General features: G+C 70.6%; 97 protein-coding genes, 4 tRNA genes and 3 pseudogenes (1 of these 104 running past the window's edge). 43 read left to right on the top strand and 61 right to left on the bottom strand.

The window, feature by feature from the left end; all coding sequences use genetic code 11:
* From ACZ6KY_RS10935 to ACZ6KY_RS10915, 5 genes are all read right to left on the bottom strand, one after another.
* A protein-coding gene (locus ACZ6KY_RS10935) for a nucleoside deaminase (RefSeq protein WP_469310006.1) crosses the window boundary here: on the bottom strand, nt 1-367 show its 5' portion. The gene continues 146 nt to the left of window position 1, outside the view; the window shows 367 of its 513 coding nt (coding positions 1-367); it begins with the start codon at nt 365-367; its stop codon lies beyond the left edge, outside the window.
* 39 nt (nt 368-406) lie between these two features.
* Entirely contained in the window at nt 407-952 is a 546-nt protein-coding gene (locus ACZ6KY_RS10930; RefSeq protein ID WP_469310005.1) for a hypothetical protein, read from the bottom strand.
* Entirely contained in the window at nt 949-2664 is a 1716-nt protein-coding gene (locus tag ACZ6KY_RS10925) for a hypothetical protein (protein ID WP_469310004.1), read from the bottom strand. The genes ACZ6KY_RS10930 and ACZ6KY_RS10925 overlap by 4 nt, the downstream gene beginning before the upstream one ends.
* A gap of 180 nt (nt 2665-2844) precedes the next feature.
* On the bottom strand, nt 2845-3042 hold the full coding sequence (locus tag ACZ6KY_RS10920; RefSeq protein WP_469310003.1) for a DUF397 domain-containing protein: 198 nt from the start codon (nt 3040-3042) through the stop codon (nt 2845-2847).
* On the bottom strand, nt 3043-3888 hold the full coding sequence (locus ACZ6KY_RS10915; protein ID WP_469310002.1) for a helix-turn-helix domain-containing protein: 846 nt from the start codon (nt 3886-3888) through the stop codon (nt 3043-3045).
* 217 nt (nt 3889-4105) lie between these two features.
* Here ACZ6KY_RS10915 and ACZ6KY_RS10910 point away from each other — a divergent pair, with 217 nt between their 5' ends.
* On the top strand, nt 4106-4738 hold the full coding sequence (locus ACZ6KY_RS10910; RefSeq protein WP_469310001.1) for an ATP-binding protein: 633 nt from the start codon (nt 4106-4108) through the stop codon (nt 4736-4738).
* Here the strand turns inward: ACZ6KY_RS10910 and ACZ6KY_RS10905 are convergent.
* Nucleotides 4735-5484 (bottom strand): HNH endonuclease, encoded by a 750-nt coding sequence (locus tag ACZ6KY_RS10905; protein ID WP_469310000.1) that lies wholly within the window; start codon nt 5482-5484, stop codon nt 4735-4737. The genes ACZ6KY_RS10910 and ACZ6KY_RS10905 overlap by 4 nt on opposite strands.
* Nucleotides 5485-5644: 160 nt before the next feature.
* On the opposite strand from ACZ6KY_RS10905, the gene ACZ6KY_RS10900 reads away from it, so the two are divergent.
* Nucleotides 5645-6865 (top strand): DNA cytosine methyltransferase, encoded by a 1221-nt coding sequence (locus ACZ6KY_RS10900; protein ID WP_469309999.1) that lies wholly within the window; start codon nt 5645-5647, stop codon nt 6863-6865.
* On the opposite strand, the gene ACZ6KY_RS10895 is transcribed toward ACZ6KY_RS10900, so the two are convergent.
* The 6 genes from ACZ6KY_RS10895 to ACZ6KY_RS10870 form a co-directional block, all read right to left on the bottom strand.
* Nucleotides 6866-7333: a very short patch repair endonuclease gene (locus tag ACZ6KY_RS10895; protein WP_469309998.1), complete on the bottom strand. Its 468-nt coding sequence runs from the start codon at nt 7331-7333 to the stop codon at nt 6866-6868.
* Nucleotides 7334-7354: 21 nt separating this feature from the next.
* Nucleotides 7355-8350, bottom strand: a complete 996-nt coding sequence (locus ACZ6KY_RS10890) for a NaeI family type II restriction endonuclease (RefSeq protein ID WP_469309997.1) — start codon at nt 8348-8350, stop codon at nt 7355-7357.
* Nucleotides 8351-8358: 8 nt separating this feature from the next.
* Nucleotides 8359-8916, bottom strand: coding sequence for a HEPN domain-containing protein (locus ACZ6KY_RS10885; RefSeq protein WP_469309996.1), 558 nt, complete (start codon nt 8914-8916; stop codon nt 8359-8361).
* Nucleotides 8913-10088 (bottom strand): GmrSD restriction endonuclease domain-containing protein, encoded by a 1176-nt coding sequence (locus ACZ6KY_RS10880; RefSeq protein WP_469309995.1) that lies wholly within the window; start codon nt 10086-10088, stop codon nt 8913-8915. Before ACZ6KY_RS10880 ends, ACZ6KY_RS10885 begins: the two co-directional genes overlap by 4 nt.
* Before the next feature lie 112 nt (nt 10089-10200).
* The gene (locus tag ACZ6KY_RS10875) at nt 10201-11232 is read right to left on the bottom strand and encodes an SEC-C domain-containing protein (RefSeq protein ID WP_469309994.1); all 1032 of its coding nucleotides are present in this window, start codon (nt 11230-11232) and stop codon (nt 10201-10203) included.
* Between the two features lie 181 nt (nt 11233-11413).
* Nucleotides 11414-12889, bottom strand: a complete 1476-nt coding sequence (locus tag ACZ6KY_RS10870; protein WP_469309993.1) for a glycoside hydrolase — start codon at nt 12887-12889, stop codon at nt 11414-11416.
* A gap of 456 nt (nt 12890-13345) precedes the next feature.
* On the opposite strand from ACZ6KY_RS10870, the gene ACZ6KY_RS10865 reads away from it, so the two are divergent.
* The gene (locus ACZ6KY_RS10865) at nt 13346-14155 is read left to right on the top strand and encodes a class E sortase (protein ID WP_469309992.1); all 810 of its coding nucleotides are present in this window, start codon (nt 13346-13348) and stop codon (nt 14153-14155) included.
* 109 nt (nt 14156-14264) lie between these two features.
* Here the strand turns inward: ACZ6KY_RS10865 and ACZ6KY_RS10860 are convergent, their stop codons facing one another.
* On the bottom strand, nt 14265-15782 hold the full coding sequence (locus ACZ6KY_RS10860) for an MFS transporter (protein ID WP_469309991.1): 1518 nt from the start codon (nt 15780-15782) through the stop codon (nt 14265-14267).
* A 118-nt stretch (nt 15783-15900) separates the two neighbouring features.
* Between ACZ6KY_RS10860 and ACZ6KY_RS10855 the strand changes: the two genes are divergently transcribed.
* The 4 genes from ACZ6KY_RS10855 (at nt 15901) to ACZ6KY_RS10840 (ending at nt 18981) form a co-directional block, all read left to right on the top strand.
* Entirely contained in the window at nt 15901-16500 is a 600-nt protein-coding gene (locus ACZ6KY_RS10855) for a winged helix-turn-helix transcriptional regulator (RefSeq protein WP_469309990.1), read from the top strand.
* Nucleotides 16501-16732: 232 nt separating this feature from the next.
* Complete coding sequence (locus tag ACZ6KY_RS10850; RefSeq protein WP_469309989.1) at nt 16733-17041, top strand: DUF6412 domain-containing protein; 309 nt, start codon at nt 16733-16735, stop codon at nt 17039-17041.
* A 198-nt stretch (nt 17042-17239) separates the two neighbouring features.
* Complete coding sequence (locus tag ACZ6KY_RS10845) at nt 17240-17983, top strand: YidC/Oxa1 family membrane protein insertase (protein ID WP_469310131.1); 744 nt, start codon at nt 17240-17242, stop codon at nt 17981-17983.
* 140 nt (nt 17984-18123) lie between these two features.
* A complete protein-coding gene (locus tag ACZ6KY_RS10840; RefSeq protein ID WP_469309988.1) occupies nt 18124-18981 on the top strand; it encodes a fumarylacetoacetate hydrolase family protein in 858 nt (285 codons plus the stop codon).
* Between the two features lie 189 nt (nt 18982-19170).
* Here the strand turns inward: ACZ6KY_RS10840 and ACZ6KY_RS10835 are convergent, their stop codons facing one another.
* Together ACZ6KY_RS10835 and ACZ6KY_RS10830 are read right to left on the bottom strand one after the other, a co-directional pair.
* Nucleotides 19171-19656: a heme-degrading domain-containing protein gene (locus tag ACZ6KY_RS10835; RefSeq protein ID WP_469309987.1), complete on the bottom strand. Its 486-nt coding sequence runs from the start codon at nt 19654-19656 to the stop codon at nt 19171-19173.
* Complete coding sequence (locus ACZ6KY_RS10830; RefSeq protein ID WP_469309986.1) at nt 19653-20744, bottom strand: Gfo/Idh/MocA family protein; 1092 nt, start codon at nt 20742-20744, stop codon at nt 19653-19655. Before ACZ6KY_RS10830 ends, ACZ6KY_RS10835 begins: the two co-directional genes overlap by 4 nt.
* A gap of 303 nt (nt 20745-21047) precedes the next feature.
* On the opposite strand from ACZ6KY_RS10830, the gene ACZ6KY_RS10825 reads away from it, so the two are divergent.
* The 6 genes from ACZ6KY_RS10825 to ACZ6KY_RS10800 all read left to right on the top strand — a co-directional run bounded on the left by ACZ6KY_RS10825 (nt 21048) and on the right by ACZ6KY_RS10800 (nt 27052).
* Nucleotides 21048-22130: an ROK family transcriptional regulator gene (locus ACZ6KY_RS10825; protein WP_469309985.1), complete on the top strand. Its 1083-nt coding sequence runs from the start codon at nt 21048-21050 to the stop codon at nt 22128-22130.
* 191 nt (nt 22131-22321) lie between these two features.
* Entirely contained in the window at nt 22322-23248 is a 927-nt protein-coding gene (locus ACZ6KY_RS10820; protein ID WP_469309984.1) for a hypothetical protein, read from the top strand.
* A 216-nt stretch (nt 23249-23464) separates the two neighbouring features.
* The gene (locus ACZ6KY_RS10815) at nt 23465-24244 is read left to right on the top strand and encodes an HAD-IIA family hydrolase (RefSeq protein ID WP_469309983.1); all 780 of its coding nucleotides are present in this window, start codon (nt 23465-23467) and stop codon (nt 24242-24244) included.
* Between the two features lie 167 nt (nt 24245-24411).
* The gene (locus ACZ6KY_RS10810; protein ID WP_469309982.1) at nt 24412-24960 is read left to right on the top strand and encodes a hypothetical protein; all 549 of its coding nucleotides are present in this window, start codon (nt 24412-24414) and stop codon (nt 24958-24960) included.
* A 1-nt stretch (nt 24961) separates the two neighbouring features.
* On the top strand, nt 24962-25627 hold the full coding sequence (locus tag ACZ6KY_RS10805) for a class F sortase (RefSeq protein WP_469309981.1): 666 nt from the start codon (nt 24962-24964) through the stop codon (nt 25625-25627).
* Between the two features lie 411 nt (nt 25628-26038).
* Nucleotides 26039-27052 (top strand): glycoside hydrolase family 6 protein, encoded by a 1014-nt coding sequence (locus ACZ6KY_RS10800; protein WP_469309980.1) that lies wholly within the window; start codon nt 26039-26041, stop codon nt 27050-27052.
* A gap of 93 nt (nt 27053-27145) precedes the next feature.
* Here the strand turns inward: ACZ6KY_RS10800 and glxA are convergent, their stop codons facing one another.
* The 3 genes from glxA to ACZ6KY_RS10785 all read right to left on the bottom strand — a co-directional run bounded on the left by glxA (nt 27146) and on the right by ACZ6KY_RS10785 (nt 31583).
* Complete coding sequence (gene glxA / locus ACZ6KY_RS10795; protein WP_469309979.1) at nt 27146-29086, bottom strand: radical copper oxidase GlxA; 1941 nt, start codon at nt 29084-29086, stop codon at nt 27146-27148.
* Nucleotides 29083-31032: a glycosyltransferase family 2 protein gene (locus ACZ6KY_RS10790; protein WP_469309978.1), complete on the bottom strand. Its 1950-nt coding sequence runs from the start codon at nt 31030-31032 to the stop codon at nt 29083-29085. Before ACZ6KY_RS10790 ends, glxA begins: the two co-directional genes overlap by 4 nt.
* A 477-nt stretch (nt 31033-31509) precedes the next feature.
* Nucleotides 31510-31583 (bottom strand) — tRNA-Lys (locus ACZ6KY_RS10785).
* A 203-nt stretch (nt 31584-31786) separates the two neighbouring features.
* On the opposite strand from ACZ6KY_RS10785, the gene ACZ6KY_RS10780 reads away from it, so the two are divergent.
* From ACZ6KY_RS10780 to ACZ6KY_RS10755, 6 genes and pseudogenes are all read left to right on the top strand, one after another.
* Nucleotides 31787-33127 carry a peptidoglycan-binding protein gene (locus ACZ6KY_RS10780; protein ID WP_469309977.1) on the top strand — a complete coding sequence of 447 codons (1341 nt, stop codon included), beginning with the start codon at nt 31787-31789 and terminating at the stop codon, nt 33125-33127.
* A gap of 131 nt (nt 33128-33258) precedes the next feature.
* A complete protein-coding gene (locus tag ACZ6KY_RS10775; protein ID WP_469309976.1) occupies nt 33259-34446 on the top strand; it encodes an SPFH domain-containing protein in 1188 nt (395 codons plus the stop codon).
* Between the two features lie 138 nt (nt 34447-34584).
* Nucleotides 34585-35223, top strand: a complete 639-nt coding sequence (locus ACZ6KY_RS10770) for a lytic polysaccharide monooxygenase auxiliary activity family 9 protein (RefSeq protein WP_469309975.1) — start codon at nt 34585-34587, stop codon at nt 35221-35223.
* Nucleotides 35224-35327: 104 nt separating this feature from the next.
* Nucleotides 35328-35798 carry a DUF3592 domain-containing protein gene (locus ACZ6KY_RS10765; RefSeq protein ID WP_469309974.1) on the top strand — a complete coding sequence of 157 codons (471 nt, stop codon included), beginning with the start codon at nt 35328-35330 and terminating at the stop codon, nt 35796-35798.
* Nucleotides 35799-35917: 119 nt separating this feature from the next.
* Nucleotides 35918-36172: pseudogene (locus tag ACZ6KY_RS10760) on the top strand (acyl-CoA synthetase); the annotation flags it as partial.
* A gap of 450 nt (nt 36173-36622) precedes the next feature.
* Nucleotides 36623-37924 carry a M18 family aminopeptidase gene (locus tag ACZ6KY_RS10755; protein ID WP_469309973.1) on the top strand — a complete coding sequence of 434 codons (1302 nt, stop codon included), beginning with the start codon at nt 36623-36625 and terminating at the stop codon, nt 37922-37924.
* Between the two features lie 124 nt (nt 37925-38048).
* On the opposite strand, the gene ACZ6KY_RS10750 is transcribed toward ACZ6KY_RS10755, so the two are convergent.
* The 7 genes from ACZ6KY_RS10750 to ACZ6KY_RS10720 form a co-directional block, all read right to left on the bottom strand.
* A tRNA-Lys gene (locus ACZ6KY_RS10750) sits at nt 38049-38122 on the bottom strand.
* Between the two features lie 204 nt (nt 38123-38326).
* Nucleotides 38327-39085: an IclR family transcriptional regulator gene (locus ACZ6KY_RS10745; RefSeq protein WP_469309972.1), complete on the bottom strand. Its 759-nt coding sequence runs from the start codon at nt 39083-39085 to the stop codon at nt 38327-38329.
* 253 nt (nt 39086-39338) lie between these two features.
* Nucleotides 39339-40106: an ectoine/hydroxyectoine ABC transporter ATP-binding protein EhuA gene (gene ehuA / locus ACZ6KY_RS10740; RefSeq protein WP_469310130.1), complete on the bottom strand. Its 768-nt coding sequence runs from the start codon at nt 40104-40106 to the stop codon at nt 39339-39341.
* Nucleotides 40107-40176: 70 nt separating this feature from the next.
* Nucleotides 40177-40827, bottom strand: coding sequence for an ectoine/hydroxyectoine ABC transporter permease subunit EhuD (gene ehuD, locus ACZ6KY_RS10735; RefSeq protein ID WP_469309971.1), 651 nt, complete (start codon nt 40825-40827; stop codon nt 40177-40179).
* Entirely contained in the window at nt 40824-41567 is a 744-nt protein-coding gene (ehuC, locus tag ACZ6KY_RS10730; RefSeq protein WP_469309970.1) for an ectoine/hydroxyectoine ABC transporter permease subunit EhuC, read from the bottom strand. The genes ehuD and ehuC overlap by 4 nt, the downstream gene beginning before the upstream one ends.
* On the bottom strand, nt 41564-42505 hold the full coding sequence (gene ehuB / locus ACZ6KY_RS10725) for an ectoine/hydroxyectoine ABC transporter substrate-binding protein EhuB (RefSeq protein ID WP_469309969.1): 942 nt from the start codon (nt 42503-42505) through the stop codon (nt 41564-41566). The genes ehuC and ehuB overlap by 4 nt, the downstream gene beginning before the upstream one ends.
* 223 nt (nt 42506-42728) lie before the next feature.
* Nucleotides 42729-43712 carry a D-2-hydroxyacid dehydrogenase gene (locus ACZ6KY_RS10720; protein WP_469309968.1) on the bottom strand — a complete coding sequence of 328 codons (984 nt, stop codon included), beginning with the start codon at nt 43710-43712 and terminating at the stop codon, nt 42729-42731.
* A gap of 262 nt (nt 43713-43974) precedes the next feature.
* Here ACZ6KY_RS10720 and ACZ6KY_RS10715 point away from each other — a divergent pair.
* From ACZ6KY_RS10715 to ACZ6KY_RS10705, 3 genes and pseudogenes are all read left to right on the top strand, one after another.
* Nucleotides 43975-44163 (top strand): annotated as a pseudogene (locus ACZ6KY_RS10715) (maleate cis-trans isomerase family protein); the annotation flags it as partial.
* Complete coding sequence (locus ACZ6KY_RS10710; protein WP_469309967.1) at nt 44160-44891, top strand: maleate cis-trans isomerase family protein; 732 nt, start codon at nt 44160-44162, stop codon at nt 44889-44891. The pseudogene ACZ6KY_RS10715 and the gene ACZ6KY_RS10710, both read left to right, overlap by 4 nt.
* 233 nt (nt 44892-45124) lie before the next feature.
* Complete coding sequence (locus ACZ6KY_RS10705) at nt 45125-46270, top strand: LLM class flavin-dependent oxidoreductase (protein WP_469309966.1); 1146 nt, start codon at nt 45125-45127, stop codon at nt 46268-46270.
* 101 nt (nt 46271-46371) lie between these two features.
* On the opposite strand, the gene ACZ6KY_RS10700 is transcribed toward ACZ6KY_RS10705, so the two are convergent.
* Nucleotides 46372-48300: a putative bifunctional diguanylate cyclase/phosphodiesterase gene (locus ACZ6KY_RS10700; RefSeq protein WP_469309965.1), complete on the bottom strand. Its 1929-nt coding sequence runs from the start codon at nt 48298-48300 to the stop codon at nt 46372-46374.
* 353 nt (nt 48301-48653) lie between these two features.
* On the opposite strand from ACZ6KY_RS10700, the gene ACZ6KY_RS10695 reads away from it, so the two are divergent.
* Nucleotides 48654-50231 (top strand): M6 family metalloprotease domain-containing protein, encoded by a 1578-nt coding sequence (locus ACZ6KY_RS10695; RefSeq protein WP_469310129.1) that lies wholly within the window; start codon nt 48654-48656, stop codon nt 50229-50231.
* 225 nt (nt 50232-50456) lie between these two features.
* Here ACZ6KY_RS10695 and ACZ6KY_RS10690 read toward each other — a convergent pair.
* The 7 genes from ACZ6KY_RS10690 to ACZ6KY_RS10660 form a co-directional block, all read right to left on the bottom strand.
* Nucleotides 50457-50530 (bottom strand) — tRNA-Lys (locus tag ACZ6KY_RS10690).
* The gene (locus ACZ6KY_RS10685; protein WP_469309964.1) at nt 50521-51267 is read right to left on the bottom strand and encodes a bifunctional DNA primase/polymerase; all 747 of its coding nucleotides are present in this window, start codon (nt 51265-51267) and stop codon (nt 50521-50523) included. The genes ACZ6KY_RS10690 and ACZ6KY_RS10685 overlap by 10 nt, the downstream gene beginning before the upstream one ends.
* A gap of 174 nt (nt 51268-51441) precedes the next feature.
* A complete protein-coding gene (locus ACZ6KY_RS10680) occupies nt 51442-51819 on the bottom strand; it encodes a hypothetical protein (RefSeq protein ID WP_355850939.1) in 378 nt (125 codons plus the stop codon).
* A 145-nt stretch (nt 51820-51964) separates the two neighbouring features.
* Entirely contained in the window at nt 51965-53299 is a 1335-nt protein-coding gene (locus ACZ6KY_RS10675; protein ID WP_469309963.1) for an AAA family ATPase, read from the bottom strand.
* Nucleotides 53296-54891: a hypothetical protein gene (locus tag ACZ6KY_RS10670; protein WP_469309962.1), complete on the bottom strand. Its 1596-nt coding sequence runs from the start codon at nt 54889-54891 to the stop codon at nt 53296-53298. Before ACZ6KY_RS10670 ends, ACZ6KY_RS10675 begins: the two co-directional genes overlap by 4 nt.
* Nucleotides 54882-56243, bottom strand: coding sequence for a hypothetical protein (locus ACZ6KY_RS10665; protein WP_469309961.1), 1362 nt, complete (start codon nt 56241-56243; stop codon nt 54882-54884). Before ACZ6KY_RS10665 ends, ACZ6KY_RS10670 begins: the two co-directional genes overlap by 10 nt.
* Nucleotides 56194-57195, bottom strand: coding sequence for a phosphatase PAP2 family protein (locus tag ACZ6KY_RS10660; RefSeq protein WP_469309960.1), 1002 nt, complete (start codon nt 57193-57195; stop codon nt 56194-56196). Before ACZ6KY_RS10660 ends, ACZ6KY_RS10665 begins: the two co-directional genes overlap by 50 nt.
* A 266-nt stretch (nt 57196-57461) precedes the next feature.
* Between ACZ6KY_RS10660 and ACZ6KY_RS10655 the strand changes: the two genes are divergently transcribed.
* Nucleotides 57462-58058, top strand: coding sequence for a histidine phosphatase family protein (locus ACZ6KY_RS10655; protein WP_469309959.1), 597 nt, complete (start codon nt 57462-57464; stop codon nt 58056-58058).
* A 19-nt stretch (nt 58059-58077) separates the two neighbouring features.
* Here ACZ6KY_RS10655 and ACZ6KY_RS10650 read toward each other — a convergent pair whose 3' ends face one another.
* Nucleotides 58078-59646: a hypothetical protein gene (locus ACZ6KY_RS10650; protein WP_469309958.1), complete on the bottom strand. Its 1569-nt coding sequence runs from the start codon at nt 59644-59646 to the stop codon at nt 58078-58080.
* Between the two features lie 299 nt (nt 59647-59945).
* Here ACZ6KY_RS10650 and ACZ6KY_RS10645 point away from each other — a divergent pair, with 299 nt between their 5' ends.
* On the top strand, nt 59946-60383 hold the full coding sequence (locus ACZ6KY_RS10645; RefSeq protein ID WP_469309957.1) for a hypothetical protein: 438 nt from the start codon (nt 59946-59948) through the stop codon (nt 60381-60383).
* A gap of 196 nt (nt 60384-60579) precedes the next feature.
* Nucleotides 60580-61485 carry a spermidine synthase gene (locus ACZ6KY_RS10640; RefSeq protein ID WP_469309956.1) on the top strand — a complete coding sequence of 302 codons (906 nt, stop codon included), beginning with the start codon at nt 60580-60582 and terminating at the stop codon, nt 61483-61485.
* A 124-nt stretch (nt 61486-61609) separates the two neighbouring features.
* Here the strand turns inward: ACZ6KY_RS10640 and ACZ6KY_RS10635 are convergent, their stop codons facing one another.
* Nucleotides 61610-62152, bottom strand: coding sequence for a hypothetical protein (locus ACZ6KY_RS10635; protein ID WP_469309955.1), 543 nt, complete (start codon nt 62150-62152; stop codon nt 61610-61612).
* A 155-nt stretch (nt 62153-62307) separates the two neighbouring features.
* On the opposite strand from ACZ6KY_RS10635, the gene ACZ6KY_RS10630 reads away from it, so the two are divergent.
* The 3 genes from ACZ6KY_RS10630 (at nt 62308) to ACZ6KY_RS10620 (ending at nt 66075) form a co-directional block, all read left to right on the top strand.
* Nucleotides 62308-63012, top strand: a complete 705-nt coding sequence (locus tag ACZ6KY_RS10630; protein WP_469309954.1) for a response regulator transcription factor — start codon at nt 62308-62310, stop codon at nt 63010-63012.
* Complete coding sequence (locus ACZ6KY_RS10625) at nt 63009-64385, top strand: sensor histidine kinase (RefSeq protein WP_469309953.1); 1377 nt, start codon at nt 63009-63011, stop codon at nt 64383-64385. The genes ACZ6KY_RS10630 and ACZ6KY_RS10625 overlap by 4 nt, the downstream gene beginning before the upstream one ends.
* A 202-nt stretch (nt 64386-64587) precedes the next feature.
* Nucleotides 64588-66075, top strand: a complete 1488-nt coding sequence (locus ACZ6KY_RS10620; RefSeq protein WP_469309952.1) for a glycoside hydrolase family 18 protein — start codon at nt 64588-64590, stop codon at nt 66073-66075.
* Between the two features lie 183 nt (nt 66076-66258).
* Here ACZ6KY_RS10620 and ACZ6KY_RS10615 read toward each other — a convergent pair.
* Nucleotides 66259-66579: pseudogene (locus ACZ6KY_RS10615) on the bottom strand (Scr1 family TA system antitoxin-like transcriptional regulator); the annotation flags it as partial.
* A gap of 107 nt (nt 66580-66686) precedes the next feature.
* Between ACZ6KY_RS10615 and ACZ6KY_RS10610 the strand changes: the two are divergent.
* Both ACZ6KY_RS10610 and ACZ6KY_RS10605 read left to right on the top strand, forming a co-directional pair.
* Nucleotides 66687-67625, top strand: a complete 939-nt coding sequence (locus ACZ6KY_RS10610; RefSeq protein WP_469309951.1) for an alpha/beta hydrolase — start codon at nt 66687-66689, stop codon at nt 67623-67625.
* 10 nt (nt 67626-67635) lie between these two features.
* On the top strand, nt 67636-68379 hold the full coding sequence (locus ACZ6KY_RS10605; protein WP_469309950.1) for a helix-turn-helix transcriptional regulator: 744 nt from the start codon (nt 67636-67638) through the stop codon (nt 68377-68379).
* A gap of 126 nt (nt 68380-68505) precedes the next feature.
* Here the strand turns inward: ACZ6KY_RS10605 and ACZ6KY_RS10600 are convergent, their stop codons facing one another.
* The 4 genes from ACZ6KY_RS10600 to ACZ6KY_RS10585 all read right to left on the bottom strand — a co-directional run bounded on the left by ACZ6KY_RS10600 (nt 68506) and on the right by ACZ6KY_RS10585 (nt 73298).
* Nucleotides 68506-69936, bottom strand: coding sequence for a GH1 family beta-glucosidase (locus ACZ6KY_RS10600; protein ID WP_469309949.1), 1431 nt, complete (start codon nt 69934-69936; stop codon nt 68506-68508).
* A gap of 106 nt (nt 69937-70042) precedes the next feature.
* The gene (locus ACZ6KY_RS10595; RefSeq protein WP_469309948.1) at nt 70043-70954 is read right to left on the bottom strand and encodes a carbohydrate ABC transporter permease; all 912 of its coding nucleotides are present in this window, start codon (nt 70952-70954) and stop codon (nt 70043-70045) included.
* Nucleotides 70951-71979, bottom strand: coding sequence for a carbohydrate ABC transporter permease (locus ACZ6KY_RS10590; protein ID WP_469309947.1), 1029 nt, complete (start codon nt 71977-71979; stop codon nt 70951-70953). The genes ACZ6KY_RS10595 and ACZ6KY_RS10590 overlap by 4 nt, the downstream gene beginning before the upstream one ends.
* Nucleotides 71976-73298, bottom strand: a complete 1323-nt coding sequence (locus tag ACZ6KY_RS10585) for an ABC transporter substrate-binding protein (RefSeq protein WP_469309946.1) — start codon at nt 73296-73298, stop codon at nt 71976-71978. Before ACZ6KY_RS10585 ends, ACZ6KY_RS10590 begins: the two co-directional genes overlap by 4 nt.
* Before the next feature lie 389 nt (nt 73299-73687).
* On the opposite strand from ACZ6KY_RS10585, the gene ACZ6KY_RS10580 reads away from it, so the two are divergent.
* Together ACZ6KY_RS10580 and ACZ6KY_RS10575 are read left to right on the top strand one after the other, a co-directional pair.
* Complete coding sequence (locus tag ACZ6KY_RS10580) at nt 73688-74743, top strand: LacI family DNA-binding transcriptional regulator (RefSeq protein WP_469309945.1); 1056 nt, start codon at nt 73688-73690, stop codon at nt 74741-74743.
* Nucleotides 74744-74820: 77 nt separating this feature from the next.
* Nucleotides 74821-75648, top strand: a complete 828-nt coding sequence (locus ACZ6KY_RS10575) for a serine/threonine protein kinase (RefSeq protein ID WP_469309944.1) — start codon at nt 74821-74823, stop codon at nt 75646-75648.
* Nucleotides 75649-75650: 2 nt separating this feature from the next.
* Here the strand turns inward: ACZ6KY_RS10575 and ACZ6KY_RS10570 are convergent, their stop codons facing one another.
* The 5 genes from ACZ6KY_RS10570 to ACZ6KY_RS10550 form a co-directional block, all read right to left on the bottom strand.
* Nucleotides 75651-76226 carry a GNAT family N-acetyltransferase gene (locus tag ACZ6KY_RS10570; protein WP_469309943.1) on the bottom strand — a complete coding sequence of 192 codons (576 nt, stop codon included), beginning with the start codon at nt 76224-76226 and terminating at the stop codon, nt 75651-75653.
* A gap of 143 nt (nt 76227-76369) precedes the next feature.
* Nucleotides 76370-76442, bottom strand: a tRNA-His gene (locus tag ACZ6KY_RS10565).
* A gap of 108 nt (nt 76443-76550) precedes the next feature.
* The gene (orn, locus tag ACZ6KY_RS10560) at nt 76551-77153 is read right to left on the bottom strand and encodes an oligoribonuclease (RefSeq protein ID WP_469309942.1); all 603 of its coding nucleotides are present in this window, start codon (nt 77151-77153) and stop codon (nt 76551-76553) included.
* Between the two features lie 141 nt (nt 77154-77294).
* Nucleotides 77295-78536, bottom strand: a complete 1242-nt coding sequence (locus ACZ6KY_RS10555) for a helix-turn-helix domain-containing protein (RefSeq protein WP_469309941.1) — start codon at nt 78534-78536, stop codon at nt 77295-77297.
* A gap of 374 nt (nt 78537-78910) precedes the next feature.
* Nucleotides 78911-79309 (bottom strand): hypothetical protein, encoded by a 399-nt coding sequence (locus ACZ6KY_RS10550; protein ID WP_469309940.1) that lies wholly within the window; start codon nt 79307-79309, stop codon nt 78911-78913.
* A 567-nt stretch (nt 79310-79876) separates the two neighbouring features.
* On the opposite strand from ACZ6KY_RS10550, the gene ACZ6KY_RS10545 reads away from it, so the two are divergent.
* Complete coding sequence (locus ACZ6KY_RS10545) at nt 79877-80404, top strand: universal stress protein (protein ID WP_328555400.1); 528 nt, start codon at nt 79877-79879, stop codon at nt 80402-80404.
* Between the two features lie 177 nt (nt 80405-80581).
* Nucleotides 80582-81145 carry a GPR1/FUN34/YaaH family transporter gene (locus tag ACZ6KY_RS10540; protein WP_469309939.1) on the top strand — a complete coding sequence of 188 codons (564 nt, stop codon included), beginning with the start codon at nt 80582-80584 and terminating at the stop codon, nt 81143-81145.
* A 180-nt stretch (nt 81146-81325) separates the two neighbouring features.
* On the opposite strand, the gene glmS is transcribed toward ACZ6KY_RS10540, so the two are convergent.
* Nucleotides 81326-83143 (bottom strand): glutamine--fructose-6-phosphate transaminase (isomerizing), encoded by a 1818-nt coding sequence (gene glmS, locus ACZ6KY_RS10535; RefSeq protein WP_469309938.1) that lies wholly within the window; start codon nt 83141-83143, stop codon nt 81326-81328.
* 14 nt (nt 83144-83157) lie between these two features.
* A complete protein-coding gene (locus tag ACZ6KY_RS10530; protein WP_469309937.1) occupies nt 83158-83415 on the bottom strand; it encodes a hypothetical protein in 258 nt (85 codons plus the stop codon).
* A gap of 149 nt (nt 83416-83564) precedes the next feature.
* Here ACZ6KY_RS10530 and ACZ6KY_RS10525 point away from each other — a divergent pair, with 149 nt between their 5' ends.
* Entirely contained in the window at nt 83565-85148 is a 1584-nt protein-coding gene (locus ACZ6KY_RS10525) for a purple acid phosphatase family protein (protein ID WP_469309936.1), read from the top strand.
* A gap of 178 nt (nt 85149-85326) precedes the next feature.
* On the opposite strand, the gene ACZ6KY_RS10520 is transcribed toward ACZ6KY_RS10525, so the two are convergent.
* A complete protein-coding gene (locus ACZ6KY_RS10520; RefSeq protein WP_469309935.1) occupies nt 85327-86208 on the bottom strand; it encodes a DUF4429 domain-containing protein in 882 nt (293 codons plus the stop codon).
* A gap of 130 nt (nt 86209-86338) precedes the next feature.
* Between ACZ6KY_RS10520 and ACZ6KY_RS10515 the strand changes: the two genes are divergently transcribed.
* Entirely contained in the window at nt 86339-87922 is a 1584-nt protein-coding gene (locus tag ACZ6KY_RS10515; protein ID WP_469309934.1) for a beta-N-acetylhexosaminidase, read from the top strand.
* A 79-nt stretch (nt 87923-88001) separates the two neighbouring features.
* On the opposite strand, the gene ACZ6KY_RS10510 is transcribed toward ACZ6KY_RS10515, so the two are convergent.
* The 10 genes from ACZ6KY_RS10510 to ACZ6KY_RS10465 form a co-directional block, all read right to left on the bottom strand.
* Nucleotides 88002-89774, bottom strand: a complete 1773-nt coding sequence (locus ACZ6KY_RS10510) for an IucA/IucC family protein (RefSeq protein WP_469309933.1) — start codon at nt 89772-89774, stop codon at nt 88002-88004.
* Nucleotides 89771-90316 carry a GNAT family N-acetyltransferase gene (locus tag ACZ6KY_RS10505; RefSeq protein ID WP_469309932.1) on the bottom strand — a complete coding sequence of 182 codons (546 nt, stop codon included), beginning with the start codon at nt 90314-90316 and terminating at the stop codon, nt 89771-89773. The genes ACZ6KY_RS10510 and ACZ6KY_RS10505 overlap by 4 nt, the downstream gene beginning before the upstream one ends.
* The gene (locus ACZ6KY_RS10500; protein ID WP_469309931.1) at nt 90313-91590 is read right to left on the bottom strand and encodes a lysine N(6)-hydroxylase/L-ornithine N(5)-oxygenase family protein; all 1278 of its coding nucleotides are present in this window, start codon (nt 91588-91590) and stop codon (nt 90313-90315) included. Before ACZ6KY_RS10500 ends, ACZ6KY_RS10505 begins: the two co-directional genes overlap by 4 nt.
* The gene (desA, locus tag ACZ6KY_RS10495) at nt 91574-93040 is read right to left on the bottom strand and encodes a lysine decarboxylase DesA (RefSeq protein WP_469309930.1); all 1467 of its coding nucleotides are present in this window, start codon (nt 93038-93040) and stop codon (nt 91574-91576) included. The genes ACZ6KY_RS10500 and desA overlap by 17 nt, the downstream gene beginning before the upstream one ends.
* Nucleotides 93041-93230: 190 nt before the next feature.
* Nucleotides 93231-94106 (bottom strand): siderophore-interacting protein, encoded by an 876-nt coding sequence (locus tag ACZ6KY_RS10490; protein ID WP_469309929.1) that lies wholly within the window; start codon nt 94104-94106, stop codon nt 93231-93233.
* A 53-nt stretch (nt 94107-94159) separates the two neighbouring features.
* Complete coding sequence (locus tag ACZ6KY_RS10485; protein ID WP_469309928.1) at nt 94160-95209, bottom strand: ABC transporter substrate-binding protein; 1050 nt, start codon at nt 95207-95209, stop codon at nt 94160-94162.
* 366 nt (nt 95210-95575) lie between these two features.
* Nucleotides 95576-96736: an acyl-CoA dehydrogenase family protein gene (locus ACZ6KY_RS10480; protein WP_469310128.1), complete on the bottom strand. Its 1161-nt coding sequence runs from the start codon at nt 96734-96736 to the stop codon at nt 95576-95578.
* Between the two features lie 11 nt (nt 96737-96747).
* Nucleotides 96748-97707, bottom strand: coding sequence for a hydroxymethylglutaryl-CoA lyase (locus tag ACZ6KY_RS10475; protein WP_469309927.1), 960 nt, complete (start codon nt 97705-97707; stop codon nt 96748-96750).
* Nucleotides 97704-99638: an acetyl/propionyl/methylcrotonyl-CoA carboxylase subunit alpha gene (locus ACZ6KY_RS10470; RefSeq protein ID WP_469309926.1), complete on the bottom strand. Its 1935-nt coding sequence runs from the start codon at nt 99636-99638 to the stop codon at nt 97704-97706. Before ACZ6KY_RS10470 ends, ACZ6KY_RS10475 begins: the two co-directional genes overlap by 4 nt.
* 12 nt (nt 99639-99650) lie before the next feature.
* A complete protein-coding gene (locus tag ACZ6KY_RS10465) occupies nt 99651-101267 on the bottom strand; it encodes a carboxyl transferase domain-containing protein (protein ID WP_469309925.1) in 1617 nt (538 codons plus the stop codon).
* 97 nt (nt 101268-101364) lie between these two features.
* Between ACZ6KY_RS10465 and ACZ6KY_RS10460 the strand changes: the two genes are divergently transcribed.
* The 4 genes from ACZ6KY_RS10460 (at nt 101365) to ACZ6KY_RS10445 (ending at nt 105238) form a co-directional block, all read left to right on the top strand.
* Entirely contained in the window at nt 101365-102024 is a 660-nt protein-coding gene (locus ACZ6KY_RS10460) for an SACE_7040 family transcriptional regulator (protein ID WP_469309924.1), read from the top strand.
* A gap of 108 nt (nt 102025-102132) precedes the next feature.
* On the top strand, nt 102133-103290 hold the full coding sequence (locus ACZ6KY_RS10455; RefSeq protein WP_469309923.1) for an acyl-CoA dehydrogenase family protein: 1158 nt from the start codon (nt 102133-102135) through the stop codon (nt 103288-103290).
* A gap of 34 nt (nt 103291-103324) precedes the next feature.
* Entirely contained in the window at nt 103325-104197 is an 873-nt protein-coding gene (gene tesB / locus ACZ6KY_RS10450) for an acyl-CoA thioesterase II (RefSeq protein WP_469309922.1), read from the top strand.
* 45 nt (nt 104198-104242) lie between these two features.
* Nucleotides 104243-105238 carry a cation diffusion facilitator family transporter gene (locus tag ACZ6KY_RS10445; protein WP_469309921.1) on the top strand — a complete coding sequence of 332 codons (996 nt, stop codon included), beginning with the start codon at nt 104243-104245 and terminating at the stop codon, nt 105236-105238.
* 168 nt (nt 105239-105406) lie between these two features.
* Here ACZ6KY_RS10445 and ACZ6KY_RS10440 read toward each other — a convergent pair whose 3' ends face one another.
* Together ACZ6KY_RS10440 and ACZ6KY_RS10435 are read right to left on the bottom strand one after the other, a co-directional pair.
* Nucleotides 105407-106195: a phosphatase gene (locus ACZ6KY_RS10440; RefSeq protein ID WP_469309920.1), complete on the bottom strand. Its 789-nt coding sequence runs from the start codon at nt 106193-106195 to the stop codon at nt 105407-105409.
* 97 nt (nt 106196-106292) lie between these two features.
* A complete protein-coding gene (locus tag ACZ6KY_RS10435; RefSeq protein WP_469309919.1) occupies nt 106293-108128 on the bottom strand; it encodes a PucR family transcriptional regulator ligand-binding domain-containing protein in 1836 nt (611 codons plus the stop codon).
* A gap of 222 nt (nt 108129-108350) precedes the next feature.
* Between ACZ6KY_RS10435 and speB the strand changes: the two genes are divergently transcribed.
* Together speB and ACZ6KY_RS10425 are read left to right on the top strand one after the other, a co-directional pair.
* Entirely contained in the window at nt 108351-109319 is a 969-nt protein-coding gene (gene speB / locus ACZ6KY_RS10430) for an agmatinase (protein WP_328555425.1), read from the top strand.
* Nucleotides 109316-111001, top strand: coding sequence for a thiamine pyrophosphate-binding protein (locus ACZ6KY_RS10425; RefSeq protein ID WP_469309918.1), 1686 nt, complete (start codon nt 109316-109318; stop codon nt 110999-111001). Before speB ends, ACZ6KY_RS10425 begins: the two co-directional genes overlap by 4 nt.
* Nucleotides 111002-111017: 16 nt before the next feature.
* Here ACZ6KY_RS10425 and ACZ6KY_RS10420 read toward each other — a convergent pair whose 3' ends face one another.
* On the bottom strand, nt 111018-111767 hold the full coding sequence (locus ACZ6KY_RS10420; protein ID WP_469309917.1) for an SAM-dependent methyltransferase: 750 nt from the start codon (nt 111765-111767) through the stop codon (nt 111018-111020).
* Between the last annotated feature and the right edge of the window lie 199 nt (nt 111768-111966).

The following is a 111966-nucleotide window of genomic DNA, read 5'->3' as shown; positions in this document are numbered from 1 at the left end:
GGAGATCCTCGAACCCGTTCACAGCGACATCGTGGCTGCTGGCGGCGTAGACCAGGCGGGGGATACGGGCCCAGTAGCAGGCGACCAGGCACATGGGGCAGGGCTCGCTGCTGGCGTACATCACGGCGTCTTCCATGAGGTGGCGCCCGAGTTCCGCACCGGCCGTGCGGAGAGCCATGACTTCGGCGTGGGCGGTGGGATCCCGGAGTTCGACAACTGAGCTGGTGCCGGTGGCGACTACTTTCCCTTCGATGACGACGAGGGCGCCGAAGGGGGTCTTGCCTTCGTCTTCGAGCGCGTGCCGGGAGAGTTCGATGGCTTGGGCCAGGAAAGTCTGGTCCTCTTGGCGCTGAGGTACGTAGGGCACCTGATCTCCAAAATGTGCGGACGGTTGCGAGTGCGCGCCTTACATGTAGATCGAGGGATCGGCGTCACCAAAGGGGCCGTCGAGGTCCATGTCGTAGCCCGTGAGCGGGGTGGTGGCGCCAGTGACTTGGACGGTGCGCAGCGCCAGTTCGGCTCGGTGCCGGTCGGTCCAGTCGCCGCTTTTCAGCAGTTCGACCATATCTGGGATGGGCGCACGGGTCTGGTCTCCACGGAGGATCAGACGATGTATGCGGGGTGCGGCCGGGTTGCCGGGGCAGAGCAGGACGCTGGTGGCGGACAGACGGTGGTGCCATTCGTCGAAGGCCTGGTCGACTGAGGTCGATCGGTTGACGGTGTCCGGTGAGAGGGGAAGGTTGTGCAGGATGACCCGGGTGATGGTGAGTCGGTCGCCGCGGCGTAGCTGAGCGGTCATGAGTGCCTGGTCGACTTCGTTCCGGAATGCCGTTAGGCCGGGCCGGAGCCAGGCCTGGTCGCATTGCACGACCACCGCGGCCGACACATCCGATGCCTCAAGATCGGCCAGGCGGTCGCGCCAGAGGGCGACATCTATGACGGTGTCGGTCACGTTCCCTCCCGGGTGTGGGCGCCGACCAGTTGTAGAACCTTCAGGCCGACGGTGATGGCTTCGACGGGGTCTGATTCCGTGGCGGCGCCCGGCAGGACGCGGGCGGCGAGGCGGGCGGCGGCCGTCAGAGCCGGGGAGGGAAGCGAGCTGAGAAACGCCCGCAACTCTGTGTCATCGTCGCGGGGGGCGAGCGGGGCCAAGCGGCAGGCGATGGCGAGAATCATCGCGGCCGGACGTCGGCTCGGTTCCACGAGCGGGGCGGGTACGCGATATGTGTCACTCCCTCGTGCCCTGAGTATCTTCGCGGCGGGCGAACCGGGAGTGTCGGCGCGGGAGACGAGGCTCAGGAGCGCTTCGCGGCCTTGTGCAGCGGTGGCGAAGTAGCGATGGGTGGCGAATGTGCGCAGATAGGCCCCCAATAACTGGTGATCGGGGGTGAACTCGGGACGCACCAGCTCCGGTGGGTGCGGCACTCGGGTGTCGCGCAGAGTGGCGAGCGTGGTCACGGTGACCAGCGCCCAGAAGTGGTCGTACTCCACTGGCGGCCCGAAAGCTGCCCGGGAGGCGTCGGCTTCGGGCGTGGAAATGGCCTCCGTGTCGTCGTACAGGGTGTGGCGTAGCTGGGTGAGGATGGACGCGCCGTCCCAGTAGTTCCCCATGAACTTGGTGCCGGTGAGGATTTCGTAGACGCCGTACAGGGCGCCGGCCTGGTGAGCGCCATGGAATTCGGCGAAGTCACCGCTCCACAGGAGTGCTTGGAGCGGCTCGGTGAAAATCGTGCCGAGTTCGTCGCGTGTAGTGGCCGACTTGGGGTCGGGGTCGACGCAGCGCAGGATCTTCAGGCGGGCGTCGGTGGTGAGGGCGACGAGTTCACGGGCGGCCCGGTTGGAGGCCACCCCGCGTACCGACATCAGCAGCGCGGTGTTGGCGAGCCACGCCAGATAGCGGCTGAGCGTGCCCAGGGGCGGAGCGGGATCGGGCAGGCGGCGGCAGTGGCGGACGACCGAGTCGATGAGTGCGTGAGCACAAGTGCTGACCTGGACCGGGTCGGCGCCGCCGGCCAGGGTGGCGCGGGTAAGGCGATGCAGAACGTCGAGGTGGACGGTGATGGAATCCCGGGCAGCGTCCGCTGGTACCTCCGCCTCCACCAATTGATCGACAAGGTTTCGGATCGCAGTGGGGTCGTTGCTCGTAGCGGCCTGGCTGACGGTTCCCAGGTAGGAGTTGATGACGGGGTCGGTGTCGAGCTCGTAGAAGAAGGAGCCGAAGCCCGTTCCCTGGCGGGCCAGAGCCCCGGCCAGGGTCCGGCGCAGCAGCCGGTTGCGGCCGCCGATGCTGGCAAGACCGAAGAGCTGCACGAAGGAGAAGACCCCGAAGATGTTGGCCAAGAGGAACAGCAGAGCGCCGTAGGTGGCGCTGGCGGCGTTGTCACCGAGGAGACCGCAGGCTGTGAACAAGGCCGCGAACCAGCCGATGAGCACCCATTCCCTGAAGGCGATGTGACTGTCGATCGCCTGTAACGAGGGCCAGGAGCTGGCAGCTGAGAAGGTGAGCGCGAAGATGACCGCCTCGCCGGTCAGCAGTGTGGCGAAGAAGGCGATGCTGAACTGAGTGGCGTCCACGATGTCGTCATGGCTTCGTGGATGGCGGAGTGCGACGAGGCCGAGCGCCACGGCACACACGAACAGCGCCAACTGTCTCCATGTCTGCACCGCTGCCCCGTTCGCCTCCCGGACCTCACCAGCGGTGCCCAACTCTTTCAGGGAACAGCTGTGTTGCCAACAGGGAGCGGGCGACCCACGCGGGCCGGCGGCCGGAAAGAGCATGGCAGCGGTGGAGCCCGGGTGCACTCGGCCGAGAGCGATGAGCCGGGGGGAACGGCGTCCTTCCGGTCATCTCGCGGATGTGGTCAGGAACTTGTGCCAGGCCTCGGCCGACACCGCAATCCGGGGACCGTCTGGCCATTTGGAGTCCCGCACATGGACGCCGGCCGCTATGAACGCGGCCTCCACGCATTCGGTGGCATTGCCGCCGCTGTGTGACGACTTGAACCAGACGGGTTCGGAGACTGGCTTGGGACCGGTCGGCATTCACAGCTCCCTACGAGCGCGATGGATCATGGCGGAGGAAGCCTCCATGTCCAACGCTTGCGCCTGCAGGTACTCGAACGCAAGTCTGTATCGATCCAGCTCTTCGCCCTTCTCCAGGAAGAGCGAGCCGGTGTGGAAGTCGACGTACACCACATCAAGGGCCGGCTCGGTGCCGCCGATGACGACGAAGCTTCCCAGCGCGGCGGCATGGGCGCCCTTGGCGAAAGGCAGTACCTGAAGGGTGATGTGAGGGGACTCGTTCGCTTCCAGCAAGCGGTCGAGCTGCTCCCGCATGATCTGGGGTGACCCGACCACGCGGCGGATCACGGATTCGTCGAGGATCGCCCACAGGCGGAGCGGTTTCGGGCGGTCGAGAATCTGCTGCCGTTTCATGCGGATGTCGACCAGGCGCTCGATCTCCGCAGATTCAAGCGGCACTTCGTTGGCCTTCTGCAGAGCGGTGCTGTACGCCCGTGTCTGGAGAAGGCCAGGGACATAGACGCACGCGAAGTGGCTCTCGCGTACGGCCTCGTCCTCAAGCGTGAGCAGCAGATTCATGCTCTCCGGGATGGAGTCGGCGAAGGAGCTCCACCAGCCTTGCTGCTTGGCGTTCTTGGCGATCCCGACAACGGCTCGGCGCTCAGCCTCAGTTGCCTCGTACTCGCGGCACAACGCATCGATGACGAGCCATTTGACCGGTCCGGCCTGGGTCTCGTACCGGCTGACCGTCGCCTTGGACACGCCGACGAGCTGCCCGGCCTCCTCAAGGGTGAGTCCTTTACGGGCGCGCAACTTGCGCAACATCGCGCCTAGTTGGCGGCGGCGGGTTGTGGTCCGTTCGGACATGCAGCTCCTTCGCGTGAGCCGGGCAGAGGCCCGGAGATCCTCAACAGGCTAGGCAGTCGAGAGGTGGCCCCACCATCAGATTCACTCGATGGATTCTCGTGAGAAGTTACACAGTGAGACTTCTCCATGCCATGCTCGTTCCGAGATCGCTACGCAGTGCAGTCGTATGGATACGGCAGGCGCAGCATGTGCGTGGCCTGGGAGGGAGGAGCCGGCCATGTCCGGCTACGAAGTCACCGAACCCCGACTCCGCTGTGTCCTGCCTTTTGAGGCGGCGCCGGCGGAGGTACACCTGCTGCGGAGAGCCGCCGTTAAGCAGTTGAGCCGCTGGGGGACACCTGTCGCCGTCGACGAGGCGGAGTTGCTCGTCGCGGAGCTGGCCACCAATGTCGTCAAGCACGTCGGCGAGGGCACATCGGCGACCTTGGTCATTGAATGGAGGGGGGAGCGGCTGCGGCTTGAGGTCCATGACAGAAGCCGAGAGATGCCCTCGCTCAGGGAGCCGCACTGCGACGAGGAGTGCGGCCGTGGCCTGCACTTGCTCACGACGCTGACGGCGGCCTGGGGCACAGTTCTGACAGCAGCCGGCAAGGCGGTCTGGTGTGAGGTTGCACTCAACGCGGGCCGCACCTGTCTACGGATCGAGCGGGCCGCCGAAGTACTTGAGCGCTATCGGGGTCCGCACGGCAGTGCTGACCTGCAGGGGAGAGTGCAGGAAGCGGAACTGAAGGAGTCCGCGATCGAGCTGATCGCGGACCTGCTTCACTGGACCGCCTCCCGGGGGCATGATCCTGACGACATCTTGGACCGTGCTCAGATGCACTACGAGACCGAAGCGGACGCGGCCTAGTGGGCGGGCGGCGGGTCGGACTTCCGCATCTGCTCCCTGAGAGAGTCCGGTGTGCGCCAGGATTCTCCGGGGCGGCTCCTGTGACACATCCGGTGGCAGTTGGCGCACAAGCAAGCGAGATCGTCGAGCTTGGTCTCCCGCACTCCAGAGACGTACAGGGGAGTGGCATGGTGCACTTCGATGTAGCCCTCGCCCAGGTCGCCGTATGTGCGGGCGAAGTCAAAATTGCAGACCTCGCACCGGAGCGCGCGTCCGCTTCGTCGTACCTGCTCAACCTTGAGCGCGCGGAGCTTCGGGTCCCGCTCGCGGGCGAGGGCCCAACGGGAGAGGAGACGCCCCTCGATGGCGGTGAGACCCGACTCGTCGGCTTCGTCAGGCTGCGGGGGGATGCGGTGCAGGTCGCCGGAAGTGATGCCGGCCTCAATGGACTGGGCGGCCTGGAGCATCGCAGCTTCACGATCAGTGAAGGCTTGAATCATGAGCAGGGTTGGCTTCCCGCATCGAGTGGGTTTGCCGGAGTACAGTTTGTGATTTGTCATGAAGTCCGTGGTCTTTCGGCTCACACTGTCAGGCGACCGAAAACCGGGCAACGCGAGCGCCTCCGGCCCATGGAGTGGAAGCGAACGCAGCAGTTCCGACAGTTCGTGGACCTCCTGGTGGCTGGTCCGCAACTCGCGCCAGCCGTTCTTCACTACAAGCGCTCCGGCCAGAACAAGCTCATCCTCGATCCACGCAGGTATCCGCATGATCAATATCGTATGAGCGTTCGGCAGGCTGGAGGGTTCGTTCAGTGAACGGCGAGGCGTGCTGCACACTTGGTGGGGTCTCGTTGTCAGTGGGGTCTGTCACCCTCAGTGATGGTGGATTGCAAGATGTGTCTGCCGTTGTACGGCTGTAAGGAGGGGCATGACCCGCACGAACGAACCCGAGCGCGTTACTGCAGGGTCGACGGAGCCTGAGTTCACGTCGATCGAGATCTGCGCTGGAGCTGGTGGCCAGGCCATCGGCCTGCACCAAGCAGGCTTCGGGCATCTGGCGCTGGTAGAGATCGACAAGCACGCGGTTGAAACGCTTGAGCTGAACATCGACGACCACGAGGTGTGGGCGTGGGAGCGAGAGCACTGTGACGTCCTGTCGGCTGACGTCAAGGAATTTGAGCCCTACCGGGACCTGCATAAGGGCGCCGCACTGCTGAAGCAGGACGGCCTGGATCTCTTGGCCGGCGGCGTGCCGTGCCCTCCGTTCTCCCACGCGGGGAAGCAGCTCGGTAAGGATGACGAGCGAGACCTCTTCCCTCGAATGCTGAAGCTCGTCGACACTCTCAACCCACGGGCTGTAATGATCGAGAACGTCCGCGGGATCATGGACCCGAAGTTCTCGAACTACCGCGACCTGATCAGGGCGAAGCTCCAGGGTGGTACGTACCAGGGCGACGATGGGCAACTCGTCTCCGAGGAGGGACTCGGGTACACCGTCTGCAAGTGGGACGTCCTGGAGGCCAGCGACTTTGGAGTGCCGCAGCTTCGTCCCCGGGCCATCCTTGTCGCATTCCGGGACGACGTCATCAAGGATCTCAAGTACGAGTGGCCCACAGCTACACACGAGGATCCGGTAACTGTTGCTGAGGCTCTTGAGCCTTCCATGCGCGAGCGCTACAGCCGATACTCCACAGGAGTGCATGCGGAGCAGGCTCGCAAGTCTTTGAACCGGTGGCTTCAGAAAGCAAGCGAACGCGATGCCGAGCTAAAAGACAAGGGTGGTGCGGGCATTGCGCCCACACTCGTCGGCGGATCGAAGAAGCACGGTGGCGCAGACCTCGGGCCGAGCCGTGCTAAGGCGGCGTGGAAGCTGCTGGGTGTCTCAGGTTTGGGCGTTGCCAATGACGCCGAGACTTGTGAGAAGAAGCAGACTGAAGGCCGTGACCTGTTCGGCTCTGACGGGCCGATGCTGACGGTACGGCAGGCCGCCATCATTCAGGGTTTCCCAACCGAGTGGGATTTCGCGGGTGGCAAGACTGCACAATACCGGCAGGTGGGGAATGCTTTCCCGCCGCCTGTAGCCAGGGCTGTCGGTAAGTCGATCATCGACGTGCTGAGGGCGGCGCGGGAGCGTGACCTGAAGCGCTGATCACGTGTCTGCATCCCTCATTCTGGCTGTGCTGCGGCGCTTCTCAACTTCGGCAGCAATACGTGCAGCACAGTCTTCGGAGGGTTCGTGTTCCCAGAACCGGAGCACCGTCCAGCCGGCCTCTTCCAGGCGCTGGTCGGTGTCCCGGTCCCGGGCCATGTTCCGTGCGACCTTGTCAGACCAGTAACCCGGGTTGGTCTTCGGCGGTACGTAGTGCTCGGGGCAGCCGTGCCAGTAGCAGCCGTCGATGAACACGGCGACCTTTGTTGGACGGAAGACCAGGTCAGCAGTCCGGCGAAGAGTGGGAAGCGGTCTAGCCGCTACTCGATAGCGCAGCCCTTGTGCGTGGACCAGTCGCCTGATTAGCCACTCAGGTGTGGTGTCGCGACTGCGGATAGCCTGCATGTTGCGGCGTCTCGCGGCCGATGAAGCCCAAGAGCCAGTCGGCGGTTGCCACTCGACGTCCATGAGACCCCTTGCACGTTTTGGCTATCTTGAGGGCAGCTTTGGGGCAGGCCGGTCTGGTTCTTCGTCCGGGCCGATGGCCACCCAAATGCAGCCATCCAGTTCGACCGTTGGGCGATCTCCATGGTGAGGCTGAGCTTTAGCCACTCTAAAACTTACGAACTCGCCCTTTTCCGGAACCGGTCCTCCGAGTGCTTGCGCAACGGCTCGATGGTTCCGAGAGTCACCAGGAATTATATATCCCTCTTCTCTCAGGGCCGGCCGGGCGCGTATGCGGTCTTTGTCGTCTCGTACGCGGGCCATGTAGTCATGTTGTTGGGCCAGCGTCCTGACTACGTTGCGATCAATTCTGCTCCTTTGTACGCGCCGGAATAGCTCGTTGACGCGTTTCTGGCCCGACGTGGGTTCGTAGAGTGCTCGGCGTGTTTCATTATCAAGATGAAGTAGGAGATTTTTTTTGAGTGGCTGCAGATGCCACAGCCAGTCGACGAGATATAGGTTCGATTTGTTGAGCCGGTACTTGTGGTCCCGGTTTCCCTTCCTAGTCACTAGTCCATTCCGGGTGAGTTTCTCTTTGTCTGCTCGGAAGAGCCCTGCGCTCCACTTGCTGACTTGGTCATCGGCCCACACGACCAAGCAAATCTCTCCCATGGCTTCGGGAGGGATCATCCACCCACCCAAGTCCTGAGAGAACTTGCAGTCCACATCCACGCCGACGATCTCATAGTCCATATCTCGGCCCGAGTTGAAATCAAACTCTCGCTGCAGGTTGATCTCTACGAGAGTCCCGGCGTGAGTCTTTTCAGTTTTGTGAAGCTGGCGCCAGTCGTAACGCCCAGTGTTTTCCCCGTCGAGGAGCTGGTCTATCGTATTTCGCAGAATTACTGCAAACTTTTTTCCTTCAGGGTCCAATTTGAGAAGATGTTCGCGAACCCTTTTCAACTCTTCGTCGTCGGCGTTAGTGCTTGCCGTGACTGTCGAAATGTCAATGGGCAGAGTGTCGTCTTGATGGCTCGTCAACGAAGGCCTCACGTTAGGGCGGAAGTTTGATCGCTGGTGTCGACTGGCACGCGTAGCAAGCGCGGGAGTTCATCGACGAAAGCTGACCCTTTGAGATAGAGGTCGTAAACTTCCTCGATTGTCTTGTTCAGGGTGAATGTCGCATAGTTGCTGTGGACGAGTTCGTTTCTAACAGCCCCTATCTCAAGGAATGCTTCTTGGCCGTCGCGTATTGGCTCCTTCGCCGCTATCTCGGCCTCAATTACCTTCTTCTGTTCTTTTCCAAAAAGGGCCCAAAAAGGGCCAGCCTTTCTGCGAGGCCAATTGAAGTAGGTGTGATATTGTCGGCTGATGGCCTTTTGGTCTACTAGGGAAGCGATCCCTGGAGCAGTCACATGCTCGCGTACGTAGCCTCGCAAATGCAGGCACACGTAATGCTCAAACTCGCTCGCGGCGGCGAGGAGGAGAACCTTTGGCAGCATTGTCTGCAGGGTTGAGTGGAAGGAGGGCTCGCGAACCTGGAGTTCCGCCAGCATCTGCTGTTGGTCGTTGTACAGGAGTGCTACCGGTTTCGCGGGCAGGCTCACTGTGACACCTCTTCGAGAAGCGTACGCATGAGATTGCAGGTTGCGGTGAGCCGGCCTTTGACGTTCGCTGTCTTTGTAGATCCTTCTTGCGAGAAGGCGGAAAAATCTTTGCTGCGTCCAAAAGCCGCGACTTTTGCAGGGTCCAGTTTCTTCATGTCATAACCCTCCTTGCGAAGAGTCTGCGCCGCACAGTAAACTGATTCGAAAAATAGTGCACTAAACTTCTTCTGTCCAGGCCAGAACGTCCATTCGTCCCAGCCTTGAATTGTTTCGAGGAACCATTCCCAGTCTTTAGTGACCTGAGTTACTTGGGTTTCGTTAAATCCCTGCGCCTCCTTGCAGAATGAATTAATGAAACTTATCATTGAGCCCGAGTATGCATCTGTCCCGTGGTTGAGAGATAGGGCCCGCAGGATGATCTCGATGTCCCGCATCCGGAAATCTGGATCTGTCGTGCCAAGAATGGATCGCCACTCTTTATTTTCGTTCAGGGAGAATAGATTCTCGAAGAACTTCGAGTGGTAGAGGCTTGCTCGGATTTCTTGAGTGTTGAGGTTTACTCCGCCTGTGTTGAGGCGATTGAACATTTCGAAGATGGAAGAGTCGTCGTATTTCGGGTTGATCTGCTTGACGATTACGTTTCGAATTGTTCGGAGATTGAATTGGGTTTGATAGTCGTCGAGGGTTTCGTAAGTTAGGCGTGAGAATCGATTAGGGGATCCATTGGGCAGCTTTGGCAGTTGAAGTTTGAAAGGCGTGAAGAATTCATCATCTGCCAGGAGTTCTTCAGTCAGCCCTGCCCCTGAATTGAGTGCCTTCCTGAGCTCGCCACGCTTTTCTTTTTTGGGGAAACGTCCTTTCATGAAGAAGTGGACTGTCAGGAGTCTCTGCTGCCCGTCTATGACAAGGAATCTGTTTCGATTCTCCTCGTAGAGGAACACCTGGGGAACTGGAAGCCCTAGAATGAGCGACTCAATGAGCTTGGATGCCCGCTTGATGTCCCATACATAGTTCCGCTGAAATCCGGGTGTCTGGATGGCTCCTTGGCTGATGAAGCTGTTAATGGTTAGAGTGTTGAAGTCGTTGGGTGACGAGACGATGTCGTACTCGCTGACCTGCTCTTGCTCTTCGTCTTCGACTTCAATTTCTTCGATCGAAAATTCCTTGGGCATTGTGTGGTACCCCCTCAGATAGCAGTGGCCGCCGATCTCTTGACCGTACGCAATGAGGCTTCGGCTGACCTCGTTTTTGTGAAGCCTTTGGTGTCAATGGCTGAGGGTCAGCTCACGACGCGGGGTCAGAGGCAGCTTGCCCGTGACACTCCCCATAAGCCGCCCCCGACCCGCACCAGCACCCCTCCCCCCGCTGCGGCGGCCAAGCCACAGCCAGCCCCCGGGCCGCCAGCGTCGTCGCGTACTGGGGGAGCAGGATCGTGTCCGCCGGGGACGCGGCCTCCGAGGCGGCGAAGGCCTCGTAGGACGGGACTGTGGCTGTCACGATGCCGAGGTTCGGGGTGCCGGACGTGGCCAGTTCGCGGAGGGACGCCTCTATGGTCGCGAGGTGCTCCTCGTGGGAGGGGTACTCGGTGGTGAGGTCCGGGTACGCGGCGGTCAGTTCGGCGAGTTCGGGGGCCGACCAGTGCAGGACCGCCACCGGGAAGGGGCGGGAGAGCGCCTCGCGGTAGGTGCTCAGTTCGGCCTGGAGGCGGGTGATCTCGGCCTGGAGTTCCGCGGGGTTGTCCGAGCCCAGGGACCAGACCCGCTTCGGGTCGTGGAGTTCGTCCAGGGAGATCGGGGACGAGTGCAGGGTGTCGGCCAGGGCGTCCCACTCGTCGTGGGCCGCGCCCAGCATGCGGCGCACGCGGTGGCGGCCGAAGAGGAGCGGGAGCGTGGCGTACGGGGGCTCCGGTACGTCCGTCAGGAGCAGGACCGTTCCCTGCGTGAACGTGTCCTGCGCCGCTTCCAGTTCGTCGTGCGACTCCAGGGCCTCCGCCACGATCACCCAGGGGGCCGGGTCGAGCGGGGCCGCCGCCCTGACTCCGTCGATGATCGCGCGCGCCTCGGCCTCGTGGTCGTACTCCCACAGGTTCGACGCCTTGAGGGCGCGTACCAGATAGGGCTTCTCCAGGGGAGTGTCCGAGGCGAGCAGGCTGTCGTAGAGGGTGGTGGCGCCGGGGCGGTCGCCGGACAGTTCGAGGTGGGCCGCGGCTTGCAGGAGCAGGTGCTCGGCGTCCTCCGGATACAGGCCGGCGGTCCGCTCCAGGCGAGCCGCTTCGGCGGTGTGGTCGACGTTCTCGGCAGGCGTGTCGGGGCGCATGGGGGACACCGTACTGCCGTCGGGCCGCCAAGGAGAGAGACCTGCAGGCCAGAGACGCGGGAGTCCCCGATGGCATATTCCGGAACACGTCATCGCGCCATCGCGTTGGCCGAGCGCCCGTCGGGCGGTCGGCCGACGGGCCGCGGCGGCTCGTGTCGCCGCGGCCCCCTCAGGCCAAGCCTCAAACCACCACCCCGTCCACCTGCAACGTCTGCACCGCCCCCGCCGCGAACGGCACCGCGAGGGACTTGCCGCTGAGGTAGGTGTCCGAGTGGGACGTGTAGAGGTCGCCGCCGCCTGACGTCAGGGTGTTCCAGCGGGGGACCAGCCCGCTCGTGCCGCCGGAGACCGTGGTGAAGCGGGAGAGGTCGAAGGTCAGGGTCTGGGCGGACGTCGCCTTGTTCGCCGCGACGATCACCAGGCGCTTCGCCGTCGCGTCGTACGCCGCCGCCGCGTAGTCCACGCCCGTGTCCACGATCGTCATGCCCGGGCGGATGTGACGGCTGAACTGGGCCATCACATAGAGCTTCGTCTCGACCGCGCCCGCCGTCAGGGTGCTCGCGTCGTACTTGATCATGCCCCAGCCCGCCGTCGGGTCCATCACCTGCCAGTAGACCCAGGCGGTCGGGTGCAGCCAGCGGAAGTCGAGGAGGAGGTTGCTCGCCAGGGTGAGGCCGGTGCCGTCGCCGTCGCCGTACTCGGAGTTCCACAGGGCCTTGCCGGACGACGTCACGGCATCCGTGTAGAGCAGGTCCCGGCGGCCGCCCGAGCCCTGGTAGCCGTGCACGTTGACCCGGTTGACCAGGCCCTTGGTCGTCGAGCTGAAGGAGCCCCACGTCGTACGGGCCAGGTCGTAGCTCGTCTCGTCGGACGCGGAGATCTTGGTGGACGTCAGGCCCCGCGTGTCCAACTCGCTGCGCAGATAGGGAAGTACGGCCGACTGGACGGACGCGTCCACGTGGCAGCCCTCCTGGGTGCCGGTGGACGTCCACCAGTTGGAGGAGGGCTCGTTGAACGCCTCCACGGTGGCGAAGTTCACGCCCCAGTTCGTCTTCGCGTAGAGGGCGACCGCCGCCATGTGGGAGGCGTGCTGGCGGTAGTTCCAGGACTGGAGGTTGTTGCCGCCGCCGGACGCGCCCGACGGGTTGTGGTTCGAACACATCCACCACATCGGGGAGTTGGCGAACAGCTCGCTCGTCGCGCCGCGTGCCGTCGCCTTGGTGAGGGCGGTGCGCTGGGTGGCGTCCGCCGTCCATTTCCAGGCCGACGACGTCGGGTCCTCGTTGTTCCAGTCCTGCCAGTAGCCCTCGATCTGCTTGAAGGAGGGGATGTTGGCGGAGGCGGTCATGGTCTCGCCGCCCACGCTGTTCCAACTGGACGCCCCGAGGTTGTAGCGGGCGATGTTCAGTCCCAGACCTGGGCGCGAAGCGCCGTTGTACGTCGTCGACTTGGTGGTGAAGAAGAGGTCGGCGAAGTCGTCGCGGGCGCCGAAGACATTGGCCCACCACGCCAGCGAGGTGCCCCACCCCTCCCATTTCCCGTACGTCGTCGCGGGGTTGACGGCGATCGTCGCGTCCGCGCGGGCGGTGCCCGTCGCCAGGGCGCCGCCGAGGACCGTACCGCCCGCGGCGGCCAGAAGTGTTCTGCGTCGGATCATGGCTGGCTTCTCCGTCCGTCTCGGCACAACTTCCGCTCTTACCAACGGAGTTGGCCGTCGATTTCGACTCGACTTCGAACTCGGCCGCCGGCTCGTCCCCGCCGGCGCTTGCCCGTCCCACTGATGCCATCAGGAAGCATCGGGTGTGGCGTGTGGGGTTGTCGAGAGTTGTGACAGCCCTTTCTAAAACCGGTGGAGGAAGCCTTGCGGCCGAGCCTGCGGGTGGCCCGCGACCGATCCGGCGAGTGGTCCGCGGATGGCCTGGTGGGTGGTCCGCGGGTGATCTGGTGGATGGTCCACGGGGTGATCTGCGGGTGGGTCTGGGCGTGGGGTCTGTGGGTGGTCCGCCGGTGGTCCGTGGGCGGGCGGAGGGGCGTCGGTGCGGACAGGAGCCGCGCGGGGCTGGCGAGTTGGCGGGACGGCGCCTATCGTGCGCCCGGCGAAGGGGGCGTACGGATGCGGGCTCCGGGGGTCGTTCACCACGGCACGCGGCGACGGCGGGCCGCGTACCGGCGCGCGGTCTGGAGCGGTGCCGAGGTGCTCGTCACCGTCGGAGTGGTGCTGCTCCTCCTGGTCGTGCACCAGCTGTGGTGGACCAACCGGGAGGCGCGGCACGGCGCGGAGCGCAAGGTGCAGGCGTTGGAGCGGGAGTGGGGGAGTCCGGACCCGGGGTCCACCTCTCCCGGCGCCGGCGGCGGTTCAGGCACCGGGGGAACCGGCGACGGGAACACCGGCGAGGGGAAGACCGCAGCCGGGGGTGCTGGACGGCCCCCAGGGCAGTCCTCCTCGTCCGGCGTTCAGGCGCGGCCCCGTTGGTCCCAGGCCTACGCCGTCCTCAGCATTCCCCGGCTCTCCCTCCGGGTGCCCGTCGCCGAGGGCGTCAGCAAGGCGGACGTCCTCAACAAGGGCTACGTCGGCCACTACAAGGAGACCCAACAGCCGGGCCAGGCAGGCAACTTCGCGCTCGCCGGGCACCGGAACACGCACGGTGAGCCCTTCCGGTACCTCCCGCGGCTCCGGCGCGGCGACACGATCACCGTCGAGACGAGGGCCGCCGTCTACACGTACACGGTCGACCGGACGCTTCCGCGGACCTCCTCGCGGGACGGCGGAGTGATCCGCCCGGTGCCGCGCAGCACCGTCCGGCCGTCGTACGGGTACAGCGAACCCGGGTACTACATCACGCTCACCACGTGCACCCCCGAGTACACCTCCCGGTACCGCATGGCGGTGTGGGGGAAGCTCACCTCGATGCGGCCCCGCTGACTCGCGCCCGGCCCTGCCGGCCCCTTGCCCCGCCGCCGACCCGGCAGGCTCACGCCCGGCCCCGCAGGCTCACGTCCGACCCGGCAGGTTCACGCCCGGCCCCGCAGGCTCACGCCCGCTCCCGCAGCACCAGGACGCTCGCAGCCGCCAGTGCGGCGAGCCCCGCCGAGACGATGATCGCGATGTTCGCGCCGTGCGCCGGACCGCCGGTGGAGGTGACCAGGGCGATCGTGAGGGCGACCCCGGCGCATGAACCGATGTAGCGGAAGGTCTGCTGGGCGCCCGAGCCCATCGCGGCGCGGGTCGCGGGCACGGACTCGACGGCGAGCAGCGGCAGCGCGGCGTTGAGCAGCCCGCTGCCCACCCCGGAGATCACGAAGCCCGGGAGCAGGCGCGGCCAGGAGTCGGCGCCGATCGCGCCGAGCATCGTCAGGACGCCGGCCGCGTGCAACGCGAAACCGAGGGCGAGCTGATGGCGGTGCGAGACCCGGCCGGCGAGACGGCGGGCCTGGAGGGCGACCGTGAAGGAGAGGCCGGACCACAGGAGGAACAGCCAGGCGGTGTCCATGGCGGACAGCCCGAGCGTCCGCTGGAGCAGCGCCGGCAGGAAGCTGAACAGGCCGATCACCGCGAGGCCCATGAAGAGGCCGCCAGCCGACGAGGCGAGGAAGCGGCGGTGCCGGAGCAGTCCGAGGTCGATCATGGGGGTGCGGGAACGGCGTTCGACGGCGACGAACACGGCCATCAGGACGAGGAACGCCGCGAGCAGCAGCCCCACCGGCGCGCGCAGCCAGCCGTCGCGGCCGAGCGTCAGCGCGGCCACCAGCGACACCAGCGCGAGGCCGAAGGTCAGCGCCCCCGCCAGGTCGGGCCGGCCGCCGCGGGGCGCGCGGGACTCGGTCAGGGCGCGGGTTCCGAGGAGGGCCACGACCAGCGCGGCGGCGCCCAGGACGGCGTACGCCATCCGCCAGTTCCAGCCCGCTATGGCCCCCGCGAGGAGCGGGCCCGCCGCGATGCCGGCGCTGACGAACGCGCCCCACACCCCCGTCGCGTGCAGCCGCCCGCGCGGGGTCGGAAAGGCGTGCACGATCAGTCCGAGGCTGCTCGCGAGGATCGCCGCGCTCGCCGCGCCCTGGGCGATCCGGGTCAGGGTGAACAGCCAGGTCGAGCCCGCGAGCGCGCCCAGGGCGGTGGTGACGCCGAGGGCGACGGTGCCGGCCAGGAAGATCCGGCGGCGGCCGTAGTCGTCCGCGAGACTGCCCGCGACGAGGAGCAGCGCGGCCAGCCCCAGCGGGGTGCCGTTGAGCAGCCAGGCCTGCGCGGAGACCGAGGTGTGCAGCGCGGCCGCGGTGTCGGGGAGCGTGACCATCGGCGCCGTGTACGTCATCAGGGCCACGGCGGTGGCGGTGCTGGTCAGGGCGAGGGTCGGGGTGGCCCGCGGGGTGTTCTCCGCCGGGGAGGCGGCCGAGGAGGCCGCCGAGACCCCGGAGACCTGCGGGGCGGAGGAAGGGGCGCGGGGCGAACCGTTCGGTGAGGTTGAGGTTGAGGCCGACGTCCCAGCGCCCCCGGAGGGTGCGGTGGCGTGCGCGGGCTGCGTGCTGGTGTCGGTCCGGTCGAGCCGGGTCATGGCCTGCCCCTTCACTTCCCTGAGTCGGTTCGATCAATGAACCTTCGATACGAGTAGACCGTAACACCCTAGGTTCGTTCACTGAACCAACATGTCGGAAAGTGGCTACAGTGGGGGGATGGCTCTGGGCAAGGACTACGCGACGCAGGAGTGCTCGATCGCCCGCGCGCTGGAGATCGTCGGCGAACGCTGGACGCTCCTCGTCATCCGCGACGCGCTCTACGGCGTACGGCGCTACAACGACTTCCTCGTTCACCTCGGCATCCCCCGTGCCGTGCTCGCGGCCCGCCTCCAGGCGCTCACCGCCGAGGGCATCCTCGAAAAGCGCCGTTACCAGGAGTCGCCGCCGCGTGACGAGTACGTCCTGACCGACCGCGGTATCGCCCTGTGGCCCACCCTGCGCTCGCTCGGGCTGTGGGGCCGCGAGCACTTCTCCGAGAGCCGGCTGCGCTACTTCCGGCACGCCGCCTGCGGCACGGAACTCGGCCCGTACGGCGAATGCCCCGTCTGCGCGATCGTCGTGCCCGTCCCGGACGTCGAGATGACACCGGGCCCCGGACTCGACCGGGACCCGGCGGACCCGGTCAGCCGGGCCCTGCTCGGGCCGAGGCGACTGCTGGAGCCGGTCGACACGGAACCCCGGAAGCCGGCGGGGGCCGACTCCCGCACGCCGGTCCGAGCGGGTTCCCCCACGCCGGTTCAGGCGGATTCCCGGTAGTCGACGGGCGCCGACTCCCGTGAGCCGGGCGAGATGGATTCCCGTATGCCTGCCGGGCGGAATTCCGTGATTCGGCCGGGGCGGACCAGGGCAGGCCGATTGTCGGGATGGCCTCTCGAAACCCTGCCGGGACGGATACCGGGCGGTCGGTCGAGAAGCATCCTGTATAACCAAAGGAAGGACACGCGCCCCTCGTAGGAGGGGCGCGGCGCGTACGAGAGGGGGGCAGCCGATGATCCGCACCTGGGCCAACGCCCGCCCCGCCGCCGTGCTGCTGCTCCTGCTCCTCGACGTCGCCCTGCTCGACACCGGCAGCCTCACCGCCACCGTCGCGTTCGCCGCGACCGCGGCGGCCGGGTCCGCCTTCGTGGCCTGCTCCCTCATCGTGGCGCGCTGCGCGCCCGTCGTGCCGCCCACTCAGGTGCGTACGGCCATCCGTGACCGCGCCCGCCGCACGGCCTTCCTGCCGCAACGCGATCCGGACGCCAGTGGACGGCCGCGGCCCAGGGCACCCGGACACGCCCTCCCGGCGACCGCGTAGGGCACCCCTCCACCGCTGGTGAACCACCACGCCTGGTGAATCTCCACACTCGGTGAATCACCACCCTTGGTGAGTCCCGCCCTGGGGGCTCACCACTCTGGTGACTCTCCAGCCCAGGTGACCCGCGCGGGTCGTCATGCCGCATTCCGTACTCCCGGCACGACGAGACCCCCGGAGGGCTCACCCATGTCCACGTTCATGTCCGCGTTCGCACACCTGGTCGAGCAGATCGCCGACCTGCTCCAGCCCCTGTTCCACGATTCGGCGGCCGCCGCCGCGATCATCCTGTTCACCGCGCTCGTACGACTGCTCGTGCATCCCCTGTCGCGGGCGTCGGCGCGCGGGCAGCGGGCGCGCGCGGCGCTTCAGCCGCGGATCACCGAGCTGAAGAAGAAGCACGGGAAGGACCGCGAGAAGTTCCAGAAGGCGTTGATGGAACTGCACGCCGAGGAGAAGGTGTCGCCGCTCTCCGGATGCCTGCCCAGCCTGTTCCAGATGCCGGCCTTCTTCCTGCTCTACCACCTGTTCTCCAGCTCCACGATCGGCGGCGAGGCCAACACCCTGCTCGGGCACAAGCTGTTCGCCGCGCCGCTCGGGGGCCGGTGGGCGGACGCGCTCGGCGACGGCGGCCTCTTCGGGCCGGCCGGTCTCGTCTACCTGGTCCTCTTCGCCGTCGTCGCGGGCGTGGCGAGTTTCAACTACGTGCGTACGAAGAAGATGACCGCCGCCGCGCCGCCCGTGGGCGAAGGCGAGCAGGCGGCCCTCGCCTCGGTCGCCAAGTTCATGCCGTTCATGTCCTTCTTCACGCTGTTCACCGTGGCCGTGGTGCCGCTGGCGGCCGCGCTGTACGTCGTGACCAGTACGACCTGGAGCGCGGTGGAGCGGGCGGCGCTCTACCGGGACATGCCGGGTGCGGCGCCCGCGGCCGTGGCCCTCGCCTGACAGGCTTACGGCCACAGCTCGCGCCGGTCCAGTCCGTGAACGGGGTCTTGCGGACTGGACCGGCGAGCTTGGAGGATCGGCCGGTCCTCCGACGGCCGCACCCGTCGGTCGACGGCCCGCGATCGAGGGAGATGGTGACCATGAAGCTGCTGCGAGTCGGTACGGCGGGGTCGGAGCGGCCCGCGCTGCTCGACGCCGGGGGGACCTTGCGGGATCTGTCGGGCGTCGTCGCGGACATCGACGGGGCGCTGCTCGCCGACGACGCGGCGCTCGGCCGGATCCGGTCCGCCGCGGCGGCCGGTGAGCTGCCCGCGCTGGACGCGGCCGGACTGCGCGTCGGTCCGCCGCTGGCCCGGATCGGCAAGGTCGTGTGCATCGGGCTGAACTACCACGACCACGCCCGGGAGACCGGGGCCGAGCCGCCCGCCGAGCCGGTGATCTTCTTCAAGGCGGCGGACACCGTGGTCGGGCCGAACGACACGGTGCTCGTGCCGCGCGGGTCGGAGAAGACCGACTGGGAGGTCGAGCTGGCGGTCGTCATCGGCCGTACCGCCCGCTATCTGGAGTCCGACGCGGAGGCGCTCGCGCATGTCGCCGGGTACGCGGTGGCGCACGACGTGTCCGAACGCGAGTTCCAGATCGAGCGCGGCGGCACCTGGGACAAGGGCAAGAACTGCGAGACGTTCAACCCGCTGGGTCCGTGGCTGGTGACCGCGGACGAGGTCCCGGACCCGCAGGCGCTGTCGCTGAGGCTCTGGGTGAACGGTGAGCTCAAGCAGGACGGTACGACGGCCGAGCAGATCTTCCCGGTCGCCGAGGTCGTCCGGTATGTCAGCCGGTTCATGACGCTGTACCCCGGTGATGTCATCAACACCGGGACGCCGGCCGGGGTGGCCCTCGGTCAGCCCGAGCCGAAGCCGTATCTGCGGGCGGGTGACGTCGTCGAGCTGGAGGTCGAGGGGCTGGGGCGGCAGCGGCAGGAACTCAAGAACGCGTAAGCGCTCCGCTTGGTTCGCGGTTGGGGTCCGCTGGGGCTGGGGTGAGTCTTTTGCCGCGGGTGCATTGTGGCTGGTCGCGCCGTTCCTCGCGCCCCTGACGGGGCTCTGGTGTCCGTCGTTCGCCGCGGGTGCGTCGTGGTTGCTCGCGCAGTTCCCCGCGCCCCTGACGGGGCGCGGGGAACCGATTCGCTAGGCGGAGAGGAACTTCTCCAGGGCCTCTACCACCATCTTGTGGTCCTCGACCTGGGGCAGGCCCGACACCACGACCGTGCCGATGACTCCCGCGCCCGTCACGGCGATCGGGAACGCGCCCCCGTGGGCCGCGTACGTGTCGGGGTCGAGGCGCGAGGACTCCTCGAACGTCGTGCCCTTGGCGCGGAAGCGCGAGCCGACCAGCAGCGAGGAGCAGCCGTACCGCTCGACGACGCGGCGCTTGCGGTCGATCCAGGCGTCGTTGTCCGGGGTGGAACCCGGGAGCGCCGCGTGGAAGAGCTGCTGGCCACCGCGGCGGATGTCGACGGCGACCGGCGCGCCCCGCTCGCGGGCCAGCTCGACGAGGAGGGTGCCGAGGGTCCAGGCGTCGTCGTGGGTGAAGCGGGGGAGCGTCAGACGGCGCTCCTGTTCCTCCAGCTCGGTGATCAGCTCGGCGATCTCCGGTGCGACGGGCGCGTTCACAGGGACACCACCACTCCCTCGTGGGCGGAGCGGCGGGCCGCCTCCAGGACGTCGAGGGCGGCGGCGGCCTCGTGGGCGCTGACCGGGTTGGGGCCGCCGTCACGGATCGCGGCGGCGACGGCCGCGTAGTACGCGGGGTACGCGCCCGGGACCGTCGGCTCGGGGCGGCCGCCGCCGGTCAGCGGGGACTCGCCGGAGCCGACGCGGCCCCACAGGGCCTCCGGCTCGATACCCCATTCGGCCGTGACACCGGGCCGCTTGCCGTCGCGCAGGTCGGCCTCCTGCGGGTCGAGGCCGTACTTGACGTAGCCGGCCTGCGAGCCGAGGACGCGGAAGCGCGGGCCGAGCTGGGCGGTCGTCGCGGAGACGTAGAGGTGGGAGCGGACCCCGCTCTCGTGCGTGATCGCGATGAGCGTGTCGTCGTCGGTCAGCGCGCCCGGACGGCGGACGTCCGACTCGGCGTACACCGAGGCCGCGGGGCCGAAGAGGACGAGCGCCTGGTCGACGAGGTGGCTGCCGAGGTCGAAGAGGAGGCCTCCGATCTCCGCCGGGTCGCCGGACTCGCGCCAGCCGCCCTTCGGCTGCGGGCGCCAGCGCTCGAAGCGGGACTCGAAGCGCCAGACGTCGCCCAGCTCGCCCTCGGCGAACAGCTTGCGCAGGGTCAGGAAGTCGTTGTCCCAGCGGCGGTTCTGGAAGACGGAGAGCAGCAGGCCGCGCTCGTCGGCCAGGGCGGCCAGCTCACGGGCGTCCGCCGCCGTCCCGGCGATGGGCTTGTCCACGACCACGGGGAGGCCGGCCTTCAGGGCGGCGGTCGCGATCGGGACGTGGGTCTTGTTCGGGGACGCGATGACGATCAGGTCGAGTTCGTCGGCGCGCGCCAGCAGTTCGTCGGGCGTGGCGGCGAACCGGAGTCCGTCGCCGAACTCGGAGCGGGCCTGCGCCTGACGCTCCGGATGGGTGGTGACGACCGTGTCGAGGGCGAGCCCCTCGGTCGTGGCGATCAGCGGGGCGTGGAAAACGGAACCCGCGAGGCCGTAGCCGACGAGACCCACGCGAAGGGGCGTACCAGTACCAGTCATGCCTGTCATGGCTCCTACTTTCGCAACGCTGTTGCCAAAGTGCAAGCGCGGGGGACAATGGGTGGTGTGAACAGGACCGATGTGGGTGGGGCCGGGATGCCGGGGATCCCTGGGAATCCAGGTGTACCCGGGACTTCCGGTGTTTTCGCGGATCAGGGTGCGGCCGGGGCCTTTGGCGGCTCCGGCGGGCAGGGTGTGCCTGGGGCCTCTGGCGGCTTCGGGAACCAAGGTGCGCTCGGGGCTTCCGGTGTTTTCGGGGGTCAGGGTGTGGCCGGGAGTCCGGGGACCGGCTCGGGTGCTGGGGCGGCCGGGGTGAACCTGCCGGCGCTGCGCAGTCACAACGCGGCGCTGGTGCTCGACCTGCTGCGCACGGCGGGGGCCGCCGGGATCAGCCGTCTGGAACTCGCCGAGCGGACCGGACTGACCCCGCAGGCCGTCAGCAAGATCACCGCGCGGTTGCGGGCGGACGGTCTCGCGACGGAGGCGGGGCGCCGCGCGTCCACGGGCGGCAAGCCCCGTACGGTCCTGCGGCTCGTACCCGAGGCGGGGCACGCGGTCGGGCTGCACCTGGACCGGGACGAGCTGACCGCGGTGCTCTGCGATCTCACCGGGGCCGTGGTGGCCGAGCGGCGCGCGCCACTGGACCTGGGGGCCGGGGCCGACGCGGTGGTCGAGGGGGCGGCCGGCGAGGTGTCGGCCCTGCTCGGCGGGGTGTCCCCGCTGGGCGTGGGGGTCGCGTTGCCGGGGCCCCTCGATCACACCCTGGGGGTGTTGCACCGGGTCACGGGTTTCCCCGAGTGGGACGGGTTCGCGCTGCGGGACGCGCTGGCCGGGCGGCTCGGGCTGCCGGTGGTCGTGGACAAGGACACCAACGCGGCGGCGTTCGGGGTCGCGGTGGGGACCGGTACCGGTACCGGCTTCGCGGGCGGCGGGTCCTTCGCGTATCTGCATCTCGGTACGGGACTGGGAGCCGGGCTCGTGATCGGCGGGGTCGTGCACCGGGGAGCCCGTACCGGGGCCGGGGAGTTCGGGCACCAGGTCATCCAGCTGGACGGGCCGCTGTGCGAGTGCGGGAACCGGGGGTGCATCGAGGTGCTGTGTCTGGAAGCGGTGGGCCGGGGGACCGTGGCCGAGGCGGCCAGGGTGCTCGGGGCCGGGGCGGCGAATCTGGTGGGGCTGCTCGACATCGACCTCGTGCTGCTGGGCGGTCGTACGGTCGCCGCTCACGAGGAGGTCTTCGTACGCGGTGTCGGGGCCGTCCTGGAGGAACGGGCCCGGCGTGAAGGGGGCGGCGCCCCGGTGCCGGTCCGGGTGGCACCCGGCGGAGCGCGAGGGGTGGCCGAGGGCGCGGCCCAACTCCTGCTGGCCCCGCTGTTCGGGCGGGGAGAGGGCTGAGCGAAGGGGATACGGCCCGGCGCGTGCGGGCCAGGTGAGGGGATCCGGGGGGCCGAACGGGGGTGGCTTCACGGGTGGCGGTGCGTGGGTGGAGGTCGCGCGTGCCAGGGTCGCGTGGCCATTGCCCGGCATCGACTGACGCTTTCGATCCTCCCGATCCCCGCCCCCTCCCGATCGGCCAAAGGCTCCTCATGCGACTGCGTACGTCCCATCCGCTCGCTCCGACCGCCCTCGCCCCGACCGCTCTCGCCCTGTGGGTGACGCTCACGCCCACCCCGGCGCACGCGCTGGACGCCCACCCCGCCTGCGTCTCGTCCGACACCCATGACTTCCCGATCAAGACCCGTATCCACGGTGGCCCCGACGCCTACCGGGCCGGCGGCGACTTCGGTACCTGGTACATCGACCTCACCAACACCACGGCGCACACCTGCGGTGCGATCCATCCGGTGGTCGTCCTCGTGGACGAGAAGCGGACGCTGCGGCCGGAGCAGGCGCGACTGGAGTTCTACGAGGGGGAGCGGGCCCACGCGGTGAAGTTCGAGAGGAGCGACGAGGCCGAGAACGTGGGGCCGTTCGACGACGGCTTCCCCGGGTTCACCGTGGCCCCCGGCCGCACCCTCACCGTGAAGGTGCGGCTCTCCCTGACCCCGGACGCGACCGCCCCGAACACCGTCGTCGCGAACGCGGCCGTCGTCCAGAAGCACGACGACGACGGCGACTGGGTGGGCGAGTCGAACGCCTACCGGTTCGGCGTCGAGGACGACACCAAGAGCACGGACAAGCCTGCGGAGACGGACAAGCCAGCGGGCCGGGGCGACGACCAGGGCGGCACCGTGGACACCGGTACCGACACCGGCGCGAGCCCTGGTGCGAGTGCCAGTGCCAGTGCCAGTGCCAGTGCCGGTCCCGGTCCCGGTGTCGACGCCAGTCCCGGTACGGGCACGGCGACCGGCAGCGCCGCGACCGGTGTGACCGCGCCGGCCGCGGACCAGCTGGCCAGGACCGGAACCGGCAGGCCGAACCGGGTGGGACTGGCCGCGCTCGCGCTCGCGCTGGTCGCCGCCGGAGCCGGACTGCTCGCCCTGGCGCGGCGGCTGCGCCCGCGCGGGCGCTGACCGGCGCTGACACCGGAAGCCGTGGCGGGAACGGGGTCTGTGACGGTCGTTTCCGTGGTGTCCGAACGGCCGGGTCGTGGCAGCACGGTGTCCGCGACCGTTCCGGCCCGGTCGGGGGCATGCCGTCCTGACTAGGCTGGGGGCGTCGGTACGACGTCGTTCCGGCGCCCCCGGATCGAGTGCGTGCGTACGCCAGGACGGCAGGAGACCCAGCACATGTCAGAGCGCAAGCCGATCGAGTCGTGGCTCACCGACATGGACGGTGTCCTCATCCACGAGGGTGTGCCGATCCCCGGCGCCGACGCCTTCATCAAGAAGCTGCGGGAGTCCGGGAAGCCCTTCCTGGTCCTGACGAACAACTCCATCTACACGGCCCGCGACCTGCACGCCAGGCTCAAGCGCATGGACCTGGACGTGCCCGTCGAGAACATCTGGACCTCCGCCCTCGCCACCGCCGAGTTCCTGGACGACCAGCGGCCCGGCGGTACCGCGTACGTCATCGGCGAGGCGGGCCTGACCACCGCGCTGCACGACATCGGGTACGTCCTGACCGACCACGAACCGGACTACGTGGTCCTCGGGGAGACCCGTACCTACTCCTTCGAGGCCATGACCAAGGCGGTCCGGCTGATCAAGGGCGGTGCCCGGTTCATCGCCACCAACCCGGACGAGACCGGCCCGTCCACCGAGGGCCCGCTGCCGGCCACCGGCGCGGTCGCCGCGCTGATCACCAAGGCCACCGGCAAGCAGCCGTACTTCGCGGGCAAGCCGAACCCGCTGATGATGCGGACCGGCCTGAACGCCATCGGCGCGCACTCCGAGACCAGCGCGATGATCGGCGACCGCATGGACACCGACGTCCTGGCCGGTCTGGAGGCGGGGATGCAGACCTTCCTCGTCCTGACCGGGCTGACCACGCGGGAGGAGATCGAGCGCTACCCGTACCGCCCGTCGAAGATCGTCGACTCGATCGCGGATCTCGTCGACCGCGTCTGAGTCCCCGGGGCGCGTCGACCGGATCCGGACCCCGGGCACCCCGGACAGGTCCTGGCGGATCCGAAACCCGCGGTGGCCTGGACAGACCCGTACGGAGCAGCGGTGGCCTCCTGAAGATGCGGGCCGCCGCCCCGAGGGGGAGTCTCCAGGTGACTGGAGGTTTCACGATGCGCTCAATGCGACTCACTCTCTGCGCGGGGGCGGTGGTCGCGGCCGCGTTCACACCCGCCGCGTACGCGGCCGACGCGGGGCCCGCCGGTATCTCCGTGAACCCCGCGTCCCCTGGCGCCGGCAGCGACATCCAGTTGCGGGCCATGGGCTGCGCGGGCCGGACGGGCACCGCGGCGTCGGACGCGTTCGTCTCGGACGCGCTGCTGACGGGCGGGGGCGGCGGCGGACTGGTCGGCGAGACCCGCGTCCGTACCTCGCTCCGGCCGGGCAGCTACGCCGTCCAGGTCGACTGCGACGGACACCGCGACCGGGTCAGGGGCACGGTCACCGTTCCGGCACCGGACTCCTCCCCGAGCGTCGAGCCCGCCTCGCCGATCGCGCCCGTGCACGCGGGCGGCGGCGGCACCGCCCGCCTCGCCTCGGTGGACGCCCACGCGGCCGGCCCCGGCACCGAGCAGGCCGTGGTCGGCCTGGTCCTCGCGAGCGTCGCCGCGGTCGTCGTCGCGGTCCGCAGCGCGCGCCGGGGCCACGACGGCCGCGACTGACATGGCCGAACGGGAGCGTTCCCCGGGCACCGGCCGGCTGCTGACCGGTGTGGCCTGGCTGGTGCTGCTGCTGGGGCTGTGGCTGTGGGGCCGTCAGGTGACGGATCTGCGGCTGGGGACATCGGCGCCGACCACGGGGGACATGGCGGCGGTCGGACGGCCGCCGGAGGTACGGCTGCCACCCGCGCTCAAGCCCCTCGGGAACGCCCGGCCGGAGCGCGTCGACATTCCCTCGACGGGTGTGCAGGCCCCCGTCGTGGCCCGCGGGCTCGACGGCCGGGGCGCGATCGATCCGCCGCCGTTCGACCAGTCGGGTGTCGTCGGCTGGTACGCGGCCGGGGTGCGGCCTGGGGCCGTCGGAACCGCGCTGATGGTCGGACACGTCGACACCCGGACCCGGCCCGCCGTCTTCTACAAACTGAGCTCAGTCAAGCCCGGCGACACCGTCCGGGTCATGCGCGACGACGGGACGGTCGCCGAGTTCACCGTGGACGACGTCCAGGTGCTGCCGCGCGACCATTTCGACGCCCAACAGGCGTACGGCGTAAGGAAGTCGGGGCGGGCCGAGCTACGGCTGATCACCTGCGGCGGAACCTACGACCGGACGAGCGACAGTTACACGGCGAACGTGGTCGTCTCGGCGTATCTCACGGGCCGCGGGCTGTGAGACGGCCTGTGGCGGTGCGGGCGCCGGTGCGGTCACCGGGCCCGGTCGGCGACCCGCTCCCCCGGGAAGCCGCCGACCGGGCTGGTCCTCGACCGCGCGCGCACGGGTTGCGGGAGTAACCCGGCGCCGGCGCGGGAGGTTTGGGGGCCGTCCACCGAGGTGGGGCGATCGGGCCGGGGTAACCGGCCTGGTATCGAGGCCACTTGAGGCCACCTTAGAACAGGTGAGCGGTACGGTTCATAGACCCTTTGACGCCAAGTCCGCGACGGGCGCCGCCAGGCCACGCACGGCGCGTATCCCCGGGATGCCGGGGCTGTAACAGCTCTCCGGCAGGGGCCGCGCGGTCTCGTCGGCGGTGCGGTCGGTATGTCAGGATCGAGACTTGGGACGGTGCACCCGAGGGGGAGTTGGATGTACGGCAGCAAGGGTGCCGGGGCACGGGCGTCCATGGCGGTGCTGGGGGCGGCACTGCTGCTCGCGGGGTGTTCCTCCGGGGGCGGCGGCAAGGGCGGTGGTTCCGGAGCCGAGGTCACACAACAGCCGAAGAACGCGGACCCGTTCTGGGTGAATCCGCACGGGAACGCGGCCGAGCAGGTCGCCGCCTACGTCAAGGCGGGCAAGGGCGAGGAAGCCGAACAGATCCGCAAGATCGCCGAGCGGCCGACCGGTGAGTGGATCGGCCCGGAGAACCCGGAACGGGAGGCGCGCGGTTTCACCGAGGCCGCCGAGAGGTCCGGCCGGTCCGCGATCCTGGTCCTCTACGACATCCCGCACCGCGACTGCGGACAGTTCTCGCAGGGCGGCGCCGCCGACGGCGACGCCTACCGGGCCTGGATCGACGGGGTGGCGAGGGGCATCGAGGACCGCCCCGCCACGGTGATCCTGGAACCGGACGCCGTCCTGCACCTGGTCAACCAGTGCACACCCCAGCAGTACCGGGAGGAGCGCTACGACCTCCTCAAGGGCGCCGTCGGCAGGCTCAAGTCCCTGAAGAACACCAAGGTCTACCTGGACGCGGGCAACGCCGGCTGGGGCCACCCCGACCAGATCTTCCAGCCGTTGCGGGCGGCGGGCATCGACCGGGCCGACGGCTTCTCCGTCAACGTCTCCAACTTCTACTCGACCGAGGACTCGATCGCCTACGGCAAGCGGCTGGCCGCGAAGGTCGGCGGCAAGCACTTCGTCATCGACACCAGCCGCAACGGCAACGGCCCCTACACGGCGGGCAAGGCCGACGAGAACTGGTGCAACCCGCCGGGCCGCGCGCTCGGCGAGAGCCCGACGACCAGGACCGCCGACCCGCTCGTCGACGCGTACCTGTGGGTCAAGCGGCCGGGCGAGTCGGACGGCACGTGCAAGGGCGGCCCGAAGGCGGGCGACTGGTGGGCGGACTACGCCCTGAGGCTCGCGAAGGCCTCGAAGTAGCGGCACCCCGTACGTGACAGGGGGCGCCCTCCGTGAGAAGCGGAGGGCGCCCCCTGTCACGTACAGGCGTATTCGCCTGCGACTTCCCTGGAATCAGGGCACCTTGACCCACTGGGCCTTGCTCGGGGTGCCCTGGTCGTCCGTCACGAACAGCATGTACCAGCCGGACTCGACGAGATTCCGGTTCTTCGGCACCGTCACCGAGATCCCCGTCTTCGTCCTGGTGAAGTCCAGGGCGATGGACCGCTGGTCGACGTCGGTGACATGGGTGGACGCGCTCGGCCGGATCAGCCGGGCCGTCCTGATGGACGAGGTGTGCGCCGAGGTGAAGGCCGCCGAGGCGCCGCGGGCGATCGTCTTCGGGCCGCCGGACAGCGAGGGCCGCGCGTCCCGGAAGAGGTACGGCGGTGTGTAGATCTCGATGCGCTGCTCGAAGGTGGCCGGTCTGGTGTCGGCCTTGTCCGCGTAGAGCGAGTTGGAGCCGAAGAACATCACGCGCCCGTCGGGCAGCAGGATCGAGCCCGAGTGGTAGTTGCGGCCCACCAGCGGGTCGGCCACCCGGTCGAAGGTGTTCGCCTTCGGGTCGTAGATCCGCGCCTGGAGGATGTTCGAGTCGCCGCGTCCGCGGTAGTCCTCGGAGCCGCCGGAGACGAGAACGGTGTCGTCGGGCAGGATCGAGGACTGCGGATAGCGGGTGCCCTTGTCCAGCTCGGGCCCGTCCACGAACCTCGGGTTCCTGTCCAGGAGGTCGATCAGCCGGGTCTTCCTGCTGGACAGCCTGGACTCGCCGACCCCGCCGCCGCCGATCACCATGTACTTCTCGTCCTGTGCGGGCGGCAGCAGCACGGTGCCGGACGTCTCCATCATGTTCGGGTCGCTCAGGCCCTCCAGCTTGGTGAACCTGTTGCTCGCCAGGTCCCAGACGCCGGGGTCGCGGCCCACGTCGTCCGGTCCGTAGCCGGCGTTCGAGCCCGAGTAGAAGAGCTTGCCGTTCTGCATCAGCGAGATCGCCGGGTAGGTCGGGAACTGCCGGATGCCCTTGGTGTACGTCCACTTCCTGGTCTTCGGGTCGAAGACCTCGTTCTTGCCCGGCACGAGCTGGCCGATCTCGTCCAGGCCGGAGAGGCCGAGCACCTTGCCGTCGCCGAGCGTGGTCAGCGTCGGGTACCAGCGGGCCTCGTTCATCGGGTCGACCTTGATGTACCTCTCGGCGACCGGATCGAACTCGTAGGCGTCCCGGATGCCCTGGAAGTCCTTCTTGTCCAGGGCGAGCTTCTGGGCTATGCCGTAGGTGTTGCGGGCGCCGATGCCGGTCAGGCCCGCTATCCGATAGTTGTCCTGGGTGCCGGTCTCGTACTTCTGGCCGCTTCGGCGCGCCTCGACATAGATGCGGCCGAGGCCGGGATCGTTGCGCAGGAACGCGCCGGTCGCCCTGTCGAAGACCTTCTTGGCGCGCGGGACGAGCACGGGGTCCTTCGACACGAACGTCTTGCCGTTCTCCTTGCCGGTGAACCGGGTGCCCGCGGGCAGCGTGACGGGCTTGTCGGGGTTCTCGTTGTGGACGACCATCAGCCCGCCGGCCTTGGTGACGTCGCCCTTCAGCGTCTCGTACCGCTTGGTGCCGCCGGCGATCAGCAGATTGCCGTTCGCGAGCTGGGTGTGTCCCGTGCAGAACAGGTCGACGGGCGTCGGGATCTTCTTGATCGTGCCCTTGACCGGGTCCCAGATCCGGGTGTCGAACCTCTTCGCGTCGAAGTTGTCCTGGTTGTTGCCGGAGCCCGCGATCAGCAGGATCCTGCCGGTGTGCAGCAGGGCCGCGTGGATCGTGTTGAGCCGGTACTCCGGCGGGAAGTCGATGATGTCCCAGTGGCCGTTGTCGGCTTTGTACTCCGGCTTGTCGATCGTGTACTGGTGGTACCTGTCCGTTCCGAAGCGGTACAGCCACGGCCCGTTCATCCCGGCCAGCGCGAGCACCACCACCCCGGTCATGCCGAGGCGGCGGAACCGGCGGCGACGGCCACCGTCCTCCTTCATTTCTCGCGTCCCCCAAGGGCGATCCGTACGGTCTCGTCGCTCTCCCCGGTCGCGGCGGCCCAGCCGGGCCTGCGCTGCGGCGCGTGGGAGGCGTGCCGCTCCTGCCGCGGCGCGGAGACCCGCTGCGGAGCGCGGACGTCCTCGGGCGCCCGCGGCGACCGCTTCCGCTCCTGGCGCACGGTCCAGCGCCAGGCGAGGATCGGCGAGGCGGTGATGAGCAGGGCGAAGACCGCCCAGATGACCATCGCGGGGTGGGAGTGCCCGAGAACGAAGCCGGCGATGATCGAGCCGGCGAAGACCAGGACGAAGAACAGATGGATCCGGAAGGTCCCGAACAGCGTGTCCGGGCTGGCCGAATCGCCCTTGGGCGTCACCACGAACGTGCTCTTGCGGCGCAGCACGGCGTCCATGAGCGCCCGCGCGTAGACCGGGGCGGACAGCGCCGACATCGCCATGCCGGCGACACCGCCGGAGCCCTCCGGCTCGTGCGGCGAGACGTTGTGGCGGCGGTTCCAGACGTACAGGCCGATCTGGAGCGCCGAGGCGTTGCCGTACAGCATCAGCCAGACCGTCGGGTCGATGTTCACGCCGGATGCCCCGAGCCCGAGGAAGAGGGCACAACTCAGGGCCGCCAGGATCCAGTTGAGCGCCGACATCGGATAGAAGACGATCATCATCGTGTAGTTGAAGAGCCTGCCCGGAGGCATCGTGAAGAAGCCCTTCCAGTACTGCTTGAGGATCGTCTCGTAGGTGCCCCGTGACCAGCGGAGCTGCTGGGTGAAGAAGTCCGTCCAGGCGGCCGGTCCCTCACCGACGGCCAGGACGTCCGGGGTGTACACGGACTTCCACTTCCTGCCGGTCTCCGGGTTCCTGGCGCGGTGCATCTCGAAGCCGGTGGCCATGTCCTCGGTGATCGAGTCGTACAGGCCGCCAATCTGCTTCAGCGCCTTGATGCGTACGGCGTTGGAGGTGCCGACGAACATCGGGGAGCCGTAGAAGTTGCCGGCGCGCTGGATGAGGGCGTGGAACAGGAACTGCTGCGACTCGGCGGCCTTGGTGATGGGGTTGTCGTAATTGCCGTACACCTGGGGGCCGATGACGAAACCGACGTCCGGGTCGCGGAAGAAGCCCAGCATCCGCTCCAGGTAGTTGGGCAGCGGTACGTGGTCGGTGTCGACGGAGGCGAAGTAGTCGTAGTCGTCGCCGTGGGCCCGCAGCCAGGCGTTGTAGTTGCCGTGCTTGGTCCTGGCGCGGTGCGGGCCCTTGGCCTGGTTCCACTCCGGGACCCCCTTGCGGGTGAAGTGGCGCACGCCCAGGCGCGCGCAGACCTCCTTCACCTCCGGGTCGTCGCCCTCGTCGAGGAGCCAGATGTGCAGCAGTCCCCGGTGGCGCAGTTCGACGGCGGCCTCCAGGGTCTTCGTCACCATGGCGAGGGGTTCCTTGCCGGGCACGAAGGAGGTGAGGAAGGCGACTCTCGTGCCGGTTTCGGGCACCACCGGGACCGGGTCGCGGGCGACCAGGGTGGCATGCGCGTTGGACAGCACGTTCATGCAGCGGAAGAACTCGATCAGGCCGATCGAGACCAGCATCACGGTGTCCAGCACCGGCAGGAAGTCGTAGGCGGGATAGTCGCGTTCGGTCCAGTGCACGGGCTGGAGCAGCCAGCCGAGCAGGATCAGCGAGAGGAGCGGGGCCGCGCCCAGCATGAGGCCCGCCCGTACGCGGTGCGGCTCCTGCGACAGCAGGGAGCGGTACCGCACCTTGTACGGCTTGCCGGGATCGGGCTGGGTGAGCGGACCGGCGAGCCGGCTGTAGTGCTCGTAGTCGTACCTCGGCAGCGTCTTCCCGATCTTCCGGAGGCTGGTGGCCGGGTGGTTCGGTATCCGGAGCCGGGCCGTCTCCGTACTGTCGAATTCCTTCGCGGCGCCCGTCGGCGTCGGCGTCATGAGTCATCCCCCCGCACGCACGCTCGGGTGCGTGTTCGTCGGTTCTCGTCCGCCCGCTCGGGTCCCCCTGGGCCGTCACGGACGCGTTCGCTGGCCGGCCGGCGTCACATCGCCTCATTCACGCCATATGGACATGAATCGACGGCCCTCCGGTTGCACGACGCCCCCCTCGGCGTCGTTCACGGGCGGGCCCCCAGCCCTCCACGGTCGCAACCGGCCCTACCCCCAACTGTCTCAACTGCCCTAAATCGACAGCTCTTTGAAGCATAGGGTTCTACGCCGTCCGTCATGATCGCAAGATACGAAACGCGGTGTTAACCGGTCATACGCGTTCATTGGGACGCGAGTGCGAAAAGGGGACGTGATGTCGAGTCCGATGTCGAGCGGCGCGGGCTCCGGGCCGGTCCCATTCCGGCGAGCGGTGTCCCGGGCATGACGAAGGGCCCCCTCGTTCTCACGAGGAGGCCCTCCGGTCGGTGCGCCGCCAGGGACTCGAACCCCGGACCCGCTGATTAAGAGTCAGCTGCTCTAACCAACTGAGCTAGCGGCGCCTGCTGACGCGAAAACTCTACCCGACCCGCGGGGGTGCTCCTGACCAGGCCGGAGGCTCCATGGCGGGCGGGGGGCCGCACGGCGGGCGGGGGTGGTCCCGTACATCATTCGGACCGTCAACGTGCGACACCGGATGACAGTTGAGAAACTGACGAATGTGCAGAATTGCGGACATTTCCATCTGGAGTACGAGGGGCATCGCATGAAGACTCCGGTATTCGAGGAGCTCGATCCCGCGAGTGACTGTGATTGCCCCGGATGCGTTCAATGGCGGCGCGTCCTGCCCTCTTCCTCGCGGCCCGGGCCGTCGGGCCCCCCGGGCCATCAGGCGTCCCTCGCCCGCGTCCTCGGCCTCGCGCGGGTGGCGCGCGCGCCCATGGCGCTCGTGCTGGCCGCCACGGCGGGCACCGTCCTCGGCTCGGTGCCGGCGGTCGCCGCCGTGTACGGACCCGCCCGGCCCGGCGTTCCCCCGGCCGACGGACACGACACCACCCCCCAGGGCCACAGGGCGCCGCTGCACGGCCCGGCGGGGAAACCGGCACTGCCGGCCAGGCCGGGGAAGGCGGTCAGGGCACCCGCCACCACCCGGGCCGAGATCTACAAGCGGGTCATGACATGGATCAACGCGCAGGTGCCGTACAGCATGGACGACTACTGGCTGGACGGGTACCGGCAGGACTGCTCCGGCTTCGTCTCGATGGCCTGGAACCTGCCAAGCAACGAATGGACCGGTAGCCTCGACAGCTTCGGCGTGAAGATCAGCCGGGACCGGCTCCAGCCGGGCGACATCCTGCTCTTCCACAACCCCGACAACCCCGAGAAGGGCTCGCACGTCGTCATCTTCGGAGGCTGGACGGACTACACGCACACCCAGTACGTCGCCTACGAGCAGACCCCGCCGCACGCCAGGAGGCGGTCCACCCCGTACGCGTACTGGACGAACTCGGACCACTACGTGCCCTATCGCTACAAGGGGATCACGGAGGGCGCGGGCGGTCCGCTGCCGTCCACGTCGACCCGTTACCCGGGCGCCGCGTACTTCGGGACCGGCGCGAACAACGCGTACGTCACCCAGCTCGGCCGCCTCCTGGTGGACCGGGGCGCGCACCGCTTCTACCCCAAGGGACCGGGGCCGCGCTGGTCGGCCGCGGACCAGCGGGCCACCCGGGCGTTCCAGCGGGCGCAGGGCTGGACGGGGGCGGACGCGGACGGGCTGCCGGGGCCGAAGACCTGGTCGTACCTGGTCGGGAAGAAGGGCAGGAACATCCCCGCCGTGACGGCGGGCCCGGGCTCCTCGCACACCGTGCCCGGTTATCCCGGGCGCGCGGTGTTCCGGCCCGGGGCGAACGACGCCCATGTCACCCAGCTCGGAAAGCAGCTGGTCGAGAAGGGGTTCGGCACCCACTACAAGACCGGCCCGGGGCCGCGCTGGGGCGAGGCCGACCGGCGCAACGTCGAGGCGTTCCAGCGGGCCCAGGGCTGGCGCGGCGGGGCGGCGGACGGCTATCCGGGACCGGAGACCTGGCGGCGGCTCTTCTCCTGAGCGGGCCGGGTCCCGCACGGCTGGGCGGGGCGGGTTCCCGCGGTCGGGCAGGGCGGTTTCCCGCGGCTGAGCAGCCCGGGTCCCCCACGGCTCGTGAACACACTTCCAGGCGCGGAGGCATGGAGGCAGCTATGAGTACGACGACGTCAGACACCCCGGAGCCCGAGGGCGCGCCCTCGGTGGAACCCCGGTCCGACACGGCGGCCGAGTGCGGCGGCGGTCACCGGCCCGCCCGGCTCATCCACAACGAGGTGACCACCGAGATCCCCGTCCATCTGCTGTTCCGCGACGACCCCGACCCGGTGTCCGTGCCGCTCGCGCCCGCCGTCGTCGGCCGTCGGCGCGGCACCGGTGAGCAGCCGAGGATCCGGCGGCCCACGTCCGGCAGACCGCCGCGCCCGGTGCCGGAGGTCGACCCCGAACTGGTCGAACGGCCCGCACGCGTGCTCCCGGGAGTGGCCGGTGTGCTGGCCGGGGCCTGTGGTGTGGCCGGATGTGCCCTCACCACCTGGTGGGCGGGTGTGCTGCCGCCCGCCGTCCCGGCGGCGCTGGAACTGCACGCGCAAACGGGCGCCGGGCTCGGGCCCGCGCAATGGGCCGCGTACGCCGGGGCGGGCGCCCTCGGTCTGTTCGGCTTCGGCGGTCTCGCCCGCGGCCGGACCGGGCGGGCCTGGGTGCTCGGTCTGTTCGGGCGCTACCGCGGCACGGTCCGGCGCACCGGTCTGATGTGGGTCAACCCGCTGGTGCTGCGCCGCCGGGTCGACGTGCGGCTGCGGCACTGGCGCAGCGAGCCGATGTCCGTGGTCGACGCGAACGGGGTCGAGCTGCGGGTGGTCGTGCTCGTCGTGTGGCGGGTCAAGGACACCGCGCGGGCCACGCTGGCGGTCGACGACCACCGGACGTATCTGCGTGAGTGCGTGGAGGCGGCCCTGTCGCGGGTGCTCTCCCAGCTCCCGGCCGAACTGCCGCCCGCCGTGATCAGGGACCTGACCCTGCGCAACACGGACGCGGTCGGCGAGGCGCTGACCCGGATGGTCGCCGCCGACACGGCCCCGGTCGGCCTGGAGGTGTTCTCCGCGCAGCCGACCCGGATCGAGTACGCGCCGGAGATCGCCGCCGTGATGCAGCGCCGCCGGATCGCGGCCCTGGACGCCCAGCACCGCGACAGCGTGCTCGGCTCCGTCGTCGACTCGGTGGAGGACACGGTGACCCGGCTGACCCTGCGGGGACTGGTCGAACTGGACGACTACGAGCGCAAGGCGTTGGTGAAGGACCTGACGGTGGCGTTCTGCACGGGTCGCGGGGAGGTGTCGTCGTAGACCGCCAGGGCGGGGCGGACAGGTCCGCGATTGGTATGGACATGTTCAACTACCCGCAATAATCTGGTACTTGGTCTAGACCTGAACCTCGCGCGCACAGCTCAGGGAACATCCCCCACGTCCTCCAGGAGCGGCAGCATGCGCACACGGACGAACCAGTCCCGCACCAGCAGGAAAGCGAAGACGTACGCGGCGGCGCTCGGCCTCGTCACGGCGGGCACCTTCGTGCTCTCCACCGGCGGAGCCAGCGCCCATGGCTACACCGACCAGCCCCTCAGCCGGCAGAAGATGTGCGCCGCGAACGGCGGCATCGTCGCCAACTGCGGTGACATCCAATGGGAGCCGCAGAGCGTCGAGGGCCTCAAGGGCTTCCCGGCGGCGGGCCCGGCCGATGGCCAGATCTGCTCCGCGAGCCACACGAACTTCAGCCAGCTCGACCAGCCCAAGACCCCGGCGGGTACGGCCTGGCCGACGACCAAGGTCACCGCGGGACAGACCTACACCTTCCGCTGGCAGTTCACCGCGATGCACGCGACGACCGACTTCAAGTACTTCATCACCAAGACCGGCTGGAACCAGAACCACGCGCTGACCCGCGCGGACCTGGAGACCACCCCGTTCCTGACGGTCCCCTACAACGGACAGCGCCCCCCGGCCACGCTCACGCACACCGGCACCCTGCCGAGCGGCAGGACCGGGCACCACCTCATCCTCGGGGTGTGGACGGTCGCGGACACGACGAACGCGTTCTACTCCTGCGCGGACGTCACGTTCTGAGCCTCCCTTGAGGCGCGGACGCCACCGGCGCGGGTATGTTCCCCGCACGTCGACATGAACACGTCGGCGTGCGGGGAGCAGTATCCGACCACCGGGGGACCGTCATGAGTGTGTTCTTCTATGCCCTGCCCAGCCTGATCATCGTCGCGGTGCTGCTCGCGGCGGCCAGGACGGTGCGCCGCTCGCTGGAGCTGCGCAGCGCCTGGAACAGCGGACTGACCGCGGAGGCGCGCTGCCTGCGTTCGTACACGACGGTCAGTGGGGGTGGCAACGACACCTCCGTCACCACGACCCTGCACCACGTCTACGAGTTCACGACGCGCGACGGCCGCGCGATCCGCTTCGAGGAGGCGAACGGCCACCGGACGACCGTCGAGGGTGACATCGTCACCGCGCACTACACCGCCCGGCACCCCGAGAAGGCCACGGCGCAGGCGCCGAGCCCGGCCAGGGCGGCCGCGGGCACCCTCGGCATGCTGGTGTTCTGCGGTGTGGCCGTCGCGTTCTGCGTCGGCTTCATGATCACTTATCACCAGGCCGTCGCGGACAGTGACGCGTTCTTCGGCGGGAACTAGCGGGAGTCGACGGGAGCCGACGGGGAGCCGGTGAAGCGCGGGGACCCCGTGGGTCCGGCGCAAAGCGGGGCGCGCACGAACCTCCCCATCTGATGGATCGTCAATTACCGTACGCCCCCATGGGGTCCACTGGCCGTACCGTCGGGGAGCTCGTGCGGGAGCGGGGTGACCACCGGCCGGGGCTGTGGTTCGAGGGCCGGGTCATCAGCCACCACCAGGTCGCGGCGGGCGCGGCGGCGCTGCTCGGCGAGCTGCTGCCGCCCGGCGCGGAGCCGCATGTGGGCGTGCTGCTTGACAACACCCCCGAATATCCCCTGTGGTCGAGCGCGGCAGCCCTCGCCGGTGCCGCCGTCGCGGGGATCGACCCGACGAGGAGTCGCTGACCCGCTGGCCGTCCGGACGGACCCCGCTGCCCACGTCGGTGGGTGACGCCCGCCCGGCGTCTTTCGAACGGCGGGGAAGTGAGGCATCCCGGTCGCTCTCCGCGGGGAGGATATCCGGGCACGTGTGCCGAGAGGCCTGTGCGCCGGAGATCCGAGCCGAGGGAAGAAGGGCGTCGCGTTGCCTGATCCGGGTCGCGGAGACGGAAGCCGCGGGGCGATGCCGCCCCGGCTCTCGTCCGCGCCGGTGACGCCGGTGACACCCGTGATGCTGGGCGTGTCGGGCACGTCGGCCGCACCGGGGTCCGGGACTGGTCAGCGCGTTGTCATGCCCCTGCGGTCCAGGTCGCCTCCCGGGTGACCGTCGCGCCGGCCGAACCGTGCGCCCGGCCGGACGGTCCGACGACCCCCACCCCAACCCTCGACGGCACCCGAAAGGCACTCATGTCCCCCACGCATGACACGCTCGACCGCGCACACAGTGACGACCTGCTCGGCTTCGTCAGAGCCAGCCCCTCGCCGTACCACGTGGTGGCGAGCGCGGCGCAGCGCCTGGAGAAGGCGGGTTTCGCGGAGTTGCGGGAGCGGGACGACTGGACGGCCGGAGCCGAGGGAGGCCGCTACGTCGTCCGCGGGGGAGCCCTGCTCGCCTGGTTCGTCCCGCCGGGCGCCCCCGCCCGCACGCCGTTCCGGATCGTCGGCGCCCACACCGACTCACCGAATCTGCGGGTCAAGCCCGTGCCGGACACCGGCTCCGCCGGGTGGCGGCAGATCGCCGTGGAGGTCTACGGGGGTGTGCCGCTCAACACCTGGCTCGACCGGGATCTGGGCGTCTCGGGGCGGCTGGCCCTGCGTGACGGTTCGACCCGGCTGGTCTGCGTCGACAGGCCGCTGCTGCGGGTGCCGCAGCTCGCCATCCACCTCGACCGGACCGTGAACGACGGCCTCGCGCTCGACCGGCAGCGGCACATGGCCCCGCTGTGGGGACTCGGCGGCCCCCGGCCCGGCGCGCTGCTCGGCCGGATCGCGGACGAGGCCGGCGCCGACGCCGACGCGATCCTCGGCTGGGACCTGATGCTGCACGACATCCAGCCGCCCGGGTATCTGGGCGCGGACGAGGAGTTCATCGTCGCGTCGCGCCTCGACAACCAGATCTCGGTGCACGCGGGCGTCACCGCCCTGGTCGCGGCGGCCGGCGCCGCACGGCCGCCCGCGTCCATACCGGTGCTCGCCGCCTTCGACCACGAGGAGGTCGGCAGCGGATCGGAGTCCGGCGCCCAGGGCCCCTTCCTGGAAAGGGTGCTGGGCCGTGCCGTGACCGCCAGGGGCGGCGGGACCGAGGACTTCCACCGCGCCCTCGCCGGCGCCCTGTGCGTCTCCTCCGACATGTCGCACGCCGTCCACCCCAACTACGCCGAACGCCACGACCCGGACCACTGGCCGCTGCCCAACGGCGGCCCTGTGATCAAGGTCAACGTCAATCAGCGGTACGCCACCGACGGCACCGGCGTCGCGGCCTTCGCCGCCGCGTGCGAACGGGCGGAGGTGCCGTGGCAGCCGTTCGTCTCCCACAACGCGATGCCGTGCGGGACGTCGCTCGGCCCGATCACCGCGGCCCGCCTCGGCGTGGCGACGGTCGATGTGGGCGTGGCCGGGCTGTCGATGCACTCGGCGCGCGAGTTGTGCGGGGCGCGGGACCCGGGGCTGCTGGCGCGGGTGCTGACCGAGTTCGTCACCTCGGAGTAGGCCGGGTTCCTGGGTACCCACCCGGGAATCCAGGGGGCGCGTGAGGCTCCCGGTGTCCCGGGATCGCGCGAACTTCCGGGACACGCGTGAAGGCCCCCCACAGAGTGGAGGGCCTTCACCAAGGTGCGCCGCCAGGGACTCGAACCCCGGACCCGCTGATTAAGAGTCAGCTGCTCTAACCAACTGAGCTAGCGGCGCATGACTCTCGCCTCCCGCTTCCGCGGTCGGCGACAAAAGAAATACTACCTGGTCCGTGGGGGTGCTTCCGACCACCCGAGCGGCCACCCGTCCGACCATGTGACCTGCGGCGTGACCGGCTCCCGCCCCGGCCACCGGGCGGATCGGGCCGCCGGCCCTGTGTGGGCCCCGTACGCGCCCTGTGTGAGCCCGGTGCGGCGGCTGTCAGATCGCGAGGGAGAGCAGCACCGGGGCCGCTCCGCGGTTCAGCGTGTCCGCGGCGCGGCGGAGCCGGTGGGCGTGCTCGACGGGGAGGGAGAGGGCGAGACAGCCGACGGAGGAGCCGGCGGTGATCGGTACGGCCGCGCAGACCGTGCCGATCGCGTACTCCTGGAGGTCGAGCACGGGCACGGTGGCCGGCTGGGAGTCGAGGCGGGACAGCAGAAGCCGCTCGCTGGTGATGGTCCGCGAGGTGAGGCGGGCCATCTTGTGGCGGGCGAGGTGGTCGCGGCGGCCGTTGTGGTCGAGCTGGCCGAGCAGGCTCTTGCCGACCGCGCTGGCGTGCGCGGAGGAGCGGAAGTCGACCCATTCGTTGACCGCGGGGGTCGACGGGCCCTCCGCGCACTGGGTGACGTGCACCTCGCCGTCGATGTAGCGGCTGAAGTAGATCGCGGCGCCGACCGAGTCGCGGAGCCGGTCGATCGTCTGCTGGAGTTTCTCGCGCAGGGCCTGCTCGCGGCCCTGCGCGGAACCGAGACGGCTGAGGGCGGCGCCGGTGACGTACGCGCCGTCCGCGACCTGCTCGACGTAACCCTCCCGGCGCAGCATGCGCAGCAGTGCGGTCAGCCGGTCGGCGCCGAGGCCGGCCTGGCGGGCAAGCTCGGCCTCGGTGACGCCGGTGGTGTGCCGCGACACCGTCTCCAGGACGCGCAGCGCGTCCTGGGCCGAGTGGTACGGCGCGGTCGGCTCGTTCATCAGCGCCACGGTTTCCCCCTGCGCTTCATGGACCGGCTCAAAAATGACGTCGGTCCGGACAGCTGGGCTCACTCCACGATAACCGTCAAGCAGCCTTCTGTGGGCGCCTGTTGACGAGATTGGTGGCGCGCTCCACGCCTCTCAGCAGGAACGCACCACCCTGGCATATGCCAAAGGCGCGGCACCTCGGGCATGCTCCAACGGCCGGACCTCACGCCTTCCGGTAAGTGCTCCCCCTCCGCCCCTCGTTCACTCCCGGACTTCACAGGACCGCGCCGAGGAATTCCCTGGTCCGCTCGTGCTCCGGATCGCCGAAGATCCTCTCCGGGGGGCCGGATTCGATGACATGGCCGGAATCGAACATCAGGACCTGGTCCGAGATGTCCCGGGCGAAATTCATCTCGTGGGTCACACAGAGCATCGTGATGTCCGTCGTGTGGGCGATGTCTCGCAGGACGTCGAGGACCCCCGCGACCAGTTCCGGGTCGAGCGCGGACGTCACCTCGTCCAGCAGCAGTATCCGCGGCCGCATCGCCAGTGCCCGGGCGATGGCCACGCGCTGCTGCTGACCGCCGGAGAGCCGGCCCGGCCGCTCGTCGCACTTGTCCGCGAGGCCGACCAGGTCGAGCAGTTCACGGGCCCGCTCCTCGGCCTCGTCCCGGGACAGGCCGAGGACGGTGACGGGCGCCTCGGTGACGTTTCTCAGCACGCTCATGTTCGGGAACAGGTTGAACTGCTGGAAGACCATCCCGATCTTCTTGCGGACCTCGCGGACCCGCTTCTCGTCGGCCGGGAAGAGCCGGTCCCCGGCGACCGTGATCGTGCCCTCGTCCGGCCGGGTCAGCGTCATCAGCAGCCGCAGGATCGTCGTCTTGCCGGAACCGGACGGGCCGATCAGCGTGACGTGCTTGCCGGAGTCGACGCGGAAGTCGAGCCCGTCGAGGACGGTGTTGTCCCCGAAGCGCTTGGTGACCCTGTCGAAGCGGATCAGCTCGCTGCCGTCCACCGGGGGATTGGCAAGGTCCTTCAGGGGGCCGGTCCCGGTACTCGGGCCAGAGCTCGGGTCAGTGTTCGTGCCGGCGTCCGTGCCGGTGGTCGTGTCAGCGGACAAGGCGTCGCTCCAGGGCTCGCAGCAGCAGGGAAGCCGGGTAGGAAACGAGGATGAAGGCCACACCGATGACGGTCAGCGGCTCCGTGAACTGGAAGTGCTGCTGCGAGTACAGCCGCGCCTCGCCGAGCATCTCCAGCACGGTGATCGTCATCAGCATCGGGGTGTCCTTGAGCATCGCGATGACGTAGTTGCCGAGCGCCGGCACCACACGGCGGACCGCCTGCGGGAGGATCACCGCCGTCCAGGTGCGCCGCACGGGCAGACCGAGCGCCGTGGCCGCTTCCCACTGGCCGGGCGGCACGCCCTCGATACCGGCCCGGTAGACCTGCATCGTGTACGTCGAGTAGTGCAGCCCGATCGCGATCACGCCGGTGGTCAGCGCGGAGAACGTGATGTTCCACTCGGGCAGCACGTAGAAGAGGAAGAACAGCTGCACCAGCAGCGGGGTGTCGCGCACGAACTCGGTGGCCACCCCGACCGGCCAGCGGACCCAGCGCGTCGGGGCCCGCATGAGCAGCGCCCAGACCAGACCGAGGGTGAAGGCGATCACCGAACCGAGGGCCAGTGCCTTCAGGGTCACCAGCAGGCCGTCCCGGAAGTGCGGCATGAAGTCGCCGACGGCGTTCCAGTCCCACGTCATGAGGCACCCCCGCCCGCAGCGGCGCCGGCACCGGCGCTCACGGCCGTCGTTCCGGCCCGCTTCGGCTCGCGTGCCGCCGTGCCGCGCTCCCGCTCCTTGCCGATCCCGGCCTTGAGCCGCCTCTCCAGACCGCGCATCAGCCGCGTGAGCAGGAAGGCGATGACGAAGTAGATGAGCAGGACGTACGTGTAGACCTCCGCGCTCCGCTGGAGCGCGAGCCGTACCAGATCGGCGCTGAACGTCAGATCGCCCATGCCCATCACGGAGACCAGCGCGGTGCCCTTGAGCAGCTCGACCAGCAGGTTGCTGAACGGCGGGATCATCTCCGGCACCGCCTGCGGCAGCAGGATCAGCCGCATCCGCTGCCAGGGCGTGAAGCTGAGCGCGATCCCGCCCTCGCGCTGCGCCGGATCGACGGCGTTCAGCGCGCCGCGCACGATCTCGGAGCCGTACGCCCCGTACGTCAGCCCGAGCGCCAGGGTGCCCGCCCACAGCGGGACGAGCTGCCAGCCGAAGGCGAGCGGCAGCACGAAGTACACCCAGAAGATCATGATCAGCGCGGAGGTACCGCGGAACACCTCGGTGTAGAGGCCCGCGAGGAAGCGGACGATCCACCGCCGCGAGGTGCGCGCGATTCCGGCGAGGAAGGACATGGCACCGGCCAACAGGGAGCTGGAGAACAGCAGTTGAACGGTGACCCAGATGCCTTCGAGTACGAGTCTCCAGAGTCCCGAAGTCATCCGCGGCACAGCTCCTTCGCGGTCATGTCGGTCATCTCGGCCCTGGTGAAGCCGAACGGCCGCAGGACGCGGAAGAGTTCGCCGCTCTCCTTCATCTTCCGCAGCTCGACGTTGAAGGCGTCCCGCAACCGCGTCTCCGGCGAACGGAACGCGAAGCCGCCGCCGTCGACGTGCGGCTTGCCCTTGACCAGCGGCGTGAAGGGCTTCGTGCTCTCCGCCCTGCCGGACCTCCTCACCACCTCGCGGACGGTCAGCGCGGTCCCCGCGAAGACGTCGGCGCGCCCCGCCTCGACCGCGTTCAGCCCGGCCACCTGGTCGGGCACGATCAGGATGTCGCTCTCCTCGTACCCGGCCTCGACCGCGTACTGGATCTCCGCGTAGCCGGTCCCCGTGGCGAACTTGGCCTTCTTCGCCACGACGTCCTTGTAGTCGCGCAGCCCCTTCGGATTGCCCTTGCGCACGACGAACGCGTCGAGCATCCGGTAGTCGGGGTCGGCGAAGATGACCTGCTGACAGCGCTCGGCGTTGATGTACATCCCGGCGGACACGACGTCGAACTGCTGCGAGTCGAGCCCGGGTATGAGCGAGCCGAACTCGGTCGGCACCGGCTGGACGCGCCCGACGCCGAGCCGCTTGAAGACGGCCTTCGCCAGTTCCGGTGCCTCGCCGGTGAGGTGACCGTCCCGGTCGATGTAGCCGAAGGGGATCTCGCCCGCGATGCCGAGGCGTACGACACCCTGCGCCTTCAGCCGGTCGAGGAGATCACCGCCGCCCGTCCCGGACGCCGAGGCCACGCGACTGCAGCCGGCGGCGCCGAGCGCGCCGAGCGCCGCGACCCCCGCGAGCAGCGACCGGCGGGTGGTTCCGGACGGGTGTCTGTCCTTTCCGCGTCCATTTCCCTGTTCGTTTGCACGTGCGTTCCCAAGTGGTGGAGCCATGGCCGCGCGGCTACCCGGGACCATGCGAAGTATTCGGACGCGTTCCGGCCCCGCCCGCGTCCGGTGCGCTCTCGACCGCCGGGGTCAAGGCCGTCGCGGAATCGCTCCGGCCTCGGCTCCGCACCACGGATCGCGGGCTGGGTCCCGGTCGTCGTCCGGGGCCGACCGGTCGACCTCGACGCGATGGGCGAGGCCCGCGACGACCGGTCCCTCCCAGGGCGGTTCAGTGCCCGGGCACGTATCCGCGCTTCTTGTCGACCACGTTCGACAGCGGCTTGCCCGCCGCCCAGCGCTCGTACAACTCCACGAACTGCTCACCCAGTTCGTCCCGCCAGCCGACCGTGTCCCCGCTCATGTGCGGCGACACGATCAGCCCCGGGACCTCCCACAACGGGCTGTCACGGCCCAGCGGTTCGTGCTGGAAGACATCCAGGGCCGCACCCGCGATCCACCGCTTCGACAGTGCCTCGGCGAGCGCCTCCTCGACGACGAGCTGCCCGCGCCCGATGTTGATGAAGCGGGCCGAGGGCTGCATCATCCCGAAGCGCCGCGCGTCGAACATGCCGTGCGTCTCCGCGGTGAGCGGAGCCGCGGACACCACCCAGTCGGCGCGCGCCATCAGCCGGTCCAGCTCCCCCGGACCATGGATCCCGGTGCGCGGTACGCGCCCCACCAGGGCTGTCGTGACATCGAGCGCCTTCAGGGTGCGGACGATCGCCCGCCCGATCGGCCCGGACCCCACCACGCAGGCGCGGGTCCCGGCCACCCGCTGCGACTCGCGGTGCCGCCACTCGTGGCGCCGCTGCAGGTCCCAGGTCCGCGGCAGGTCCTTGGCCATGGCGAGGACCAGAGCGGCGACGTACTCGGCGATCGGCCGGTCGAAGATGCCGCGCGCGTTGGTCACCACCGTGTCGGAGGCGGCGAGCTCGGGACACATCAGATGGTCCACGCCCGCGCTGGCGGTGTGCACCCAGCGTGGCCGCCGCCCCTCGCCCGGCCAGGCACGGCGCACGGCGTGCGAGGTGAAGTCCCACACGAGCAGCGCGTCCGCGTGCGGCAGCCGCTCCGCGAGCGTGGACTCGTCGGCGTGCTCAATCCGTACGCGCCCGGTGAGCCGGCCGAGCCGGGGGAGCGGGTCGGCGTCCAGGACGAGCAGGGTGGCCGGAACCGGCGGGTGGGGCGTGCCGGGGGACGTACGGGCGTTCACCGGGCGAGACCGTTTCGCAATGCGAGTCCGCTTCTCTGGGGAGATCCTGGGGCGAAATGACCGGGGAGACATGCGGGTGAACGGGGGCCGAGCCGTCCGAGACGCGCGGATCGACCACGCTCGCACCCGAACCTACCTTCGTCAACACGCGCTCGCATACGGTCCGTTGCCCGCCTGTTTCCCTCCCCGGGGCCGATGCCTGCCATCCCTTGGCCTTCGCGGGAAATCCCGGCCTGGGCCGGGCGGGAAGGTGATCCCTGGGCCGGGCGGGAAGGTGATCCCTGACCCGGAGGCGAAACCGCGGATCCCGGTGATCTCGGCCAACCAGGTGACGATGTGGGCGGCGCTGCGCCAACTGGGTACCCGGGCAGTGGGCCCCTGTCGGCGGCTGATCGATCGGGCCGCCCGTCAGGGACCCGTACCACCCGAAGAACAGGAAGGTTGGGCATGACCACACTCGGATTCCTCTACCCCGGCCACGCGGCCGAGGACGACTACCCGCGCATGGAGCAGCTGCTCGGCAGCGACATCCGCCTGACCGTCGTCCACACGGACGCCGGGGAGGACGCCCACAACGTGGACGCGCTCCTCGAACTGGGCTCGGCGCAACGCCTCGCGGCGGGCGTCGAGGAGCTGCGCCTGTCCGGCGCGGAGGCCGTGGTCTGGGCGTGCACCAGCGGCAGCTTCGTGTACGGACTCCAGGGCGCCAACGAGCAGGTCCGCGGCCTCGCCAGGGCGGCCGGCCTGCCCGCCTCCTCGACGTCGTTCGCCTTCGCGCACGCGGCGCGGGAGATCGGGGCCCACCGGGTCGCGATCGGGGCGACCTACCCCGACGACGTGGCCGCGCTCTTCGCCGCGTTCCTGAAGGAGGCCGGCATCGAGGTGGTGGCGGTGGGCGGCTCCGGTGACGTCGCCGGAGCCGAGGTCGCCGGCTGGGACTACGACCAGATCCTCGCGCTCGCCCGCGGGGCGGACCGCCCGGACGCCGACGCGATCGTCCTTCCCGACACGGCCCTGCACACCGCCTCCCACCTCGCCGCCCTGGAGAAGGACCTCGCCAAACCGGTCCTCACCGCGAGCCAGGTCACCCTCTGGGAAGCCCTACGCCTGACCGACCGCCGAGTGAACGCCCCGGAGCTGGGCGCCCTCTTCACGAGGGAACCAATCGTCCAGGCGTAAGAATCCAGCCCTCCGGCAGACTCAGCCCCTCCGGCGTTTGAGGAGCGGGGTCCGGGGCGGAGCCCCAGGGACGGGAAGGGCAGGGGCGGAGGGGGCGAGACACCTCGTCCCCAGCCCCCGCCCCGGGGAAAGCCGCCCGCCTCGGGCAGCCCCCCTCCCCGCCCCGGGGAAGCCCTCGCCCCGGGAGGCCCGGGGAATAAACGGAGCCACCCTCCTGTTCGTAAGCGGAAGACATGGACGCGTACGCAACAGGAGGCACCCCGGTGGACGAGACGGCCGAGACGGGCGAGATCCGAGGCACGGCGCAGGGCACCGCCCCCGTACCCCTCTCCGTACTGGACCTGGTCACCGTGGGCGCGGGCCGCACCGCGACCGACGCCCTGCGCACCAGCGTCAAGATCGCCCGCCTGGCGGAATCCCGCGGCTTCCACCGCTACTGGGTGGCCGAACACCACTCGATGCCCGGCGTGGCCAGTTCCTCGCCCGCGGTGATCCTCGCCCACCTGGCCGCCCACACGGACCGCATCCGGCTGGGCTCCGGCGGAGTGATGCTCCCCAACCACGCCCCCCTGGTCATCGCGGAGCAGTTCGGCACCCTTGAGGCGATGGCCCCGGGCCGCGTCGACCTGGGCCTCGGCCGGGCCCCGGGCACGGACGGCGCGACGGCCGCCGCGCTGCGCCGCACCCAGCGCCTCAACGAGGGCGCCGACGACTTCCCCGAGCAGCTCGCGGAACTCGTCCGCTTCCTGGACGACGACTTCCCCGACGGTCACCCCTACGCCCGTATCCACGCCGTGCCCGGGCCCGTCCAGGCGACCTCGCCGGGCGGGGTCCAGTCCCCGCACCGGCCCCCGATCTGGCTGCTCGGCTCCTCCGGCTTCAGCGCCCGCCTCGCCGGAGCCCTCGGTCTCCCCTTCGCCTTCGCGCATCACTTCTCGGCGCAGAACACGATCCCGGCGCTCGACCTCTACCGGGAGTCCTTCCGGCCGAGCGCGGTACTCGACGCCCCGTACGCCCTCATCGGCGTCTCCGCCCTCGCGACGGACGAGGAGAAGGAGGCGCGCCGCCAGGTGCTGGCGGCCGCGCTGAACATGGTCCGCCTGCGCACCGGCCGCCCCGGTCTCGTGCCGACCCCGGAGGAGGCCGAGGCCTATGAATTCAGCCCCATGGAGCGGGAGTTCATCAACTCCTGGAACTCCAACGTCATCCACGGCACCGCAGAGGAGGTCCGCGCCGGCCTCGACGACCTCCAGAAGCGCACCGGCGCCGACGAGTTGATGATCACGGGCAACGCGCACAGCGGTGACGTACGGCTGCGCTCGTACGAACTGATCGCGGACGCCTACGGGTTGCCGAAGGAGCAGAACACTCAGGCCTGAGGGCCGGGGGCGCTCAGGTCCGAGAGGCGAGACGCGCAGGCCGAAGGGCCCGGACGCTCGGGGCCGAGTGCCGGAACGCTCGGGCCCGAGCGCCGAGATGCTCAGGCCTGAGGGCAGGCGGCCGACATCAGGAGGGCTGAGATCCGCTCCGGCGCCACCGGCCGGGAGTACAGCCAGCCCTGGCCGGTGTCGCAGCCGATCCCGCGCAGCCGGGACGCCTGCGAGGCGGTCTCCACGCACTCGGCGGTGACGGTCAGGCCCAGTCGGTGGGCGAGTTGGATGAGCGCCTCGACGATGACCTCGTCGGCGGGGTTGGGGTGGGCGGACGAGCCGTCGGCGTTCTCGTACTGGAAGCCGCGGACGAAGGAGCCGTCCAGCTTCAGCACGGACACCGGGAGCCTGCTCAGGTAGGCGAGGTTCGAGTAGCCGGTGCCGAAGTCGTCGATGGCGATGCGGACTCCCATGTCGCTGAGGGCCTGTAGCGCCTGGAGCGGCCGGCCCGCCGAGCCCATCACCGCCGACTCCGTCAGCTCCAACTGGAGGAGATGCGGGGCCAGTCCGGTCTCCGCCAGGATCTCCGCCACGTCCGCCACCAGGTCGGAGTCCCAGACCTGACGCACGGCGACGTTGACGCTGACGAAGATCGGCCGGGCGTCCGGATGGTCCAACTGCCAACGGCGGGCCTGGCGGCAGGCGGTGGCCAGCACCCAGCGGCCGAGCTGGACGATCGAACCGTCCTCCTCGGCCAGTCCGATGAACCGGTTCGGCGTGAGCATCCCGAACCGCGGGTGGTTCCAGCGGACGAGCGCCTCGACCCCGTGCACGCCGCCGTCCTCCATGCCCACCAACGGCTGGTACTCCAGGGCGAATTCACCCCGCTCGACGGCCGCGCGAAGGGTGGACGACAGGGCCTGGCGCGTCATGCGGTGCGCGTTGCGCTCCGGGTCGAAGAGCGTCCAGCGGCCCTTGCCGTCCGCCTTCGCCCAGTACAGCGTCGTGTCCGCGGCCTGCATCAGACCGGTCGCGCTCGTGCCGGTGGCGCGCCGCTCGACGACCCCGATGGACGCCGACAGCGACAGCCGCTGCCCCGTCAGGTCGAACGGCGCCTGGAGCGACTTCAGTACGGACTCGGCGAGGTCCGCCAACTGGTCGGTGCCCGTGGAGTCCTCGACGAGCAGCGCGAACTCGTCCCCGCCCAGCCGTGCCACCAGGGGAGTGGCCGCCCTCGTGAGACCGGCCTCCTCCGCGCAGCGCGTCAGACGCTCCGCGACGGCCGCGAGCAGCCGGTCCCCGACCCGGTGTCCGAGCGTGTCGTTGACCGCCTTGAACCCGTCCAGGTCCAGATAGCAGAGCCCGATCCGGCCGGTGCCGCCCTCGTCGTACGCCTCCGCCTCCAGAGCCGCCGACAGGCGCTCGAAGAACAGCGTGCGGTTCGGCAGCCGGGTCACCGGGTCGTGCATCTGCAAGTGACGCAGCCGCGCCTGGAGTTCACGCCTCGCGCCGATGTCGGTGACCGAGATCAGGACCGCCCGCTCCTGCGGGGGCAACGGCGCGACCGTGACCTGCACCCAGATCGCGTGGCCGTCGGGGTGCTTGAGCCGGCGGGTGCAGCGCAGCCGTGCCTGGCTGCCGCCCAGCACCTCGCGGTACGCCTGCCAGGTGCGGGCGTCGGAGGCCAGGTCCACCAGATCGGCGGCGACCCGCCCGACGAACGTCCGCGCCCCGGCGCCGAGCAGCGTGCCCAGTGACTCGTTGGCGGTGACGACGAGACCCTCGCGGTCGACGACGGCCATCGCGAGGGGAGCGGTGGCGAAGGCGGCGTGGAAGGTACGGGGTGACGTTCCGTCCGGAATCGCCATGAGCGCGGGTGCCCCGGAAGGTGCCCCGGGCGTTGCCGGCGAGACGGAGGGGACGGGTGGGCCGGGAGAGGTCCCGGCGGACGTACGAGAAGACGTGTCGACGTGACGTTCTGTTACGGCCGGCCGGACGAGGTCTCCCGCGGGCGCCGGCCCTTCGGACGTTCCGCTCACCGCTCGCTCCCGCAGTGCACTCGTTCTTCGTATGGGTCTCTCGGGGCGGTCGGCCGGTGATGGACCGCCGCACAAGCCGTGTCCGTGCAGGAAAGTGTGCCGATCATAGAGGCTGACCCAGAGACGGTGCAGCCACTGTCCAGTGTCCAGGAACAACCACCCGTTCTGACAGATCGTTTCTGCCTGTATCTGGATGGGTTCCCTCCCTCGTCGACCGCATGTGACGTTCCGTGAAGGTCCGGGGGTGTCGGCTCGTGGGTCTCTCACTCTTTCGGTGCAGACAAACGGGGCGAAATAGTACAAATTGAATCAGGCTGGGTGCGGTGTCCCGAAATCCGCATCCGGAGGTCGACGTGCCGCGTCCGCTCCCCCTGAGGGTTCTCACTCGCGAGGCTCCGCGCGGCCTCGCCCGTGACGGGGCGACGCGCTGGCGCAGCACCGCGGCCGTGTTCACCTCGATGACCGCGCTCGCCGCGACCTCCCTGGTGCCCGGGCACGCGCTCGCCGAACCCCTCGCGTCCCCCTGCGCCCTGACGCGCACCGCGGCGCACCACTCGGAGGGTGCCGACACCTGGAACGCCTCCTACGAGCGCCCCACCCGTCCCCTCGACGCCGTGATGGTCTTCCTGTCCTTCCCGGACTCCACCCCGAGCACCACGCCCGCCGAACTGACGGGCGACTACTTCCCGGCGACCAGCCGTTTCTTCGAGCGTGCCTCGTACGGCAAGTTCACGGTCCGTCCGCATCCCCAGCGCGCCTGGATCCAGATGCCGCACGCCTCCACGTCGTACGCCATACAGCGCGACTGGAACGCCGCCGACCGTGCGGCCTATCTGCGCGACGCCCTCGCCGTGGCCGATCCGCAGGTCGACTTCTCGCGTTACGACGTCGTCTACTTCATCGCGGACCCGGACGCGCCGGGCGTCGACTCGGACGCCACGAAGGTCGTCAACCTGGACACACCCCTGCGCGCGGACGGCAAGGACATCCGGCGCGTCGTCACGGTCTTCGAGAAGCATCCGCCTGACCGCCTCGTCCTCGCGCACGAGACCGGCCATGTCTTCGACCTGCCCGACCTCTACCACCGTCCCTCCGACGGCAAGGGCGACTGGGACACCTATGTGGGCGACTGGGACCTCATGGGCAGCCAGTTCGGTCTCGCTCCCGACCTCTTCGGCTGGCACAAGTGGCGGCTGGGGTGGCTGGAACCGCACCAGGTTGCGTGCGTACTGGGCTCCGGTACCACCCGTCTGACGCTGGAGCCGCTGGAATCCGGACCCGTCAACCCCGCGGTCGGCTCGGCCGGATCGAGCGCCGAGGGGGCGCCCGGCGCCGGTGTGCTGGCGACCCGCCCGGCCGTACCGAGTGGGACGGCGGCGGTCGTGCCGAGTGGGCCAGGGGCGGCAGTGCAGGGGCCGAGGGTGCCCTCGCGCGGGGCGAATGCCTCCTCTCCCGGACCGCGAGGGTCCGCCTTCGGTCCGCGGGCGTCCTCCCGCGGACCGCGGACGTCCTCGCGAGGTCCGGGCGGCGGACCGGTCATGTCCCCGAACGCGCTGGGCGTGGCGGCTCCCCCCGGCTCGCAGACCTTCGGCGCCGGCCGGGGCACCAAGCTGGCGGTGGTCCCGACGGGCCCGGACAGCGCGCTGGCCTTCGAGGCGCGCGGCTCGACGGGCAACGACGGCTCGACCTGCGAGCAGGGCGTCCTCGTCTACCGGGTCCGCAGCGGGACCGAGTCGGGCAGCGGCCCCATCCAGGTGCTCGACGCCCACCCGCACACCGAGTCCTGCTGGGAGGACTCGGTGTACCCGCCTCTCGCGGACGCGCCGGTGAGCCTCGGCGAGAACTTCAAGGTGCCGGGCTCGAAGGTCCGGGTCCAGGTGGAGGACCGGTCGGCTTCGGGGGCCTGGACGGTGAAGATCACGACAGGCTGAGCCGCCCTCGGGGCACCGGTCGCCGTGACACGTGTGGCAAGTGTGGCGCGTGACAGGTGACAGATGGCAGGTGGCGGGCGGCGCAGAGCAGGTGGCGGAGGGTGGGCCAGGGGGCTGGTGACGGGTGCCGGGTGCCGGGTGACAGGCGGCAAGGTCTCCGCGGCGCCCGGAAACGACAAGAGCGGGATGCTCGCGTTTCCGCGAATCATCCCGCTCTCGTTGGCGTGCGCCGCCAGGGACTCGAACCCCGGACCCGCTGATTAAGAGTCAGCTGCTCTAACCAACTGAGCTAGCGGCGCCTGCTGACGTCGTAGACCTTAGCATCCTGATCGGCGCGAGGAAAAATCGATATCCGTACCGCCGCCGACGCCGCCGCACGGGCCGCCCGTACGGCCGCCCAGAGCAGGATTTCCGGGCCGGGAAGCCACGGCTGCCGTGTGTCGGGGGCGACCAGCCAGCGGGAATCGGGCCGTACGGCCTCCGGGCCGCCGTCGCCGGTGCTCAGCGCGGGCACGGTGACCGCGTCCCCCGTACCGTGGCAGAGGAGCGGCGGCACTTCCCTGCACCGCCCCACATGCCCGCCCTGTCCCAGCCCCTCACGTTCCCCGGGGCCGCCGTGCCCCACGACGGCCTCACGCTCCACCGCCTCACGCTCCACGGAGGCACCCGAGCCCCACTCCTCCCACCTCATCAGCGAGGGGAGCCGCTGGGCGGTGCCGGGCGCGGCGAACAGCAGCATCCGCCCGCGGTGCGCCGCCACCGGGCCCGAGCCCGGTCCGTCGTCCCAGAGCCGGTCGAGCATCCGCCGTCCGAAGAGCGCCGGCGCGCTGACGACGTCGAAGGCGCTGCCACAGGGCAGGACGACCGGGGCGTTCGGCCGTTCGCGCCAGAGGGCGAGCGTGCTGCGCGGATACGTTCCCGCCGAGGCGAGCCAGGCGGCTCCCTCGGACGTGACACCCGAGACGTCCAGCCGCTCGGGCGACGGCGCTCCGGGGCTGCGAGGGGTGCTGCTCGGCGGGTTCCGTGTGCTGCTCATGCCGAATACATCTACCGGTGGTGAGTGCTTGATCCCGGAGGGTTGCCAGAAATCGGGACAGGATCGGGTGAGGTGGAGTATCTTGCCCGGCTGGCATATGCCAAGGAAACTTGGGGCGCCGACCGAGTTTTCCCTCGGCGGGCCCCTCGGCAGTCCCTCGGCGGGTGAGCCGGATCAGAGCGGGTCGGTCACCCCGTGACCGTGTCCGTTGCCCTCCGTGCCCCGCAGCAGGTCCTGGCCGAACTCGACCATCTTCTTCGCGTAGTCCTCGGTCCACTCGGCCCGCTCGGCGATCGAGGCGGCGGTCAGCCGGTCGAAGCGGCGCGGATCGGCGAGCTGAGCGGCGGCGATGGCCTGGAACTCGACGGCCCGGTCGGCGGCGGCGCGAAACGCGTGCGCCAGCTCCGTGGACCGGTCCAGCAGCGCGCGCGGATCGTCGATCGACTCCAGGTCGAAGAAGTGCTCCGGATCCCCGGCGGCTTCCGCGGGCTCGAAGAGCAGGGGCGCGGGGCGTAGCCGCGGTTCGTTCCGACGCGGCGTGGGCTCCGCCATGTCTTCTCCTCCTCGTACGGTTCAGGGGCCCCTCTCGGTAAAGGGCCACCGTCCATTGTCTCGCGCCCGCGCAAGTGGGCCCGAAGGGTCGAGCACGTCCTGCCGGTGCGGGACCTTGCCGGGCCGGGTGTGCCCGGAACGGGGCTCAGGGCCGCCACGCCACCCGATGCTCCGCCAGATGGGACAACACCGAATGATTGGCCTCCCAACCATCCGGAAACTTCACGGTCACTCCCAGCTGTACGGGCTCGGTCGACGGGTGGTCGTCCAGCAACTCCGTGATTCCTTCCCGGCAGATCACGATGCACGCGTGCCGGTGCCGGGAAGCGAGCACGCACAACCGTCCGGTCTCCAGATGGAACGCCGTGGCGTCGGGTCGCCCCGACAGCGGGTGCAGGACGACCGTGACGTCGAACTCCCGTCCCTGGAGCCGGTTCGCCGTGTCGACGGTGACGTCCGTGACGCCGAGGCCGGCCAGTGCCGCCCGCACGGCCGCGGCCTGGTCCCGGTGTGCCGTGCCGACGGCGACCCGGTCGGCCGTCAGCGGCACCGGATCCTCCGCCCGCTCCGACGTGGCCGCACCACCCCGGTCGAGCAGCCGTCGTACGACCGCGGCCACCGCGTGGACCGCCTCCGGGTCCGTACGCGGTGTGTGCCCGGCGGGCAGCTCCAGCAGACCCCAACCGGACTCGGCCGCCTCGTCGATGACCCGGTCGGTGCCCGAACCGTCCGACGGGACACCGAAGTTCAGCCGCCGGTCGCCGTGACCGGTGCCGCTGCGGAACGGCGTGTACGGATAGAAGGCGTGCGAGACCAGTGGCGCGGCCGACGCGGGCAGCCGCCAGGACACCGGCAGCCGGTGCTGCGGCAGCTGCGGATTGTGCGCGAGCAGCGTGGTCACCGCGGACGCCGACGGGTCGTAGGACAGTCCGGCCCACTGCTCCGAACCGACGATCGCGAACGGGTCCAACTGCCCGGGGTCGCCCACGAACAGCGCCCGCTCGAAGAGCCCGGCGACGGCGAGCAGCGCGTCGGAGCGCATCTGGTACGCCTCGTCGACGATCGCGTGCCGCCAGGGCTCGACGCCCTTGACGTGGGCCCACTTCGCGGCGGTGGAGATGACGACGTCCAGGCCCGCGAGGTCGGCCGCCTTCGTCGACTTGCGCACCTGGTCGAGACCGTCGAGCGCCTTGTCGTACGGGTCGGAGTCGCTGCTGTGCAGCCGCCCCACCGGCAGCTCCGGGGCCTTCTCGGCGAGCCGCAGCACCAGGTCGTCGACCTGGGCGTTGGTCTGCGCGATGACCATCAACGGGCGTCCCGCGGCGGCCAGTTCGAGCGCCGCCCGGACGACGAGGGTCGACTTGCCGGCGCCCGGCGGGGAGTCCACCACGACACCGCGGTCGCTGCCGTGCAGGGTGTCGCGCAGGATCGCGTCGGTGGCGCGGGCGGCCTCGGCGCCCGGGTCGAACACGGCGGTCAAAGGACGTCCTCCTCGGTCACCGGGTCCGGCAGCGGTACGGCGTCGGGCTCACCCGGCGGCCCTCCGTGCGTCCACGGTGTCTCCTCCGGGTCGGGCAGCTTGGCGCCGCCGCGCTGCTCGTGCTCGAAGAGGGTGAAGCAGACGAGGTCCCCCTTCTCGGGCAGGGACCCGGCCTCGGGTTCCTTGCCGCGCCCCATCTTGTCGACGATCCGCAGCACCACGGCGGCGCCCTCGTCGTCGTACCCCACGAACTCCGCGGCCTGCGGTTTCCCGCCGAGTGAGCGGTACACCCTGGCCCGCTCCCCGAGGTGCGGGCGGTCGTCCGTGCGGACGGTCACCAGCGGGCGGGGGCTCGGCCGCCTGCCCTCGCTGTACGCCATCACGACGTCGGTGACCTCCCCGGCGAACGCCTCTCCGGCGAGCCGCCGGCCGGCCATGACCAGCGGGTCGTCCAGCGCCTCCTGCGCTTCCAGACGGGCCTGTTCACGCTCGCGGGTGGCCAGTTTGTTCGCGGCGGTGACCGCGTCGTCGCGGCGCGGCTGGGGTGGCTCGCCCGCCACGACCCGGTCGCGGTGTCCGGTGAACGACCAGCGGTCGCGGGTCCACCGGTCGGCGGCGTGCGCCCCTTCCGGCAGCGCGCGCAGCAGGTCGAGCCCGTGCCAGACCGCGTCCCAGGTGGGCCGGGTGACGCTCGCGACGAGTTCGCGGATCTGCCGCTCCGCGGCGGTCAGTTCACCGAGCCGGTCGTCCGCCTCGATGCCGTCCTCGGCGGCGGCCAGCGCGGTGCGCGCGCGGTCGTAGCGCTCGATGGCGGGGGCCAGGAGCTGGTTGTCGAAGGCGGGGTCGGTGGCCGGTCCTGCGGGCGGGCAGACGAGCTGGCCCCGCGCGTCCCGCTGGAGCTCGGCCCGCACCGCGGCCTCGGCGCCCGGCTCGCCGTCCGGCGGATCGAGCCAGGCGAGCAGCGCGCCGAGATGCTGGTCCTCCAGGCTGCTCTGGCCGGTGGCCCAGTGCCGGGACAGCACGTCGGTGAGGGCGAGGAGCAGGGCGGAGCCGGGCACCCGGGCGCGCTCCCCGAAGTGGGTCAGCCAGCGCCCGGACAACGGCACCCGTGGTGGCGCCGGATGCGGTGTCTCGGGATCCTGCTCGGCGGTGCGGCGAAACCGCGTGGAGCGCCCGAGGAGGCGGACGAACTCGATGCCCGCGCGGCCCGGCACGATCAGCTGCGGGGCGTCCGCGCACAGCTCGACCTCGACCTTGACGCGCTTGCCGGTCTCCGGATCGGTCTCGCTGCGCTCGGCCGCCTCGACCACGTCCGCGTACGAGTCGATGTAGGGCAGGACGACGTCCGCCAGCTCGGCCAGGAAGGCGAACCGCAGGTCGCGGTCGCGGGGCTGCGGCACGACCAGCAGCCGGGGCGCGTCCCGGTCCGTGCCGACGAGCGCGCCGAGCGGCGCTCCCGCCTCGCCCGCGGTGGTGAGCGGCACGAACACCAGCGGCCGTTCGACGAGATGGCGGTGGAGCACGGTGGCGGCGGGCTGCGCCCGCCCGCTCTCCACGGCCTCCAGCCGCGCGAGGGTGGCGATCAGCGACATGAGCCCACCCCCCGACCGTCCGAGGCACCGGCCACCGGCACCGGGGCTTTCGGCGCGGAGGCTCCTGGCACCGGCGCTCCGGGAGCGTGGGCCTCCGGCACCGGGGTTCCGGGTGCGGGAACCGCGGGCGCGGAGGCTCCGGGTCCGGGAACTCGTGGCGCGAGGTCTTCCGGTACGCGGGCTCGCGACGCCGGCGCGACCGGCACCCGGGCCTCCCCGGCTCGGGCGTGGGTCTCCGACGCCGTGCCGCGCAGGGCCTCCGCCCGTAGCAGTGCCGCTCTCCTGAGGGCCGCGACGGCGGGGTCGTCGGGGTCCCCGGCCTTTCCGTGTGCCGCGGCCAGTACGTCCGGGACGGTCGTCAGGCCGCCCAGTTCCGCGCGCAGCGAGCGGCCGAGCGAGGTCACCGCGCCCTCGGCGCGTGAGCGGGCCCGGCAGTGGAAGGCCAGTTCGCAGGCGGACAGGCACTCGGGGGCGTAGGTCGCGGGGACCGCCTCGACGGCCGTGACCAGTTCCTCGGCGGGAAGGGCGGGGGAGAAGCAGCTGCCCTCGGGGAGGGCGGCCGCGATGTCCTCGACGCGGGTGAGCCGGGCGAGCTGGCGGCGGGTGACCGCGCGCTGCTTGCGGACGTCGACGGCCGAGGCGGCCGGGAGGTTGGAGAAGTCCTTCGGGCAGACCAGGAGAACGCGGTGGCGGACCTCGGGGGCCGGGTCGAGGCGGGCGGCGACCTCCTCCAGGGCCAGGACGTACACCGCGGACTGCCGGGCGGCGGCGCCCACCTTGGCCGGGTCGGCCGAACCGTCCAGCATCGGGAACGACTTGATCTCGACGACCGTCCAGCGGCCGTCGGGGTGCACGACCACGGCGTCCGGCTCCAGGAAGGCGGCGGAGCCCGCGACGTCGAGGGCGAGCATGGGGTGGTCGAGCAGGGTCCAGGCACCGGCCCCGGTGGCCTCGCGCAGCGCCAGCTCCGTACGCTTCGCGCGTCCCTCGGGGCCGATCGCGCTCAGGTCGGGCACGGCACCCGCGCCGGGCGGCTCGGCGCCGGGGTCCAGCTTCTCGTGCACCAGCCGCAGCAGCTCGGCACCGCCGTCGGCCTTGACCCGCGCCTCGAACGCGTTGCCCCGCATGAAGGCGAACTGCGACATCCCGAACGCGGACGGCGCGCCGAGCGCGCTCGCCAGCTTCGCCTTGTCGACACCCGCCCCGTCCAGCAGGGCACGGCGGTCGCACCCGGGGTTGGCCGCGAGCGCCGCGAGGGCGCGCGCGTCCAGCGCCTTCGGCGCCACGTCCGGACCGCGCAGCTCAGCGAGCTGCTGTCGCAGCGCTGTCCCCCGCGTCCGTGGGAGAGGCACCCTGCTCGGCTCCCGGCCCGGTTCGGGACTCGCGCTGTCGGGGAATTCGTTCACCCGGGGAAGTCTGGCACCCCGCACTGACAATCGTGGAACCCTCGCCCCGCGAGGCACCCAAGGCCCACGGGACACGGCTTTCGAGGAGGGTCCGCAGACGGTCCGCCGCCCGCATCACGAACGGGGCCAGCAGCAGGCCGGCCCCCATCACCGCGGCGCCCGCGACGGCGTCCAGGAAGTAGTGGTTGGCCGTGCCCATCACGACGATCGTGGTGAACAGCGGATAGACGACGGCGGCGACCTTGGCGGCGGGCGTACGGCCGTGGCGCCACAGCATCACTCCGCACCACAGCGCCCAGCCCACGTGCAGGCTCGGCATCGCCGCGTACTGGTTCGTCATCCCGCCCAGACCGCGCGGCGCACTCGCCTCGCCGCCCCACCAGCCGTAGGAGCTGTACTGGGCCATCGTGTCGACGAAGCCGTGGCCGGGCGACAGCAGCCGGGGCGGGCAGGTCGGCAGCAGGGTGAAGCCGATCAGGCCTATGAACGTGGAGGTCATCAGCCAGGTGCGGGCCGCGCGGTAGCGCACGGTCCGGGAGCGGAAGAGCCAGATCAGGATCGCGGGCGTCACCAGGTAGTGCAGCGACGCGTACCAGAAGTCGGCGGGCACGCCCAGCCAGGCCTCACGCGTGAACAGCCGGTTCAGCGGATGTTCGGCGTTGAGGTGGAGGAGCTTCTCGATCCGCAGGATCGACAGGCCGTGGCCGACGGCGCCGTCGGTGTCGCCCCGGGCGAGCAGCCGGCCCGCCGTGTACGACGCGTAGACGAGCAGGATCAGCGGGACCTCGGTCCACCAGCGGAGCCGTGCCCGGTCCGCCGCGGACGCGCGTGGCTCGGTCCCCCGGCGCGACCGGGCGCGCGGTGCCGCTTCGGTACGCGGTGCATCGGTCTGCGGCATCCGATCGCCCTCCCCCATCTGCTCGTGCCCATCTGCTCGTGGTGACCCGACGGTCCGCGGTCCGCTGACCTCGGTCCGTGGCCACCCCGGGATTTTACGGTGTACGCGAATGCCCCGAGGGGGCGCCCCGGATCTCAAAGACGCGGAGATCGCCCCCCGGGTTGCCCCGAGTACAGGTGAGCGATGATGGAATGACCCACTCCTCAAGTCGTCATCGAGTGAGCGATCTCTCACTCGTGCCGCCCGTCCCGGAAAGGCTGTTCTTCATGGCACCGCGCATCCTGCTGGCCCGGCACGGACAGACCGAATGGTCGCTGTCCGGAAAGCACACCGGCAGGACCGACATCCCGCTCCTGGAAGAGGGGCGGCGCGGCGCCAAGCTGCTGGGCGAGCGGCTGCACCGGGCACCCTTCGACGGGCTCCCCGGGGTCGAGGTGCGCACCAGCCCGCTCGCGCGCGCGCACGAGACGTGCGAACTCGCCGGTTTCGGGGAGCGCGCGAGCACCTGGGACGCGCTCATGGAGTGGGACTACGGCGCCTACGAGGGCATGACCCCGGCGGAGATCCAGGGCATCCGCCCCGGCTGGTTCATCTGGCGCGACGGCGTCCCCGAGGGGGAGACGCTGGAGCGGGTCACCGCGCGCGCGGACGAGGTCGTCTCATGGGCCCGCTCCGAGGACCGCGATGTGCTGGTCTTCGCCCACGGCCACATCCTGCGTTCCATAGGCGCCCGCTGGCTTGGCCTTCCGCTGGACTTCGCGGCCCGGGTCCGTCTCAACCCGACCTCACTGTCGGTGCTCGGCTGGGCCTACGGGGAGCCCGCCGTCGAGGTGTGGAACGACTGCGGACACCTGAGCGCCTGACCGGAGCCCGGGGCTGCTCTCACGCCGTGCGGGGCAGGCTCGCGTGGCGGTCGAGGAACGCGGAGACGCCCGAGGCCCTGCGGTGCGGGAGCAGGACACGGGCCGTTGCCGCCAGCATGGCCTGGATGCGGGAGGACTGGACCTCGTTCAGCAGGTCCAGGACGCGCAGACCGGCGAGGGCGGCCTCGTCGGGGCGGCCGCCCCGGGCGAGGTCGTCGGCGAGTTCCGCGGTGTAGAGGGCGATGTTGCGGGTGAAGTGCGGGTCCTGGAGGTGGGCGGCGCGGCGTGCGTGGCGGGCCGCCCGGGTCCAGTCGCCCAGCGTCGACCAGCACTGCGCTTCGAGACCCTCCAGTTCGGCCTCTCCGTAGAAGGTCATCCACTCGGGATCGGTCTCCGAGGGGCCCCGCTCGTAGAGGGCCTGGGCGCGGGCCATCGCCTGCTCGCATCCCCTGCGGTCGGCGAGCCCGGCCCAGCCGCCCGCCTCGCGCAGCGCCAGCAGGGAGAGCAGCCGGGGGGAGCCCAGAGGGCGTGCCGCGCGCTGGGCCGCCTGGGCCGCGCGCACGGCCTCGCGCGGGCGCCCCGCGTCGCGCGCGAGGAACGCCGTGTTGCAGAAGGCGTGCGCCTCAAGACCCGGGTCGCCGGCCATCCGGGCGGTCGCGAGGGCCTCCGCGTAGTGCGAGCGCGCGTCGTCGAAGCGCCCCGAGTCGTGTGCCAGCCAGCCCACCGAGATGGCCAGTTCGCCCGCCCCGGAGTACAGCCGGTCGGCGGTGGCCTGCCGGGTGGTGCCCGCGTCCAGCAGCGCGTACGCCGTGCGCAGGGGTGCCGCGGCGCGCCGGTAGAGGCCGTCGGCCCCGTGCCGGTCGTCGAGCAGCCGGATCTTGCGGACGGCCTCTTCGAGGGCGCCCGCCTCGGACGTACCCGCCCGGTGGACATGCCGTCCGACCGCCGCGGCGCTGCCGCCGAAGGAGCCCGCGAAGGGGCCCAGTGAGGCCGCCGCCACGGTGGCGGTGCCTCGTGTCATGAATGCGCGACGCTGCACGTCGCTCTCCTCGTGGTTCTGATCGCGTTGCTCGTACGGGTCGTACGGATCGCACGAGTGGTGCGGGTCGTACGGATCATGCAAGTCGTGCGGATCATGCGGGCTGTACGGGTCGTGCGCGGTGTGCGGGGAGTGCAGAGCCCGGGAGCGGCGTGCACCCGGCGTCTCATACGTCTCGTGCGCCCCGTCGGTCTCATACGGGGCGTGTGAAGGGTTCGTGGAGTGCGCGGGGGGCGCTTCGTCCGTGTCGCGCGCCCCGCGTCCGCGGACCCGGGAGCGGGGGGTGAAACCGAGGTCGGTCAGCGTGCGGCCGGGGAACATGTGCAGGAACACCCGCTCGTACGCGTAGTTGGGACAGCGGATCTCGCCCGCCTCGACGCGCCCGATGTAGCGCGCGTCGCAGCTGACCCGCTCGCCGATCTCGCGCGCGGCCCTCCGCACCGCCGCGGCGAACTCGCCCGGGGAGCGCTGGCCGCGCAACCGCCGGAAGGCGAGATTCGGCCGTGGTGGCCGGGGGGACGGGGACGAGGTCACCGTTGACGACGCCATGGCCGGGCCCTCTCTTGCGAACCGTCGAACCATGCCGGATTTCGGGCTGGGTTGACCGGGTTGTGCCCAGTAGGTGCCCTGCTTCCGGCGGGGCAAGAACGTACCCGTTGTGACAACGCCGCCACGCTGGGTTTGGCTACAAACCGGATATCTCATCCACGATCTGCCATGAACTGCCATCCTTTGTGGCGGAGTTTCGCCGTAGCCGTTGACGTCCTGGCGCGTTGAACCGGGTGGACCGGGAGCCGCCCGAACTCCCGACCCACTCGTCATGAGGAGGGGTTCCGTTGGAGGCCGGGATGCAGATCACGCAGAGCACCGATTTCCGTACACCGCCGTCGACCGCGCAGCACAGGCCGTCCCCGGAGTGCGGCGTTCCGCTGCTGCCGGCCACCGAATGCGACCTGGTGACCGTGCCGGCGCGCCAGGGACTGGAGGCGGTCGACATCCTGCGCCGTGGTGCGGCCGACCTCGTAGGTCCCGTTCTGCACGACGGGGGCTGCGACACCCTCGGCTTCCTGGTGCCACCGGGCACCGCGGACGCCTGGGACGTGCCGGGCAGCACCTGTACGCAGACCATCGGCCGCGGCCTGCGGCCGGCCCCCGAGCCCCCGGTCGAGGGCTCGGACTGGCTGCTCCCGCCCGGCGAGGCGGACCTCGCGACCGACCCGGCGGTGCTGCGGGCCGCGCTCGGCGAGGCCGCCCGGCTGATCGAGGCGGCGGACGGTTGCAGGTGACCCCGCCGGGCGGCCCGCGGCGGCCCCCGCTTCCGGATGCCCGCGGGAGCGGTCCCGGTCGCGGCGCCGGTGAGTCCTGCTGGTCGCCTGTCCGGCCACCCCGCGGACGGCGTCCGTGAGCCCTCGCGGCGCCCGCCCGGCCACCCTCGTGACCGGTCGCTGAGCCGAGCCGTCGTCGCGCCCCGATAATGGCGGGATGGCAAGGGCGAGGAATCAGCGGGCGGACGAGGGCCGCGACACGGGGCGGGGCGGGCGACGGGGGCAGGCGGCGGCCGAGGCGGTCGTGGAGGCCGTCGACGGCGGGCTCGCCGAGCTGCTGCCCGACCGCGACCGGGCACGCGCCTGGACCCTGCTCATCGACGGCGCCCCGCAGTCCCACGTCGACCTCGACGACCCCGCCTACCTGAGCTTCGAGTACCAGCGCCGCCTCGGCCATGTCATCGACCTGGTCGCCCCGCCCGGCAAGCCCGTGCAGGTCGTTCACCTCGGCGGCGGCGCCCTCAGCCTGGCCCGCTACACGGCCGCGACCCGACCCCGGTCCACCCAGCAGGTCGTCGAACGCGACGCGGCCCTCGTCCAACTGGTCCGCCGCGAACTGCCGTTGGATCCGAACGCCCGGATCAGGGTCCGTTCCACGGACGCCCGGGAAGGTCTCGCGAAGGTGCCCGACGGCTGGGCGGACCTGGTCATCGCGGACGTCTTCAGCGGCGCGCGCACCCCGGCACACCTGACGTCCGTCGAGTTCGTCACGGAGGTCCGCCGGACGGTGAAGGACTCCGGGGTCTACGCCGCGAACCTCGCCGACGGGCCCCCGCTCGCCCACCTCCGCGGCCAGATCGCCACCGTGGCCTCCGTCTTCCCCGAACTCGCCCTGGTCGCCGACCCGACCGTGCTGCGCGGCAAACGTTTCGGGAACGCCGTCCTCGTCGCCTCGGGCCACCCGCTGCCGATCACCGAACTGACCCGCCGCGCCGCCTCCGACCCGCACCCCGCCAGGGTCGAACACGGCAAGGAGCTCCTGGACTTCACGGGCGGCGCCGTACCGGTCACGGACGCGGTCGCGGTCGCGTCACCCGCGCCGCCGCCGTCCGTGTTCCGCTGACCCGGCGTCAGCACACCCTGGAAAGCGGCTCCGACATGTACGCCGGTCCGTCAGCAGGTCGCGTACTCCCGCTCGCCTGCTCAGGCCGCCCGCGTACGTCCGTACGCCCGCCGCGTCCGTCGGGTCAGTACGTCCCGATGTCCACATGCGGCGGCCCGTCGTGCCAGTCGCAGAACACCGACACCCGGTCGGCGCCCGAGGTGAACTCCACGCGGATGTACGTGTCCACCTTCCACACCTGCATCGACCAGCCGGTGTTCGGCGTCGCGGACACCAGCGTCCCGTACGTGGCGGTGATGTCGAAGACCACCCGGCCGCCGTCGGAGTCGTAGCTCTTGACCTGTCCGGAGGAGGCGGGGGAGGCCGTCGAGGTCGGCGAGGCCGCGGTGGGACCGCCGTTCGCCGGCGCGGACTTCGAGGGTGCCGCGTTCGGCTCCGGGCTCGTGGACGGCCTGCTCGGCGCGCTCCTGGACGGCTCGGCCCGCTGGGTCGAGGACGCCAGCGGTCTCGTCTCCCGCGTCGTCGCACCGGCCGCCGTGATGGGCAGGGCCCGCGGCGGGTCGTACGCCGTCCCCGTCATGACGGTGTGGACACCCCACCACGACAGCGTGACCGCCGCGCCCGTGGCGAGCGACCACGCGAGTACGTGTACGAGTCCTCTGCGCATCGCGGCCATACTGCACCACGAGCCCCAACGGTGTCTCACGACCCCGCCAAGATCCGTAATGTCCCGGGGATGCGGCCGGGATTGTCCACAGGTGCCCTCCCGGGGTTGTCCACAGCCTCCGTACGGCGTCCCCCGGATGGCGTACGGTGCCGCCCATGGCAAGTGTGCTCGTTGTCGAGGACGACCAGTTCGTCCGCTCGGCCCTCATCCGGCATCTGACCGAGGCCGCGCACATCGTGCGCAGCGTCGGCACCGCCCTGGAGGCGCTGCGCGAGGTCGCCCACTTCTCCTTCGACGTCGTGATCCTCGACCTCGGACTGCCCGATCTGGACGGCTCCGAGGCGCTGAAGATGCTGCGCGGCATCACCGACGTCCCGGTGATCATCGCCACCGCGCGGGACGACGAGACGGAGATCGTCCGCCTGCTGAACGCGGGCGCGGACGACTACCTGACCAAGCCGTTCTCGGTCGAGCACCTGTCGGCGCGGATGGCGGCGGTGCTGCGCCGTTCGCGCGCCACCGTGGGAGACGCGCCCGTGTCGACGGTCATCCGCGTCGGCGGGCTCGCCATCGACCCGCTGCGCCGCCAGGCGGAACTGGACGGCGTACGACTCGACCTCACCCGGCGCGAGTTCGACCTGCTCGCCTTCCTGGCCGGGCGTCCCGGCGTCGTCGTGCCGCGCAAGGAACTGCTCGCCGAGGTGTGGCAGCAGGCCTACGGCGACGATCAGACCATCGACGTCCATCTGTCCTGGCTGCGAAGGAAGTTGGGGGAGACGGCGGCACGCCCGCGCTATCTGCACACGCTGCGGGGCGTCGGCGTGAAGCTGGAGCCGCCGAGAGTGGAGCGACCGCTGTGAGGTGGGCACTGGTCAAGGTGTGCGTGGCGGTGACGACGATGGTCGTGGTCGCCTTCGCGGTCCCGCTCGGCCTGGTGATCAAGGAGATGGCGCGCGACCGGGCGTTCTCGAACGCCGAGCGGCAGGCCGCCGCCATCGCGCCCGCGCTCTCCATCACCACCGAACGGGACGAGCTGGAGCGGGTCGTCGCCTCGGCCGGCTCGGACATGGGGATCGGCGTGCACATCCCCGCCGCCGACGGCAAACCGGCGGTCGAGATCGGCAAGCAGCGCGCCGCCGGCAAGGACATCGCCATGACCCGGCGGCTGGGCCGCGCCTCCACCACCGACGTCCCCGGCGGCTCCGCGCTGCTCCAGCCCATCGCGCTCAGCTCCGGTGAGATCGCGGTCATCGAGGTGTACGTCCCCGAGGCCGAGGTCAGCAACGGCGTCGGTACGGCCTGGGCGGTTCTCGCCGGGGTCGGTGTCGCCCTCGTCGTCGGCTCCGTCGCGGTCGCCGACCGGCTGGGCGTGCGGATGGTGCAGCCCGCGCAGCACCTCGCCGAGAGCGCGCACGAACTGGGCGAGGGGAAGCTGGGCTCCCGTGTGCCCGAGGAAGGGCCGACCGAACTGCGGCTGGCCGCCGTCGCCTTCAACTCCATGGCCGACCAGGTCGTCCAACTGCTGGCCAACGAACGGGAACTCGCCGCCGACCTCTCGCACCGGCTGCGTACACCGCTGACCGTGCTCCGCCTCAACACCGCCTCGCTCGGCGACGGGCCGGCCGCCGAACAGACCCGGGCCGCGGTCGCGCAGCTGGAGCGCGAGGTCGACACGATCATCCGGACGGCCCGGGAGGCCAAGCCGCAGACCGCGGCGATCGGCGTCGGCGCCGGGTGCGACGCGTCCGAAGTCGTCCGGGAACGCATGGACTTCTGGTCGGCGCTCGCGGAGGACGAGGGCCGCAAGGTGCGGGTGGCCGGCGTGGACCGGCCGGTCCGCATACCCGTGGCCCGCGCCGACCTCGCCGCCGCGCTCGACGCCCTCCTCGGCAATGTCTTCCGCCACACCCCCGAGGGCACGGCCTTCGCGGTCGACGTGCACAACGCCGAGGACGCCGTGATCATGCTGGTGTCGGACGCGGGCGCGGGAATAGTGGATCCGGTGGCGGCGATGGCGCGCGGACGCGGCTCGGGCAACGACGGGTCGACGGGCCTCGGTCTCGACATCGTGCGACGGCTCGCGGAGTCGACCGGCGGGGACGTACGGATCGGCTCCTCCGTGCTGGGCGGAACCGAGGTGCGCATCTGGATCCAGCTCGACGGACGGGCCCCCGTCCGGAGCGGGCACCGGGGCAGGGTGCGGCGCCGCAAGCGCGGCGCGGGCGTGCGCTGAGCGACAGCTGTGAGACGCGCCAAACCGCTCACATTGGTCTCGACCTTTAACGGCTCCCGATGCCTTCCTTAAGCGCACCCTAAGATCCGCAACCACCGTCCGGATCAAGCGGTTTGACCGATTCCGGATCGCTAGCGTGATGCCGCACTCCCTGGGACGTCCCCAGCGAACCCCCGTGAATCCGCGAAGGCAGGCACACGCGATGAGCAGTACGCACCGGCGCAAAATCAGTGGCAGGAACAAGGCGATAGGCGGCATCGTCGCCGCGGCCGTGGCCGGCGGTGGCGCCCTCCTGTTCACCGGTATCGCGAACGCGGCGAGCGTCGGCGCCGCGTACACCAGGACCAGCGAGTGGTCCACGGGGTACACCGCGCAGTACGTCGTCTCCAACGACACGAACCAGGCGAAGCCGGACTGGACGCTGGAGTTCGACCTGCCCTCGGGCTCCAAGCTCAGCTCGCTGTGGGACGCGACGTCGACGGTGAGCGGGCAGCACGTCACCGTGAAGCCGCCGTCCTGGGACAAGGACGGTCTGGCGGCCGGCGAGTCCGTCACCGTCGGCTTCGTCGTGAACGGCACCGCGAACCCGACCGGCTGTGTCATCGACGGCACCAAGTGCTCGGTGGACGACGGCGCGACGCCCGAGCCGAGCGGCCGTCCGACGCAGACCGCGACCCCGACGGCCACGCCCACCCCGACCGCGAGCGCGACGCAGAGCGCGACCCCGAAGCCGACGGCGACCGCCACCGCCACGGCCACCCCGTCCCCCACGCAGACCTCGGGCAGCGGCACCACGACGTCCGCGGGCTTCGCGCCCTACGTCGACACCTCCCTCTTCCCGGCCTTCGACCTGGTCAAGGCGGCCGACGCCACCGGCGTGAAGAACTACAACCTCGCGTTCATCACCGACGGCGGCGGCTGCACGCCGAAGTGGGGCGGCGTGAGCGACCTCGCCAGCGACGCGGTGGCGGCGCAGATCGGCGCGCTGCGCGCCAAGGGCGGCGACGTCCGGGTCTCCTTCGGCGGAGCCTCCGGCTCGGAGCTGGCCACGACCTGCTCCTCGGCCGACGCGCTGGCGGCGGCGTACGGCAAGGCCGTGGACGCCTACAAGCTCACGAAGGTCGACTTCGACGTCGAGGGCGGCGCGCTGCCCAACGCGACCGCGAACACGAACCGCGCGAAGGCCATCGCCAAGCTCCAGCAGCAGCACCCGGGCCTGGACGTCTCCTTCACCCTGCCGGTCCTGCCCCAGGGCCTCACCCAGGACGGCGTGAACCTGCTCTCCGACGCCAGGTCCAACGGCGTGAAGATCAACGCCGTGAACATCATGGCGATGGACTACGGCCCCGCGTTCAGCGGTGACATGGGCGACCTCGCCCAGCAGGCCGCCACGGCCACCCAGGCGCAGATCAAGAGCGTCCTCGGCCTCTCCGACAGCGCCGCGTGGAAGACGGTCGCCATCACCCCGATGATCGGCGTCAACGACGTGTCCTCGGAGATCTTCAAGGTCGACGACGCCTCGCAGCTCGTGACCTTCGCGCAGTCCAAGGGCCTCGGCGGGCTCTCGATGTGGTCCGCCGCCCGTGACAAGCAGTGCGCCGGCGGTGCCAAGAACTCCGCCGACGCGGTGTGCAGCTCCATCCTCCAGAGCGACGGCGCCTTCTCGAAGGCGTTCGCCGCGCTGAAGTAACCCGACCAGCCACTGCGAAACGGGGGTCGCACGCCCCGGCCGGACTTCTCCACCCCCCACCCGGCCGGGGCGTCGTAGTCGTTTCTCACCGGCTCCGAGCCGGCCCCCAGGAGTCGTCCTTGAGCGCGAGGCGCAGGTTCGCCGGCGCGCGGGGCGTGGAGGTGGCGATGTCGCCGGGCCGCCGACCTGGGCGTGCGACGCGGCCTCGTGGATGACCGCTCGGTATGTCACCGCCGCGTCGCCGAGCAGGACACGCTGCCGCGCGAGGCGGAACCCGACGTAACGGACGGCCCGTTGAGGGTCCCCTTCGGTGGCTCCCGGCACCGCGCGGGCGTACTCCTCGGTCTGGAGCATCCCCGGGATCACGAGCGGCTCGTGCGTCCGCAGCACCGTAGACCGGGATTCCAGTTCCGTCAGGTCCCGGGCCGGGGCAAGGCGACCTGGTTCGAGCTGGGACGGCCGGATCTCTGCGGGTGACCGTCGGGGTGCGATGCGCGCCCCCACGGACGGCAGGGCCGGGCGGGGTGACAGGCGATGCGGCAGGTCTGTGACGCGGCTCACCAGGAAAAGGTGACAGGACGTTGTCGCGGACGGCTGCGACTGTCGACAGCATGACGATCACAGACGAGGACTGCCTCGCCGAGACCCTGAAGTTCAACGAGACCTTTGCCGCCACCGCGGCGAGCCGCCAGGCACGCGAAGGGGTGCCGGACGCGACCCTGCTCGCCGCGCTGCGGCGCAACCGGCTCGCCGGCGACGCGCCACCGGTGAGACTGCCGCAGGGCCAGGACCGCGTCATCGCGGGCGGGGTGAAAGCCCGCGTGTTCGTACCCGACCACGTCGACGGCGTGTACCTGCACATACACGGAGGCGGCTGGGCGTTCGGCTCCGCGGACGGGCAGGACGAGAGGCTGTGGCGGCTCGCCGAACAGGCACGGCTGGCCGTGGTCAGCGTGGAGTACCGCCTCGCGCCGGAACACCCGTTCCCGGCCGGGCCCGACGACTGTGAAGCGGCCGCCCGATGGCTGGTGGACCACGCCGCAGCCGAGTTCGGCACTCAACGGCTCCTGATCGGCGGTGAGTCGGCCGGTGCCCATCTGAGTGTCGTGACCCTGCTGCGCCTTCGCGACCGGCACGGCGTCACCGGCGCGTTCCGGGCGGCCCACCTGCTTTTCGGCCCCTACGACCTGTCGATGACACCGAGCCAGCGACTGTTCGGATCAAAGCGGCTGCTGAGCAACACCGAAGCGCTGCGCGGCAGTTACGAGCTGTTCACACCGGCCATGGGGACGGAACAGCGCCGCGATCCCGAGGTCTCACCACTGTTCGCCGACCTGTCCGGCCTGCCGCCCGCCCGGATCGTCGTCGGCACCGAGGATCCGCTCCTGGACGACTCGCTGTTCCTGGCCCGACGCTGGCAGGCGGCAGGCGCGGCTGTGCAACTCGGTGTCGTCGCCGGCGCGATGCACGGCTTCACCCTGTTCCCCCTGACCGTCACCGAGCGGGAACTGCGGCGCGAGCGGGACTTCCTGTCCACCGCGGGGCGGTAGCGTCGGCCGAGTGAACCGCACCACTAGGCTCTACGCGCTGGTAGAAGAGCTGCGCGCGGCGGCGCCGCGGCCGCTGACGGTCGCCGCGCTCGCCGCGCGGTTCGAGGTGAACACCCGCACGGTGCAACGTGACCTCCAGGCGCTGATGGAGGCCGGTGTCCCGGTGCGCGCCACAGCCGGGCGAGGCGGGGGCTGGTCGATCGACCCGGAGATGACCCTGCCCCCGATCCGGTTCACCGCCGCCGAGGCCTCGGCACTGGCCGTCGCGCTCGCCGGGGCGGACGCCTCCGCCCCGTACGCCGGTGCGGCCCGTACGGCAGCCCAGAAGATCGCGGCCTCGATGACCGGTCCCGCCTCGGTGGCGGCACAGGAACTCGCCGCACGGATCGTCACGCTGCCCTCCCCGGCCGACTCCACGGTCCGCGCCGCGGTGGAGCGGGCCCTCACCGCGAACTCGGTCCTGCGGCTGTCCTACGTCGACGCGGCAGGGCGCGAGAGCGACCGCGTGGTGGAGCCCGCCGGACTGCTGACCGCCGACGGCCGGTGGTACCTCATCGCCTGGTGTCGCACGCGAGAGGCCGGACGGGGTTTCCGGCTCGACCGCATCACAGCGGCGGCTCCGACCGATGAGCAGGCGCGGTCCCATGACCTGACCCAGCTGCTGCTGGGCTCGGCCGCAGCCGGGGCGAAGCGGCCCACCGCGCTGGCTTCCCTCACGCCCCCGCCCAGGAAACGGAAGGCGCCGCGTCGGTGACGTCTCCTGTCACCGAGAACGCGGCGAGGCGCGGCACCCCCCTCGGGTGCCGCGCCCCGTACCCCGTGTCCCCCGTGTCCCCCGTGTCCCTCGCGCCCGGGATCCCCGTGTCTCCCGGGCGATGGCCTACTCCGCCGGCGTCACCGGTGCCAGCGTTCCCGTGCGGGCCGCCCGGCTGTACCAGTGGGCGCTCGACTTCGGGGTGCGGACCTGGGTCGCGTAGTCGACGTAGACCGCGCCGAAGCGCTTGCCGTAGCCGTAGGCCCACTCGAAGTTGTCCATGAGCGACCAGAGGTAGTAGCCACGGACGTCCGCGCCGTCGGCGATCGCGCGGTGCACGGCGGACAGGTGGCCGTTGAGGTAGGCGATGCGCTCGGGGTCGTGGACGCGGCCGTCCGGGTCCGGCTTGTCGTCGTAGGCCGCGCCGTTCTCCGTGATGTACAGGGGCAGGCCCGGCGCCTCACGGGTGTACCGCATGATCAGGTCGTGCAGACCCGTCGGGTCGATCGTCCAGCCCATCTCCGTGCGCTCGCCCGGGGTCTGGTGGAACGTGACGTCGTCCGCGCCCGGCCAGGGGGAGTGCGAGCTGGCGCCGTGACCGTCCGCGCGCGGACCGTCGGCGGGAGCGGCGGCCGCCGAAACCAGCGTCGGCGTGTAGTAGTTGAGGCCGAGCGCGTCCAACGGCTGGTGGATCGCCCGGAGATCGCCGTCCTGGACGAACGACCAGTCGGTGACCGACCGGGTCGCGGTGAACAGGGTCTGCGGGTAGGCGCCGTGCAGCATCGGGCCGTGGAAGACGCCGTTGGCCAGGTCGTCGATGCGCTGTGCCGCGTCCAGATCCGCCGGGTCCTGCGAAACCGGCCTGACCACCGAGGAGTTGAGGCTCACCGCGACCGAGTTGCGGGACGGCATCACGGAACGGAGCGCCGAAGTGCCGAGCCCGTGCGCGAGGTTCAGGTGGTGGGCCGCGCGCAGCGACGCCGCCGGGTCCGTCCGGCCGGGGGCGTGCACCCCGGAGCCGTAGCCCAAAAAGGCGCTGCACCAGGGCTCGTTCAGGGTGATCCACTGCTCCACGCGGTCGCCCAGCGCCTCGCCCACGATCTGCGCGTACTCCGCGAAACGCAGCGCCGTCTCGCGCTCGGGCCAGCCGCCCGCGTCCTCCAGCTCCTGCGGCAGGTCCCAGTGGTAGAGGGTGACGGCGGGCTTGATGCCGTGCGCCAGCAGTTCGTCGACCAGACGCCGGTAGAAGTCCAGGCCGCGCTGGACCGCGGGGCCCCGGCCGGTCGGCTGCACCCGCGACCAGGAGACCGAGAAGCGGTACGCGCCGAGTCCGAGGTCCGCCATCAGGGCCACGTCGTCGCGGTAGCGGTGGTAGTGGTCGACAGCGATGTCACCGTGCTCGCCGCCGGCCGTCTTGCCAGGTGTATGGCTGAAGGTGTCCCAGATCGAGGGCGTGCGGCCGTCCTCCCGCACCGCTCCCTCGATCTGGTACGCGGAGGTCGCCGCGCCCCAGAGGAAGGCCGGAGGGAAAGTCACGGACGTTACGGACTCAGGCATGGAAGCGCTCCCAAGGAGGTCGTGAAGACCGACGGGTTGGAGGAGGGGAGAAGCGGCGGGACTGAGGGGGCCGAGGCGGCGGTGACCCGGCCCCCTGGAGGGGCGTTCAGCCCTTGATCGCGCCCTGCATGATCCCGCCCACGATCTGCTTGCCGAACAGCAGGAAGGCGATGAGCAGCGGCAACGTGCCGAGCAGCGCGCCCGCCATGATCACGGCCTGGTCGGGGACGTAGCCGGTACCCAGTGACATGAGGGCGACCTGCACGGTCGGGTTCTGCTGGTTCAGGGCGATGATCGGCCACAGGAAGTCGTTCCAGGCCATCACGAACGTCAGCAGTCCGAGCACCGCCATGGCCGGGCGAGCCGCCGGGAAGACGACGTGCCACACCACGCGCAGACTGCTGGCGCCGTCGACCCGCGCCGCCTCGATCAGTTCGGTGGGCAGCGCCTGTACCAGGTACTGCCGCATGAAGAACGTACCGAAGGCACTCACCAGGGTGGGCAGGATGACCGTCTGGAGCTGGTTCGACCAGCCGAGGTCGCTCATCCACAGATACAGCGGTACGACGGCCAGCTGCGGCGGGATCATCATCGTGCCGATGGTCAGCAGCAGCAGCAGACCGGAGAACTTGAACCGCAGTTTGGCGAAGGCGAATCCGGCGAGCGTGGAGAACACGACCGTACCGACGGTGATGGTCCCGGCGACGATCGTGGAGTTGACCATCGCGGTGCCGAGCCCGGCCTGTTCCCACGCGGCCTGGAGGTTCTTGAACAGGTTCGCGCCGAACCACAGCGGCGGCGGTGTCTGCGCCAGCCGCTCGTTGTTGCGTGAGGCCGCGATGGCCGTCCAGACCAGCGGAGCGAGCGAGACCAGCGCGAAGACGGTCAGGACGACATAGGTGACCGGACCCGCGTGCATCTGCTTGCCGGCGCCGAGCACCCGGCGGCGGCCGGGGACCCGGCCGGCCGGAGTCCCCTTCGCCGCTGCCTGAGGGGCAGTCAGTTCAGTGGTGGTCATTGGGATTTCCTCAGCCGTCGGGTGATCAGCAGGTTGACCGCGGCGACGATCAGCAGGATCAGGAACATCGTCCACGCGATCGCTGACGCCTTGCCGAGGTTGCCGATGCGCCAGCCCTGGTCGTACATGTACAGGCCGAGCGTCTGGTACTGGTGCGCGGAGCCGCCCGTCGAACCGCTGACCCCGCCGAACAGGAGCGGCTCACCGAACAGCTGTGTCGCGCCGATCGTGGACACGACCACCGTGAACAGGATCGTCGGCCGCAGCATGGGGACCGTCACGTGGCGGAACTGCTGCCAGCGGCCGGCCCCGTCGAGAGCAGCCGACTCGTACAGGTCGCTGGGGATCGCCTGCATCGCCGCGAGGTAGATCAGCGCGTTGTAGCCGGTCCACCGCCAGATCACGATCGAGGAGACGGCGAACTGACCGCCCCAGTCGGACTCGCGCCAGTTGATCGGGTGGACCCCGACGAAGTGCAGCAGCCAGTTGATCATGCCGCCGTCCCACGCGTACAGCAGCGTGAAGACCAGCGTCGCCGCCGCCACCGAGGTGGCGTACGGGGTGAGCATCACGACCCGCCACACGGTCGAGCCGCGCAGCCGGTAGTTGAGCAGGTGGGCGATCCCGAGCGCGATGAGCAACTGCGGCACCGTGGAGATCACGCCGATGGTGAAGGTGTTCTCCAGGGCGTTCCAGAAGAACTCCGAGGACAGCAGGTTCTTGTAGTTGTCCAGGCCGGCCCAGGTCTGGTGGTCCAGACCCGACAGCTGCACGTTGTGCAGCGAGTACCAGGCCGTGTAGAGCAGCGGTACGAGCCCGAAGGCACCGAAGATGACGAAGAACGGGGTGATGAACGCGTACGGCGACGCCTTCATGTCCCAGCGGTACAGCCGACTGCGCCAGGAATCCGGGCCGGGCGGCGGCGTACCGCGACCCTGAGCGCCCCGGGCCGCGCCCGGCTGGGAGCCGGGCGCGGCGTCGGCGCTCGTCGCGGGGTGCGCGAGAGCCTGCTTGGAGCTGGTCACTGGCCGAGCACGTCCTTGATCTCAGCCTTTGCCGCGTTCCAGCCCTGGTCGGGAGTCTTGCCCTTCTGCTCGACCTGGAGGATGCCCACGTCGGTGATCGCGGTACCGATCGGCTGGTCCTTGGTGCCGAAGTACTGGACCGGGATGGTCTTCGCCGAGTCGCCGAAGATCTGCGTGATCGGGGCGTCGGAGAAGTACGCCGTGGTGTCGGCGGCCGGCTTCAGGTTCGCGTACGCCCCCGGGGTCGAGGGGAAGCTGGCCTGCTTGGCGAAGACCGTCGCCTGCTGCTCCGGCGCGGTCAGCCACTTGGCCAGCGCGACGGCCTCCTTCTGGTGCTTGCCCGCCACCGGCACGCCGAGGAACGAACCGCCCCAGTTTGCCGCGGTCGGCGCCGCCGCCACGTCCCACTTGCCCTTGCCCGAGGCGCCGGACTTCTGCTCGATGTAGCCGACCATCCACGCGGGACAGGCCACGGTCGCGAACGAGGCCTTGGCGAAGCCCTGGTCCCACGTCGGGTCGAACTGCTTCAGCTTCGCCGACATGTTGCTGGTCGCCACCTCCATGGCGGTGTTCCAGGACTTCTTGACACCCGTGGACTTGTCCCAGATGACGTTGCCGTCCTTGTCGTAGTACCGCTGGCTCTCGCCACCGAGGGCCGCGTTGTAGACCGAGGAGGCGGAGTCCACGAACTTGGTGCCGCTGGGCGCCTTCTTCATGTAGTCCTTGCCGACGGCGACGTACTTGGACCAGTCGCCCTTCCACTGCGCGGCGAGCTTGGTGCGGTCCGTCTCCAGACCGGCCTTCGCGAAGAGGTCCTTGCGGTAGCAGATCGCCATCGGACCGATGTCGGTGCCGAGCCCGATCGTCTTGCCGTCCTTGGTGGTGGCCTGGGCGGTCTTCCAGTCCAGCCACTGCGACTTGTCGACGTCCTTGCCGAGGTCGACGAACTTGTCGGCCTGGGTCTGGACGGCCTCGGTGATGTTGCCGACCTCGATCGCCTGGACGTCGTCGGTGCCGGAACCGGCCTGGAGACGGGTGAGTGTCTTGGGCCAGTAGACGTCGGTACGAGTGGTGACGTTCTCCTTGATCGAGATGTTCGGGTGCAGCTTCATGTACTCGTCGTAGAGACCGGCCTGCTTGTAGCCGAACACGCCGAACGTCCCGATGGTCAGCGTGGTCTTGCCCTTGCCGCCTCCTCCGTCCGAGTTCGACGAACCGTCGTTCGAGTCCTTGGAGCAGCCGGCCAGCAGCCCTGCGGTCATCGCTGCGACGGCCGCTATGGCCGCCAGCCTGCGGGACCGGCGGGTACTCGTACGCATTGCGTCCTCCTGTTGCCTGACGTGCCGACCCCCCGGCCAACTGCATTGGTGGCGCCCGTTGTTACTCGCTGCGGCTCGGGCGGGGAACGTGCGGGTTGTGTATGTGTCAGGTACTGTGGGAGCGCTCCCACCAGTGATGTGTTGAAGAGTCGTCGGTTCCGGCGAGGGTGTCAAGGGTGGGGGAGCGGAGAGATGCGTTCAGTTATCGGCCTGTTAGCTGAAGATGTCATTCCGCCACATGGCCAGAAGAGTCTTATACCCGTCGGGCGTTCGAAGGCGAGCGCCCGACGGGGCGGGGGCTCCCCGGGGCGGCGGCCCAGCGGCGCTCGCTTCCCCGGACGGGGCTGTTAGATTCCAGGCCAACTTGGTGTCGACGGGAGGCGGAGCCCATGGCAGTCCACGGAGCGCGGGGCCGCAGCGGTGGGCGGCCGACCCTCGAAGAGGTGGCCGCGCGCGCGGGAGTGGGCCGCGGCACGGTCTCCCGGGTGATCAACGGCTCCCCGCGGGTCAGCGACGCGACCCGCGCCGCGGTCGAGGCGGCGGTCGCGGAGCTCGGGTACGTCCCGAACACGGCGGCCCGCGCCCTCGCGGCCAACCGCACGGACGCGATCGCCCTGGTCGTCCCCGAACCGGAGACCCGTTTCTTCGCGGAACCGTACTTCTCGGACATGCTGCGCGGTGTCGGTGCCGAACTCTCCGAGACCGAGATGCAGTTGCTGTTGATATTCGCGGGCAGCGACCGGGAGCGGCAGCGGCTGGCCCAGTACCTCGCGGCGCACCGGGTGGACGGCGTCCTGCTGGTCTCGGTGCACGCCGACGACCCGCTCCCCGACCTGCTCTCCCAACTGGAGATCCCGGCGGTGATCAGCGGCCGGCGCTCGGCCGAGGAGACGCTTCCGTCGGTGGACTCCGACAACTACGGCGGCGGGCGCGCGGCCGTGGAGCATCTGATCTCCCGGGGCCGCCGCAGAATCGCGCACCTGGCCGGCCGCATGGACGTCTACGGCGCCCAGCGACGCGTCGACGGCTACCGCCAGGGACTGCTCGACGCGGGCCACCCGGTGGACGAAGGCCTGATCGTCCCCGGCGACTTCACCGAGGAGGGCGGCCGGCGCGCCATGTCCCTGCTGCTGGAGCGCTGCCCCGACCTCGACGCCGTCTTCGCCGGCTCCGACGTCATGGCGGCGGGCGCCCGCCAGGTGCTGCGCGAGAGCGGGCGCCGCATCCCCGACGACGTGGCGCTGATCGGCTACGACGACTCCGCCATCGCCCGTCACATGGATCCGCCCCTCACCAGCGTCCGCCAGCCCATCGTGGAGATGGGCCGCGCCATGATCGACCTCCTCCTCGGCGAGATCGCGGACCGCCGCCCCGCGGTCTCCCGGGGTCTTGAGAAGCGGCAGCTCGTGCTGCCGGCGGAACTGGTGGTGCGGGCTTCGTCCTAGGGCGCCCGGATTCATTCGGGGCGTGCGGCCTGCGCTTCTGTCCTTCGTGGGCGGCCGGGTAGGGCAGGCTGGCGTCCATGGTCCTGCATCCCTTGCTGGGAATCGATGAAGTGCCCGCCGTGGAGTCCTATCTGGGCCGGGTGGGCGAGGTGTTCAGGGTGTTCGAGGAGCAGGACTCGGGGTGTGTGTCGTACGGAGTGCGGCTGCTCGACGGCGCCCGGTGGTTCGTCAAGGAGGCCGTCAACGAACGCGGTCGCTGCTCACTCGAACGAGGATGGGCATTTCACCGGGCCGTCCGGCACACGGCGATCGTCCCGCAGGTCCACCGGATCGCCGTGCGGGACGACTGGGCGGTGGTCATGCCCTGGCGCTCCGGCGAGGTGCTCCACCACCCCACCGCGAACGGGCCCCATGACCGTAAGAGTCCGGGCAGCCCGATGACCCGCTTCCGGTCGCTTCCCGCCGCCGAGGTGCTGCGCGCCTTCGACCGGGTCCTCGACGCGCACCTCACCGTGGAGGCCGCCGGCCAGGTCGCCGTCGACCTCTACGACGGCGCGCTGCTCTACGACTTCAGCGCCGGCGCCGTCCACCTGATCGACCTCGACGAGTACCGGCCGGGCCCCTTCGTCCTCGACGACGAACGGCTGCCGGGATCACGACGGTTCATGGCCCCCGAGGAGTTCGTCCGCGGCGCCGTCATCGACACCCGTACGACCGTGTTCACCCTCGGCCGCGCCGCCCGGCTCCTGCTCGACGCGGGTGACGACGAACGCGCCTGGCGCGGCACCGCGCGGCAACTGGCCGTCGTCGAACGCGCCACCTTCCCCGACCCGGACGACCGCTACGCCGACGTGCACCGCTTCGCGGCCGCGTGGCACGCGGCCGGGGCGTCCCGGGAGCGGTGAGGTCACCGTCGTACCGTCAGCTCCCAGCGGACCTCGCCGTCCTGGAGGACAGCCGTCGCGGTGAGTCCCGCCGCCGCGGCGACGGCGGCGGACACGTGGTGAGAGGGGTGCACATGGGCCACGACCGTGCGCACGGGGAACGCGCTGACCACATGCCGGACCAGCGACCGCGCCGCCTCCACCGCGTATCCCCGCCCCTGCCAGGGCGTGCCCACCACCCAGGCGACCTCCGCGACCTCTCCCGACACGGTCGCCTGGACCGTCCCCACCAGGCATCCCCGCGTACGCTCCCGCAGCACCCAGTTGCACCAGGTCACGGCGGGATCGGGTGAGCCGGCGACGAGGCGCGCGTACCGTGCCCGCAGCGCCCCCGGAGTGTCCGGCGCCCCGCCGATGAAATCGTGCAGCGCCGGATCCGACAGGACCTCGGCCATCTCCTCGGCGTGCTCGACACGCAACGGGAGGAGATCGAGCCGGGCGGCGCGGGCCGTCGGCTCGGTGACCGCGCCGGTGACGGGCTCGGCGGGGTGGTCCCGGCGGACGGCTTCGGGGGTGGGGGGTTCTTCGGGAGGACGCACGAGGGGAGCGTACGGGCCCGGGGCCGGCGCCGGCTTCCGCGGAGTCCCGGCGGACCGGCGGCGTACGGCGGAGCGGCTGCCGGCGTGCCCGGGAACGCAATCAGCCGGTGACCTGTTCAACAGGTCACCGGCTGATTGCTCAGGGTGAGTGACGGGACTTGAACCCGCGGCCACCTGGACCACAACCAGGTGCTCTACCAACTGAGCTACACCCACCATGTCCGGTCTTCGTGCTTCTCCGACCGGCCGAGAAAAAGTGTACAGGGTCCGAAGGGGTGCTCGCGCACGGCTTTTTCCGGGGCCCATCAGGGCCCCGTCAAAGGCCTATTCGGCGGGCAGGACGTGCTTGGCCGCGATGGTGCGGGCGGTGTCCGAGTCGGGGCCGGGCTGCGGGACGAAGACCGCCTCGCGGTAGTAGCGGAGCTCGGCGATGGACTCGCGGATGTCGGCCAGGGCGCGGTGATTGCCGTTCTTCTCCGGGCTGTTGAAATACGCCCGGGGATACCAGCGGCGGGCCAGCTCCTTGACGGAGGACACGTCCACGATCCGGTAGTGGAGATAGCCCTCCAGCGTCGCCATGTCGCGCAGCAGGAAGCCGCGGTCCGTGCCGACGGAGTTCCCGCAGAGCGGGGCCTTGCCCGGCTCCTTGACGTGCTCACGTACGTACGCCAGGACCTGCGCCTCGGCGTCCGCCAGGGTCGTGCCCCCGGCGAGCTCCTCCAGCAGGCCGGAGGCCGTGTGCATCTGGCGCACCACGTCCGGCATCGTCTCCAGGGCCGCGTCCGGCGGGCGGATCACGATGTCCACACCGTCGCCGAGCACGTTCAGCTCAGAGTCGGTGACCAGCGCGGCCACTTCGATGAGCGCGTCATCCGACAGCGAGAGTCCGGTCATCTCGCAGTCGATCCACACCATGCGATCGTTCATGTGTCTCACCCTACGGCCCGCCCTCGTCCGGTGGACCCGCCCGTACGCCCGCCGGGGCGGCGGATCGTTCCGGGGCCGGGCCCACGTGCGAAGGGGCCCGCACCCGAAGGTGCGGGCCCCGCGCGTCTTCCCGTCGCCGTACTACGGCGCGCTGCGCTGTCCGGGCAGGCTCGGCCTGCCCGCGGCGTACAGCTCCGCCCGCTCCCGCATCGCCTCCGCGGAGAGCGACGCGGCAGCGCCCATGGCGCCGGCCGCCGCCGTGCGGCGGGTCTGCATCGGGACCGGGCCCGAGTGCTCCTGGTGCAGCGACGACGGCGGTCCGACCGGACCCGTCGGGCCGTCCGGATCCGTGGACCGGTCGGCCTGCGGCCTGCGAGCGCGGTACGCCGCCCGGTACGCGGCCGGGGACGAACCCAGCTGCCGCCGGAAGTGACCCCGCAGCGCGACCGGTGAACGGAAGCCGCAGCGGCCCGCGACCTCGTCGACCGAGTAGTCGGACGTCTCCAGGAGGCGCTGTGCCTGCAGGACGCGCTGAGTGATCAGCCACTGCAGGGGAGCGCTTCCGGTGAGCGAGCGGAACCGGCGGTCGAAGGTCCGGCGGCTCATGTAGGCGCGAGCCGCCAGCGTCTCGACGTCGAACTGCTCATGGAGATGCTCCAGCGCCCAGGCGACGACCTCCGCGAGGGGGTCGGCACCGATCTCCTCCGGCAGTGACCGGTCGAGGTAGCGCTCCTGGCCGCCGCTGCGCCGTGGTGGGACCACCAGGCGCCGGGCGAGCGCGCCGGCCGCCTCGTTGCCGTGGTCCGTCCGCACGATGTGCAGGCAGAGATCGATTCCGGCCGCCGTACCCGCCGATGTCAGCACGTCGCCGTCGTCCACGAAGAGCTCGCGGGGGTCGACGTGCACCGACGGATAGCGCTTGGCCAGGGTCGGTGCGTACATCCAGTGGGTGGTCGCCGGACGGCCGTCCAGTAAACCGGCCGCCGCGAGCACGAAGGCGCCGGTGCACAGCCCGACTATGCGGGCGCCTTCCTCATGAGCGCGGCGCAGTGCGTCGAGCGCCTCCTCAGGTGGTGGCGAGGTGATCGACCGCCAGGCGGGCACGACGACCGTGCCGGCCCTGGAGATCGCTTCCAGGCCATGTGGTGCGGTGAGTTCCAGGCCCCCTGTGGTCCGCAGCGGGCCTTCCTCGCCGGCACACACCAAAAGGCGGTAGCGCGGCACGCCGGCGTCCTGGCGGTCAATCCCGAACACCGACAACGGTATGGAACTCTCGAAAATGGGGCCGCCGCTGAACAGCAGCACCGCGACGATCTCCTTGCGGCGTCGCCCGGACAGCTTCCGGGCCGCGGCTTCCGGCGCGGCAGTGGAGTCGTGGCTCATCCTGCTAAGCCCCCCTCGGTGGTCGCGGCTCCTCGGTTGTGTCGCTCCTGCACGTTTCCCCTCGGTCCTGCACGAGTCCCCCGCCGTAAGACAAGATCGAATCTACTGTGTTCGCTGGCGCCAAGGTGACCAGTTCGGTACTCCGCAGAATGTCGACATGGCAACTTGGCGTGAAGCATTCGATCACGAAGCGTTGCACTCGTGGGCGCCGCAGGGAAGTGCGCCTCGTGGCAGTGGCCAATCCACGTAGGGTGCGCGCGCCCTCCGTACCCCTTTAGGCGCAGGTCGAACGGGGGTTGGGGGGTCGTTCGAGCAAGGGATGGGCCACAGCCAGAAGTTGGCTGAAAAGAAGCGTAGGTGTACGCGCAAACCGGTCAGTCGACCGGCTTGTTTCCCCCACTGTGACGAGCGCCTCGGTGAACTCCCGTGCCGCTTCCGCCCCGTGGATCGGCCACCGGGCACGCTCCGCTCGCGCGCCCCGCGCGCCCCGCGCCGCCCGCGCTCCCCGGACCACTCCTCCCGTGCCGCCCGCGCTGCCGCGGGGTGTGCCGGCGGGCGCGCGAGCGGGACGCGCCCCGTCGCTCCTCGGCCAGGACCGCCGCCCCGCGCTCGGACTGGCGGAGCAGGACCAGACAGGCCCCGGTCACGGCCGCGAGACCGAGGGCCGTGCCCGCCGCGCCGGCGAGCGAGGTGCCGTACCAGAGGAGAACCACCGGGACCAGGACGCAGCTGAAGGCAGCCCACCGGATCACATCGCTCACGGTGTCGGTCACGGGCGGCGCCGAGGGGCGCGTTCCGCAGTGCGATCCGGAATGTGTTCCCGATCGCGATCCTGACGGGGGTGCCGCGTGCGACGGGGAGGGACTGGAGGGAGTGGACGGGGTGGAGGGGGCGGAGGAATGGGGGGCGGTGTCGGGTCCGGGCACGTGCTGCTCCCTAGTACTCCGGTGTTCTCCGTGTTCTCCATGGCGTCTGTTTCCCATGGCGGCGGCTGCGACCGGTTCAACGCGCGTTCGACCGGCCGGTCACTGCCCGGCCGGTGGCGTGTGTGGACGGAAGGGGGCCGACCGGCTCCGTACGGTGACGGGAGTCCGCGTTCCCGGGGAGCCTGAGCAAATTCCCGGGGTACCTTGCGCAAACCGCCTGTACGGGGCAGCAACCATTGCGTTACGGGCGTCCTCTCATGCATGCTCCCTGGAACCGCGTAAGGCGCGCGGGATCTGGGCAGAGGAGGCGTGCCGCCGTACCCTTGGGGGTATGGGGTTGGGAAGATGTTTCCCAGACACAGCTCTGCCGTTCGTTGTCGTCCCCACCACGAGGATCCAAACGCCGAGACACCCATGGCCGGTCACGAATTCTTCGATCCCGCGGACCGCAAGCGCCCGCTCGCCGATCCCACGGCGGCCGAGCCCCTGGCGGCGGAAGAACTCCGCCACTCCTGCGATCCAGCCTTCAAGCACGGCGTCGTCGTCGGTTTCGACGGCTCGACGTCCAGCGAGCGCGCCCTCGCCTACGCGATCGGGATGGCGCACCGCTCGGGCTCCGGCCTGATCATCGTCCATGTGGCCAACCGGCTGCCCACCACGGTGTGGGCGGGCTGCGAGCCACCGGTCTTCGTCGACGTTCCCGACCACCGCACCGAGGTGCTGGGGCTGGAGCTCGCCTGCGCCGAATACCTCTCCGAGGTGCCCTGGATCCTGGTCGAGCGCGGCGGTGACATCTGCCACGAACTCGAAGAGGTGGGCCGGGAGTACGAGGCGGACGCGATAGTGGTCGGCTCCACGCACGGCATCGTCGGGCGCATCTTCGGCTCGGTCGCCGGACGGCTCGCCAAGCGCGCCAAGCGGCCCGTCATCGTCATTCCGTAACGCACCGTCATCCCAGGTGGAATGGCCCCTGGGGCGCGGGGCGTTCTGCGTGCGGCGCGTCAACCTACTGGTGCGTAGAGGTGTTTGTGCCTTTGTGAAGGGCATATACGGGACGCCGGTCCTACGCGGCGACCGGTACGGCGCAGCACGACTGCACAGGCATGAAGGGAGCCCGCCGTGGACAACGAAGTCTCTGCGGGAAGCACCACCACGATCATAGGAAGACTCGCGCTCGGCGTCACCCTGCTGGCCTTCGGCCTCGGGTACACCGACTTGATCGACGGAGTGACGGCGGCTGACGCCGTGTCACTGGCCCACTACGTAGGCGGCGTCGCGCTCTTCGTCGCCGGCCTGCTCGCCTTCCGCGACCGTGACACGGCCACCGGTACGGCCTTCACGGGACTCGGAGCCCTCTGGTTCACCTGGGCCGTCTCGGCCGGTGCCCAGGTCTCCGACAACGCGGCGGGACTCTTCCTGCTGCTCTTCGCGCTCGTCGTGCTGTCGCTCGCCCTCGCGGGCGGGGACGTGCTCGGCCAGGGCGCCTACGGACTGTTCTTCGTCTCCCTGCTGCTTCTCGCCATCGGCCGCTTCGCCGACAGCTCCGAACTGGCCAAGGCCGGCGGCTGGTTCGCCGTCGCGGCCGGCGCGGTCGCCTGGTACGCGGCGACCGCGGCGCTCGCCCACTGGCCCACGGCACTTCCGCGACGCGCCGCCGGCCGGGGAGTGACGGCCACCGGCTGACCTCGGCGCGGGCCGGGGTATTGGGCGGCTCCGGCCCTTGAAGAGCGATCCCCGTGCGCGGGTGGTGCGCACGGGGATCGCTCATGTCCGGCCGCCGGCAGGGGACTTGCGCGGCGGCGGATCATTCGGAGGTGGATCGTTCGGTACCGGTCCGTTCGGTCCGGACCGCCGGGTGGCCGACTACTCGACGGTGACCGACTTGGCGAGGTTGCGCGGCTTGTCGATGTCCCGGCCGAGCGCCAGCGCCGTGTGGTAGGCGAGGAGCTGGAGCGGGATGCCCATCAGGATCGGGTCCAGCTCGTCCTCGTTCTTCGGGACGAGGATCGTCTGGTCGGCCTTCTCCTGGTGGCGGTGCGCGACGGCGAGGATCTGGCCGCTGCGGGCCTTGATCTCCTCCAGGGCGGCGCGGTTCTTCTCCAGCAGGTCGTCGTCCGGGACGATCGCGACGGTGGGCAGCGCCGGCTCGATGAGCGCCAGCGGGCCGTGCTTGAGCTCGGAGGCCGGGTACGCCTCGGCGTGGATGTACGAGACCTCCTTGAGCTTCAGCGAGGCCTCGCGAGCCACCGGGTAGCCCCGGACGCGGCCGATGAAGAGCATCGAGCGGGCCTCGGCGTACTGCTCGGCCAGCTTCTTGATCTCCTCCTCCTGCTCCAGGATCTCGGCGATCTGCGCGGGCAGCCTGCGCAGGCCCTCGATGATCCGCTTGCCGTCACGGACCGAGAGGTCACGCGTGCGGCCGAGGTGCAGGGCGAGCAGCGCGAAGGCGACGGTGGTGTTGGTGAAGCACTTCGTCGAGACGACGCAGACCTCGGGGCCCGCGTGCACGTACATGCCGCCGTCCGCCTCGCGGGCGATCGCCGAACCGACCACGTTGACCACGCCGAGCACCCGGGCGCCCTTGCGCTTCAGCTCCTGGACGGCGGCCAGCACGTCGTAGGTCTCACCGGACTGGGAGACCGCGATGTACAGGGTGTCGGGGTCGACGACCGCGTTGCGGTAGCGGAACTCGGAGGCCGGCTCGGCGTCCGCGGGGATACGGGCCAGCTCCTCGATCATCTGGGCGCCGATCATGCCCGCGTGGTACGAGGTGCCGCAGCCGAGGATCTTCACGCGGCGCACCGCGCGCGCCTCACGGGCGTCCAGGTTCAGGCCGCCGAGGTGGACGGTGGAGAACCGGTCGTCGATACGGCCGCGCAGCACGCGGTCCACGGCCTCGACCTGCTCGTGGATCTCCTTGTGCATGTACGTGTCGTGGCCGCCCATGTCGTACGACGCGGCCTCCCACTCCACGGTGGTGGGCTCGGACGTCGTACGGGTGCCCTCGGTGGTGTACGTCCGGAAGTCGTCGGCCTTGAGCGTGGCCATCTCGCCGTCGTCCAGCGTGACTATCTGGCGGGTGTGGGTGACCAGGGCGGCGATGTCCGAGGCGACGAACATCTCCTTCTCGCCGATGCCGAGCACGACGGGGGAGCCGTTTCGCGCCACCACGATGCGGTCGGGGAAGTCGGCGTGCATCACCGCGATGCCGTAGGTGCCCTCTATGACGCGCACCGCCTCGCGGACCTTGTCCTCCAGCTTCTCCTGCTGGGAGCGGGCGACCAGGTGGGTGAGGACCTCGGTGTCGGTCTCGGAGAGGAACTCGACGCCGTCGGCCTCGAGCTTCTTGCGCAGGTCGGAGGCGTTGTCGATGATGCCGTTGTGGACGACCGCGACCTTGTTGTCGGCGGACATGTGGGGATGCGCGTTCTCGTCGGAGGGGGCGCCGTGCGTGGCCCAGCGGGTGTGGGCGATACCCGTGGTGCCGGCGAAGCGCTTGGGGACCTTGGCCTCCAGATCGCGGACCCGGCCCTTGGCCTTGACCATCTTCAGGCCGGCCGACTTCGGGGAGGTCACGACTATGCCCGCCGAGTCGTAGCCGCGGTACTCCAGGCGCTGAAGGCCTTCGAGGAGCAGCGGGGTCACGTCACGCCTGCCGATGTATCCGACGATTCCGCACATATACGTAGAGTCCCTCAGCCGTAAACGATGCGGCGCAACTGCCTGAGCGTGAGCTCCTGCGGCGCGACCGCCCGATATTTCAGGTCCGCTTCGATCCGCTCGAAGATCGACGCGTTCACCAGGCCCTGGGCCTGGAGTTCGCGGTGGCGGCGACGGACGAACTCCTGGGTCGTCTCGTCGAAGTAGGCGAGCACGTCCTGGATCACTCGCAGCGCCTCGCCCCGGTTCAGGGGGGTCGACCGCGTCAAATGATCAACGAGTTCGTCGTGCACCCGTTGATCCTGGGGTACCGGAAGACGTTTCGCAAGAATCCTGCCCGATATCGGGCAAGGGGGTGTTGGATCTCTTATGGTGTGCTGTTTACAGGCTGTCCATCCGGCGTCTTGCGCCGCGTCGATTGCCAGGAGCAACTTCTGGTGCCATGGACACTCCACGCATGGGCGTACCCGAGCAACTCGCCGAGAAGATGACCATGGCCGAGCAGTACGAGTACCTTCGCGCCAAGTTCTCGCGGCGCAACATGATCAGAGGCGGCGCCGTGACCATCGGCGCCGTCGCCGGCGGTGCCTTCGTGCCCGGCGTCGCACAGGCCGCCGTCCCGACGCGGCGGACCGCCGCCCCGACCTCGACGGAGAAGGTGGACGGCGCGCTCGTCGCCCCCTTCGGCCGCCACCTCGCCTTCGGCAACGACCCCCGCACCGAGATGACCGTCTCCTGGCAGGTGCCGGCCGCGGTCAGCAGGCCCTACATCCGCATCGGCGCCCACCCCTGTGACCTCTCGCGCAAGATCGAGGCCGAGGTGCGTACCCTCTACACCCCGGCCGGCGTGGGCGCGAGCGGCGACCACACCCAGTACTACCTGCACGCCAAGCTCACCCACCTGCGCCCCGGCAAGACCTACTACTACGGCGTCGGCCACGCGGGCTTCGACCCGGCCGAGCCCCACCTCCTCGGCACGCTCGGCACCTTCACCACCGCGCCCTCGCACGCCGAGCCCTTCACCTTCACCGCCTTCGGCGACGAGGGCGTCGGCTACCACGGCCTCGCCAACGACGCCCTGCTGCTCGCCCAGAACCCGGCCTTCCACCTGCACGCCGGCGACATCGCGTACGCGGACCCGTCCGGCGCGGGCAAGAAGGAGGACACCGGCTTCGACTCGCGCGTCTGGGACCAGTTCCTCGCCCAGACCGAGACGGTCGCCAAGCAGGTGCCGTGGATGCCTGCGTACGGCAACCACGACATGGAGGCCTGGTACTCGCCCAACGGCTACGGCGGCGAGGAGGCCCGCTGGACGCTGCCGGACAACGGCCCCGACAAGGCCAACCTGCCCGGCGTCTACTCCTTCGTCCACGGCAACACGGCGATCATCTCGCTGGACGCCAACGACATCTCCTTCGAGATCCCGGCCAACCTCGGCATCTCCGGCGGAACCCAGACCAAGTGGCTGGAGACCCAGCTCAAGAAGTACCGCGCCTCGCGGGACATCGACTTCATCGTGATCTTCTTCCACCACTGCGCGTACTGCACCTCCACGGCGCACGCCTCGGAGGGGGGCGTGCGACAGGAGTGGGTGCCGCTGTTCGACAAGTACACCGTCGACCTGGTGATCAACGGCCACAACCACCAGTACGAGCGCACCGACGTGATCAAGGCGAACGCGGTCACCAAGAAGCTGCCGATCGGCGGCACGGCGTACACGGAGACCGACGGTGTCGTGTACGTGACGGCGGGCGCGGCCGGCCGCAGCCTGTACGCCTTCACCGCCCCCGAGTCCTACGAGGGCAAGGAGAACGAGGTCGAGTCCGTCGCCTCCTTCATCAACCTCAAGGACGGCAAGCAGGCCGAGACGGTCGCCTGGTCGCGCGTGCGCTACCTCAACTACTCGTTCCTGCGCGTCGACGTGAAGCCGGCCCCGAAGGGCCGCCTGGCGACCCTGACGGTCCGCGGCATCGCCGAGACCGGTGCGGAGGTCGACCACTTCACGGTCGCACGCCGGGCCAAGTAGGTACCGGGCACACAGGTACCGAGCACACAGGTACGTAGATACACAGGCACGTAGATACACAGGCACGTAGGTACCCCAGGCACACAGGTACCCAGGTACGCCCGGAAGGCGGGGCGTACCGCCTCCCTGGCCGGTGGCCCGCTCCCGCGAGCGGCGGTCGGTCCTCGTCCGCCCGTTCCTACAGGCGTTTGAGGACCGCCTGCTTGGCCAGGGTGAACTCCTCGTCCGTCAGGACGCCCTCCCGGTGCAGGTCGCCGAGTTCGCGCAGTCTGCGCAGGAGGGCGTCGTGGTCGGCCTCGGGTCCGGGATCGGGGTCGGGGGCCGCCGCCGGCGTCCCGGCCGGCCGGTCCTGCGCCGCCGCCGCAGGGTGCGGCAGCCGCGCCTGCACGGCCGCCGCGACCAGCGCCATCAGCGGGTCCTTCTTGAAGCCCCACAGCTCAACGGAGTTGGGGTCGTACTTCGGCGGCGCCTTGGTGTCGGCGCCGCGCACGGTGAAGCGCAGACAGCCGTTCTCCAGCCCCGCCGCCGGGCGCCACTCGACGGCCGTGATGTCGCCGAGGGCGAGGGTCCGGGCGCCCGACGCGGACTTCGCGTCCTCCGTCTTCCAGTTCCACTCCAGGCGTACGCGTTCGCCGTCGAAGCTCGCCGTGCCGTCACCGGCGGAGGCGGACAGCGGCACCGCCGGGCCGGGCAGCAGATAGCCGTCGACCGGGTCGGACGGCACCTGGTCGAGGAGCAGCGCGCCCCTGACCTCGTCCACGAAGTACTCGGCGACGCCGAGACGGTCGGCCTCCACCGTGAGCTGATACGGGTCGTTCGGCTCCGCGAGCTTGCCGCCCGTCGCCTGGAGCAGCGGGTCCGCGCCGTCGCGCAGCCGGAGCCTGAGCCGCCCGGCCTTCCTGCCCTGCTCCAGCGAGACACCCGCCAACGCGCCGAGCGGCACGGTGAGTTCACCGAGCGCCCGGCGCAGCAGGCCGACGTTCTTGTCCCGTCCGGGGGTCAGCCGCAGAGCGTCGCCGTCGAAGATCCACGTGCCGTCCCGCTGGATGATTTCCGCCATGACGGGGATTGTTCCACCGCCTCTGCGGGAGAGTGGTCTCGACCAATTGGTTCTCGACCCATTCGAAGGGCACGGCGAAGGGCGCGGCCACTGACGGTCGAAGACCTTCGCCGGACCGAAGGGAGCGCATGTGAGACAGCACCACAGAACGCCCCGCCTTCTCGGTACGCTACTGCTCGTGGCGGCGGCCGGTATCTCCCTCGTCGGCGCGGCACCGCACAACCGGGCCGCCGTTCCGCTGGGCCGCGTCGTCCCGGCCCCCGCCTCCGTCCACCCGGGCGGATCCCCGTACCGCGTCACCGGTGACACCCGCATCCGTGTCGACGACTCGCGCGAGGCCCGCACGGTCGGCGAGTACCTCGCGGACATCCTGCGGCCCTCCACCGGCTACCGGCTGCCGGTCACCTCGCACGGCGCGGGAGCGATCCGGCTCCGGCTCGGCGGCAAGGGGCTGGGCGACGAGGGCTACCGCCTCGACAGCGGCGGCTCGGGCGTCACCATCACCGCCGGACGGCCGGCGGGCCTCTTCCACGGCGTCCAGACCCTGCGCCAACTGCTGCCCGCCGCGATCGAGAAGGACTCCGTCCAGCGCGGACCCTGGCTGATCGCCGGCGGCACCATCAAGGACACCCCGCGCTACGCCTACCGCGGCGCGATGCTCGACGTCTCCCGGCACTTCTTCACCGTCGCCCAGGTCAAGCGCTACATCGACGAACTGGCCCTCTACAAGGTCAACAAGCTGCATCTGCACCTGAGCGACGACCAGGGCTGGCGCATCGCCGTCGACTCCTGGCCCCGGCTCGCGGCCCACGGCGGCTCCACCCAGGTCGGCGGCGGACAGGGCGGCTCCTACACCGAGGCCGACTACCGCGAGATCGTCCGGTACGCCGCCTCGCGCTATCTGGAGGTCGTCCCGGAGATCGACATGCCCGGGCACACCAACGCCGCCCTCGCCTCGTACGCCGAACTGAACTGCGACGGCGTCGCGCCGCCGCTCTACACCGGCACCGACGTCGGCTTCAGCTCGCTGTGCGTGAACAAGCCGCTGACGTACGGCTTCGTGGACGACGTGATCCGCGAGCTGGCCGCGATCACCCCGGGGAAGTACCTCCACATCGGCGGCGACGAGGCGCACTCCACCAGCCACGCCGACTACGTGACCTTCATGGACAAGGTGCAGCCTCTCGTCGCCAAGTACGGCAAGAAGGTGATGGGCTGGCACCAGCTCACCGGGGCCACCCCGGCGAAGGGAGCCATCGCCCAGTACTGGGGGCTCGACGACACCAGCGCAGAGGAGAAGGCGCAGGTCGCCCACGCCGCTCGGAACGGGACCGGGCTCGTGCTGTCGCCCGCGGACCGGCTCTACCTCGACATGAAGTACACCGCCGACACCCCGCTCGGCCAGGACTGGGCCGGACTGGTGGAGGTGCGGCGGGCGTACGACTGGGACCCCGGCGCCTACCTTCCCGGCGTGCCCGCGTCGGCCGTCAAGGGCGTCGAGGCGCCGCTGTGGACCGAGACGATCGTGACCTCCGCCGACATCGACGTCATGGCCTTCCCGAGGCTGCCCGGAGCCGCCGAGCTCGGCTGGTCGCCCGCGTCGACGCACGACTGGGACACCTACAAGGTGCGGCTCGCCGCCCAGGGGCCGCGCTGGGACGCCCTGGGTATCGGCTACTACCGCTCGCCGCAGGTCCCCTGGGCGACCCGCTGACGGGCATGCCGACGGGCGCCCCGGAGGACCGTCTCCGGGGCGCCCGCCCGTCCGTGGGGCTCCTCGCGGAGCCCGGTGCTCAGAACCCGGCGATCGGGTTCTTCAGGGTGCCGACCAGTTGCAGCGCGCCCGAGGGGTCCGTCAGGTCGACCATCTGCCGGTTGTCGCGCAGCTGGAGCCGGTTGAGGCAGGACAGCGCGAACTCGGGCGCGAACAGGTCGTACTGCCGGAACTTGTCGTCGAGTTCGGGCGTCGCCTCCTGGTACGCGCGCACCGACTCGGCGACCGTCCGCCAGAAGTCCTCCTCGGCGAGGACGCCCTCCTCCGCCAACTGGGCCGCCAGGAAGCGGAAGAAACAGTCGAAGACGTCCGTGAAGACGGACAACAGCTTCTGGTCGTCGGGGACTTCGACCCGGATCCGCTCGACCGCGGGCGGCAGCACGGCCTGCGGGTCCATGACCGCGATCTCCTCGGCGATGTCCTTGTAGACCGCCCGCCGCACGGCGCCGTCCTCCAGGACCAGGATGACGTTCTCGCCGTGCGGCATGTAGACCAGGTCGTACGCGTAGAAGCTGTGCAGGAGCGGGGTGAGGTAGGCGCGCAGATAGCGGCGCAGCCACTCCACGGGCGCGAGGCCCGACCGCTCGATCAGCGCGCCCGCGAACGAGGCGCCCTCGTGGTCGACATGGACGAGGGACGCCATCGTCGCGAGGCTCTCGCCCTCCTGGAGCGAGGCGACCGGGCTCTCGCGCCACAGCGCGGCGAGCATCTTGCGGTACGGGGAGTAGCGGTCGGTGGCCGCCTCGTACTCCAGGTGCCGGTAGCCGACGGCCGCCCGCTCGCGGATGACCGACAGACCGGTGGACTTCAGTACCGGGTCGTTCTCGACGAGCTGGGCCAGCCAGTCGTTGATCGCCGGGGTCGCCTCCATGTAGGCGGCGGACAGACCGCGCATGAAGCCCATGTTGAGGACGCTCAACGCCGTCTTCACATAGTGCTTGTGCGGGCTGCTGGTGTTGAAGAACGTCCGGATGGACTGCTGGGCCAGGTACTCGTCGTCGCCCTCGCCGAGACAGACCAGGCGCCGCTGGGCGACCTCGGCGGCGAACGTCACGGACAGCTTGTTCCACCACTGCCAGGGGTGCACGGGTATGAGCAGGTAGTCCTCGGGGTCGAGGCCCTGCCCGGTCAGCGTCCGGGCGAACCGCTCGACCGTCTCGTCGCCCAACTCGTCGCGCACGAAGGACTCGTACTCGATGCCGACTCCCGCCGTGAAGGCGGCCCGTGAGCGGTGCGCCGCCAGCCACACCAGCCGGACCGGGCTCGCGGTCTCGGGGGCGTAGGCCAGGTACTCGCGCACACCGAAGCCGAGCCGCCCGTTGTTGGCGACGAAGCAGGGGTGGCCCTCGGTCATGCCGGTCTCGATGGCCTGGAAGCCGGCGCCGGCCAGCTCGCGGACCGGGATCCGCGGCTTGGTGAGTTTGAAGCAGGTGCCCGAGAGGGTGGAGGAGATCTCCTCCAGGTAGACGGGCAGGACCTCGTCGCTCAGCCCCAGCGACTCCTTCAGTTCGATGAAGAAGTCCAGTGCGGACAGCGGGAGTTCGGCGCCGTCGCGATGCCGGGTGACCGACTCGGCGGCCACCTGCCAGTGGTCGAGGGAACGCAGCACGGCGGTGAACCGGTAGCTCGTCAGGCCGTCGTCACAGCGGACCTCGTACCGGCCGTCCGGCATGCTCCGCGGGGTGATCAGCCGCTCGTGGGCGAACTCGGCGAGTGCCTTGCGGACGAGGAGACGGTTGGCGAGGGCCCAGCGCTCGGGGGAGAGATGGGCGACGCTCTCGGCGAGGGTCATGCCGCCACCGCCTTCGCGAACCGCTCCCGGGTGCAGAAGCTCAACAGCGCCTTCTTCTCCGGCTTCTGGATCTCCCGTACGGGCACGAAGCCGACGGCCTCGTTGAGGGCGTGCACGGCCGTGTTGGCCACGTCGGGCTCGACGACGACCCGGCGGGTAGCCGGGTCGGCGAACAGGTGCTCCATCACCGCGGTGATCACGGCCCGGGTGAAGCCGTGCACGGGCGTGTCGCTCGGCGCGACCAGGAAGTGCATGCCGACATCGCCAGGCTCGGGCTCGTACAGGCCGACGAGTTCGACGTACCTGGGGTCGTAGCGCTCCATCAGGAAGACGGGCTCGCCGTCCAGTAGCCCGAGGAACGCGTCGTGGTGCTCGCTCGCCGCGATGGCCATGTACTCGCGCTCCACGTCGTGCAGTCTCGCCCCCTGCATCATCCAGAAGGCCGCCTTGGGATGCGTCACCCACCCGTGCAGCAGCGGGGCGTCCTCGACGGGGTCGAGGGGGCGGACCGTGAAGGTGCCGATGGCGGTGGCGGTGGTCATATGGAGAACTCCTGGAACGCGATGGTCTTCTCGACCGGGTAGTACTCGGTGCCGAGCAGCTCGCGGATGATGGACGCGTTGCGGTACGGGCCCATGCCGAGGTCCGGTGAGGTGATCGAGTGGGTGTGGACGCCCGCGTTCTGCAGGAAGATCCCGCTTCCCGTGGTGTCGATGGAGTAGTTGCGGGCCACGTCGAAGTTGCCCCGGGTGTCGTAGCGGAGCCGGTCGCGGACCGGTGCGAGGAACGCGGGCTCGGCGTACCGGTAGCCCGTGGCCAGGACCAGTCCCGCCGAACTCAGCTCGTAGTCCTTGCCCTGTTCCTGCTGGCGGAGGCCGAGGGTGTACGTGCCCCCGTCGTAACGCGCGCTTTCGAGCGAGGAGTTGGTGAGGAGCCGCGCGGGGACCGGGCCGCCGAGGTTCTTCTGGTAGAGCAGGTCGAAGATCTCGTTGATCAGCTCGCCGTCGATGCCCTTGAACAGGCCCTTCTGCTCCGACTGGAGGCGGTAGCGGGTCGCCTCGGGCAGCGCGTGGAAGTAGTCGATGTACTCCGGGGAGGTCATCTCCAGGGTGAGCTTGGTGTATTCGAGGGGGAAGAAGCGCGGCGAGCGGGTCACCCAGTTCAGCCGGTAGCCGTGGACGTCGATCTCGCTCAGCAGGTCGTGGAAGATCTCGGCGGCGGACTGGCCGCTGCCGACCAGGGTGATCGACTCCTTGCCCTGTAGCTCCCGCTTGTGCCGCATATAACGGGAGTTGTGGATGAAGTCGCCGCCGAGGTCCGCGCAGGCGTCCGGGACGTGGGGCGAGGTGCCGGTTCCGAGGACCAGGCGCCGGGCGCGCAGCAGTTCACCGGCCTCGGTCCGTACGACGTACACCTCGTCCTCGTACGTCACCTCCGCGACCGTCGTCCCGAAGCGGACGCTGCTCAGCTTCGACGCGGCCCAGCGGCAGTAGTCGTCGTACTCGACCCGCAGCGGGTAGAAGTTCTCGCGGATGTAGAACGAGTAGAGACGGCCCGATTCCTTCAGGTAGTTGAGGAAGGAGTACGGGGAGGTCGGGTCGGCGAGGGTGACCAGGTCCGACATGAACGGGGTCTGGAGGTGCGCGCCCTCCAGGAACATGCCGGAGTGCCACTCGAAGTGGGGCTTCGACTCCAGGAAGACGCCGCTGAGTTCTGCGATCGGCTCGGTCAGGCAGGCGAGGCCGAGATTGAAGGGCCCGAGCCCGATCCCCACGAAGTCGTAGGTCGTGTCCGTGGATTCAGCAAGCGCGGTCAAGGGACTCTCCCAGGTACTGCTCGGCGTGGCCGGCGATCAGGTCGAGGACGGCGGTGATGTCGTCCGTCGTGGTCTCGGGGTTGAGCAGGGTGAACTTCAGGTAGTGGCGTCCGCCGACCTTGGTGCCCGCGACGACGGCGTCACCGGAGGCGAACAGGGCCTTGCGGGCGTAGAGGTTGGCGCGGTCGATCTCGGCCGGGTCGGTGACGGCGGCCGGGATGTACCGGAAGACGAGGGTGGAGAGCGAGGGCCGCACGACGACGTCGAAGCGCGGGTCGGCGGCGAGCAGTTTCCAGCCTTCCGCCGCCAGGTCGCAGACCTCGTCGAAGAGTTCGCCGATGCCGTCGGCGCCCATCACGCGCAGCGTCATCCACAGCTTCAACGCGTCGAAACGGCGGGTGGTCTGGAGGGACTTGTCGACCTGGTTGGGGATGCGCTCCTGGACCATCCGGCGCGGGTTGAGGTACTCCGCGTGGTAGGTCGCGTGACGCAGGGTCGAGGCGTCCCTGACCAGTACGGCCGAGGAACTCACGGGCTGGAAGAAGGACTTGTGGTAGTCGACGGTGACGGAGTCGGCGCGCTCGATGCCGTCGATGCGGTCCCGGTTGCTCAGCGAGGTGAGCAGTCCGCAGCCGTAGGCCGCGTCCACGTGCATCCAGGCGCCGAACTGGGAGCACAGCTCGGCGATTTCGGGCAGCGGGTCGATGGAGCCGAAGTCGGTGGTGCCCGCGGTGGCGACGACGGCCATCGGGACGAGGCCGTCCCGCCGGCAGCGTTCCAGCTCACGGGCGAGGGCGACGGTCTGCATGCGCTTGTCGTGGTCGACGGGGATCGGGACGACGGCGTCGGCGCCGAGTCCGAGGAGTCTGGCCGACTTCTTGACGCTGAAGTGGCTGGCCTCGGAGGCGAAGATACGCAGTCTGCCGAGGCTGTTCCCTGCCTCCTCTCCGTCCTCGCCGGGCTTGGCCTCCTCGCGGGCCAGCAGCAGGGCCTGGAGGTTGGACTGGCTGCCGCCGCTGGTGAACACGCCGTCGGCGGCCGGGCCGAGGCCGATCCGCTCGTTGGTCCAGTCGATCAGCTTGCGCTCGATGAGGGTGCCGCCGGCCGACTGGTCCCAGGTGTCCAGGGAGGAGTTGACGGCGGAGAGGACGGCCTCGCCGAGCACGGCAGGGATGACGACCGGGCAGTTGAGGTGGGCGAGGTAGCGGGGGTGGTGGAAGTAGATCGCGTCCTGGAGGTAGACCTCTTCGAGCTCGTCGAGGACGGCCGTGGTGTCGTGCAGGGGCTTGTCGAGGTCGATCCGCTCGATGCGGGGAGCGAGGTCGTCGACCGTGACACCCGTGAACGGGCGTTCGGTGGTGGCGAGTCTGGCCGCCACCCGCTCGACGCCTTCGGTCACGGAGCGGCGGTACCGGTCCGCGGTGGTGTCGTTGAGCAGGTGCGAGCGCATGTGGGGGTCCTCCGTGCGGGGGAGAGTCCGAGCGGGACAGGAGAAGGGGCGAAGTCGCGACGTTCAACTTAGGTTAGCCTAACCTAAGTCGATCGTGCGACCCCGCCCCACCTGGGTCTTTCGTGGCGCACGCCCCGGATCGGCGCCGGACCGTTCCGGACTTCCGGGAGGCGCCGCGGGTGCCCGCGAACTACTCGCCCCGCTCCCGGAGTTGCTCCTCGCTCAGCCCCTGCCGCCAGTAGCCCACGAAGGTGACCCGCCCGCGGTCGATGCCGCGCTCGCGCACCAGATGGCGGCGCAGTTCCTTCACGCGGCCGGACTCGCCCGCGATCCAGGCGTACGGGGCCTGGGCGGGCGGGAGTTGGGCCGCCCGCAGGGCGTCGAGCGTCAGGGACGAACCCGGTGAGCCCAGGGAGCTCGCGTCGGAGCGTTCGTCCCGGACGAGCCAGGTGATCTCGGCGTCGGCCGAGGTCGCCAGATCCTGGATGTCGGCGGCGTGGCGGACCTCCAGCCAGGCGCGGACGCGCAGGCCGGCCGGCAGCGATTCGAGGATGGCGGAGACTGCGGGGACGGCCGTCTCGTCGCCCCACAGGACGACGAGGTCGGTGTCCGCGGGCGGCCGGAAGCGGATGGCCCGGTTGTCCTCGACGGCGGGGCCGAGCAGGACGACCCGGTCACCGGCCCGCGCGCTCGACGCCCAGCGCGAGGCGGGCCCCGCCGGGGCGGCCGCACCCGGCTCCAGGCCGTGCAGCGCGAAGTCGATGTCGATCTCGTCGGGATCGCGGCGCAGTTCGCGCAGGGTGTACGAGCGCATCACCGCCCGTACGTCGTCGGGCAGTTCACGCCAGCCCTGCCACCATCCGTCGCCGAGTTCGATCGGCACGGCCGGATCGCTCTGGCCGGGGTGCGGGAGGAACAGGGACAGGGACTGGTCGCGCCCGTCGGAGTGGAACGCGCTCAGGTCGGGCCCGGCGAAGGTCACCCGGAGCAGAGACGGGCCGAGCCGCCTCGTCCCTGCGACCTGGAGGGAGAAGAAACGGAACGGGGCGGCTACGGCCGTCGTCATGAGTGCTCCTGAGTCATCGTCAGGGGGTCGCGGACGGGGTCGCGAAGGAGGTCTCAGGCGACTTTCTTCGCGTTCTCGATGGCCTCGGCGAGCTTGTCGAGGATCGGGGTGCACTTGTCGTACGACAGGATCGGCTCGGGCGTCCGGGCGATGACCTGGCCGGCCTTGACGGCGGGCAGCTTCTTCCAGGTGGCCTCGGTGATGTCGGCCGGCTGGATGGTCGAGGAGCGGTCGTCCATGATGATGATGTCGGCCGGGTACTTGTCGACGTTCTCCCAGCTCAGGTTCTCGAACCAGCCGCCGCTGGCCTTCAGGGCCTTGGCGGAGGGCTCGACGATGTTCACGCCGAGCGCCTTGAAGTACTCCAGGTCGATGGAGAGGTTGGAGCCGGAGACGTAGAAGATGTCCTGGCTCGCGCTGCCGGCGAGCACCTTGATCTCGGGGCGGGCCTTGGCGGCCTTGCGCAGCCGCTCGGCGGCCGTCTCGAACTTCTTCTTCGCCGCGACGGTCTTCGCGGACTTCACGTCGGCGCCGAGTGACTCGGCCAGCGCGAGCATCCGCTGGAGCGGCTGGGGCATCTGGACGTCGTAGACGGAGACGCCGACGCTCGGGGCCAGCTTGAGGATCTTGTCCTTGGACTCCTCGGGGACGTACCAGAGGGTGCCCGCGGTGTCGAACATCGTCGAGATGAGGACGTCGGGGGCGAGGCCCGCGTACTTCTCGATGTTGAACTGGCCCCACTCGTTGCCGAGGATCGTCACCTTGCTGATGTCCATGTCGCCGGCCTGGACGTCGGCCTTGCCGTCCTTGGTCTTCGTCGGGCCGAACACGCCCTTGACCTCGATGCCGTAGTCGAACAGGGCGGCGGCGACACCGGTGAAGGCGACGATGTTCGCCGGAACCTTGTCCAGCTTCACGGTCGTGCCGCGGTCGTCCTCGAACGTCCACGGGCCGGACTTCTCGGCGGCCTTCGTCGAGTCCGGGCCACCGTTTTTCGAGGCGTCGTCGTCGCCGCAGGCCGCGAGGACGGCACCGAGGCCGAGGGCGCCGCCCGCGGCGAGGATGCCGCGACGGGTGAGGTGGGTGGCACGGGCGTTGGGCATGAGTGTGGCTGCTTTCGGCACGGGGCGGGAGCGCCCGCCGGACGAGTTCAAAGGTAGGTTAGCCTAACCTCAGTTCTTGTCCAGGGGGCGGGTTCGCCGAGGCCGGATCAGCGGCCCGCCGGTGCGGTGCCGCCGTTACGCGGCGGGCTCGCCCGTGGGGTCCCGCCGCTGACGCGACGACATCGCGGCTCCCGGCTGGGCGCCGGATACCGCGATGCGTCAACTCACCCGCATCGTGTGTCCAGTTCGCGCTCCCGATGGATGGTCAGGCCTTGATCTTGGGTGGGAGTGTGGCGCCGGACGCGCCGAGGCCACCGTCGGACGGGTGTCCGACGGTGGCCTCGATGTACCGGCTCTGCGCGAAGATCAGCCCGTGAGCCCCAGCTCCCGCGCGATCAGCATCCGCTGCACCTCGCTCGTGCCCTCGCCGATCTCCAGGATCTTGGAGTCGCGCCACATGCGGGCGACCGGGTACTCGTTCATGAAGCCGTAGCCGCCGTGGACCTGGGTGGCCTCACGGGCGTTGTCGACGGCGATGGTGGAGGAGTACAGCTTGGCGATGGCCGCCTCCTTCTTGAAGGGCTCGCCCGCGACGAGACGGGACGCGGCGTCGCGCCAGCCGACGCGGGCCATGTGGGCCTTCATCTCCATGTCGGCGATCTTGAACTGGATCGCCTGGTTGGCGCCGATCGGGCGTCCGAACGCGTGCCGTTCCTTGGCGTACTTGACCGACTCGTCGACACAGCCCTGCGCGAGACCCGTGGCCAGCGCCGCGATGGCGATGCGGCCCTCGTCCAGGATGCGCAGGAACTGCGCGTAGCCGCGGCCCTCCTCGCCGAGCAGGTTGGCCGCCGGGACGCGCACGTCCGCGAAGGACAGTTCACGGGTGTCGGAGGCGTTCCAGCCGACCTTCGAGTACGGGGCCGCGACCGTGAAGCCCGGGGTGCCGGAGGGGACGATGATCGCGGAGATCAGCGGCTTCCCGTCGGGCTTGCGGCCGGTGACGGCGGTGACCGTCACCAGACCCGTGATGTCCGTGCCGGAGTTGGTGATGAAGCACTTGCTGCCGTTGATGACCCACTCGTTGGTCTCGGGGTCGAGCCGGGCCGTCGTACGGGTCGCGCCCGCGTCCGAGCCGCCGTCCGGCTCGGTGAGGCCGAAGGCGCCCAGGATCTCGCCGGAGCACAGACGGGGGAGCCACTCCCGCTTCTGCTCCTCCGTGCCGAAGAGATGGATCGGCATGGCACCCAGCGAGACGCCCGCCTCCAGGGTGATGGCCACGGACGAGTCGACCCGGGCCAGCTCCTCCAGGGCGATGCCGAGGGCGAGATAGTCGCCGCCCATGCCGCCGTACTCCTCGGGGAACGGCAGCCCGAACAGGCCCATGCGGCCCATCTCCCGCACGATCTCGTACGGGAATTCGTGCCGCTCGTAGAAGTCGCCGATCTTCGGTGCCACGACGTCGTGGGCGAACGCCTCCACCGTACGGCGGAGTTCTTCGAGTTCGGGGGACAGGCGGTGGTCCAGGGACATGCGGGTCACTCCTGGTGGGACTGAGTCGTTTTACCGAGTGCTGTGACGGTGCGGGACGGGCTGGGTCGGCCCAGTTGTCCGGCCATCCACACGCTCGTGGCGGTGAGGCGGCCGAGGTCGACCCCGGTGTCGATACCGAGGCCCTGGAGCATCCATACGAGGTCTTCCGTGGCGAGGTTGCCGGTGGCGGACTTCGCGTACGGGCAGCCGCCGAGGCCGCCGGCGGAGGCGTCGACGGTGCTGACGCCGTGCTGGAGGGCGGCCAGTGTGTTGGAGAGCGCCTGGCCGTAGGTGTCGTGGAAGTGCACGCCGAGCGCGCTGGTGGGCACGCCCTCCTCGTTCAGTTCGGCGAGCAGGGACTGCACATGGCCCGGTGTCGCCACACCGATCGTGTCGCCGAGGCTCAGCTCGTCACAGCCCATGTCCATCAGCGCCTTGCACACGCGGACGACCTGATGGACCGGGACGGGCCCTTCCCACGGGTCGCCGAAGCACATCGAGACATAGCCGCGGACCGTGCTGCCGGCGTCCTTCGCGCGGCTCACCACCGGTTCGAACATGGCGAGCGCCTCGTCGACCGTCCGGTTGAGGTTGGCCTTCGCGAAGGACTCCGTGGCGCTGGCGAAGACGGCCAGGTGCCGGGCGCCGAGCGCGAGCGCCCGCTCCAGCCCGCGTTCGTTCGGCACCAGGACCGGAAGCGCCACCGGGAGGTCGGCGACCTGCGGGAACAGCTGTTCCGCGTCGGCCAGTTGGGGAACCCACTTCGGGTGGACGAAGCTGGTCGCCTCGATCGTGGTCAGCCCCGCGTCCGCGAGGCGCCGGATGAACTCCGCCTTCACCTCGGTCGGTACGGTCGCCTTCTCGTTCTGCAGCCCGTCGCGCGCGCCGACCTCGTAGATCCGCACCCGGGCGGGCAGGCCCTGCGCCGGTACGGCCATCGGAAGGCCCAGTTCGGAAGTGCTCATGCCGTCTCCGCCTCCTCCACGGGGGTGATGACCGCCAGTACCTGGTCCATGGCGACCGTCGTGCCCGGTTTGACGTCCAGCTCGCTGACGGTCCCGGCGTGCGGCGCGGAGATGACGTGCTCCATCTTCATCGCCTCGACCACCAACAGGCTCTGCCCCGCGGTCACTTCGTCGCCGACGGCGACCTTCACGACCGTCACCGTGCCCGGCATGGGGGCGGTCAGCGAGTCGGCACCCGCGTGCGCGGCGCCGGTGAGCGACGCGGCCACCGGGTCGTGATCGCGCACATGCCAGGCGTCGCCGTCGCGGCCGATCCAGTCGGCGGCGCGGTGGAAGGTGTGACGCACCCCGTCGAGGGTCACCGCGACCCGGTCGGCGGTGACCGTGTGGGTGCCGCGCGGGGTGTACTCCACGGGGTCCAGGACCCGCAGGGAGAAGCCCACCGGTCTGGGGGTGCCGCCGAGCCGCCAGCCGCTCGGCACGGAGAACGGGTCGGTCCAGCCCTCGTCCGGCGGAGCCAGCTCGGCGAGCCGGACGGCCGCCGCCGCCTCGTACACCTCCTCCGGCACCTCCGCCGGGACCAGTCCCGCCGCCTCCCGCTCGACAAGACCGGTGTCCAGGTCGCCCGCCACCACGTCCGGGTGGGCCAGCAGACGGCGCAGGAAGCCCGCGTTCGTCGGGACCCCGAGCGTGACCGTCTCGGCGAGCGCGGCCCGGAGCCTGCGCAGCGCCGTCGGGCGGTCGGGGCCGTACGCGATGACCTTGGAGAGCATCGGGTCGTAGAGGCTGCCGACCTCGGTGCCCTCCGAGAGGCCCGAGTCGGTGCGCACTCCGTCGCCCTGCGGCTCGCGCAGGGAGAGGACGGTGCCCCCGGAGGGGAGGAAGCCGCGCCCCGGGTCCTCGGCGCAGATCCGGGCCTCCACCGCGTGCCCGGTGAGGGTGATGTCCGCCTGCTCGTAGGGCAGGTGCTCGCCGGCGGCGACCCGAAGCTGCCATTCGACGAGGTCGAGGCCCGTGACCAGCTCGGTGACCGGGTGCTCCACCTGGAGGCGGGTGTTCATCTCCATGAAGTAGTACGAGGACGGGTCGCCGCCGGGGACGATGAACTCGACCGTGCCCGCGCCCCGGTAGCCGCAGGAGCGGGCCGCCTGGACGGCCGCCTCGCCCATCGCGGCCCGCGTGGCGGGGTCGAGGAACACGCTGGGCGCCTCCTCGATGATCTTCTGGTGGCGGCGCTGGAGCGAGCACTCGCGCTCGCCCAGGTGTATGACGTGCCCGTGCCCGTCCGCCAGGACCTGGATCTCGATGTGCCGGGGCCGGTCGACCCAGCGCTCGACGAGCAGGGTGTCGTCGCCGAAGGAGGCCCGCGCCTCGCGCCGGGCGGCGGCGATCTCGTCGGCCAGGACCGAGGCGTCGCGCACCAGGCGCATGCCCTTGCCGCCACCGCCCGCGCTCGGCTTCAGCAGCACCGGCACGCCGATCTCGCCGGCCGCCGCGATCAGCTCCGCGTCCGTCAGACCGCTGCCCGAGGAGCCGGGGACGACCGGGACCCCGGCCGCCTTCACCGTCTCCTTGGCGCGGATCTTGTCGCCCATCAGGGAGATCGCCTCGGGGGACGGCCCGATGAAGACCAGTCCGGCCTCCGCGCAGGCCCGCGCGAAGGCGGCGTTCTCGGCGAGGAAGCCGTACCCCGGGTGCACCGCCTGGGCGCCGGACCTGGCCGCCGCCTCCAGCAGCCGCTCCACCGACAGATAGCTCTCGGAGGCGGGCGCCGGTCCGATCCGTACGGCCGTGTCGGCCTCCCGGACGTGCCGGGCGTCCGCGTCCGCGTCCGAGAAGACGGCCACCGAGCGCACGCCGAGCGCGCGCAGGGTACGGATGACGCGGACGGCGATCTCGCCCCGGTTGGCCACAAGCACCGTGTCAAACATGGGTGGGTCCCCTCACATCCGGAAGACGCCGAACTGGGGGTCACCCAGGGGCGCGTTGGCGCAGGCGGTCAGGGCGAGTCCGAGGACCTGCCGGGTCTCCATCGGGTCGATCACGCCGTCGTCCCAGAGCCGGGCCGTCGCGTAGTAGGCGTTGCCCTGCCGCTCGTACTGCCGGCGGATCGGGTCCTTGAAGTCCTCTTCGTCCGAGGCCGGCCAGGACTCGCCGCGCGCCTCGATCTGGTCGCGCTTGACGGTCGCGAGGACCGAGGAGGCCTGCTCGCCGCCCATCACGGAGATCTTGGCGCCCGGCCACATCCACAGGAAGCGCGGCGAGTAGGCCCGGCCGCACATCGAGTAGTTGCCCGCCCCGTACGAGCCGCCGATCACGACGGTCAGCTTCGGCACGCGGGTGCAGGCGACGGCCGTCACCATCTTGGCGCCGTGCTTGGCGATGCCACCGGCCTCGTACTGGCGGCCCACCATGAACCCGGAGATGTTCTGGAGGAACACCAGCGGGATGCCGCGCTGGTCGCACAGCTCGATGAAGTGGGCGCCCTTCTGGGCCGACTCGGAGAACAGGATGCCGTTGTTCGCGACGATCCCGACCGGGTGGCCGTGGATCCGCGCGAAGCCGGTGACCAGGGTCTGCCCGAAGTCGGCCTTGAACTCGGCGAAGCGCGAACCGTCCACCACGCGCGCGATGACCTCGCGCACGTCGTACGGAGTGCGGGAGTCGACGGGCACCGCGCCGTACAGCCCGTACGGGTCGACCTTGGGCTCGGCCGACGGCTCCACGGACCAGGGGAGCGCCCCGCGCGCGGGCAGGGTGGCCACGATGTTCCGGACGATCCGCAGCGCGTGCGCGTCGTCCTCCGCGAGATGGTCGGTGACACCCGACACGCGCGCGTGGACCTCGCCGCCGCCCAGCTCCTCGGCCGTGACGACCTCGCCGGTGGCGGCCTTCACCAGCGGTGGCCCGCCGAGGAAGATGGTGCCCTGGCCGCGCACGATCACGGCCTCGTCGCTCATCGCCGGGACGTAGGCGCCGCCCGCCGTGCAGGAGCCGAGGACGGCCGCGATCTGCGGGATGCCGGCGCCGGACATCCGCGCCTGGTTGTAGAAGATCCGCCCGAAGTGGTCGCGGTCGGGGAACACCTCGTCCTGCATGGGCAGGAAGGCGCCCCCGGAGTCGACGAGATAGACGCAGGGCAGGCGGTTCTCCAGCGCCACCTCCTGGGCGCGCAGGTGCTTCTTCACGGTCATCGGGTAGTACGTGCCGCCCTTGACGGTGGCGTCATTGGCGACGATCACGCACTCGCGCCCGCTGACCCGGCCGATCCCGGCGATGACGCCGGCGGCCGGGGCCGCCCCGTCGTACATCCCGTCGGCGGCGAGCGGCGCCAGCTCCAGGAACGGCGAGCCGGGGTCGAGCAGGGCGTCCACACGGTCGCGGGGCAGCAGCTTTCCGCGCGCGGTGTGCCGGGCGCGCGCCTTCTCGCCGCCGCCGAGCGCCGCCGCGGCCAGCTTCCGGCGCAGTTCCTCGCCCAGCGCGCGGTGTGCCGCCTCGTTGGCCCTCCAGGCCTCCGACGCGGGGTCTGCCGCGCTCGTCAGCTCCGGTGCCTCTTGCATCCTGCGGTCCCCTCACCAGGTGGTCGACCAGTTAATGAGCGTTAACGCAACTCCTTCAGGTTAACGACCGCTAACCCCCGTGTCTAGAATTGTTTTCATGGCCACCAGAACCGACGCCCCCACCCGGCGCGAGCAGATCCTCAGGGAAGCGGCCCGGCTCTTCGCCGAGCGCGGTTTCCACGGCGTGGGAGTGGATGAGATAGGAGCGGCGGTCGGCATCAGCGGCCCCGGTCTCTACCGGCACTTCGCCGGCAAGGACGCGATGCTCGCCGAGCTGCTGGTGGGGATCAGCGGGCAGCTGCTCACGGGCGGCAAGCGCCGGGTGGCGGAGGCCGAGGGGGGTGCGGAGCCGCTCCTCGACTCGCTCATCGAGGGGCACATCGACTTCGCGCTCGACGACCGCCCCCTGATCACCCTGCACGACCGCGAGCTGGACCGCCTGCGGGACAGTGACCGCAAGCTCGTGCGCCAGCTCCAGCGCCAGTACGTCGAGCTGTGGGTGGAGGTGGTCCGCGAGGTGTACCCGGACCTGACCGAGCCCGCCGCCCGTTCGGCCGTGCACTCGGTCTTCGGCCTGCTGAACTCGACCCCGCACCTGGGGCGCCCGGGCGCGCTCCCGGGGCGCACGGGGACGGCGGAGCTGCTGCACCGGATGGCGCGGGGGGCCTTCGGGGCGGCGGCCGTGGTCCCTGGGGGTCCCGTAGCTCCCGGGGTGGCGGCAGTGGCTCCTGGGGCTCCCATGGCTCCCGGGGCGTGACGAGGGTCTCGGGTGGTGACCTCTGGACGGCGCTCGTGACCGGCGGGTAACCTCGTATCTGAGCAAGCGCTTAGAAATAACCCAGGTATCCAGGCGGAGGTGGCGGCGGTGCGCCGTACTGTGTTCAACGAGGACCACGAGGCGTTCCGGGAGACCCTGCGCGCCTTCATCGAGGCCGAGGTCGTCCCGGTCTACGACGAGTGGTTCGCCGCCGGCCAGGCGCCGCGCGACTTCTACTACAAGCTCGCCGAGCTCGGCGTCTTCGGCATCCGCGTGGACGAGGAGTTCGGCGGCGCCGGCATCGACTCGTACAAGTTCGAAGCCGTGATGTACGAGGAGACCTCGCGCGCGGGTGTCCAGTTCGGCGGCTCCGGTGTGCACGTGCTGCTCGGCCTGCCCTACATCAAGTCGCTCGCCACCGACGAGCAGAAGAAGCGCTTCCTGCCGAAGTTCGTCAGCGCCGAGGAGATGTGGGCCCTCGCGATGACCGAGCCGGGCACCGGCTCCGACCTCGCGGGCATGAAGACCACCGCCAAGCTCTCCGAGGACGGCACGCACTACGTCCTCAACGGCTCCAAGACCTTCATCACCGGTGGCGTCCACGCCGACCGCGTGATCGTCTGCGCCCGCACCTCCGCGCCCACCGCCGAGGACCGCCGCCACGGCATCTCCCTCTTCGCCGTGGACACCAAGTCCGAGGGCTACTCCATCGGCCGCAAGCTGGACAAGCTCGGCCTGAGGACCTCCGACACCGCCGAGCTGGCGTTCGTCGACGTGAAGGTGCCCGTCGAGGACCTGCTCGGCGAGGAGAACAAGGGCTTCTACTACCTCGGCCACAACCTCGCCTCCGAGCGCTGGGGCATCGCCTTCGGCGCCTACGCGCAGGCCAAGGCCGCCGTCCGGTTCGCCAAGGAGTACGTCCAGGAGCGGACCGTCTTCGGCAAGACCGTCGCCTCCTTCCAGAACACCAAGTTCGAGCTGGCCGCCTGCCAGGCCGAGGTGGACGCGGCCGAGGCCGTCGCCGACCGCGCCCTGGAGGCCCTCGACGCCGGTGAGCTGACCCCGGCCGAGGCCGCCAGCGCCAAGCTGTTCTGCACCGAGGTCGCGCACCGCGTCATCGACCGCTGCCTCCAGCTCCACGGCGGCTACGGCTTCATGAACGAGTACCCGATCGCCCGCCTGTACGCGGACAACCGGGTCAACCGCATCTACGGCGGGACCAGCGAGATCATGAAGACGATCATCGCCAAGGACATGGGCCTGTAAGGTCCGCGAAAAGACTGCGCGGTACAACTGCCCCATGAGTGAGGCACTTCAGAGTCTCCTCGATCTGCTCGATCTGGAGCGGATCGAGGAGAACATCTTCCGCGGCCGGTCCCGGTCCGCCGTCGTCCCACGGGTCTTCGGCGGACAGGTGGCGGCGCAGGCACTGGTCGCCGCCGGGCGCACGGTCCCCGAGGACCGGCTCGCCCACTCCCTGCACGCGTACTTCCTGCGGATCGGGGACCCCGGCGCGCCCATCGTGTACTCCGTGGACCGCATCCGCGACGGCCGCTCCTTCACCACCCGCCGGGTGGTCGCTGTCCAGCACGGACAGCCGATCTTCCACCTCTCCGCGTCCTTCCAGACGTACGAGGAGGGCATGGAGCACCAGGCCCCGATGCCCCCCGCGCCCGACCCGGAGACGCTGCCCACGGCCGCCGAACTGCTTCCCCTGTACGCCGACGTCTTCACCGACGCCGACGTCGTGGAACGCATCCTGGAGGCCCGCGAGTCCGTCGACCTGCGCTACGTCGACGCGCCGCCGTACGCCACCGTCGGCGAGGCCCGCGAGCCGCGCTCCCAGGTGTGGTTCCGCACCAACGGCAAGCTCGCGGACGACCCGCTGCTGCACGTCGTCCTCGCGACCTACGTCTCGGACATGACGCTCCTCGACTCCATCCTGCTGGCGCACGGGCGCGGCGGCTGGGTCACGGGCGACGTCGTCGGCGCCTCGCTCGACCACGCGATGTGGTTCCACCGCCCGTTCCGCGCCGACGAATGGCTGCTGTACGACCAGGAGTCGCCGTCCGCGTCGGGCGGCCGCGGTCTCGGCCAGGCCCGGATCTACACCCAGGACGGCCGGCTGGCCATCTCGGTGATCCAGGAAGGCGTGGTCCGCGTCCCGCGATAGCGCCGCGTTCCCCGGTCCCGACGTGTTCCTCGGTAAGACTGAGGCATGACCGAAGCGGCGGCACGGGACGACGACAGCGGCGAGAACGGCGACGGAGGCGGCGAGAGCGTCTCCACGGTGATCGTCGCGGCCGCCGCCAACCTCGGGATCGCCCTCGCCAAGGCGGTCGCCGGTGTCATCAGCGGCTCCAGCGCGATGCTGTCGGAGGCCGCCCACTCCGTCGCCGACACCGTCACCGAACTGCTGCTGCTCACGGCCCTCAAACGCAGCGAGAAACCGGCCGACGAGGACCATCCGCTGGGCTACGGCCCCGAGCGGTACATCTGGGCGCTGCTAGCCGCCGTCGCCACCTTCGTCGGCGGCGCGGTCTTCTCGATCTACGACGGAATCCACACCCTGGTCGCGGGGGAGGAGCTCGGCGACCCGCTCGTCTCGTACGTCGTGCTGGGCCTCGCCTTCCTCCTGGAGGGCTTCTCCCTGCGGACGGGACTGCGGCAGGCGCGCGGCGAGGCCGCCCGGGTCGACGCCTCCTTCAAGACCTACCTCCGGCGCACGCCCGACACCGCCGTGAAGGCCGTCGTCATGGAGGACTCGGCCGCGCTGGTCGGACTGGTGTTCGCCGCGGGCGGCCTGCTCGGCGGCCAGCTCACCGGATCGGGCGTCTGGGACGGCATCGCCTCGCTGCTCATCGGTCTCCTGCTGCTCTACGTCGCCTGGGTGCTGGGCCGTTCCAACGCGGAGCTGCTGATCGGACGGCCGCTGCCCAGACCGATGCGGGAGCGGATCCGGGCCGAGCTGCTGGCGGTGGAGCACGTGGAGGCCGTACTGGAACTGATCACGCTCGTGCAGGGGCCGCGCGAGGCGCTGATCGCCGCCAAGGTCGACTTCCGGGACGCGTCGACGGCGGCCGAGATCGAGTGGGCCTGCGAACAGGCCGAGGACCGGCTCCGGGCGGTGTTCCCCTCGGTGAGCAGGGTGTACCTGGACCCGACACCGGGCTACGCCCAGCGGCGGGACGAGGGGCTGAATCCCTGGCCGTGAAAGGCGGTCGGGCGCGCGGCGCGCGGTCCGGCGGGACGGAACGGCGAACGCGATCCGACGGTTCGGGGACGGTGAACGTCGGGGGCGTCATCCGGGGGCGCGCCCGCGCCGGGCGCGCCCCCGGGCCGATCGCCGGGATCTGGGCCGGGACCCAAGGGGAGCCGGGGCTCAGGCCAGGCCGGCTTCCTTGAGCAGATACGCCGTCATCGGGTCGTAGTGGCGCGGGCTGAGGACGTGGTCGTCGAGCGGGACCACGACCTGGAGTGTGCCCTCCGACTCGGCGAGGAAGAGCGCCGGGTCGTTGCTGTCGGCGTATCCGACGGAGTCCAGGCCCTGCTGGCCCGCGAAACCGGCCCAGCCGTGGTCGGCCACGACCAGGTCGGGCAGCGGGCGGCCCTCCCGCTCAAGACCGGTGAGGATCGCGCGCATCGGCTCGCCCGAGTGGGTGTGCCACAGCGTGGCGCCGTGCTCCAGGACCGCCACGTCCGCGAACTGCATGACGTACCCCTCGTCCGTCTGCAGGCCGTCCGGGATCACCACGATCTCGCAGCCGGCGGCGCGCAGGGCGGCGGCCGTGGCACGGTGCACGTCCAGCAGGCCGCCCGGGTGGCCGGTCGCGAACAGCACCCGCTGCCGGCCCTCGGCCGCCTTGCGCAGCCGAGCCGCGAGACGGTCCAGCGCGTCCAGGGTCAGCTCGGGGTCGATGGTGTCCTGGCCGTACCGGTACTCCGGGTCGTCGTTGACGCCGACCCGCTCCGCCATCACCGCGAGCACGTCCTGCTCGTCGCTCCAGCGGGCGCCGAGTTCCAGACCGAGCCACCAGTTGCGCTCGCCGTTCGCCAGCTTGCGGTAGTGGGAGAGGTTGTTCTCGCGGGGCGTGGCGACATCGCCCGCGATACGGGTCTTCACGAGATGGTCGACAAGTTCGGCGCGGCTGGGAGTCCGGGGTATCGGCATACCCCCATTGTGCCGGTGCGCTCGGGCCGGGGGCGCGGCTGTCCCGGTCGCTGGGATGTGCGTCACTCAGGTGTACGGGCCCGGGGCCGTCCCGCGTTCAGCCGGCCCGGAGCGCGAACCACAACTCCATCCGTACGTCCGGGTCGTCGAGGTCCGCCGCCAGCAACGCCGAGCAGCGGGCGATGCGTTGGCGGACGGTGTTGCGGTGGACGGAGAGGGCCACCGCGGTGCGGTCCCAACTGCCGTGCAGGGAGAGCCAGGTACGCAGGGTCTCGGTCAGGGCGGGGGTCCCGGCGACGGGCGCGAGCAGGGCGTGGGCGTGGGCCTCGGCGTCGGCCGGGGGGACGAGGTCGGCGAGCGCGGGACGGTCGCCGTGGCGGACCAGGGGCACCCGCGTGGCGCGGGCGCGGGCCAGCGCGCGGGCCGCCTGGGTGTCGGCGGCAGCCCACGCCCGCGGGCCCGCGGGAGCGCTGACCCCGCAGGTCCAGCCCGGCTGCGCGGCCGGCTCGCGGTCACCGGGGACGAGGACGCGGACGACGTCGCCGCCGACGTCCACCAGCGCGGAGCCCAGCGCGGCCGCCAGCGCGGACGCGGAGACGGTGTCCGGGGCGGGGCCGTCCCCGGCGGGGCGCGCGTGCACGACCGTCCACCGTTCGCCGCCGAGCAGCGGTGCCACCGTCTCCGGCGCGGCCCCGAGCAGCAGCCGCACCAGCGCCGCCGACCGCGCGGCCCCGCTCCCGCTCTGGTGCTCCCCGGTGAGGAGGGAGAGCAGCACGGAGGCGACGGAGGCGATCGTGTGGTCGCCGGGGTCGCGGCGCGGCGCGGCGACACCCAGGACGAAGCCCTGGCCACTGCCGAGGGCGTAGGCCGCGAGATGGACGCCGCCCACGGTGTCGGTGGCGGAGGACGGCGCGGGCCCCTGGGCCTTCCGGGGCCGCACGACACCGGCGAGTTCGGCGAGGGCCTCCTCGGGAGCCGTCATGACGGGGGGTACGTCGGCGGAGCCGGGCCCGGTCGCCGGGGCCGAGGGTGCGGGGTCCGAAGGTGCCGGGACCGGGGTGGGTCCGGTCCCGGGCGTCCGGCCCGCGGGGCCGCCGACCGTTGGCGCCGCTCCTGCCGGGGGAGTCGTGTCCCTCGGTCGTGCCGTGTCCGCCGGGGGAGCCGCGTCGGCCGGCCTTGACGTGTCTGCCGGGCGGGCAGCGGTTGTGGAAGGGGGCCTGGCGTGGGCTCCGGCCTGGGCCGTGTCCGCCGGGCCGGCCCGGTTCGCCGCTTCCCGCGGGGCCGGTCGCGGGAACCTCCCCGCGTGTGCCAGTTCCGTGCCCTCGGGGCCGTACAGGACCGCCCGGCCGCCCAGCCGCTGGGCCAGTTGCCTGAGTACCGCCGGGACCGGATCGGGGCGGGCGGCGGCCGCCGCCAGGCTCTGCTGGGCCTCGGTGACCCGGCGCAGTTCGGCCAGCCGGGCCTGGGCCATGAGCTGCCACACCGCCCGGGCGACCCCGGAGAACGTCGTCTGGGGCGGGACCTCCAGCAGCGGCAGCCCGTAGGTGTCGCAGGCCGCGACCAGGGCGCGCGGGACCGTGTCGTGGACCGGCGCCAGGCCGAAGCCCAGCGCCGCGCCGCCCGCCGCGACGATGCGGGAGACGTAGCCGTCGAAATAGCCCCCTGAGCCCTCGGCCTCGTCCGAGCCTGCCGCCTCGGGGATGTGGACCCCCGCCGACAGCAGCAGCTCGCCGCCCAGCAGGTAGGGGTACGGGTCGGCCATCTCCGAGGTGTGCGCCCAGTGGATCACCGTGTCGGGCTCCGCCGGCCCGGCGATCAGGCGCAGGGCAAGGTCCTCCCGGGCGAGGAGTGCCGACAGCGGCACCGGGGGAGTGGGCGGTACGGCAGGGACGGACAGTGACTGCGGTTCGGGCACGGTGGATGGTTCCTCCATTCTGTTCGAATCGAATGGATGAAACGTACACTTCGCAGCCGCTTTCCAGCCGCCTAATGTCGGTCCCGACCGGCAGCCGCGGTGCTGACCACTTGGCGGGAGCGGCTCGCGGGCCGTGACGCCGAACCCCTCTCCGAACCGGTCCCGGTTCACCAGTAGAGTCGTGTTACTTGTACTTAGTTGTACATGTGCGACAAAGCGTAGGAAAGAAGGCAAAACCCCATGAGCAGCAACGAGACGCCCCGCGGGCCCGTCGACTCGTCCCGCGTCCCCCGGTACGCGGGCCCCGCGACCTTCGCCCGGCTGCCCCGCCTCGACGAGGTCGGCACCACCGATGTCGCCGTCGTCGGTGTGCCGTTCGACTCCGGCGTCTCGTACCGGCCGGGCGCCCGCTTCGGCGGCAACGCGATCCGCGAGGCGTCCCGGCTGCTGCGCCCCTACAACCCGGCGCAGGACGCCTCCCCGTTCGCCCTCGCGCAGGTCGCGGACGCCGGTGACATCGCCGCGAACCCGTTCAACATCAACGAGGCCGTGGAGACGGTGGAGGCCGCCGCCGACGAACTGCTCGGCACCGGCGCCCGCCTGATGACCCTGGGCGGCGACCACACCATCGCGCTGCCCCTGCTGCGCTCCGTCGCCAAGAAGCACGGCCCGGTCGCGCTGCTCCACTTCGACGCGCACCTCGACACCTGGGACACCTACTTCGGCGCCGAGTACACCCACGGCACCCCGTTCCGCCGCGCCGTCGAGGAGGGCATCCTCGACACCTCGGCGCTCTCCCACGTCGGCATCCGCGGCCCGCTGTACGGCAAGCAGGACCTCACCGACGACGAGAAGATGGGCTTCGGCATCGTCACCTCGGCGGACGTCTACCGCCGCGGCGCCGACGAGGTCGCCGACCAGCTCCGCCAGCGCATCGGGAACCGCCCGCTCTACATCTCCATCGACATCGACTGCCTCGACCCGGCGCACGCGCCCGGCACCGGCACCCCGGAGGCGGGCGGCATGACCTCCCGCGAGCTCCTGGAGATCCTGCGCGGCCTCTCGTCCTGCAACCTGGTCTCGGCCGACGTCGTCGAGGTCGCCCCGGCGTACGACCACGCAGAGATCACCGCGGTGGCGGCGTCCCACACCGCGTACGAACTGACCACCATCATGTCCCGCCAGATCGCGGAGGCCCGAAGCAAGTGACCCACGACCACGACCTGGTTCTCCGCCCGTCGGCGGCACAGACGGAGGCCGCGCTCAACCCGCCCCCCGGCCGCAACGGCGGAGACCTGGTCGTGGAGACCCTCTCCGGGCTCGGCGCGACGACCGTCTTCGGACTGCCGGGCCAGCACGCGCTCGGCATGTTCGACGCGCTGCGCCGCTCGTCCCTCCAGTACGTCGGCCTGCGCGTCGAGAACAACGCCGGGTTCGCGGCGGACGCCTACGGCCGGATCACCGGCGAGGCCGCACCGCTGCTGCTCTCCACCGGCCCCGGGGCGCTGACCTCGCTCGCCGCGCTCCAGGAGGCGCGCGCCGCCTCGGCGCCCGTCCTCGCGATCAGCAGCCAGATCCCGACCGCGGGACTCGGCGGCGGACGCCACGGCTATCTGCACGAACTCCCGGACCAGCAGGCCTCGTTCCGGGGCGTGGTGAAGTCGGTCCACACCGTCCGGGCGCAGTCCCAGATCCCCTCCGCCATCGCGGCGGCCTGGGAGTCGGCGCTGACCGCCCCGCACGGGCCGGTGTGGGTGGAGATCCCGCAGGACGTCCTCCTCGCCGAGACGGGCCTGCCGATGGTCACGGCGATGGACGCGACCCCCGAGGACGTCGTCCCGCGCCCCGAACTGACCGCGCTGGCCGCCCACTTGCTGTCCTCTGCCGAACGCCCCGCGATCATCGCGGGCGGCGGGGTCGTACGGGCGGACGCGTCCGGCAAGCTGCGCGCGCTCGCCGAGAAGCTGAACGCGCCGGTCGTCACCACCTTCGGCGGCAAGGGCGCCTTCCCCTGGACCCACCCGCTCTCGCTCCAGTCCTGGCTGGAGGACCGGCACACCACGGACTTCCTGGAGGACGCGGACGTCCTGCTGGTGGTGGGCTCGGGCCTCGGCGAACTCTCCTCGAACTACCACACGTTCAAGCCCCGGGGCCGGGTGATCCAGATCGAGGCCGACCTCGGAAAGCTGGAGTCCAACCACCCGGCGCTGGGCATCCACGCGGACGCGCGGCTCGCGCTGTCCGCGCTCCTGGAGACGGTGGAGGAACGCCCCGACCCGGCGGCGCCGGAGCGCGTGAGCACGGTCCTCGCCCGGGTCGCGGAACGCATCGCCGCCCAGGAACTCACCCTGGAACAGGACGTCCTGGCGTCCGTCCGCCGGGCCCTGCCGGCCACCTCGCCGTCCTTCTGGGACATGACGATCCTGGCGTACTGGGCGTGGTCGGCCTTCGACCCGCGCGGCGCCAACACCATGCACTCCGCCCAGGGCGCCGGCGGCCTCGGCTACGGCTTCCCGGCGGCGCTGGGCGCGGCGGTGGCCGACCCCTCCCGCCCGGTTCTCGCGGTGTCCGGCGACGGCGGCGCGCTGTACTCCATCGCCGAGCTGGCCACGGCGAAGCAGTGCGGTCTCCCGGTCACCTGGCTCATCGTCGACGACGGCGGATACGGCATCCTGCGCGAGTACATGACCGACGCCTTCGGCCGGGCGACCGCCACGGAGCTGTCCCGCCCGGACTTTGTGGCACTCGCCGAGTCGTTCGGCGTACCGGGCGTCCTCACGAGCCCCGAGACGCTGGAGCGGGACCTGGCCGAGGCCCTGGCCACCCCCGGCCCCTCGGTGGTCGTCCTCCCGGCGGTGCTGCGGATGTTCGCGCCGACGCACCTGGGCTGAGGGATCGTCTGTCCGGTCAGGCCCGGTCCCTTTCGGGCGTCCGGCGCAGGACGAGGCAGACGAAGCCCCAGCTGTCCCGGTAGTGGCGCAGCCACTCCGAGCGCCGGACGCCCGCCGTCTCCAGCACCTGCGGGCTGTCCGGGTCGGCGGGGTGGTCCAGTGCCCAGGAGGCGAGCGAGCCCCAGCAGGCCCACTCGTAGGCGTCCCGCTCCGGGCGCGAGCTGACATGGCCGTGCACGGGGGTCCATCCGTCGGCGACGACATGGTCCACCGTGGTCGCGAGGTCGGCGAGGTCACCGAACATCCCGGCGGCCTCCGGGGAGGGTTCGCGTTCCCAGAATCCCTCGCCGACGAGCACCCGTCCGCCGGGGGCCAGATGCTCGCGGGCCGCCGCGAGGGTGGGCAGCAGGCCGCCGAAGGCGTGCGTCGCCCCGACACTGAGCACCAGGTCGAACGCGTGGGGGGAGGAGAAGTCCGCGGCCTCTCCACGGTGCAGCAGGAGCCGGTCCTCGACGTTGAGGCGGGTGGCGCCCCGGCGGGCCTGGTCCAGGGCGTCCTCGGAGACGTCGACGCCCTCGGCGCGCAGACGCGGCCGCGTGGCCAGCGCGCGCAGCAGCCATTCCCCGCCTCCGCAGCCGAGGTCGAGCACGCGCTCGTCGCCGCGCGGAAGCCCGTGTTCCAGCAGCCGGCGCACCGCGTCGTCGTCGACGGGGGACTTGACGGGGTGGCCGGCATGGGCGATGCGGGAGATCTGTTCGCGGTTCACCGGCGCAGCCTGACAGCGGTATGCGCCGTACGCATCTTGGTTTCCGCCCCGGGTGGGAGCCGGGGGGGGGGGGGGGGGGGGGGGGGGGGGGGGGGAAGAAGGAGGGGGGGGGGGGGGGGGGGGGGGGGGGGGGGGGGGGAGGGGGGGGGTGGGGGGGGAGGGGGGGGGGGGGGGGGGGGGGGGGGAGGGCGGGGGGGCC

It is taken from the genome of Streptomyces sp. NPDC042002 (genome assembly GCF_055588305.1).
Note: the sequence above shows the minus strand (reverse complement) of the source record. Positions and strands in the feature narration are given on the sequence as shown.

Coding starts and splice junctions, on each gene's coding strand:
- ACZ6KY_RS10470 (WP_469309926.1), bottom strand. CDS start 99,638: ATGTTTGACACGGTGCTTGTGGCCAACCGGGGCGAGATCGCCGTCCGC.
- ACZ6KY_RS10680 (WP_355850939.1), bottom strand. CDS start 51,819: ATGGCGGAGCCCACGCCGCGTCGGAACGAACCGCGGCTACGCCCCGCG.
- ACZ6KY_RS10465 (WP_469309925.1), bottom strand. CDS start 101,267: ATGCAAGAGGCACCGGAGCTGACGAGCGCGGCAGACCCCGCGTCGGAG.
- ACZ6KY_RS10850 (WP_469309989.1), top strand. CDS start 16,733: ATGATCCGCACCTGGGCCAACGCCCGCCCCGCCGCCGTGCTGCTGCTC.
- ACZ6KY_RS10770 (WP_469309975.1), top strand. CDS start 34,585: ATGCGCACACGGACGAACCAGTCCCGCACCAGCAGGAAAGCGAAGACG.
- glxA (WP_469309979.1), bottom strand. CDS start 29,086: ATGAAGGAGGACGGTGGCCGTCGCCGCCGGTTCCGCCGCCTCGGCATG.
- ehuD (WP_469309971.1), bottom strand. CDS start 40,827: ATGACGTGGGACTGGAACGCCGTCGGCGACTTCATGCCGCACTTCCGG.
- ACZ6KY_RS10490 (WP_469309929.1), bottom strand. CDS start 94,106: ATGACGACGGCCGTAGCCGCCCCGTTCCGTTTCTTCTCCCTCCAGGTC.
- ACZ6KY_RS10655 (WP_469309959.1), top strand. CDS start 57,462: ATGGCACCGCGCATCCTGCTGGCCCGGCACGGACAGACCGAATGGTCG.
- speB (WP_328555425.1), top strand. CDS start 108,351: ATGAGCAGCAACGAGACGCCCCGCGGGCCCGTCGACTCGTCCCGCGTC.
- ACZ6KY_RS10775 (WP_469309976.1), top strand. CDS start 33,259: ATGAGTACGACGACGTCAGACACCCCGGAGCCCGAGGGCGCGCCCTCG.
- ACZ6KY_RS10585 (WP_469309946.1), bottom strand. CDS start 73,298: ATGCGTACGAGTACCCGCCGGTCCCGCAGGCTGGCGGCCATAGCGGCC.
- ACZ6KY_RS10815 (WP_469309983.1), top strand. CDS start 23,465: ATGTCAGAGCGCAAGCCGATCGAGTCGTGGCTCACCGACATGGACGGT.
- ACZ6KY_RS10460 (WP_469309924.1), top strand. CDS start 101,365: ATGGCCACCAGAACCGACGCCCCCACCCGGCGCGAGCAGATCCTCAGG.
- ACZ6KY_RS10905 (WP_469310000.1), bottom strand. CDS start 5,484: ATGCGGATACCTGCGTGGATCGAGGATGAGCTTGTTCTGGCCGGAGCG.
- ACZ6KY_RS10840 (WP_469309988.1), top strand. CDS start 18,124: ATGAAGCTGCTGCGAGTCGGTACGGCGGGGTCGGAGCGGCCCGCGCTG.
- ACZ6KY_RS10555 (WP_469309941.1), bottom strand. CDS start 78,536: ATGAGCCACGACTCCACTGCCGCGCCGGAAGCCGCGGCCCGGAAGCTG.
- ACZ6KY_RS10895 (WP_469309998.1), bottom strand. CDS start 7,333: ATGGACGTCGAGTGGCAACCGCCGACTGGCTCTTGGGCTTCATCGGCC.
- ACZ6KY_RS10635 (WP_469309955.1), bottom strand. CDS start 62,152: ATGCGCAGAGGACTCGTACACGTACTCGCGTGGTCGCTCGCCACGGGC.
- ACZ6KY_RS10440 (WP_469309920.1), bottom strand. CDS start 106,195: ATGCCGATACCCCGGACTCCCAGCCGCGCCGAACTTGTCGACCATCTC.
- ACZ6KY_RS10710 (WP_469309967.1), top strand. CDS start 44,160: ATGACCACACTCGGATTCCTCTACCCCGGCCACGCGGCCGAGGACGAC.
- ACZ6KY_RS10620 (WP_469309952.1), top strand. CDS start 64,588: ATGAGCAGTACGCACCGGCGCAAAATCAGTGGCAGGAACAAGGCGATA.
- ACZ6KY_RS10595 (WP_469309948.1), bottom strand. CDS start 70,954: ATGACCACCACTGAACTGACTGCCCCTCAGGCAGCGGCGAAGGGGACT.
- ACZ6KY_RS10880 (WP_469309995.1), bottom strand. CDS start 10,088: ATGCCCAAGGAATTTTCGATCGAAGAAATTGAAGTCGAAGACGAAGAG.
- ACZ6KY_RS10920 (WP_469310003.1), bottom strand. CDS start 3,042: ATGCCGACCGGTCCCAAGCCAGTCTCCGAACCCGTCTGGTTCAAGTCG.
- ACZ6KY_RS10435 (WP_469309919.1), bottom strand. CDS start 108,128: ATGGAGGAACCATCCACCGTGCCCGAACCGCAGTCACTGTCCGTCCCT.
- ACZ6KY_RS10510 (WP_469309933.1), bottom strand. CDS start 89,774: ATGACCCTCGCCGAGAGCGTCGCCCATCTCTCCCCCGAGCGCTGGGCC.
- ACZ6KY_RS10910 (WP_469310001.1), top strand. CDS start 4,106: ATGTCCGGCTACGAAGTCACCGAACCCCGACTCCGCTGTGTCCTGCCT.
- glmS (WP_469309938.1), bottom strand. CDS start 83,143: ATGTGCGGAATCGTCGGATACATCGGCAGGCGTGACGTGACCCCGCTG.
- ACZ6KY_RS10865 (WP_469309992.1), top strand. CDS start 13,346: ATGCGGGCTCCGGGGGTCGTTCACCACGGCACGCGGCGACGGCGGGCC.
- ACZ6KY_RS10845 (WP_469310131.1), top strand. CDS start 17,240: ATGTCCGCGTTCGCACACCTGGTCGAGCAGATCGCCGACCTGCTCCAG.
- desA (WP_469309930.1), bottom strand. CDS start 93,040: ATGCGCTCGCACCTGCTCAACGACACCACCGCGGACCGGTACCGCCGC.
- ACZ6KY_RS10580 (WP_469309945.1), top strand. CDS start 73,688: ATGGCAGTCCACGGAGCGCGGGGCCGCAGCGGTGGGCGGCCGACCCTC.
- ACZ6KY_RS10860 (WP_469309991.1), bottom strand. CDS start 15,782: ATGACCCGGCTCGACCGGACCGACACCAGCACGCAGCCCGCGCACGCC.
- ACZ6KY_RS10640 (WP_469309956.1), top strand. CDS start 60,580: ATGGCAAGGGCGAGGAATCAGCGGGCGGACGAGGGCCGCGACACGGGG.
- ACZ6KY_RS10445 (WP_469309921.1), top strand. CDS start 104,243: ATGACCGAAGCGGCGGCACGGGACGACGACAGCGGCGAGAACGGCGAC.
- ACZ6KY_RS10790 (WP_469309978.1), bottom strand. CDS start 31,032: ATGACGCCGACGCCGACGGGCGCCGCGAAGGAATTCGACAGTACGGAG.
- ACZ6KY_RS10660 (WP_469309960.1), bottom strand. CDS start 57,195: ATGCCGCAGACCGATGCACCGCGTACCGAAGCGGCACCGCGCGCCCGG.
- ACZ6KY_RS10520 (WP_469309935.1), bottom strand. CDS start 86,208: ATGGCGGAAATCATCCAGCGGGACGGCACGTGGATCTTCGACGGCGAC.
- ACZ6KY_RS10650 (WP_469309958.1), bottom strand. CDS start 59,646: ATGGCGTCGTCAACGGTGACCTCGTCCCCGTCCCCCCGGCCACCACGG.
- ACZ6KY_RS10685 (WP_469309964.1), bottom strand. CDS start 51,267: ATGAGCAGCACACGGAACCCGCCGAGCAGCACCCCTCGCAGCCCCGGA.
- ACZ6KY_RS10765 (WP_469309974.1), top strand. CDS start 35,328: ATGAGTGTGTTCTTCTATGCCCTGCCCAGCCTGATCATCGTCGCGGTG.
- ACZ6KY_RS10475 (WP_469309927.1), bottom strand. CDS start 97,707: ATGAGCACTTCCGAACTGGGCCTTCCGATGGCCGTACCGGCGCAGGGC.
- ACZ6KY_RS10630 (WP_469309954.1), top strand. CDS start 62,308: ATGGCAAGTGTGCTCGTTGTCGAGGACGACCAGTTCGTCCGCTCGGCC.
- ACZ6KY_RS10670 (WP_469309962.1), bottom strand. CDS start 54,891: ATGTCGCTGATCGCCACCCTCGCGCGGCTGGAGGCCGTGGAGAGCGGG.
- ACZ6KY_RS10485 (WP_469309928.1), bottom strand. CDS start 95,209: ATGCCCAACGCCCGTGCCACCCACCTCACCCGTCGCGGCATCCTCGCC.
- ehuC (WP_469309970.1), bottom strand. CDS start 41,567: ATGACTTCGGGACTCTGGAGACTCGTACTCGAAGGCATCTGGGTCACC.
- ACZ6KY_RS10575 (WP_469309944.1), top strand. CDS start 74,821: ATGGTCCTGCATCCCTTGCTGGGAATCGATGAAGTGCCCGCCGTGGAG.
- ACZ6KY_RS10800 (WP_469309980.1), top strand. CDS start 26,039: ATGTACGGCAGCAAGGGTGCCGGGGCACGGGCGTCCATGGCGGTGCTG.
- ACZ6KY_RS10600 (WP_469309949.1), bottom strand. CDS start 69,936: ATGCCTGAGTCCGTAACGTCCGTGACTTTCCCTCCGGCCTTCCTCTGG.
- ACZ6KY_RS10805 (WP_469309981.1), top strand. CDS start 24,962: ATGGCCGAACGGGAGCGTTCCCCGGGCACCGGCCGGCTGCTGACCGGT.
- tesB (WP_469309922.1), top strand. CDS start 103,325: ATGAGTGAGGCACTTCAGAGTCTCCTCGATCTGCTCGATCTGGAGCGG.
- ACZ6KY_RS10870 (WP_469309993.1), bottom strand. CDS start 12,889: ATGATCCGACGCAGAACACTTCTGGCCGCCGCGGGCGGTACGGTCCTC.
- ACZ6KY_RS10810 (WP_469309982.1), top strand. CDS start 24,412: ATGCGCTCAATGCGACTCACTCTCTGCGCGGGGGCGGTGGTCGCGGCC.
- ACZ6KY_RS10545 (WP_328555400.1), top strand. CDS start 79,877: ATGGCCGGTCACGAATTCTTCGATCCCGCGGACCGCAAGCGCCCGCTC.
- ACZ6KY_RS10820 (WP_469309984.1), top strand. CDS start 22,322: ATGCGACTGCGTACGTCCCATCCGCTCGCTCCGACCGCCCTCGCCCCG.
- ACZ6KY_RS10505 (WP_469309932.1), bottom strand. CDS start 90,316: ATGACCACCGCCACCGCCATCGGCACCTTCACGGTCCGCCCCCTCGAC.
- ACZ6KY_RS10915 (WP_469310002.1), bottom strand. CDS start 3,888: ATGTCCGAACGGACCACAACCCGCCGCCGCCAACTAGGCGCGATGTTG.
- ACZ6KY_RS10875 (WP_469309994.1), bottom strand. CDS start 11,232: ATGCGCCCCGACACGCCTGCCGAGAACGTCGACCACACCGCCGAAGCG.
- ACZ6KY_RS10830 (WP_469309986.1), bottom strand. CDS start 20,744: ATGACAGGCATGACTGGTACTGGTACGCCCCTTCGCGTGGGTCTCGTC.
- ACZ6KY_RS10525 (WP_469309936.1), top strand. CDS start 83,565: ATGGACACTCCACGCATGGGCGTACCCGAGCAACTCGCCGAGAAGATG.
- ehuB (WP_469309969.1), bottom strand. CDS start 42,505: ATGGCTCCACCACTTGGGAACGCACGTGCAAACGAACAGGGAAATGGA.
- ACZ6KY_RS10755 (WP_469309973.1), top strand. CDS start 36,623: ATGTCCCCCACGCATGACACGCTCGACCGCGCACACAGTGACGACCTG.
- ACZ6KY_RS10780 (WP_469309977.1), top strand. CDS start 31,787: ATGAAGACTCCGGTATTCGAGGAGCTCGATCCCGCGAGTGACTGTGAT.
- ACZ6KY_RS10855 (WP_469309990.1), top strand. CDS start 15,901: ATGGCTCTGGGCAAGGACTACGCGACGCAGGAGTGCTCGATCGCCCGC.
- ACZ6KY_RS10705 (WP_469309966.1), top strand. CDS start 45,125: ATGGACGCGTACGCAACAGGAGGCACCCCGGTGGACGAGACGGCCGAG.
- orn (WP_469309942.1), bottom strand. CDS start 77,153: ATGAACGATCGCATGGTGTGGATCGACTGCGAGATGACCGGACTCTCG.
- ACZ6KY_RS10645 (WP_469309957.1), top strand. CDS start 59,946: ATGCAGATCACGCAGAGCACCGATTTCCGTACACCGCCGTCGACCGCG.
- ACZ6KY_RS10900 (WP_469309999.1), top strand. CDS start 5,645: ATGACCCGCACGAACGAACCCGAGCGCGTTACTGCAGGGTCGACGGAG.
- ACZ6KY_RS10610 (WP_469309951.1), top strand. CDS start 66,687: ATGACGATCACAGACGAGGACTGCCTCGCCGAGACCCTGAAGTTCAAC.